Source organism: Streptomyces sp. NPDC051214 (assembly GCF_040682375.1).
Classification (GTDB): domain Bacteria; phylum Actinomycetota; class Actinomycetes; order Streptomycetales; family Streptomycetaceae; genus Streptomyces.
Map to the genome: position 1 here is coordinate 120,213 of NZ_JBFBAT010000015.1, position 111,213 is coordinate 231,425.

At 71.0% G+C, this 111,213-nt stretch carries 102 protein-coding genes and 2 pseudogenes; 62 read left to right on the forward strand and 42 right to left on the reverse strand.

Annotation, left to right across the window (positions count from 1 at the left end; genetic code table 11):
- The 3 genes from AB0M70_RS33510 to AB0M70_RS33520 all read left to right on the forward strand — a co-directional run.
- Positions 1 to 624: response regulator transcription factor (locus AB0M70_RS33510; RefSeq protein ID WP_365826028.1), on the forward strand; the 624-nt coding region annotated here is incomplete at its 5' end.
- A complete protein-coding gene (locus AB0M70_RS33515) occupies positions 614 to 2,827 on the forward strand; it encodes an ATP-binding protein (RefSeq protein WP_365826030.1) in 2,214 nt (737 codons plus the stop codon). The genes AB0M70_RS33510 and AB0M70_RS33515, both read left to right, overlap by 11 nt.
- Positions 2,828 to 3,260: 433 nt before the next feature.
- Positions 3,261 to 6,536, forward strand: coding sequence for a BTAD domain-containing putative transcriptional regulator (locus AB0M70_RS33520; RefSeq protein ID WP_365826032.1), 3,276 nt, complete (start codon positions 3,261 to 3,263; stop codon positions 6,534 to 6,536).
- A gap of 178 nt (positions 6,537 to 6,714) precedes the next feature.
- Here the strand turns inward: AB0M70_RS33520 and AB0M70_RS33525 are convergent, their stop codons facing one another.
- From AB0M70_RS33525 to AB0M70_RS33535, 3 genes are all read right to left on the reverse strand, one after another.
- Entirely contained in the window at positions 6,715 to 8,433 is a 1,719-nt protein-coding gene (locus AB0M70_RS33525) for a bifunctional 3'-5' exonuclease/DNA polymerase (RefSeq protein ID WP_365826034.1), read from the reverse strand.
- A gap of 96 nt (positions 8,434 to 8,529) precedes the next feature.
- On the reverse strand, positions 8,530 to 10,668 hold the full coding sequence (locus tag AB0M70_RS33530) for an ABC transporter permease (protein WP_365826036.1): 2,139 nt from the start codon (positions 10,666 to 10,668) through the stop codon (positions 8,530 to 8,532).
- Positions 10,668 to 11,474: an ABC transporter ATP-binding protein gene (locus tag AB0M70_RS33535; protein ID WP_365826038.1), complete on the reverse strand. Its 807-nt coding sequence runs from the start codon at positions 11,472 to 11,474 to the stop codon at positions 10,668 to 10,670. Before AB0M70_RS33535 ends, AB0M70_RS33530 begins: the two co-directional genes overlap by 1 nt.
- A gap of 83 nt (positions 11,475 to 11,557) precedes the next feature.
- On the opposite strand from AB0M70_RS33535, the gene AB0M70_RS33540 reads away from it, so the two are divergent.
- A complete protein-coding gene (locus AB0M70_RS33540) occupies positions 11,558 to 12,922 on the forward strand; it encodes a DUF2786 domain-containing protein (RefSeq protein ID WP_365826040.1) in 1,365 nt (454 codons plus the stop codon).
- Positions 12,923 to 13,225: 303 nt separating this feature from the next.
- On the forward strand, positions 13,226 to 15,949 hold the full coding sequence (locus AB0M70_RS33545; RefSeq protein ID WP_365826042.1) for an FUSC family protein: 2,724 nt from the start codon (positions 13,226 to 13,228) through the stop codon (positions 15,947 to 15,949).
- Positions 15,950 to 15,966: 17 nt separating this feature from the next.
- Here AB0M70_RS33545 and AB0M70_RS33550 read toward each other — a convergent pair whose 3' ends face one another.
- The 3 genes from AB0M70_RS33550 to rpmB all read right to left on the reverse strand — a co-directional run bounded on the left by AB0M70_RS33550 (position 15,967) and on the right by rpmB (position 17,126).
- Entirely contained in the window at positions 15,967 to 16,485 is a 519-nt protein-coding gene (locus AB0M70_RS33550) for a hypothetical protein (RefSeq protein WP_365826044.1), read from the reverse strand.
- A gap of 99 nt (positions 16,486 to 16,584) precedes the next feature.
- The gene (gene rpsN, locus AB0M70_RS33555) at positions 16,585 to 16,890 is read right to left on the reverse strand and encodes a 30S ribosomal protein S14 (protein WP_365826046.1); all 306 of its coding nucleotides are present in this window, start codon (positions 16,888 to 16,890) and stop codon (positions 16,585 to 16,587) included.
- Positions 16,890 to 17,126 carry a 50S ribosomal protein L28 gene (rpmB, locus tag AB0M70_RS33560; protein WP_365826048.1) on the reverse strand — a complete coding sequence of 79 codons (237 nt, stop codon included), beginning with the start codon at positions 17,124 to 17,126 and terminating at the stop codon, positions 16,890 to 16,892. Before rpmB ends, rpsN begins: the two co-directional genes overlap by 1 nt.
- A gap of 89 nt (positions 17,127 to 17,215) precedes the next feature.
- Here rpmB and rpmG point away from each other — a divergent pair, with 89 nt between their 5' ends.
- The 4 genes from rpmG to AB0M70_RS33580 all read left to right on the forward strand — a co-directional run bounded on the left by rpmG (position 17,216) and on the right by AB0M70_RS33580 (position 19,383).
- Positions 17,216 to 17,380: a 50S ribosomal protein L33 gene (gene rpmG / locus AB0M70_RS33565; RefSeq protein ID WP_365826050.1), complete on the forward strand. Its 165-nt coding sequence runs from the start codon at positions 17,216 to 17,218 to the stop codon at positions 17,378 to 17,380.
- A 5-nt stretch (positions 17,381 to 17,385) separates the two neighbouring features.
- Positions 17,386 to 17,631 (forward strand): type B 50S ribosomal protein L31, encoded by a 246-nt coding sequence (locus tag AB0M70_RS33570; protein ID WP_365826052.1) that lies wholly within the window; start codon positions 17,386 to 17,388, stop codon positions 17,629 to 17,631.
- 41 nt (positions 17,632 to 17,672) lie between these two features.
- Positions 17,673 to 18,830 (forward strand): GTP-binding protein, encoded by a 1,158-nt coding sequence (locus AB0M70_RS33575; RefSeq protein WP_365826211.1) that lies wholly within the window; start codon positions 17,673 to 17,675, stop codon positions 18,828 to 18,830.
- Between the two features lie 313 nt (positions 18,831 to 19,143).
- Positions 19,144 to 19,383 (forward strand): DUF397 domain-containing protein, encoded by a 240-nt coding sequence (locus tag AB0M70_RS33580; RefSeq protein ID WP_363210578.1) that lies wholly within the window; start codon positions 19,144 to 19,146, stop codon positions 19,381 to 19,383.
- A 67-nt stretch (positions 19,384 to 19,450) separates the two neighbouring features.
- Here the strand turns inward: AB0M70_RS33580 and AB0M70_RS33585 are convergent, their stop codons facing one another.
- A complete protein-coding gene (locus AB0M70_RS33585) occupies positions 19,451 to 19,936 on the reverse strand; it encodes an ATP-binding protein (RefSeq protein WP_365826055.1) in 486 nt (161 codons plus the stop codon).
- Between the two features lie 329 nt (positions 19,937 to 20,265).
- On the opposite strand from AB0M70_RS33585, the gene AB0M70_RS33590 reads away from it, so the two are divergent.
- From AB0M70_RS33590 to AB0M70_RS33600, 3 genes are all read left to right on the forward strand, one after another.
- On the forward strand, positions 20,266 to 21,129 hold the full coding sequence (locus AB0M70_RS33590; RefSeq protein ID WP_365826057.1) for a helix-turn-helix transcriptional regulator: 864 nt from the start codon (positions 20,266 to 20,268) through the stop codon (positions 21,127 to 21,129).
- Between the two features lie 87 nt (positions 21,130 to 21,216).
- A complete protein-coding gene (locus AB0M70_RS33595; RefSeq protein ID WP_365826059.1) occupies positions 21,217 to 22,674 on the forward strand; it encodes an aldehyde dehydrogenase family protein in 1,458 nt (485 codons plus the stop codon).
- Between the two features lie 148 nt (positions 22,675 to 22,822).
- Positions 22,823 to 23,368, forward strand: a complete 546-nt coding sequence (locus AB0M70_RS33600) for a DinB family protein (RefSeq protein WP_365826061.1) — start codon at positions 22,823 to 22,825, stop codon at positions 23,366 to 23,368.
- Positions 23,369 to 23,378: 10 nt separating this feature from the next.
- On the opposite strand, the gene AB0M70_RS33605 is transcribed toward AB0M70_RS33600, so the two are convergent.
- Entirely contained in the window at positions 23,379 to 23,972 is a 594-nt protein-coding gene (locus AB0M70_RS33605) for a VOC family protein (protein ID WP_365826063.1), read from the reverse strand.
- A gap of 42 nt (positions 23,973 to 24,014) precedes the next feature.
- Between AB0M70_RS33605 and AB0M70_RS33610 the strand changes: the two genes are divergently transcribed.
- The 3 genes from AB0M70_RS33610 to AB0M70_RS33620 all read left to right on the forward strand — a co-directional run bounded on the left by AB0M70_RS33610 (position 24,015) and on the right by AB0M70_RS33620 (position 26,551).
- Positions 24,015 to 24,656 (forward strand): PadR family transcriptional regulator, encoded by a 642-nt coding sequence (locus AB0M70_RS33610; protein ID WP_365826065.1) that lies wholly within the window; start codon positions 24,015 to 24,017, stop codon positions 24,654 to 24,656.
- A 117-nt stretch (positions 24,657 to 24,773) separates the two neighbouring features.
- The gene (locus AB0M70_RS33615) at positions 24,774 to 25,727 is read left to right on the forward strand and encodes an ATP-binding cassette domain-containing protein (protein ID WP_365826067.1); all 954 of its coding nucleotides are present in this window, start codon (positions 24,774 to 24,776) and stop codon (positions 25,725 to 25,727) included.
- A 74-nt stretch (positions 25,728 to 25,801) separates the two neighbouring features.
- A complete protein-coding gene (locus AB0M70_RS33620) occupies positions 25,802 to 26,551 on the forward strand; it encodes an ABC transporter permease (RefSeq protein ID WP_365826213.1) in 750 nt (249 codons plus the stop codon).
- Between the two features lie 12 nt (positions 26,552 to 26,563).
- On the opposite strand, the gene AB0M70_RS33625 is transcribed toward AB0M70_RS33620, so the two are convergent.
- Positions 26,564 to 27,991, reverse strand: a complete 1,428-nt coding sequence (locus AB0M70_RS33625) for a glutamate decarboxylase (RefSeq protein ID WP_365826069.1) — start codon at positions 27,989 to 27,991, stop codon at positions 26,564 to 26,566.
- 157 nt (positions 27,992 to 28,148) lie between these two features.
- Between AB0M70_RS33625 and AB0M70_RS33630 the strand changes: the two genes are divergently transcribed.
- Positions 28,149 to 28,904, forward strand: coding sequence for a MerR family transcriptional regulator (locus tag AB0M70_RS33630; RefSeq protein ID WP_365826215.1), 756 nt, complete (start codon positions 28,149 to 28,151; stop codon positions 28,902 to 28,904).
- A 125-nt stretch (positions 28,905 to 29,029) separates the two neighbouring features.
- Here AB0M70_RS33630 and AB0M70_RS33635 read toward each other — a convergent pair whose 3' ends face one another.
- Entirely contained in the window at positions 29,030 to 29,398 is a 369-nt protein-coding gene (locus AB0M70_RS33635) for a YbjQ family protein (RefSeq protein WP_365826071.1), read from the reverse strand.
- Positions 29,399 to 29,536: 138 nt separating this feature from the next.
- On the opposite strand from AB0M70_RS33635, the gene AB0M70_RS33640 reads away from it, so the two are divergent.
- Complete coding sequence (locus AB0M70_RS33640; protein WP_365826073.1) at positions 29,537 to 30,229, forward strand: VTT domain-containing protein; 693 nt, start codon at positions 29,537 to 29,539, stop codon at positions 30,227 to 30,229.
- Positions 30,230 to 30,252: 23 nt separating this feature from the next.
- Here the strand turns inward: AB0M70_RS33640 and AB0M70_RS33645 are convergent, their stop codons facing one another.
- Both AB0M70_RS33645 and AB0M70_RS33650 read right to left on the reverse strand, forming a co-directional pair.
- Positions 30,253 to 31,926 (reverse strand): threonine/serine exporter family protein, encoded by a 1,674-nt coding sequence (locus AB0M70_RS33645; RefSeq protein ID WP_365826075.1) that lies wholly within the window; start codon positions 31,924 to 31,926, stop codon positions 30,253 to 30,255.
- A gap of 128 nt (positions 31,927 to 32,054) precedes the next feature.
- Positions 32,055 to 32,543, reverse strand: coding sequence for an inorganic diphosphatase (locus AB0M70_RS33650; protein ID WP_135330561.1), 489 nt, complete (start codon positions 32,541 to 32,543; stop codon positions 32,055 to 32,057).
- 85 nt (positions 32,544 to 32,628) lie between these two features.
- Between AB0M70_RS33650 and dacB the strand changes: the two genes are divergently transcribed.
- From dacB to folE, 6 genes are all read left to right on the forward strand, one after another.
- Positions 32,629 to 34,209: a D-alanyl-D-alanine carboxypeptidase/D-alanyl-D-alanine-endopeptidase gene (gene dacB / locus AB0M70_RS33655; RefSeq protein WP_365826077.1), complete on the forward strand. Its 1,581-nt coding sequence runs from the start codon at positions 32,629 to 32,631 to the stop codon at positions 34,207 to 34,209.
- 97 nt (positions 34,210 to 34,306) lie between these two features.
- Entirely contained in the window at positions 34,307 to 35,425 is a 1,119-nt protein-coding gene (locus tag AB0M70_RS33660) for a zinc-dependent metalloprotease (RefSeq protein WP_365826079.1), read from the forward strand.
- A gap of 236 nt (positions 35,426 to 35,661) precedes the next feature.
- Positions 35,662 to 36,771 (forward strand): tRNA lysidine(34) synthetase TilS, encoded by a 1,110-nt coding sequence (tilS, locus tag AB0M70_RS33665; protein WP_365826081.1) that lies wholly within the window; start codon positions 35,662 to 35,664, stop codon positions 36,769 to 36,771.
- Between the two features lie 51 nt (positions 36,772 to 36,822).
- Entirely contained in the window at positions 36,823 to 37,383 is a 561-nt protein-coding gene (gene hpt / locus AB0M70_RS33670) for a hypoxanthine phosphoribosyltransferase (RefSeq protein ID WP_135330538.1), read from the forward strand.
- A gap of 204 nt (positions 37,384 to 37,587) precedes the next feature.
- Positions 37,588 to 39,612: an ATP-dependent zinc metalloprotease FtsH gene (gene ftsH, locus AB0M70_RS33675; protein WP_363210592.1), complete on the forward strand. Its 2,025-nt coding sequence runs from the start codon at positions 37,588 to 37,590 to the stop codon at positions 39,610 to 39,612.
- A gap of 133 nt (positions 39,613 to 39,745) precedes the next feature.
- Complete coding sequence (folE, locus tag AB0M70_RS33680; protein WP_365826084.1) at positions 39,746 to 40,351, forward strand: GTP cyclohydrolase I FolE; 606 nt, start codon at positions 39,746 to 39,748, stop codon at positions 40,349 to 40,351.
- A 36-nt stretch (positions 40,352 to 40,387) separates the two neighbouring features.
- Here folE and AB0M70_RS33685 read toward each other — a convergent pair whose 3' ends face one another.
- From AB0M70_RS33685 to AB0M70_RS33710, 6 genes are all read right to left on the reverse strand, one after another.
- Positions 40,388 to 40,873: a DUF3180 domain-containing protein gene (locus AB0M70_RS33685; RefSeq protein WP_365826086.1), complete on the reverse strand. Its 486-nt coding sequence runs from the start codon at positions 40,871 to 40,873 to the stop codon at positions 40,388 to 40,390.
- 84 nt (positions 40,874 to 40,957) lie between these two features.
- Positions 40,958 to 41,569 (reverse strand): 2-amino-4-hydroxy-6-hydroxymethyldihydropteridine diphosphokinase, encoded by a 612-nt coding sequence (folK, locus tag AB0M70_RS33690; RefSeq protein WP_365826088.1) that lies wholly within the window; start codon positions 41,567 to 41,569, stop codon positions 40,958 to 40,960.
- Positions 41,566 to 41,925, reverse strand: coding sequence for a dihydroneopterin aldolase (folB, locus tag AB0M70_RS33695; protein ID WP_363210595.1), 360 nt, complete (start codon positions 41,923 to 41,925; stop codon positions 41,566 to 41,568). Before folB ends, folK begins: the two co-directional genes overlap by 4 nt.
- A gap of 133 nt (positions 41,926 to 42,058) precedes the next feature.
- Positions 42,059 to 42,586 carry a nuclear transport factor 2 family protein gene (locus AB0M70_RS33700; RefSeq protein ID WP_365826091.1) on the reverse strand — a complete coding sequence of 176 codons (528 nt, stop codon included), beginning with the start codon at positions 42,584 to 42,586 and terminating at the stop codon, positions 42,059 to 42,061.
- A complete protein-coding gene (folP, locus tag AB0M70_RS33705; protein ID WP_365826093.1) occupies positions 42,583 to 43,455 on the reverse strand; it encodes a dihydropteroate synthase in 873 nt (290 codons plus the stop codon). The genes AB0M70_RS33700 and folP overlap by 4 nt, the downstream gene beginning before the upstream one ends.
- Positions 43,456 to 43,485: 30 nt before the next feature.
- Positions 43,486 to 45,369, reverse strand: coding sequence for a phosphatidylglycerol lysyltransferase domain-containing protein (locus tag AB0M70_RS33710; RefSeq protein WP_365826095.1), 1,884 nt, complete (start codon positions 45,367 to 45,369; stop codon positions 43,486 to 43,488).
- Between the two features lie 163 nt (positions 45,370 to 45,532).
- Between AB0M70_RS33710 and AB0M70_RS33715 the strand changes: the two genes are divergently transcribed.
- A complete protein-coding gene (locus AB0M70_RS33715) occupies positions 45,533 to 46,651 on the forward strand; it encodes an alpha/beta hydrolase-fold protein (protein ID WP_365826097.1) in 1,119 nt (372 codons plus the stop codon).
- A 24-nt stretch (positions 46,652 to 46,675) separates the two neighbouring features.
- Here the strand turns inward: AB0M70_RS33715 and AB0M70_RS33720 are convergent, their stop codons facing one another.
- Positions 46,676 to 47,833 (reverse strand): betaine/proline/choline family ABC transporter ATP-binding protein, encoded by a 1,158-nt coding sequence (locus AB0M70_RS33720; RefSeq protein WP_365826099.1) that lies wholly within the window; start codon positions 47,831 to 47,833, stop codon positions 46,676 to 46,678.
- Between the two features lie 132 nt (positions 47,834 to 47,965).
- On the opposite strand from AB0M70_RS33720, the gene AB0M70_RS33725 reads away from it, so the two are divergent.
- The 4 genes from AB0M70_RS33725 (at position 47,966) to AB0M70_RS33740 (ending at position 51,558) form a co-directional block, all read left to right on the forward strand.
- On the forward strand, positions 47,966 to 48,694 hold the full coding sequence (locus AB0M70_RS33725) for an ABC transporter permease (protein WP_365826101.1): 729 nt from the start codon (positions 47,966 to 47,968) through the stop codon (positions 48,692 to 48,694).
- Positions 48,691 to 49,371, forward strand: coding sequence for an ABC transporter permease (locus tag AB0M70_RS33730; RefSeq protein ID WP_365826103.1), 681 nt, complete (start codon positions 48,691 to 48,693; stop codon positions 49,369 to 49,371). Before AB0M70_RS33725 ends, AB0M70_RS33730 begins: the two co-directional genes overlap by 4 nt.
- A 58-nt stretch (positions 49,372 to 49,429) precedes the next feature.
- Positions 49,430 to 50,404, forward strand: a complete 975-nt coding sequence (locus tag AB0M70_RS33735) for an ABC transporter substrate-binding protein (RefSeq protein WP_365826105.1) — start codon at positions 49,430 to 49,432, stop codon at positions 50,402 to 50,404.
- A gap of 152 nt (positions 50,405 to 50,556) precedes the next feature.
- Positions 50,557 to 51,558, forward strand: a complete 1,002-nt coding sequence (locus tag AB0M70_RS33740; protein WP_365826107.1) for a hypothetical protein — start codon at positions 50,557 to 50,559, stop codon at positions 51,556 to 51,558.
- A gap of 102 nt (positions 51,559 to 51,660) precedes the next feature.
- On the opposite strand, the gene AB0M70_RS33745 is transcribed toward AB0M70_RS33740, so the two are convergent.
- Entirely contained in the window at positions 51,661 to 53,004 is a 1,344-nt protein-coding gene (locus AB0M70_RS33745; RefSeq protein WP_365826109.1) for a PH domain-containing protein, read from the reverse strand.
- Positions 53,001 to 53,519, reverse strand: a complete 519-nt coding sequence (locus AB0M70_RS33750; protein WP_365826111.1) for a PH domain-containing protein — start codon at positions 53,517 to 53,519, stop codon at positions 53,001 to 53,003. Before AB0M70_RS33750 ends, AB0M70_RS33745 begins: the two co-directional genes overlap by 4 nt.
- A gap of 63 nt (positions 53,520 to 53,582) precedes the next feature.
- Between AB0M70_RS33750 and AB0M70_RS33755 the strand changes: the two genes are divergently transcribed.
- Positions 53,583 to 54,734, forward strand: a complete 1,152-nt coding sequence (locus AB0M70_RS33755; protein WP_365826113.1) for an NADH-quinone oxidoreductase subunit D — start codon at positions 53,583 to 53,585, stop codon at positions 54,732 to 54,734.
- Here the strand turns inward: AB0M70_RS33755 and AB0M70_RS33760 are convergent.
- Complete coding sequence (locus tag AB0M70_RS33760; RefSeq protein ID WP_365826217.1) at positions 54,699 to 55,682, reverse strand: SAM-dependent methyltransferase; 984 nt, start codon at positions 55,680 to 55,682, stop codon at positions 54,699 to 54,701. The two genes, AB0M70_RS33755 and AB0M70_RS33760, sit on opposite strands and share 36 nt — an antisense overlap.
- A 162-nt stretch (positions 55,683 to 55,844) precedes the next feature.
- On the opposite strand from AB0M70_RS33760, the gene AB0M70_RS33765 reads away from it, so the two are divergent.
- A complete protein-coding gene (locus AB0M70_RS33765) occupies positions 55,845 to 57,047 on the forward strand; it encodes a sensor histidine kinase (protein ID WP_365826115.1) in 1,203 nt (400 codons plus the stop codon).
- A 46-nt stretch (positions 57,048 to 57,093) separates the two neighbouring features.
- Positions 57,094 to 57,768 (forward strand): response regulator transcription factor, encoded by a 675-nt coding sequence (locus AB0M70_RS33770; protein ID WP_365826117.1) that lies wholly within the window; start codon positions 57,094 to 57,096, stop codon positions 57,766 to 57,768.
- A 21-nt stretch (positions 57,769 to 57,789) separates the two neighbouring features.
- Here the strand turns inward: AB0M70_RS33770 and AB0M70_RS33775 are convergent, their stop codons facing one another.
- Positions 57,790 to 58,902 (reverse strand): DUF5937 family protein, encoded by a 1,113-nt coding sequence (locus AB0M70_RS33775; protein ID WP_365826219.1) that lies wholly within the window; start codon positions 58,900 to 58,902, stop codon positions 57,790 to 57,792.
- Between the two features lie 221 nt (positions 58,903 to 59,123).
- Between AB0M70_RS33775 and AB0M70_RS33780 the strand changes: the two genes are divergently transcribed.
- Positions 59,124 to 59,351, forward strand: a complete 228-nt coding sequence (locus AB0M70_RS33780; RefSeq protein WP_365826119.1) for a hypothetical protein — start codon at positions 59,124 to 59,126, stop codon at positions 59,349 to 59,351.
- Here AB0M70_RS33780 and AB0M70_RS33785 read toward each other — a convergent pair.
- A complete protein-coding gene (locus tag AB0M70_RS33785; RefSeq protein WP_365826121.1) occupies positions 59,308 to 60,471 on the reverse strand; it encodes a beta-eliminating lyase-related protein in 1,164 nt (387 codons plus the stop codon). The two genes, AB0M70_RS33780 and AB0M70_RS33785, sit on opposite strands and share 44 nt — an antisense overlap.
- Before the next feature lie 147 nt (positions 60,472 to 60,618).
- On the opposite strand from AB0M70_RS33785, the gene AB0M70_RS33790 reads away from it, so the two are divergent.
- The 12 genes and pseudogenes from AB0M70_RS33790 to AB0M70_RS33845 all read left to right on the forward strand — a co-directional run bounded on the left by AB0M70_RS33790 (position 60,619) and on the right by AB0M70_RS33845 (position 69,239).
- Entirely contained in the window at positions 60,619 to 61,563 is a 945-nt protein-coding gene (locus tag AB0M70_RS33790; RefSeq protein ID WP_365826123.1) for a DUF2520 domain-containing protein, read from the forward strand.
- The gene (gene panC, locus AB0M70_RS33795) at positions 61,560 to 62,561 is read left to right on the forward strand and encodes a pantoate--beta-alanine ligase (protein ID WP_365826125.1); all 1,002 of its coding nucleotides are present in this window, start codon (positions 61,560 to 61,562) and stop codon (positions 62,559 to 62,561) included. Before AB0M70_RS33790 ends, panC begins: the two co-directional genes overlap by 4 nt.
- Entirely contained in the window at positions 62,558 to 64,300 is a 1,743-nt protein-coding gene (locus AB0M70_RS33800; RefSeq protein WP_365826127.1) for an L-aspartate oxidase, read from the forward strand. Before panC ends, AB0M70_RS33800 begins: the two co-directional genes overlap by 4 nt.
- Positions 64,301 to 64,302: 2 nt before the next feature.
- A complete protein-coding gene (nadC, locus tag AB0M70_RS33805) occupies positions 64,303 to 65,283 on the forward strand; it encodes a carboxylating nicotinate-nucleotide diphosphorylase (RefSeq protein ID WP_365826129.1) in 981 nt (326 codons plus the stop codon).
- A 7-nt stretch (positions 65,284 to 65,290) separates the two neighbouring features.
- Positions 65,291 to 66,097, forward strand: a complete 807-nt coding sequence (locus AB0M70_RS33810) for a type III pantothenate kinase (protein ID WP_363210616.1) — start codon at positions 65,291 to 65,293, stop codon at positions 66,095 to 66,097.
- 140 nt (positions 66,098 to 66,237) lie between these two features.
- The gene (locus tag AB0M70_RS33815) at positions 66,238 to 66,579 is read left to right on the forward strand and encodes a hypothetical protein (protein WP_365826132.1); all 342 of its coding nucleotides are present in this window, start codon (positions 66,238 to 66,240) and stop codon (positions 66,577 to 66,579) included.
- 75 nt (positions 66,580 to 66,654) lie between these two features.
- Positions 66,655 to 67,296 (forward strand): hypothetical protein, encoded by a 642-nt coding sequence (locus AB0M70_RS33820; RefSeq protein ID WP_365826134.1) that lies wholly within the window; start codon positions 66,655 to 66,657, stop codon positions 67,294 to 67,296.
- Between the two features lie 13 nt (positions 67,297 to 67,309).
- Positions 67,310 to 67,480: a hypothetical protein gene (locus AB0M70_RS33825; RefSeq protein WP_363210619.1), complete on the forward strand. Its 171-nt coding sequence runs from the start codon at positions 67,310 to 67,312 to the stop codon at positions 67,478 to 67,480.
- A 153-nt stretch (positions 67,481 to 67,633) separates the two neighbouring features.
- Positions 67,634 to 67,984 (forward strand): annotated as a pseudogene (locus AB0M70_RS33830) (BlaI/MecI/CopY family transcriptional regulator); the annotation flags it as partial.
- Between the two features lie 44 nt (positions 67,985 to 68,028).
- Positions 68,029 to 68,163 (forward strand): annotated as a pseudogene (locus tag AB0M70_RS33835) (hypothetical protein); the annotation flags it as partial.
- Complete coding sequence (locus AB0M70_RS33840) at positions 68,144 to 68,677, forward strand: amino-acid N-acetyltransferase (RefSeq protein ID WP_363210621.1); 534 nt, start codon at positions 68,144 to 68,146, stop codon at positions 68,675 to 68,677. The pseudogene AB0M70_RS33835 and the gene AB0M70_RS33840, both read left to right, overlap by 20 nt.
- Before the next feature lie 223 nt (positions 68,678 to 68,900).
- Positions 68,901 to 69,239, forward strand: coding sequence for an Lsr2 family protein (locus tag AB0M70_RS33845; RefSeq protein WP_363210622.1), 339 nt, complete (start codon positions 68,901 to 68,903; stop codon positions 69,237 to 69,239).
- Here AB0M70_RS33845 and AB0M70_RS33850 read toward each other — a convergent pair.
- Complete coding sequence (locus AB0M70_RS33850) at positions 69,218 to 69,811, reverse strand: SCO3374 family protein (protein ID WP_365826137.1); 594 nt, start codon at positions 69,809 to 69,811, stop codon at positions 69,218 to 69,220. The genes AB0M70_RS33845 and AB0M70_RS33850 overlap by 22 nt on opposite strands.
- Positions 69,812 to 70,252: 441 nt before the next feature.
- Here AB0M70_RS33850 and AB0M70_RS33855 point away from each other — a divergent pair, with 441 nt between their 5' ends.
- Positions 70,253 to 72,778: an ATP-dependent Clp protease ATP-binding subunit gene (locus AB0M70_RS33855; protein WP_344524723.1), complete on the forward strand. Its 2,526-nt coding sequence runs from the start codon at positions 70,253 to 70,255 to the stop codon at positions 72,776 to 72,778.
- Between the two features lie 159 nt (positions 72,779 to 72,937).
- Here AB0M70_RS33855 and AB0M70_RS33860 read toward each other — a convergent pair whose 3' ends face one another.
- Both AB0M70_RS33860 and AB0M70_RS33865 read right to left on the reverse strand, forming a co-directional pair.
- The gene (locus AB0M70_RS33860; protein ID WP_365826140.1) at positions 72,938 to 75,502 is read right to left on the reverse strand and encodes an NACHT domain-containing protein; all 2,565 of its coding nucleotides are present in this window, start codon (positions 75,500 to 75,502) and stop codon (positions 72,938 to 72,940) included.
- A gap of 235 nt (positions 75,503 to 75,737) precedes the next feature.
- Positions 75,738 to 76,172, reverse strand: coding sequence for a PPOX class F420-dependent oxidoreductase (locus AB0M70_RS33865; RefSeq protein WP_365826142.1), 435 nt, complete (start codon positions 76,170 to 76,172; stop codon positions 75,738 to 75,740).
- A 215-nt stretch (positions 76,173 to 76,387) separates the two neighbouring features.
- Between AB0M70_RS33865 and AB0M70_RS33870 the strand changes: the two genes are divergently transcribed.
- On the forward strand, positions 76,388 to 77,101 hold the full coding sequence (locus tag AB0M70_RS33870) for a DUF4232 domain-containing protein (protein ID WP_365826144.1): 714 nt from the start codon (positions 76,388 to 76,390) through the stop codon (positions 77,099 to 77,101).
- On the opposite strand, the gene AB0M70_RS33875 is transcribed toward AB0M70_RS33870, so the two are convergent.
- Genes AB0M70_RS33875 through AB0M70_RS33885 form a run of 3 tightly spaced genes read right to left on the reverse strand, consistent with a single transcriptional unit; the run spans position 77,055 to position 78,329 of the window.
- Positions 77,055 to 77,252, reverse strand: coding sequence for a DUF397 domain-containing protein (locus AB0M70_RS33875; protein ID WP_365826146.1), 198 nt, complete (start codon positions 77,250 to 77,252; stop codon positions 77,055 to 77,057). The two genes, AB0M70_RS33870 and AB0M70_RS33875, sit on opposite strands and share 47 nt — an antisense overlap.
- On the reverse strand, positions 77,249 to 77,440 hold the full coding sequence (locus AB0M70_RS33880; protein WP_365826148.1) for a DUF397 domain-containing protein: 192 nt from the start codon (positions 77,438 to 77,440) through the stop codon (positions 77,249 to 77,251). The genes AB0M70_RS33875 and AB0M70_RS33880 overlap by 4 nt, the downstream gene beginning before the upstream one ends.
- Positions 77,433 to 78,329: a helix-turn-helix transcriptional regulator gene (locus tag AB0M70_RS33885; protein WP_365826150.1), complete on the reverse strand. Its 897-nt coding sequence runs from the start codon at positions 78,327 to 78,329 to the stop codon at positions 77,433 to 77,435. The genes AB0M70_RS33880 and AB0M70_RS33885 overlap by 8 nt, the downstream gene beginning before the upstream one ends.
- 311 nt (positions 78,330 to 78,640) lie before the next feature.
- On the opposite strand from AB0M70_RS33885, the gene AB0M70_RS33890 reads away from it, so the two are divergent.
- A complete protein-coding gene (locus tag AB0M70_RS33890) occupies positions 78,641 to 79,069 on the forward strand; it encodes an ATP-binding protein (RefSeq protein WP_365826152.1) in 429 nt (142 codons plus the stop codon).
- On the opposite strand, the gene AB0M70_RS33895 is transcribed toward AB0M70_RS33890, so the two are convergent.
- Positions 79,059 to 82,313, reverse strand: a complete 3,255-nt coding sequence (locus AB0M70_RS33895; protein ID WP_365826154.1) for an NACHT domain-containing protein — start codon at positions 82,311 to 82,313, stop codon at positions 79,059 to 79,061. The two genes, AB0M70_RS33890 and AB0M70_RS33895, sit on opposite strands and share 11 nt — an antisense overlap.
- A 514-nt stretch (positions 82,314 to 82,827) precedes the next feature.
- On the opposite strand from AB0M70_RS33895, the gene AB0M70_RS33900 reads away from it, so the two are divergent.
- A complete protein-coding gene (locus AB0M70_RS33900) occupies positions 82,828 to 83,520 on the forward strand; it encodes a M23 family metallopeptidase (protein ID WP_365826156.1) in 693 nt (230 codons plus the stop codon).
- 38 nt (positions 83,521 to 83,558) lie between these two features.
- Here the strand turns inward: AB0M70_RS33900 and AB0M70_RS33905 are convergent, their stop codons facing one another.
- Positions 83,559 to 84,134, reverse strand: coding sequence for a helix-turn-helix domain-containing protein (locus AB0M70_RS33905; protein WP_365826158.1), 576 nt, complete (start codon positions 84,132 to 84,134; stop codon positions 83,559 to 83,561).
- Positions 84,135 to 84,381: 247 nt separating this feature from the next.
- Between AB0M70_RS33905 and AB0M70_RS33910 the strand changes: the two genes are divergently transcribed.
- Complete coding sequence (locus tag AB0M70_RS33910; RefSeq protein WP_365826221.1) at positions 84,382 to 85,956, forward strand: MDR family MFS transporter; 1,575 nt, start codon at positions 84,382 to 84,384, stop codon at positions 85,954 to 85,956.
- Positions 85,957 to 86,147: 191 nt separating this feature from the next.
- On the opposite strand, the gene cseC is transcribed toward AB0M70_RS33910, so the two are convergent.
- The 5 genes from cseC to AB0M70_RS33935 form a co-directional block, all read right to left on the reverse strand.
- Entirely contained in the window at positions 86,148 to 87,506 is a 1,359-nt protein-coding gene (gene cseC / locus AB0M70_RS33915; RefSeq protein ID WP_365826160.1) for a two-component system sensor histidine kinase CseC, read from the reverse strand.
- A gap of 86 nt (positions 87,507 to 87,592) precedes the next feature.
- Positions 87,593 to 88,306 carry a two-component system response regulator CseB gene (cseB, locus tag AB0M70_RS33920; RefSeq protein WP_365826163.1) on the reverse strand — a complete coding sequence of 238 codons (714 nt, stop codon included), beginning with the start codon at positions 88,304 to 88,306 and terminating at the stop codon, positions 87,593 to 87,595.
- 18 nt (positions 88,307 to 88,324) lie between these two features.
- Positions 88,325 to 88,945: a hypothetical protein gene (locus tag AB0M70_RS33925; RefSeq protein ID WP_365826223.1), complete on the reverse strand. Its 621-nt coding sequence runs from the start codon at positions 88,943 to 88,945 to the stop codon at positions 88,325 to 88,327.
- Positions 88,946 to 88,989: 44 nt separating this feature from the next.
- On the reverse strand, positions 88,990 to 89,553 hold the full coding sequence (locus AB0M70_RS33930; protein WP_365826165.1) for a SigE family RNA polymerase sigma factor: 564 nt from the start codon (positions 89,551 to 89,553) through the stop codon (positions 88,990 to 88,992).
- 148 nt (positions 89,554 to 89,701) lie between these two features.
- On the reverse strand, positions 89,702 to 90,625 hold the full coding sequence (locus tag AB0M70_RS33935; protein WP_365826167.1) for an A/G-specific adenine glycosylase: 924 nt from the start codon (positions 90,623 to 90,625) through the stop codon (positions 89,702 to 89,704).
- Positions 90,626 to 90,920: 295 nt separating this feature from the next.
- Here AB0M70_RS33935 and AB0M70_RS33940 point away from each other — a divergent pair, with 295 nt between their 5' ends.
- Together AB0M70_RS33940 and AB0M70_RS33945 are read left to right on the forward strand one after the other, a co-directional pair.
- Entirely contained in the window at positions 90,921 to 92,684 is a 1,764-nt protein-coding gene (locus AB0M70_RS33940) for a histidine kinase (protein WP_365826169.1), read from the forward strand.
- Positions 92,681 to 93,334: a response regulator transcription factor gene (locus AB0M70_RS33945; protein ID WP_365826171.1), complete on the forward strand. Its 654-nt coding sequence runs from the start codon at positions 92,681 to 92,683 to the stop codon at positions 93,332 to 93,334. The genes AB0M70_RS33940 and AB0M70_RS33945 overlap by 4 nt, the downstream gene beginning before the upstream one ends.
- Positions 93,335 to 93,363: 29 nt before the next feature.
- On the opposite strand, the gene AB0M70_RS33950 is transcribed toward AB0M70_RS33945, so the two are convergent.
- The gene (locus AB0M70_RS33950) at positions 93,364 to 94,047 is read right to left on the reverse strand and encodes a phosphatase PAP2 family protein (protein ID WP_365826173.1); all 684 of its coding nucleotides are present in this window, start codon (positions 94,045 to 94,047) and stop codon (positions 93,364 to 93,366) included.
- 184 nt (positions 94,048 to 94,231) lie between these two features.
- Here AB0M70_RS33950 and AB0M70_RS33955 point away from each other — a divergent pair, with 184 nt between their 5' ends.
- Positions 94,232 to 95,062, forward strand: coding sequence for a hypothetical protein (locus AB0M70_RS33955; RefSeq protein WP_365826175.1), 831 nt, complete (start codon positions 94,232 to 94,234; stop codon positions 95,060 to 95,062).
- Between the two features lie 72 nt (positions 95,063 to 95,134).
- Here the strand turns inward: AB0M70_RS33955 and disA are convergent, their stop codons facing one another.
- Together disA and radA are read right to left on the reverse strand one after the other, a co-directional pair.
- On the reverse strand, positions 95,135 to 96,259 hold the full coding sequence (gene disA / locus AB0M70_RS33960; RefSeq protein WP_363210644.1) for a DNA integrity scanning diadenylate cyclase DisA: 1,125 nt from the start codon (positions 96,257 to 96,259) through the stop codon (positions 95,135 to 95,137).
- Positions 96,260 to 96,338: 79 nt separating this feature from the next.
- Positions 96,339 to 97,748: a DNA repair protein RadA gene (gene radA / locus AB0M70_RS33965; protein WP_365826178.1), complete on the reverse strand. Its 1,410-nt coding sequence runs from the start codon at positions 97,746 to 97,748 to the stop codon at positions 96,339 to 96,341.
- A gap of 195 nt (positions 97,749 to 97,943) precedes the next feature.
- On the opposite strand from radA, the gene AB0M70_RS33970 reads away from it, so the two are divergent.
- Positions 97,944 to 99,650, forward strand: coding sequence for a hypothetical protein (locus AB0M70_RS33970; protein ID WP_365826180.1), 1,707 nt, complete (start codon positions 97,944 to 97,946; stop codon positions 99,648 to 99,650).
- Between the two features lie 5 nt (positions 99,651 to 99,655).
- Here the strand turns inward: AB0M70_RS33970 and AB0M70_RS33975 are convergent, their stop codons facing one another.
- Positions 99,656 to 100,480 carry a hypothetical protein gene (locus AB0M70_RS33975; protein WP_365826182.1) on the reverse strand — a complete coding sequence of 275 codons (825 nt, stop codon included), beginning with the start codon at positions 100,478 to 100,480 and terminating at the stop codon, positions 99,656 to 99,658.
- Between the two features lie 71 nt (positions 100,481 to 100,551).
- Here AB0M70_RS33975 and AB0M70_RS33980 point away from each other — a divergent pair, with 71 nt between their 5' ends.
- The 5 genes from AB0M70_RS33980 (at position 100,552) to AB0M70_RS34000 (ending at position 105,606) form a co-directional block, all read left to right on the forward strand.
- Positions 100,552 to 101,511, forward strand: coding sequence for a Ppx/GppA phosphatase family protein (locus AB0M70_RS33980; RefSeq protein WP_365826184.1), 960 nt, complete (start codon positions 100,552 to 100,554; stop codon positions 101,509 to 101,511).
- A gap of 98 nt (positions 101,512 to 101,609) precedes the next feature.
- On the forward strand, positions 101,610 to 102,434 hold the full coding sequence (locus AB0M70_RS33985; RefSeq protein ID WP_365826186.1) for a sugar phosphate isomerase/epimerase: 825 nt from the start codon (positions 101,610 to 101,612) through the stop codon (positions 102,432 to 102,434).
- Complete coding sequence (locus AB0M70_RS33990; RefSeq protein WP_365826188.1) at positions 102,431 to 103,060, forward strand: TetR family transcriptional regulator; 630 nt, start codon at positions 102,431 to 102,433, stop codon at positions 103,058 to 103,060. Before AB0M70_RS33985 ends, AB0M70_RS33990 begins: the two co-directional genes overlap by 4 nt.
- Before the next feature lie 158 nt (positions 103,061 to 103,218).
- Complete coding sequence (gene ilvD / locus AB0M70_RS33995) at positions 103,219 to 105,072, forward strand: dihydroxy-acid dehydratase (RefSeq protein WP_365826190.1); 1,854 nt, start codon at positions 103,219 to 103,221, stop codon at positions 105,070 to 105,072.
- A 240-nt stretch (positions 105,073 to 105,312) separates the two neighbouring features.
- On the forward strand, positions 105,313 to 105,606 hold the full coding sequence (locus tag AB0M70_RS34000) for an SH3 domain-containing protein (RefSeq protein ID WP_365826192.1): 294 nt from the start codon (positions 105,313 to 105,315) through the stop codon (positions 105,604 to 105,606).
- 37 nt (positions 105,607 to 105,643) lie between these two features.
- Here the strand turns inward: AB0M70_RS34000 and AB0M70_RS34005 are convergent, their stop codons facing one another.
- The gene (locus AB0M70_RS34005; protein ID WP_365826194.1) at positions 105,644 to 107,860 is read right to left on the reverse strand and encodes a PQQ-binding-like beta-propeller repeat protein; all 2,217 of its coding nucleotides are present in this window, start codon (positions 107,858 to 107,860) and stop codon (positions 105,644 to 105,646) included.
- Between the two features lie 176 nt (positions 107,861 to 108,036).
- Here AB0M70_RS34005 and AB0M70_RS34010 point away from each other — a divergent pair, with 176 nt between their 5' ends.
- The 4 genes from AB0M70_RS34010 to proC all read left to right on the forward strand — a co-directional run bounded on the left by AB0M70_RS34010 (position 108,037) and on the right by proC (position 111,106).
- On the forward strand, positions 108,037 to 108,570 hold the full coding sequence (locus AB0M70_RS34010) for an EamA/RhaT family transporter (RefSeq protein ID WP_365826196.1): 534 nt from the start codon (positions 108,037 to 108,039) through the stop codon (positions 108,568 to 108,570).
- Positions 108,571 to 108,665: 95 nt separating this feature from the next.
- Positions 108,666 to 109,472: an ABC transporter ATP-binding protein gene (locus tag AB0M70_RS34015; RefSeq protein ID WP_365826198.1), complete on the forward strand. Its 807-nt coding sequence runs from the start codon at positions 108,666 to 108,668 to the stop codon at positions 109,470 to 109,472.
- Positions 109,469 to 110,206: an ABC transporter permease gene (locus AB0M70_RS34020; RefSeq protein WP_365826200.1), complete on the forward strand. Its 738-nt coding sequence runs from the start codon at positions 109,469 to 109,471 to the stop codon at positions 110,204 to 110,206. Before AB0M70_RS34015 ends, AB0M70_RS34020 begins: the two co-directional genes overlap by 4 nt.
- Positions 110,207 to 110,293: 87 nt before the next feature.
- The gene (gene proC / locus AB0M70_RS34025) at positions 110,294 to 111,106 is read left to right on the forward strand and encodes a pyrroline-5-carboxylate reductase (protein ID WP_363210657.1); all 813 of its coding nucleotides are present in this window, start codon (positions 110,294 to 110,296) and stop codon (positions 111,104 to 111,106) included.
- The last annotated feature ends 107 nt before the right edge of the window (positions 111,107 to 111,213 follow it).

Below are 111,213 nucleotides of genomic sequence, written 5' to 3' on the forward strand. Positions count from 1 at the left end.
AGCGGGATCGCCCGGCACCGGATGCCCGCCGACTCGACCCGTTCCACGACCCCGGCGTCCACGCCCGCCCCCACCCCCGGGATTCCGATTCTGATGCTTACCGCCCGGTCCACCGAGGACGATCTGCTGCTCGGCCTCGATCTCGGCGCCGACGACTATCTGACGAAGCCGTACAGCCCCCGCGAGCTGATGGCCCGCGTACGTACGCTGCTCCGGCGTTCCCAGGGCACGCACCATCCCGTCGTCGAGGGCGGCGAGGCCGTGCCGCGCGTGCTGCGTGTCGGTGGGCTCACCGTCGACCCGGTGCGGCACGAGGTGACCGTCGACGGGCGGCTCGTCGAGTGCACCCCGGGGGAGTTCGAGCTGCTCGCGGCGCTGGCCGCGGAGCCGGAGCGGGTGTTCACGCGGCCCCAGCTGCTCGATCGTATTCATGGGTCGTCGGGGTACATATCGGTGCGCACCGTCGACGTACACGTACTGAATCTGCGCAAGAAGATCGAGGTCGATCCGCGTAGGCCGCGCCATCTCGTGACGGTCTTCGGCGTCGGCTACAAGCTCACGGGTGCGGCTTTCGGCGCGGCCCCCGGGGCGCCCCTCGGGGCGGCGGCGCGTCGTGGCGCGTGACATACCGTTCCGCAAGAGCCTGTTGCCTCGGCTGCTCGCCGTCTCCGTGCTCGTGTCGGTCGTGTCGATCGCCGCCACCGCCTGGCTCGCCGCGCAGACCACGTCCGGCGCCATCCGGCAGGAACAGGGGCAGGTGCTCGCCGACGACGCGCGTGTGTACGACGAGTTGCTGGGCCTCGCGGCGAGCGCGCCCGGGTGGCAGGGCGCCGAGAAGACCGTGCGGGAGCTGGCCCGGCAGACCGGGCGGCGTATCACCCTGACCACGCAGGACCGTGTCGTCATCGCCGACTCGCGGAGAACTGACGGGAGCCGCGCCGGTGCCGAGCTGCCCTCCAAGGCCTCGGCCGTCGTCGATCCGCTCGCCGTCGACGGGGCGCTGACCACAGGTGATGCAGGCGAGGCAGGTGATGCAGGTGAGGGGAGTGGGGGCGAGGACACCGCGGGGGTCGACCGCATCGATCCGCGTGCGGTCGGTCCCTTCCGGCTCTCGGAGCGGGAGCGGGACGAGTTGGCGAAGGTGGCCGCCGGTGTCGTCGGCTGCATGCACGACTTCGGGGTCGTCGCCCGGTCCGTCCAGGGGCCCGGCGGGCGTCCGCGCATCGAGGCCGCCAACGACCCGAATCGCTTTCTGGACTTCACCTGCAACGACACGAGGCTCGTCGTCCCCACTCGCACGGAGAGCAAGGCCCTCAAGCGGCTCAACGAGCTCACCAACGCGTGTCTGCGGCGCGGCTCGCAGCCGCCCGTCGCGGTCGAGCTCGATCTCACCTGGCGGCGGACGGAGGGAGGGGCCGGCCCCGCCCCGGGTGTCGTGGGTCCGCCGGTCGAGTCGGGCGTGCGTACGGAGCCGGGGTTGAGGATGGAGGGGCGCGCCACCCCCAGCCCTGCGGACAGTCACACGCCCGCCCCCAAGTCCACCCCCACCGAGCCGGGCGGTCGCGAGCCGGGCGGCCGTGAGTCGGACAGCCCCGAGTCCGGCGACCCCGCCGCCCGCCGTACCCCCACCGGGCCGGCCGTCCCCGCCGACCCCATGGACGGCACCCGCGTGGCCGACGCCAAGGCCGCCGCCTGTCTGGGCAGCGCCCGCCGCGAGCAGCTCGGACCGTACGTGTCCGCGCCCGCGCTCCTCTTCGTGACCTCGTCCGACGGTTCGCGCACCGCGGCGGCCCGCGCGGGCGAGACCTCGGGGTTCAGCCTCTCCCGGGCCAACACCACCCGGCTCGCGGGCCTCTCCGCGGCCATCCTCGCCGTGACCGTCGCCGTGACCGCGTTCGCCGCGAGCCGGCTGACCCGCCCGCTGCGGGCGCTGACCACCGCGACGCAGCGGATGAAGACCGGCGAGGCGGCCGAACCCGTCAACGCGCGCTCGGCCGGGTCGGCGGGAGAGATCCGCCAACTCGCCGACGCCTTCAACGACATGGCCGCCCACCGCAAGGCCCTCGAGGACCACCGCAAGGCCCTGGAGGATCAGCGCCAGGCCATGGTGAGCGACGTCGCGCATGAGCTGCGTACGCCGTTGTCCAACATCCGCGGCTGGCTGGAGGCGGCCGAGGACGGCGTCGTCGCCACCGACCCGGAGCTGGTCTCCTCGCTCCTCGAAGAGGCCGTGCTGCTCCAGCACATCGTCAACGACCTGCAGGATCTCGCCGCCGCCGACGCCGGTACCCTCCGGCTGCACCGCGAGCCCGTGCACGCCTCCGACGTCGTGGACCAGGTCGCGGCTGCGCACCAGGCGGGTGCGGAGGCGGCGGGCGTACGGCTGCGCGCGACGACGACCGGCGATCCCTGCTTCACCGCCGATCCGCTGCGGCTCCGCCAGGCCATCGGCAACCTCGTCTCCAACGCGATCCGGCACACCCCGGACGGTGGCAGCGTCACGATCGACTGCCGCGCCACGGCCGACGCGGTGGTGGTGGAGGTCGCCGACACCGGTACCGGCATCGATCCCGAAGACCTGCCGCACGTCTTCGACCGCTTCTGGCGCGCGGACAAGTCGCGTACGCGGTCCACGGGCGGCAGCGGGCTCGGCCTCGCCATCGTCCGGCAGCTGGTGGAGGGGCACGGCGGGACGGTGACGGTGCGCAGTACGCCGGGGGAGGGGGCGGTGTTCACGGTGCGGGTGCCGTCGGAGGCGGCGGAGTTGGCGGAGTCGTCGGAGTCGGGGGACTCCTTTGACCCGGTGGAGCCGTCGGAGTCGTCGTAATGGCGGACGGACGGTGGGGGCTGCGGAAGCGGCCGCGGTGGCGGAGGGGCGGGGCGATGGCCCACGTGAGCGAATCGTGGGTGATCCGTGAGCAACTGGTGCCGGTATCCGGTGGCCGGAGCGTGGGGCCGATGGCCGGAGCGTGGGCCGAAGTCCGTGCGTCCGTGGGCCCGAAGCCCGTGCGTCCGTGTGCCCCGCGTGGGGCCGGTGACGCGCGTGCGGCCGCTCTCGTTCCGCGGGCGTCTTAACTCCCTGACCCCGTCAGGAAGTTAAGAGCGCCTCGCAGAACCCGAGCGGGCCCGACCGCAACGGTGACACTCCCCCGAGTTACGCGCTGAGCGCGAGTACCGGCGGGGCCGGGCCCGATGTTCTGATCCCATCAGGGTCCGCCAACCGATCGCTAACATGTGGCCAACGGTTGGCGGGAGATGGCGTGGACGTGCGGTGCGACGGGTTGCGGTTCGGGCTCCTGGGCGCGCCTGCCGTGTACGACGCCAAGGGCGAGCCACAGCCGGTACAGAGCGCCAAGGGCCGCGCCCTGCTGGCCGCGCTGCTGCTCGAACCGGGCCGGGTGGTGTCCGTCGACGCCCTCAAGGACGCGCTGTGGGGCGGCGCCCCGCCCGCGTCCGCACACGCCTCGTTGCAGAACCACGTGACGCGGCTGCGCCGGCTCCTGGACGACCCGGGCCGGCTGCGGGCGGTGCCCCCGGGGTACCGGCTGCGGGTGGCCGACGGGGAGCTGGACGTACGGGTCTTCGAACAACTGGTCGCACGCGCGCGGGGCGCGCACGCGGAACGTGACTGGGACGGTTGCGCGGAGGCCGCGTCCGGCGCGCTCGGGCTGTGGCGGGGTACTCCGCTGGGCGGGGTGCCCGCGGATGCGGCGGGGCACGCGCTCGTGCCGCGCCTGGAGGAGGCGCGGCTCCTCGCCCTCGAACTGCGGTACGACGCGGAGCTCGCGTCCGGGGGTGGTGGCGGAGGGCTCGTGCCGGAGCTCGCGGAGCTGGTCGCCGAGCATCCGCTGCGGGAGGCCTTCCACCGTCAGCTGATGCTGGCGCTGCACCGCACGGGCCGTCAGGCCGAAGCCCTGGCCGTCCATCGAGAGCTGCGGCGCAGGCTGGTGGAGGAACTGGGCGTGGAACCCGGCGCCTCGGTACGGGACGCGCACCGGGAGGTTTTGCGGGGGCCTGCGGGGGCCGTTGCTGCCGCGGGAGTCATGCAAGTTCCGGGAGCTGCGGAAGTTCCGAGAGTTGCGGAAGCTCCGGGAGTCACCGAAGTTCCGGGAGATGTGGGAGCTCCGGGAGTCACCGAAGTTCCGGGAGTTGCGGGAGCCACGGGTGCGGCGAGCGGCTCGGGCGGTGTGGGCGCTGCCGTCTCCCCGGGTGCCCCAACGGTCAAGGCTGAGGTCGCGCGCGTCTCCGTACCGGTGCCCCACACCGGCTCCGCCGATGCCGCCTCTGCCGACGCCATCCCCGCACCCACTTCCCCCCTCCGCACCTCCCCGCACGCGCGTCCGGCCCAGCTCCCGCCGGCGCCACCCCACTTCACCGGACGCGAGGCGCTCGTACGCACGCTGGCGCACCTGCTCGCCGGGCTGAACGAGGGCAACGGCAGCAGCGAAGACAAGGTCGACGGAGGCGCCCCCACGCCCCCCACCCCACCCGTAGCCGTCCTCTCCGGCATGGCCGGAGTGGGGAAAAGTGCGCTCGCTCTGCATGTGGCGCACCGGCTGCGTGCGCGGTTTCCCGATGGGCAGCTCTACATCAATCTGCGTGGGGCCACCCCCGGCATGACGCCCCTCACGCCGAGCCAGGCACTCGCCGCCCTGCTCCGGGACCTCGGCGTCGATGCGAGTCACAGTCCCGAACACCCGGACGCGGCAGCCGCGTTGCTCCGTTCGCTGCTCGCGCCCACCCGCACCCTGGTGGTCCTCGACGACGCCGCGACCGCCGCGCAGGTGCGGCCGCTGCTGCCCGCGGGGCCCGGCTGCGCGGTCATCGTCACCAGTCGTTCGCCGCTCACCGCGCTCGACGGAGCGGGACGTTTTCCGCTGGAACCGCTCTCCGAGGGGGACAGCGTCGCCCTGCTGCGCGCCGTCTCCGGGCGCGCGGGGCTCGACGAGGGGCACCCCCTGGTCGAGCTCGCGGGCCGCCTCCCGCTGGCCCTGCGGATCATCGCGGCCCGCCTCGCGGCCCGCCGCGCCCTCACCCCCGACGCCCTCGCCGAACTCCTCACCGTCAGCGGCGGGCGGCTGCATCACCTGGAGCACGACGACCTGAGCGTCCGGCGCTCGTTGGCCGTGGCCCTGGACGCGCTGCGTACGTCGGAGCGCGCGTCCGACCGGGACGCGGCCGCCGCCCTCGCCGCGATCGGCGCGCTCGACCTCCCGGCGTACGGAGTCCCACTCGTGGCACGCCTGCTGGGCGTGGAGGAGTGGCGCGCGGGGGCCGCACTCGACCGGCTCGTCGACGTCGCGCTCCTCGACGAGACGGCCTACGGCCGCTACGCCCCGCACGACCTCGTACGCGACTTCGCGCGGGAGGCCGCCCATCAGGACGAGGCGCGGGCCGCGGACGTCGTGGACATGGCCCTGCGGTGGTACGCGGCGTCGGCGCGGCAGACCCTGCTCGCGATCATGCCGGAGGGGCTCGACCGCGACGACCGGCTCGGGGAGCTGCCCGAACGGCTGCTGCCCCGGCACACCGCCGACGGCCGTCCCGTACCGGCCGTGCCGCCGATGTCCACCGATGACGCCTTCGCCTGGGGCGACACCGAACTCGCCAACGTCATCGCCCTCGCCGACCGCCACGGCCGCGACTCCGCCCTCCTGCCCGTACTGGTCCGCTGCTTCTTCTCGTACCTCAAGCGCCGTGGCCGCCTCGCCGAGGCCGACCTCCTCAACCGCCTCTCGGTGACCGCGGCCCGCCGTCGGCAGGACACGGCGGCCGAGGCCCAGGCCCTCACCGACCTCGCGGGGCTCAGCTACGTGTCGGGCCGCAGCGGCACGGCCCTCGACCTGATCGACGAGGCCCTCGACCTGTGGCGCTCGCTCGGCCGCACGTCGTGCGTCCATCGCGGCGTCATCAACCGCGGGCTCCTCCTCGAAGCGCTCGGCCGATACGAGGAGTCGGCCGAGGCGTTGCGCCACAGCCTGGAGCTCGCGAAGGCCGTGGACGACCCGCTGAGCGAGGCGTTCGCCCTCAGCACCCTGGGCAACGTCTACGAGCACACCGACGCACGCGCCGCGATCTCGTACTACGAGCGGAGCCTCGCGATCGGCGAGACCCTCGGGCATGTGGGCCTGCGCCAGGAGCTGCACTGCGACATGGGCAAGGCCCACCTCGTCCTCGGCGAACCGGACGTGGCGCTCGGGCACTTCGAGGAGAGCCTGCGCCTCCACGGCGAGGCCGAGGACTGGCACAACGAGTCCAAGGTGCGCCTCGGGATGGTCCGCGCCCTGCGCGAGGTGTCCCGCACGCGGGACGCGGGGCGCGAGTGCGCGGACCTGCTGGAACGCGCGGAGCAGCGGGCCGACGCCCACATGGCGGGTCTTGCCCGCCACCAGTGGGGGCTGCTGCTGTACGCGGAGGGGCGTGCGGAAGAGGCGTACGCGCAATGGAAGTCGGCGCTCGCGGCGCTGGACGGCACGGACAGCAGCGAGGTGGTCGGGGAGCTGAAGGGGCTGCTGGCGGGCTCGCCAGAGACCTGAACTGCCGCCTCGCCTGAACCTGCCGCCTCGCCGGGACCTGCCTGCGCGCCTGCACCTGCCGCCTCGCCTGCACCTGCCTGCTCGCCTGCACCACCGCCGCGCCGGGACCTGCCTCCTCGCCTACACCTGTCTGCTCAGCTGAATCTGCCGCCTCGCCGGAACCCGCCCGAGCGCAGGGCTACTTCGCGTCCGCGTAGCACTCCACCACCGCGACGGTGAACGGGAAACGCACCGGAGTCTCGCCGAACGTGATGCGCCCCGCCAGGTCCCCGGCCGCGCGGATCGCCGCCGTGACCTTCTCGGCCTCCTCCTGCGGGCAGTGCACGATGACCTCGTCGTGCTGGAAGAAGACCAGCTCGGCGCGGAGACCGGCCGCGGCGATGGACTGACGCAGCGCGGCCAGCATCAGCAGGGCCCAGTCGGCGGCGCTGCCCTGGACGACGAAGTTACGGGTGAAGCGGCCGCGGGCACGGGTGTTGCTCGACGCGTACCCCGGGGTGAACTCGCCGTCCTGGGACGGGGATTCGGCGGGGGCGTCCTGCGGGATGCCCGCCTCGTCGAAGTCCCCCGCACCGGCCGCCGGCGGGCTCGTGCGCCCCAGCCAGGTCCGTACGAGGCGGCCCTCCTCGCCCGCCTTCGCCGCGTCGTCGACGTACGCGACCGCGGCGGGAAACCTGCGGCGCAGTGCCGCCAGGTTCTTCAGGCCGTCGCCCGACGTCTGTCCGTACACGGCACCCAGGAGTGCGATCTTGGCGTGGTCGCGGTCGCCGGAGAACGCGCGGTCGGACAGGCGTGTGTAGAGGTCCTCGTGGCTGCCGGCCACCTCCATCAGGCCCCGGTCGCGGGAGATCGCGGCGAGGACCCGCGGTTCCATCTGGTCGGCGTCGGCGACGACCAGCCGCCAGCCGGGGTCGGCGACGACCGCGCGCCGGATGATCTTGGGGATCTGCAGCGCGCCGCCCCCGTTGGTCGTCCAGCGTCCGCTGACGGTGCCGCCCGGCGTGTACTCGGGCCGGAAGCGGCCGTCGCGCACCCAGTCCTGGAGCCAGCTCCAGCCGTGCGCCGTCCAGATCCGGTACAGCTTCTTGTACTCGACGAGGGGCCGCACCGCCGGGTGGTCGATCTCTTCCAACTCCCAGCGGCGGGTGGACTTGATCCTGATGCCGGCCTGGGCGAAGGCCTTGATGACGTCGTTCGGCAGGTCGGGGCGTACGCGTCGGCCGAAGGCGGCGGAGATCTCGTCCGCCAGCTCGGCTAGGCGGCGCGGTTCGGCCGCGCCCGCGTTCCTGCCGCCGCCCGCATAGCGCTCGCCGAGGAGTTCGGTGAGCAGGGCGTGGTGGACGTCGGCGCGCCAGGGCAGGCCCGCCACGTTCATCTCGGCGGCCACCAGCAGGCCGGCCGACTCGGCCGCCGTGAGCAGCCGCATCCTGCCGGGGTGCTCGGCGGCCTCGTGTCTTCGCTGCTGGTCGGCATACACCTCCAGGAGGGCCTCGAAGGGGAGCGGGGTGCTGACGGGGGACGGCTCGAAGAGGGAGTCCTGGGCGCCGGGGGAGGCCGCTCTGGGGGGAGGGTCGGCCGGCACCGGGGCGTTGTGCAGCCGGGCCCAGGCGGCAGCGGCCGAGCGGGGCTCGCCGAGGCGGCCCTCGTGACCGAGGAGAAGGAGCTCGGCGTCCTCGATGTCGTAACACCGGTTCACCCGGACGCCCGCTGCGAGCAGCGCGGGATAGATCTCGGCGGTGGAACGCCAGACCCACCGGCTCACGTCGGGCCTGGCGCGCACGGCCGCAACAAGATCCCGCTCCTGCCGCACCGGCCCCGCGGGCAGGCCGTCGTCCCCGAGGGGGGCGAGCTCGGCGCCACCGGCCTCGGTGGCGGCGATGGCCCACCTTTCGGTCATGTGGCCGAGTCTCTCAGCAGGCACTGACAATGCGGGGAGGCCGGTGGGTGCCATGCGCGTGCCCCGGCATGCGCGCCCCGGAGTGCCAAAGGGCCCTCACCCCCGCCGCCGCACCCCCACCACCCCCGCCCCCACTCCCACCACCGCGCAGACCCCCGCGGCCATCCCCGCCATCTCCCAGGGCATCGACACGCCGGCAGGGGCCGACAGGCGTGTGAGGCCCGCGCTCAGTGTGCCCAGGTTGAGCAAGGTCACCGCCAGGCCCAAGGTCGTGCCGACCGTCACCGCCAGCAGGGACTCTCCGGCTACGACCAGCCGTACCTGCGTCCGCGTGGCCCCCGCCATCCGGAGCGAGTGCAGTTCAGGGCCCCGTGCCGACGTCGCCATCAGCAGGGTTCCCGCCAGGGAGATCGCCGTGTAGATCAACGCGATGCCCAGCAGCATCAGCAGCCCCAGCCGTGTCTGCGGCTTCGTCGCCGGGTGCGTGTCCGTCAGCCATTCCTCCGCCGTGCGGACCCGGAGCTCGCCCCCGCCCCGCTCCCGCAGCGCCCCCGCCACCGCAGCCGGGTCCGCCCCGTCCCGTAGCCGCACGTCGACGCGGTCCACGGCCGCGCCGGCTCCCGCGTTCGCCGACGTGACGTACGCACCGTTGTCCCCCGTGCCCCGCGCGAGCACCGCCACGATTCGCAGCCGCGCGGGCCTGCCGTCCCCGAGCCAGACGTCGACCCGCTCGCCCACCCGCCGCCGCTCCCACTCCTCGTTGACGACGATCGACCGGTCGTCGAGGTCGCGTACGTCCCCCGCCACCACCGGAAGCCGCGAGACCGAGGCGAACGCGGCAGGGTCGCGCACGGCCCGTGCCTCCGACCGGATGAGCGCCGTGCCTTCCTCCCGTACGAACACGGCCGTGGAAGCGGACGACGCGGCCACCGCCACGCCCTCGGTCCTCCCCAGTAGCGGCTCCCGCTTCCTCAAGTCCTCTCCCGTCAGCACCAGTTCGGCCCCGGTCCGCTCCCGCGCCTCCGCCGCCCTCGCCTCGCCCGCCGTCTCCGCCGAGCCGAGCAGCGAGCCCGCGAGAGCCACCGTCACCAGGACGGGCGCGGCGACGGCCGCGGTACGGCGCACGGAGGCCGCGGAGTTCTCGCGGACCAGGAGGCCGATCGCGCCGGGGAGGCGGACGGCGCGCAGGACAGGACGTACGAGAAGAGGAGTGAGCGCGGCGAGCGCGGTGATCAGGATCATCGGCTGGGTCGTGTACGTCTTCCGCTTCAGCAACGCGGACGGATCGCTCCACAGCGTCCAGCCCAGCAGACCGAGCCCCGCCGCCAGCAGTGCGCCCCCCACGACGCGGCGGCTCCACGGCATGACCCCGGTGTCGACGGACGCGTCCCGCAGCGCCTCCACGGGACCCACGCGACCCGCACGCCGCGACGCGATCCACGCCCCGGAGAAGGCCACCGACACCCCGACCCAGAACGCGAGATGGTACGGCCACACCGCCCCGCCGATCCCGAACCACTCCGGAGCGATCTCCGCGTCCACCAGGGCCCCGGCGAGCACCGGCGCGCCCCAGGCTCCCAGCACGCACCCGGCCCCGGAGGCCAGGACTCCGACCGCCAGCGCCTCCGCGAGCACCGTCCTGCGTACCTGCCCCGGTGTCGCTCCGGCCATCCGCAGCAGCCCGAACTCCCGCCGCCGCAGCGCCACGACGAAGGAGAAGGTGGACGCCGTGACGAAAACAGACACGAACGCGGACACACCGCCCGCCGTCCCGAGGAACGAGTTCACCGCCACCAGGGCCTCCGCGTCCCGGCCCGGCCCCGGATCGGCGAGCCGCCGCTCACCCCCGGTCAGGACGCGCGCCCGGTCCCCGACGACGTCCCGCACCTTCCCGACCGGGGCATTCACCCCCACCGCGTCCCTTTTCGCCCCGTCCAGACGTACCGGCCCGAGGCTCCGAAGGTCGCGCAGCAGTTCGATATCCACAGGGTGTGGATGAGCGAGCGGCTTCGATACGTGGGTGATGTCCGGGCCGCGTCGTACCGGCACGGTCAGGGTGTCCTGACCCATGACGACCACGGGAGACGCGGCGAACCGCACCGGTTGCCGCTCCGGCGCGCTGAACGTCGAGGCAAGGCCGAGCCCCATCGCGGCGATCAGGGCCACGCCCAGCGCAACCGCGACAAAAGCACCCAGAAGGCCGACCCATCGGCTGCGGAGGGAGGCGAAGAACATCACCGACCACCCGCGATCGCGGCACCCGTGCGCCCATGGAGGGCCAGCCCGCAGCTCGCACCCGTACCCCCACCTTCACCCTTACCCCCGCTCGCCTCGAGCCCCGCCATCCGCCGGGCCACTTCTCCCGCATCGGGTGCGAGCACCTCGTCGGCCACCTGGCCGTCCACCAGGAACACCACCCGGTCCGCGTACGACGCCGCCACGGGGTCGTGCGTCACCATCACGGTCGTCTGTCCTTCCCTCTCCACCAACTCCCGCAACAGGGCGAGCACTTCACGGCTGGTCGTCGTGTCGAGAGCGCCGGTCGGCTCGTCGCCGAACAGGACGGCGGGGCGGGTGACGAGCGCTCGCGCCAGCGCCACCCGCTGCTGCTGCCCGCCCGAAAGCTCTCCCGGGCGATGCCGGGCACGATCGGAGAGGCCCACCCGGCCTAGCGCGTCCCCCACCTCCGTGCGTGAGGGTTTGCGGCCCGCGAGCCGTAGCGGCAGGGCGACGTTCTGCGCGGCGGTCAGCGACGGCAGGAGGTTGAAGGACTGGAAGACGAAGCCGATGCGGTCCCTTCGCAGCAGGGTCAGCCGCCGTTCGCTCAGCCCCGTCAGCTCCGTGCCGCCCACCTCGACCGTCCCGGACGTCGGCCGGTCGAGCCCGGCGGCACACTGCAGCAGCGTCGACTTGCCGGAGCCGGAAGGGCCCATGATCGCGGTGAAGGTACCGGCACGTATCGCGAGGTCGACGCCGTCGAGGGCGGTCACGTCACGGTAGTGGCGGCGGACGGCGGTGAGCCGTACGGCAGTTGAGGTCATGCCCCAACCCAATCGCCCACGGCCCCGCCGGGCACGACCACTGGGGGGCGTCCTGGGGGTAGGGCCAGCCATACCCTTGACGTATGGATGATCCGGTGGCCGAGGCGACAGAGGTGATCGACAAGGCGTTCGCGGCGGCGCTTTACGGGGGCGGGTACGGGTACGGGTACGGCGGCGGGGATGGGTACCGGGACGGGGACGGGGGCGAGGGGCTCGACACTGGTGCGTCCCTCCTTGCGGCCGTCGCCGAGGCCGACGCGGAGCTGTGGCGCAGGGGCGAGGAGCTGGTGCGCCGGGCGTGGGAGCGGGGCTGGCAGCCGGCGGACGTCATACGCATGGTCGGCCGCGCGCAGGACGACGTCCCCCACGGCGTCGACCGCGCGCACCTGACCCAGCTGGCCGCCGAACTGATCACCACGGAGACCAGGCGGTACGGCGATACGCTGCCGCCTCGCTGGCACGCGCAACTGTCTGAGCTCAGCCTTCAGTACGGTGGCCACGTTTTTTCCGGGGCGGGGGCGTCCCCGGCGGGCGCGAAGTCGGACGGGTCGTCCTCGAAAGGCTCGAAGTCGGGTCGCTCGTCCTCAACCGGACCCCGCTCTGGCCGTCCGTCCCCGGCCGCCGGTCCGAAGCTGGACCGCTTTTCGCAGGCCACCGTCACCCTTGCCCTGTATCGGCTCCTCCTGCGCCTCCCGGTGATCGAGCCCGTCGGTCCGGCTCCTGGCACGCCGCTCCACGCGCCCCCGCCGCCCGGGTACGAGGAGCCCCGCATCCTCACCCGTATCCGCGCCCTGCTCGCGAAGGCCGAGGCCACCGGGTTTCCCGAGGAGGCGGAGGCGCTCACCGCCAAGGCGCAGGAACTCATGGCCCGGCACACCATCGACGAGGCCCTGCTTGCTTCCCGCACCCACGCCAAGGACACTCCGGGCGCCTGTCGCATCGGCGTCGATGCCCCGTACGAGACGGCGAAGGCGATCCTCCTGGACGCGGTGGCCACGGCGAACCGTTGCCGTGCGGTGTGGAACGAGGCGTACGGCTTCTCGACCGTCGTCGGCTTCGAGCCCGATCTGGAGGCGGTCGAACTCCTCCACACCTCCCTCCTCGTACAGGGGACGGCGGCGATGACGAAGGCGGAGGCGGGGCAGCGGGCGGGCGGCCGGAAGCGTACGAAGACGTTCCGTCAGGCGTTCCTCCTCGCGTACGCGAACCGGCTCGGCGCGCGGCTGGCCGAGGCCGCGGAGGACGTGACCGCGGGGTCGCCGGATGCGGGCGAGCTGCTGCCCGTCCTCGCCGCGAGGGACGTGGCCGTCACGTCTCGCGCGGAGCGGATGTTTCCTCAGACCACGACTACCCGGGTACGGGGTGCTGTGGATCGGGAGGGCTGGGAGCAGGGGGCGGCTGCGGCGGACGCGGCGGCGGTGGGTCCTGGGCGGGCGCGGCTTCGCTAGCGCTAGCGTTCCGGTTGCCCGGCGGTGCCTCTTGGCCGAGCGGGCCTTTCTCACGCGTCCGGTGCCCGGCGGTGCCTCCTGCACGAGCGGGCCTCTCCCAGGCGTCCGGTGCCCGGGGCGCTACCTGAACGAACAAGCCTTTCCCGCCCACCCACCCGTTTGCCCCGCGGTGCCACCTGAGCGAACAAGCCTTTCCCGCCCACCCGCCCGTTTGCCCCGCAGCAGCACCTGGACGAACAGGCCCCCGGGGACGGGCGCGGGCGCCCCTCCCACACCACCCCAAATCCCCCGTATCATCACAGAGTGACCTGGCTTCGAGCGCTGAAGGAGACCAGCCGCTCGGGGCTGACCGTCGAGCGGAAGCGGCTTGAGCCTCTGATCGCGCTGCGTGGCGCGGCCGGTCTCGCCGTCGTCATCGGCCTGAGCCTCACCCTCTTCGGACCGGCCGTGGCCGCGAGCTCGGCCTTCGGCGCCTTCCAGGCCGCCATCGCCACCTTCCAGCGCAGCTGGCGCCCCCGCCCGGAACTCGCCCTGGCCTCCGGCACGAGCCTCGCCGTATCCACCTTCCTCGGCTACCTCACCGGCTCCCACCTCCTCCTCTTCCTCGCCCTCCTCTCCCTCTGGACCTTCCTCTCGGGCCTGAGCTGGGCCGCGGGCCCGACCATCGGCATCATCGCCTCGTCCAACGTCGCGATCATGCTGGTCACGGTCACCCTCCCCGGCTCCATCGCCGCCGCGGCCGGCCACGCCGCGATGATGGTGGTGGGCGGCGCGGTACAGGCCGCCCTCGTGGTTCTCTTCCCCGTACGCAGGTGGGGCGCCCAGCGGGACGCCCTCGCCGACGCCCTCGCGGCCGAGGCCGATTACGCCCGCCGCCTGCGCCACGACCCCCACGCCGACTTCGATCCGGAGCCCCTGATGGCGGCCCGCGACGCGGCGACCATCACCCCGCGCCAGGCCCGCACCCGCCCCGCCGAACTCCACGGCGCCCGCGGCGTCGCGGAACGCATCCGCCCGGTGCTCGCCTCGCTGGCCGACCCCGCGGTGGGGGTACCGGAAGAGGGTCCCGAACGCGACCGCGTACGCGAGATCCTGGCCGCGGCCGGCGCGATCCTGGACGCGGCGGCCAAGGCGATCCGGCAGGGCGAGCCGGTGAAGATCCCACCCGAGGCCGTGGCCACCCTGCGGACCCCGGACACCGGCACGATCCTCACCGGCCCGGCGCAACGAGCGGCAAAACGCCTCTCCGCACTCCTCCGCGACGTGCTCGAAACCGCAGGCAAACCCCCCACCAAACCCCCACCAGCGACCCCACCCGCGACCCCGCCCCCGTCCCCGGGCTCGACCCCGCCCGCGTCCCCGGGCTCGTCCCCGTCCGCGACCTCGTCCTCGTCCCCGTCCTCCTCGTCCTCGTCTACGGCCTCGTCCTCGTCCCAGGCCGCGTCCGCGTCCGCGACTCCGTCCTCGGTCCCGAGTTCGACCTTGGCCCCGTCTGCGACCTCGTCCGCGTCCCCGGATCCGTCCGCGTCCACGGATCCGTCCGCGACCGCGGCCCCGTCCTCGTCTCCGGCCGCGTCCGCGACTCCGTCCTCGGCCCCGGGCTCGACCTCGGCCCCGTCTGCGACCTCGTCCTCGTCCCCGACCTCGTCCGCGACCCCGGACCCGTCCGCGTCCGCGTCCTCGGCCCCGGGCTCGACCTCGGCCCCGTCCTCGTCCGCGCCCCCGACCGCGTCCACGGATCCGTCCGCGTCCACGGATCCGTCCGCGTCCACGGACCCGACCTCGTCCCCGACCCAGTCCCCGCCCCCGACCTCAACCCAGGCCCCAACCCCGACCCCAACCCCACCCCCACCCCCAACCCCCACCCCCCTCCTCCGCCCCACCTTCCCCGCCCTCCTCCCCGCCGCCCTTCGCGCCATGAGGGCCGAGCTTCGGCGTCGGCACGAATCGCCCGTTACCCGTCACGCGATTCGCGTCACCGGAGTGGCCGCCGCGGGGTATCTCCTCGGTACCTGGCTGCCCCTGGGGCACGGCTACTGGGCGCCCATGGCCTCCGTGATGATCATGCGGCCGGACTTTTCGCAGACGTACTCCCGCGCGGTGGCCCGGTTCGGCGGCACGCTCGTGGGGGTCGCGCTGGCCACGGGCGTGGTGCAGCTGGCGCACCCCGACACGGGACTCTCCGCGGCGCTCGCCGTGCTCTGCGCCGGGATGATGTACCTCCTGATGCGCACCGGCCAGGTCGCCGCCCAGGCCTGCGTCGCCGCGTACGTCGTCTTCCTGCTCGGCATGGGCGGCGAGCAGTGGACGCAGACCGTGCCGGAACGCGTCGTGCTCACGCTCCTCGGCGGCGTCCTCGCGATGATCGCGTACGCCGTGTATCCGGCCTGGGAGACCCCGCGCCTGCGCAACCGCCTCGCCGACTGGCTGATCGCGGACGGCCGTTACGCCGCAGCCGTCGTCAGCCGCTACGCCGACCCCGCCGGCAGCTCGTGCCCGGACGTCCGCGAGGCGCTGCTGGCCGCCCGCGACGCCCGTATCGCCTGGCAGGAAGCCGCCGCCCGCGCCAAGAACGAGCCGGTACGCCATCGCGGCCTCTCCCGCGCCGCGGCCGCCGACGCCGAGGACACCCTCGCCCAACTCGGCCGCGTGGCCATGCTGATGGAGGCCCACCTCCCGGACCGCGACGCCACCCCCGTCCCCGCGGCCGAACGCCTCGCGCAAGCCCTGCGCAAGGCGACCGAGGACGGCGCGAAGGCCGTGCGCGAGCGTCGCGTGCCGAAGTGGGAGGCCGTGCGCGAGGCCCTCGGCGAGTGGGACGGCGAGGGCGTCCCCGACCGGGTCGTCCGCAGGGGAGCGGGGCTCCTCCTCGCGACCCTCGACGAACTGTCTGACGCCCTGGACACAGCCCCGCCGCCCATGCTGGTGGACGGCTCGGACGCGACCACGTCGGACGCGGCCTCATCGGACGCGACCAAAACAGACAGCGGGCCGCGGGACCCCGAACAAGGTCCCACGGCCCGCTGACCGCGTCGCACCAGTACCTATGACTGAGGAAGCCCCGCCGTCGGCAACCCCTCCGGCAGCTTTCCGCCCTTGGTCCTGGTGAACTGGTCCTGGCCCGCGCCCTGCCAAGAGACCGTCATCGACGTCCCGTTGACCGACTCGACCGTGCCCTCGGTTCGCTTCGAGTCGCCCTTGGCGCACTTCAGCTTGATCGCGTCACCGGCCGCGGTCCCGCTGCACAGGACGTTCTCCCCGAGCAGCGTCGCCTGCTTCCCGGCGATGACCAGCGCCAGCGGGTTCCCGTCGGCGGTGGCGACCCAACTGCCCTCGGAACCGCCGTCCTCGGAACCGGAGCCCGCATCACCCGCGCCCGCATCCGCACCCTCGTCCGGCGTGGAGCCGTCGGCCCCCGCGGAGGACCCCGCCGAGCCCTTGCCCTTGTCCTTGCCCTCATCCCCACCGTCGCCGCCGTCACTGCTGCAACCGGTCAGGACAAGGGCGGCGACAAGACCCGCCGCCGCGGCGCCGATACGTACGTTCCGGACGTGCGTGCGCACTGAGTTCCCCCTACATGGCGTACCTGCGTACCTGCGTACCTGCGTACCTGCGTACCTGCGTACGTGACGCTCAACCGAGCCGATGAACCGCGCGCCAAGCTACCAGGACGACTTGCGCACCCCGGGGAGAAATCCGGCGTGCGCTTGGTCACGCAGTTTCACCCTGGAGAGGCCGAACTTGCCGACGTATCCGCGCGGGCGGCCATCGACGCTGTCCCTGTTGCGTACGCGCGTCGCACTCGCGTCCCGCGGCTGGCGCGCCAACTCGGCCTGGGCAGCGCGGCGTTCAGCCTCGCCGGTCGAAGGCCTGCGCAGGGTCTCCTTCAGCTCGGCCCGGCGCACGGCGTACCGCGCGACGATCTCGCGCCGCTTCTCGTTCTTCGCGATCTTGCTCTTCTTGGCCATCAGACCCTCACCCCGCGCGCACGGATCCTGGCGACGGCGGCCTCGATGCCGATGGAGTCGACGGTCTTGATGCCCTTGGCGCTGAGCCGCAGCCGTACGTGGCGGCCCTCGCTCGGCAGCCAGTAGCGCTTGCGCTGGACGTTGAGGTCGAAGCGGCGTGACGTGCGCCGGTGCGAATGGGAGATCTGGTTGCCGAAGCCCGGCGTGGCGCCGGTCAGCTGGCAGTGGGCGGACATGGTGACGCACCTCTCGGTCGTGGGGAAGCGAACAGCGATCCCCTGCGGAACCGTTTTGAAAACGGGATTCATTTTCATACACTAGCGCCATGGCTCGCAACGAACTCCGCCCGATCATCAAGCTCCGGTCCACGGCCGGAACCGGCTACACGTACGTGACCCGCAGGAACCGTCGTAACGACCCCGACCGCATGACGCTGCGCAAGTACGACCCGGTCGTCGGGCGCCACGTCGATTTCCGAGAGGAGCGCTGACCGCCATGCGCAAGGACATCCACCCGCCGTACGGTCCCGTCGTCTTCCGCGACAAGTCCGCCGGCTTCGCCTTCCTGACCGGCTCCACCGCGACCAGCGAGAAGACGGTCGAGTGGGAGGACGGGCGCACCTATCCCGTCATCGACGTCGAGGTCTCCTCCGCGAGCCACCCCTTCTACACGGGCACGGCCAAGGTCCTGGACACCGCGGGCCGTGTGGAGCGCTTCGAGCGCCGGTTCGGTGCGCGGTGAATCCCGTGGATCCGGTGAACCCCGCCGACCGGACGGCGGCCATGGACATCGCCATCGTCGGCGGGCTGCACTCCGACGCCCGCAAGGCAGCCGTCGAGCGGCTACTGGCCACCGTGCCGGGCAGCGTCGCGCTCCACCACGACCTGGCGACCGCCGTGCACGGCACCGTCGTACGCACCGTGCGCGACGTCGGCGGAGTGCTTTCCTCCGGTGAGACGCCCCTGGTCGACGACTGTGCGTGCTGCGCCCTGCGCGAGGACCTGGTGCCCGAGCTCGAACGGCTCGCTGCCTCCGGTCTCACTCGGCTCGCGGTCGTCGAGCTGTGGGACTCGGTCGAGCCCAAGGCGATGGCCGAAGTGATCACGTCGCACGCACAAGCAACGGCACACGCAGACGCGCGCGCGGGCCTGCGGCTGACCGGTGTGATCACTGCCGTCGACCCGGCGCTCTTGCTGCCCTACCTCGGCAACGGCGACGACCTGATGGAGGCCGGGCTCGCCGCGGCGGCCACGGATCAGCGCACGGTCGCCGACACCTGGGCCCGCCAGCTGGAGTACGCACCGGTGCTCGCCGTCGCGGACTCTCCGGAGGCCGACGACGAGGACCGCGCGCTCCTCGCCCAGCTCCACCCGACCGCCCGTCAGGTCCCGATCAGCGGTCATGGGGACCTGGCGGGTGCCGCGCTCGCCGGATTCGACGTGGAGGCGGCGGCCGCGGCCCAGCATCCGTCCTGCGCGCTGCTGCCGACCGACGCCGACGAAGCGGGGGTCGCCACCCTCGTATGGCACCGGGACCGGCCCTTCCATCCGGAGCGGCTCTACCAGGCGCTGGAGGATCTGACCTGCGCGGCGGCCCGCAGCCGGGGCCGGTTCTGGCTCGCCGACCACCCGGACACGCTGCTCGGCTGGGACGCGGCGGGCGGCGCGCTGTGCGTGGAGAGCGCGGGGCCGTGGCTGGCCTCGTTGCCCGACGCCGCGTGGGAGATGGTGCCGCCGGTGCGGCGGGCCGCCGCCGCGCTCGACTGGCATCCCGAGCACGGCGACTGCTGCCAGCACCTGGTCTTCGTGTCGCCCGGCCTGGACCGCGAGGCGCTCGAAGAGGTGCTGGAGTCCTGCCTTCTCACGGATGAGGAGTACGCCGCCGGGCGCGCCGCCTGGAAACACCTGCCTCCCGCTTTCGACACTCTCCTGGAGGTATGAGGAACGCGTGGGAGACGGCCCTGCCGCCTGCGGCCCGGCCCGCTGAACCGCACCGCCAGGAGGCTGTTGCGTAAACGTTGGAACAGGAAGGGCACGCCGTGCGTCTTTACCTAGAACGGTGTTCGCATGGCGTGGGGCGAGTTGGGCAGGTGCCGTCGAGGTGCTGACAGAGCTGTAATCAAGAGAGCACCCCGCGTGCACGTGCATCTGCCCATGCATCAGCATGTGAACACAGCTATGATCCGGGACAGTTGACCACTGCATCTAGAGCGATCTAGAGCCACACCAGGCACTGCACCACCGGGGAGCGACTGTGCATCACGTGTATAACGGCATGGCCGCCACGGAGCTTCATGGGGTGGTCTGGCAGAAGAGCAGACACAGCAACTCGCAGGGGGCCTGCGTGGAGTTCGCGAAGCTGCCGGGCGGCGATGTCGCCATGCGGAACTCGCGCTTTCCCGAGGGGCCGGCGCTGGTCTACACGCGCGCCGAGATAGAGGCCATGCTGCTCGGGATGAAGGACGGGGAGTTCGACCACCTGATAGGTGGTTAGTCCCGTCGCTGAATGGCGTTCACGCCACTGAATCGCGGGCGTGCCCGCGTCGGCCGCCGCCCGCCCGCTAGGCGAGCTGGAACAGCGCCCACACGACCTTGCCCCGCAGCGCGCCCGCGAGCGGGTGCCAGCCCCAGCTGTCGCTGAACGAGTCCACCAGGAACAGGCCGCGGCCGGACTCGGCCGAGAAGTCGTCGTCGGCCTCGCGGGCGACCGGGCTGTCGTCGCTGGGGTCGCGCACCGCGCACACCAGGCGTGAGGTCCAGCGCATCAGGTGCAGCCGCACCGGCGGGCCGTGGTCGCGCGGGGTGTCCGAGGGCAGCGCGTGTCTGAGGGCGTTGGTGACGAGTTCGGAGACGACGAGGGCGATGTCGTCGAAGCGCTCTTCCAGCTCCCACTGACACAGCGTCTTGCGGGTGAACTGCCGTGCGCTGCCGACCGCTTCGTAGCGGGCGGGCAGCGAGCAGGACGCGGCGCTGGAGACGGCTGAGGGGTCGAGTGGGGGAAGGCCCTGCCGTAACGGCTCGAGCATGGTCGATCCATTCGTCCCCATGCGAGGCACTCCCCGGTTTCGCGGTACATAGCGATGGAGCGGTGGTGCGGTCGGTACAGCGGCGCCTCGACGCATCGGTACAGCTCGGTGCGACGGTGAACAACTGGTGGCGCGCGGACCATGGTTCCGAATGCGTACAGCAGATGCAAGGGCAGATGCACGTGCACGCGCCGGACTTGGTCGATCCCGTGCCACTTCTTGCCCATTTCTTCCTACGACTTCTTGTGGAGGACTTCCGAAGGCTTTCCGTTTCTGTAACCGAACGAGTACGGCCTGAAGCGTTTAATGGCAGACTGCTGGCTTCCAAGTGATGGGGAGGATTGAGCGAAGTGACCGCAGGGGAGTCGAGCGGCTCGGTCGTACGGCGCATGCTCCTTGGCTCGCAACTCAGGCGCCTGAGGGAATCGCGCGGCATCACCCGTGAAGCGGCCGGCTACTCGATCCGAGCCTCCGAATCGAAGATCAGCCGCATGGAGTTGGGACGGGTGAGCTTCAAGTCCAGGGACGTCGAGGACCTGTTGACGCTGTACGGCGTCACCGACGAGGCCGAGCGCGTCGCGCTGCTCTCGCTCGCCAAGGAGGCCAACCTCGCGGGCTGGTGGCACAGTTACTCGGACGTCCTGCCGGGCTGGTTCCAGACGTACGTGGGTCTCGAAGGCGCCGCGTCGCTCATCCGCGTCTACGAGGTCCAGTTCGTCAACGGCCTGCTGCAGACCGAGGCGTACGCCCACGCGGTCGTCGCGCGCGGCATGAAGGGCGCGAGCAAGGCCGACATCGAGCGCCGCGTCGCCCTGCGCCTCGAACGCCAGAAACTCCTCATCTCCGAGCGCGCCCCTCGCTTCCACTGCGTGCTCGACGAGGCGGCGCTCCGACGCCCCTACGGGGACCGGGAAGTGATGCGGGGTCAGCTTCAGCATCTGATCGACATTTCCGAACGGCCGAATGTCACTCTCCAGGTCATGCCGTTCAGTTTCGGTGGGCACTCGGGCGAGAGCGGAGCGTTCACCATGCTGCGCTTCCCGGAATCGGACCTCTCGGACGTCGTGTACGTGGAACAGCTGACGGGAGCCCTGTACCTCGACAAGCCAGAGGAAGTCGGCCAGTACGAGCGGGTGGTGGGCGAGCTGCAGAGCGACAGCCCGAATCCGGCCGATAGTCGCGATCTTCTCCGAGGTCTGCTCCAACTGACGTGACCGGTCAGTACGATGACGTGAAATCAGGTGCCCGCGCCGTCTGCTCGCACCGTCTGTCTGCATCGTCTGTCTGCGGCAAGGGGTCTCATGTCCTTCTTCACTGACCTGGCTCACCAGTACATCGACGGTGAGTGGAAGGCCGGTTCCGGTTCCTGGGACATCATCGACTTCAATCCGTACGACGGGGAGAAGCTGGCGTCGATCACCGTGGCGACGGCCGACGAGGTGGACCAGGCCTACCGGGCGGCCGAGCGCGCGCAGAAGGAGTGGGGCGCGACCAGCCCCTACGCCCGGCGGGCGGTCTTCGATCGTGCCCTGCGCATCATCGAGGACCGCGAGGACGAGATATCCGAGGCGATAGTCGCCGAGCTGGGCGGCACCCGGCTCAAGGCCGCCTTCGAGCTCCACCTCACCAAGGAGTTCCTGCGCGAGGCCGTGAACTTCGCGCTGCTGCCCCAGGGCCGCATCCTGCCGTCGCCCGGCGAGGGCAAGGAGAACCGCCTCTACCGCGAGCCGGTGGGTGTGATCGGTGCCATCAGCCCGTTCAACTTCCCGCTGCTGCTCTCTACCAAAACCGTCGCCCCCGCCCTGGCCCTCGGTAACGCGGTGGTGCTCAAGCCCCACCAGAACGCCCCGGTGACGGGCGGCAGCCTCCTCGCCAAGGTGTTCGAGGACGCGGGCCTGCCGCCCGGCGTGCTGAACGTGGTCATCACCGACATCGCCGAGATCAACGACGCGTTCATCGAGCACCCGGTGCCGAGCGTCATCTCCTTCACCGGCTCGGACCGCGTGGGCCGCCATGTCGCCACGGTCTGCGCCTCGCACTTCAAGCGCTCCATCCTGGAACTCGGCGGCAACAGCGCGCTGGTCGTCCTGGACGACGCGGACGTCGACTACGCCGTCGACGCGGCCGTCTTCAGCCGCTTCGTGCACCAGGGCCAGGTCTGCATGGCCGCCAACCGCATCCTCGTGGACCGGTCGCTGCAGGCGGAGTTCACCGACAAGTTCGTCACGAAGGTCGCATCGCTGAAGGTGGGCGACCCCGCGGACCCGGCGACCCACATCGGCCCGCTGATCAACTCCTCGCAGGCGGAAGCGGTGACGAAGCTCGTCGACCAGACCGTGGCGGCGGGCGCGAAGGCGCTGCTGCACGGCCGCACCGAGGGCAATCTGGTGGCGCCCACCGTCCTGACGGACCTGCCGGCCGACTCTCCCGCCCTGCAGCAGGAGATCTTCGGCCCGGTGGCCTTGCTCGTGCCCTTCGACGGCGAGGAAGAGGCCGTACGCATCGCCAACGACTCCCCGTACGGGCTCAGCGGCGCCGTCCACACCGCCGACGTCGAGCGCGGCGTGCGGTTCGCGCGGCGGGTCAACAGCGGCATGTTCCACGTGAACGACGGCACCGTGCACGACGAGCCGATCGTGCCCTTCGGCGGCGAGAAGGCCTCGGGCGTCGGCCGCCTGAACGGCGACTCGACGGTGGAGGCGTTCACGACGCAGAAGTGGATCTCGGTGCAGCACGGGCGCTCGCAGTTCCCCTTCTGAGCCACCCCCTGGGGACAAAAAAACATTCGGGCCACTCCCGGACCCTTGCGGACAGAACCTGACCGCAAGGGTCCGTAACGTGCGTGGTGTCGGAAAGCCCGGCAGGCTGCAACTGGCTCTCCAAGAGGCGCCAAGAGAGGCGGACCCCATGGTCACCCACGTCAACGCAGAAGCCCCCGGCGACGAGCGCGGCGCCCTGCTCGCCTTCCTCGAGGCGGAGCGCGGCGGCATCCGGCGGGCCCTGATCGGCCTGACCGACGAGCAGGCGGCCACGAAGCCGAGCGCCAGTGAACTCTCGCTCTCCGGGCTGCTCAAGCATGTCGCGGAGGTCGAGGAGAGCTGGATCTCGCGGGCCATGGGTGTCGGCCCCGCCGTCGAGCGCACCGAGGCGAACTGGGACGAGTGCTTCCGCCTGATCGAAGGGGAGACGGTCGACTCCGCGCTCGCGTACTGGCGCCAAGTCGCCGAGCGTACCGAGGAGTTCATCCGCTCCCGGGCCACGCTCGACGAGACGTTCGCGCTTCCGGACGAGCCGTGGTTCCCGAAGGAGGACGTGTCGATGCGGTGGGTGCTGCTGCGCCTGATCACCGAGATGTCCCGGCACTCGGGCCACGCCGACATCATCCGCGAGACCCTCGACGGCAAGACCGCCTTCGAGCTGGTGGCCCTGGAGCGCGGCGAGAGCTGGGGCTAGGGGCCGGCGGTCAGGGGCCGTCGAGCTGTGCGGCCATCTCCGCCCGCAGGGCGTGCAGCTCCCGCAGCTGGTCGGGGGTGGGGGTGCCGTCGGCGGCGAGGGCGTGGTCGATGATGCGCAGGGCGGCGGCGTGATCCTGCTTGGACTCGCCGAGGAGGATGGCCTGGTGCAGGGCGCGCGCGTACCTCTCCTTCGGTACGGGCGCGTGCTCGAAGGACTCGGCGATGGGCTGCCCGATGCGTACGCAGTTGCCGGCCGGGTCCGACATCAGGAACTGCCGGACGCCGTAGCTCATGTCGCGCACGGTCCCGATCCGGGGCAGGCCACGGGTCGGTATCCGCCCGAGGGTCTCCTTGAGCCCGGTGCGGAAGGCCTCGTGGAGGGCGTCCACGCGGTCGGTCACGATGTAGCAGGTGCTGTAGGAGGTCTGCGGGTCGTAGCCCTTGAGGCGGAAGAACTGCAGCTCCATGTCGTCGCGTCGCACCACGGCGAACGCGTTGGGCGCCTTCTGGTAGAAGGTCACCTCGAAGCCGACGGCCCGGTAGAAATCGAGGGTCTCGTCGAGCTCATGGCAGGGGAGGAGAGGGATCATTGTCTCGGCCATACCGCTACTCTAATCAAAGTTGATTAGAAGGAGGTGGCTTTGATGTCGGCGATCCGACTCCTTGTCCTCGGCGCCGTCCGCCAGCACGGGCGGGCCCACGGCTATCAGGTCCGCAACGACCTGGAGTACTGGGGCGCCCACGAGTGGTCCAACGCCAAGCCCGGCTCGATCTACCACGCGCTGAAGCAGATGGCCAAGCAAGGCCTGCTGCTCGCGCACGAGATCGCCCCGTCGACGGCGGGCGGCCCGCCGCGCACGGAGTACGAGATCACCGAGGCGGGCACCGAGGAGTTCCTGAATCTGCTCCGGTCGAACCTGGTCTCGTACGACCAGCGCCCCGACATGCTCTCCGCGGCCCTCGGCTTCATCGTCGACCTGCCCCGTGGTGAGGCGGTCGACCTGCTGAAGCAGCGGGTGGCGGGCATCGAGGAGTGGCGCAGGTCCGTGACCGAGTACTACACGCCGGAGGAGGGCCCGGAGCAGCTCGGGCACATCGGCGAGATCATGAACCTCTGGGTCCACACGGCCGACGGGGGCGTGGAGTGGACGCGCGGCCTGATCGAGCGGATCGAGGGTGGCGCGTACACGTTCGCGGGGGAGGGTGAGCCCTTCGTCGGCGTCCTCGCCGAGGGTGAGGTGAACCCGTTCGGGGCCGGGGAGCCGCATGCGGGGGACGAGCGCTGAGCGGCGGGCCGTCATCACTGATCAAGTTTGACTAATCCCGGATTCGGGGATACCTTCCCTCGTGTTGGGCTCGTAGTCAAGTTTGACTACGTGGAGCAAGGGCTCGGAGGGAGACGGATGACGGACGCGATCGTCGTCGAGGGCGCACGGAAGCGGTACGGGGAGAAGTGGGCGCTCGACGGCCTTGACCTGACGGTCGGGCGCGGCACGGTGCACGGCGTGCTCGGCCCGAACGGCGCCGGCAAGACCACCGCGGTGCGGGTGCTCGCCACGCTGTTGCGGGCGGACGAGGGACGGGTGGAGGTCGCCGGGTACGACGTGCGGCGCAGTCCCGACGAGGTGCGCAGGCGCATCGGGCTGCTCGGCCAGCACGCCGCCCTGGACGAGGAGTTGAGCGGCCGACAGAACCTGGACATGTTCGGGCGGCTCCATCACCTGGGCGCCCGGCACGCGCGCGTGCGGGCCGACGAGCTCCTGGAGCGCTTCGGGCTCGGGGAGACCGGCCGCAAGGCGGTCAAGCAGTACAGCGGCGGCATGCGGCGCCGTCTGGACCTGGCGGCCTCGCTCATCACGGAGCCCGACGTGCTGTTCCTGGACGAGCCGACGACCGGGCTCGACCCGCGCGGACGCACGGAGGTCTGGGAGGCGGTGCGCTCGCTGGTCGACGGCGGCACGACGGTGCTGCTCACCACGCAGTACCTCGAAGAGGCCGACCAGCTCGCCCACCGTATCTCGGTGATCGACCGGGGCCGGGTCATCGCGGACGGCACGGCGGACGAGCTCAAGTCGAAGACGGGCGGCGACCGCATCGACGTGGTGGTGCGCGACGCGGCCCAACTAGGCCTGGTGGCACGCCTCCTGCCCGGCGACGCCACCGTGGACGCGGACCGCCGCCTGGCCAGCGCGCCGGTGGCCGACCGCATGGAGGCGCTCACCGGCGTCGTACAGGCCCTGCGCGAGGCCGGTGTGGAGGCCGAGGACATCGCGGTGCGCAGGCCGACCCTGGACGAGGCGTTCCTGCGCCTCACGGGCCCCGCGAACGACCAGGAACGCATGAAGGAGACCGTGTGAGCGCGACGACGACAGGCCGTCTGCCGGCGGCGAGCGGCACGCCCCTGCGGTGGGCCGCGATCGACTCCTGGACCATGACACGGCGCGAACTCGCGCACTGGGCACGCCAGCCCGTGCAGGTGCTCGTCGGCCTGGTCTTCCCGGTGATGCTGCTGCTGATGTTCAACTACCTGATCGGCGGCGGGAAGGGCATCGCGGGTGACTACGCCGAGTTCCTGGTGCCCGGCATGTTCGCGCTGACCATGGCCTTCGGCCTGGACGCGACGATGGTCGCCGTCACCCAGGACCTCAACAAGGGCGTGATCGACCGCTTCCGGTCCATGCCGATGACCAACGGCGCGGTCCTGGTGGGCCGTTCGGTCGCGGACATGCTCCAGTCGCTCACCTCGCTGCTCGTCATGATCGGCGTCGGCCTCGCGATCGGCTGGCGCTGGCACGGCTCGTTCGGGGCGGCGCTCGGCGCGGTCGGGCTGCTGCTCCTGCTGCGGTTCGCGATGCTGTGGATCGGCATCCACCTGGCGATGGTGGCGGGCAAGCCGGAGCTGGTCATGGCCGTGCAGATCCTGGTCTGGCCGGTCGGCTTCCTCTCCAACGCCTTCACCGTCCCGCAGAACATGCCGGGCTGGCTCGGCGCCACGGTCGAGTGGAACCCGATGTCGGCGACGGCCACGGCGGTCCGCGACCTGTTCGGCAACGACCCCGGCGTCGTGGGCACTTCATGGGCCGCCGAGCACGCGGGCCTGCTCGCGGTGGTGTGGCCCGTGGTGCTCGTGGGGGTGTTCATGCCGCTCGCGGTGCGCAGGTTCGGGGGCCTGAGCAAGTAGCCGCCAGGGGCCCTAGTGGTGGAAGCTCGTCGCCGCGTCCCTGTCCCGGGTGAAGGGGTGCGGCTGGCGCCGCAGCTCGGGCAGGAGGCTGCTCAGATCCTCCAGGAAGAGCTCCGCGAGGTCTGCCGTGAAGCCGTTGCGGCAGACCACGCGCAGGACCGCCAGATCCTCGCGGTGGGCCGGGAAGGTGTACGCGGGGACCAGCCAGCCGCGCTCGCGAAGCCGCCGGGACACGTCGAAGACGTCGTACGCCTTCACGTCGTCCCGCGTCGTGAAGGCGAACACCGGCAGCTGGTCCCCGCGCGTGATCATCCGGAAGTCGCCGAGGGCCTCGATGCGTTCCGCGAGGCCGCCGGCGACGTCCCTGGCCGCCTGCTGGACGGCCCGGTAGCCCTCGCGGCCCAGACGCAGGAACGTGTAGTACTGCGCGGCGACCTGCGCGCCGGGACGGGAGAAGTTCAGCGCGAACGTCGGCATGTCACCGCCGAGGTAGTTCACCCGGAAGACCAGCTCCTCCGGCAGCGCGTCCGCGTCCCGCCACAGCGCCCAGCCGACGCCCGGGTAGACCAGGCCGTATTTGTGGCCCGACGTGTTGATGGAGGCCACCCTCGGCAGCCGGAAGTCCCACTCCAGGTCCTCGTCGAGGAACGGCGCCACCATCGCGCCGGACGCCCCGTCGACGTGCACGGGGATGTCGAGTCCGGTGCGCTCCTGGAGGTCGTCGAGCGCCGCGCAGAGCTCGGCCACCGGCTCGTACGACCCGTCGAAGGTGGAGCCGAGCACCGCCACCACGCCGATGGTGTTCTCGTCGCAGAGCTCGGCGGCGGCCTCCGGGTCGAGGTGGAAGCGGTCGCCCTCCATGGGGACCTGGCGCGCCTCGACCTCCCAGAAGTTGCAGAACTTGTCCCAGCAGACCTGGACGTTGACGCCCATGACCAGGTTCGGGCGCGCGGTGGGGGAGGGGTAACGGTCGCTGTTCCGCTTGTCCTTGGCCCAGCGGCGCTTGAGCGCCATCCCGGCCAGCATGCACGCCTCGCTCGACCCGGTCGTCGAGCAGCCGACGGCGCCCGCGGGGTCCGGCGCGTGCCACAGGTCGGCGAGCATGGCCACGCAGCGCCGCTCCAGCTCGGCGGTGTGCGGATACTCGTCCTTGTCGATCATGTTCTTGTCCCGGCACTCCGTCATGAGGACGCCGGCCTGCGGCTCCATCCACGTCGTGACGAAGGTGGCGAGGTTCAGCCGTGAGTTGCCGTCCAGCATCAGCTCGTCGTGCACCAGCTGGTACGCCGTCGTGGGCGGCAGCGGCCCGTCGGGGAGGCGGTGCTTGGGCGGGGCCTCGGTCATGCCGCTGACCGGGTTCGTCTCTCCGTAGAAGGGGTTCACCGCGAGGGTGCGCCCCTTGGAGTCGCCGTTCGGGTCCTCGCTGCGGTGGAGCGGCATGGGCGGTCTCCTCGAAGCCGTGAGGTTCTCTGGCGTGCCTTTCATGTCCCCTCTGGCGAGGATATGGGCGGCTGCCGGGGTCTGCACTTGCACCTCACGTGACGTGAGGATCCAGGCTGTGGTGTGTACCGAGAGAGGGGCGCAAGCCATGAGCCACGTGAGCTATTCCGTGGGACAGGTCGCCGGTTTCGCCGGAGTGACGGTGCGCACGCTGCACCACTACGACGAGATCGGCCTGCTCGCACCCGGCGAGCGCAGCCACGCGGGCCACCGGCGTTACAACGACGCCGACCTGGACCGGCTGCAGCAGATCCTGTTCTACCGCGAGCTCGGCTTCCCCCTGGACGAGGTGGCGGCCCTTCTGGACGACCCGGAGACGGACCTGCGGGTGCACCTGCGCCGTCAGCACGAACTGCTGGCCGCGAGGATCACCAAGCTCCAGGAGATGGCCGCCGCCGTCGAGAACGCCATGGAGGCTAAGAAGATGGGCATCAACCTCACGCCCGAGGAGAAGTTCGAGGTCTTCGGGGGCGACCCCGACCAGTACGCGGAGGAGGTCGAGCGCCGCTGGGGCGACACCGACGCGTACAAGGAGTCGCAGCGCAAGGCGGCCTCGTACACCAAGGAGGACTGGCAGCGGATCAACGACGCGTTCAACGCGGTGCACGCGCGCATGGGGGACCTGCTCGCCCAGGGCCTGCCCGCGGACTCCGTGGAGGCGATGGACACGGCGGAGGAACACCGCGCCTCCATCACGCGCTTCCACTACACCTGCTCGCACGAGCTCCACACCTGCCTCGGCGAGATGTACGTGGCGGACGAGCGGTTCACGGCCACCTATGAGGCGATCCGGCCCGGACTCGCCGTCTACATGCGGGACGCGATCGTGGCGAACGCGGCGCGCAACGGCTGAGCGGGGAACGGCTGAGCGGGGGGACGGCTGAGCGGGGGCACGGGTAAGGGGCGTTCACCTTGGGTGGGCGCCCCTTACGCGTCGCGCTGTGCCTCTTGTCCGCTACGTCACGGCTTGCTCGTACGTCACTGCTCCTTGGTGATCACGGCTGCCGTGCCGTAGGCGCACACCTCGGTGCCGACGTCCGCGGCCTCGGTCACGTCGAAGCGCATCATCAGGACCGCGTTGGCGCCTCGCGCGCGTGCCTGCTCGATGAGGCGCTCCATGGCCTGGTTCCGGGTCTCCACCAGCGTCTTCGTGAGTCCCTTCAACTCGCCGCCGATCATGGACTTGAGGCCGGCGCCGATCTGGCTGCCCAAGTGGCGGGAGCGGACGGTGAGGCCGAAGACCTCACCGATAACCTGTTGTACGCGGTAGCCCGGTACGTCGTTCGTCGTCACGACCAGTACGTCGGAGAGCGGATCGGTGCCACCGCCGAAGTCTTCGATACCCATGCACACAGCTTTGCCCCGGAACACACGCAGTGCACCCTGGGAAGAACGCTGGAACCTGGGCACGTCACCTCGCGTTGATAGCTTTGGGCGGCCATCCCCCCCGCCGCATCGCCCTCTCACCCACAGGAGCCCCGAACCGTGACGACGCTTGCGCTCGGACCAAGCTGGCTGGATCCGGATTACCTCCTGAACACGTTCGGGGTCTGGGGTCTGCTCGCGATCGTCTTCGCCGAGTCGGGCCTGCTCATCGGCTTCTTCCTGCCGGGTGACTCGCTGCTGTTCACGACGGGTCTGCTGATCACGACGAAGCAGCTCGACTTCCCGCTCTGGCTCTGCATCGTCCTCATCTGCATCGCCGCGATCCTCGGCGACCAGGCGGGCTACCTCTTCGGCAAGAAGGTCGGCCCCGCGCTCTTCAACCGCCCGGACTCCAAGCTGTTCAAGCAGGAGAACGTGGTCAAGGCGCACGAGTTCTTCGAGAAGTACGGCCCGAAGTCGCTGGTCCTGGCCCGCTTCGTGCCCATCGTGCGGACGTTCACGCCGATCATCGCCGGCGTCAGCGGCATGCGGTACCGCTCGTTCATCACGTTCAACATCATCGGCGGCATCCTCTGGGGTGCCGGTGTCACGCTGCTCGGCGCCTGGCTCGGCAAGATCGACTTCGTGCACAAGAACATCGAGGCGATCCTCATTCTGATCGTCCTGATCTCGGTGGTGCCGATCGTGATCGAGTTCCTGCGGGCGCGCAGCAAGTCCAAGAAGGCCGCGGCCGCCGAGGGCGAGGCCCCCGGGGCGGCCCCGGCCTCACGCGGCCGGCACGCGAAGCGCTAGAGCACCCGCCCGTGGACCCGGGGCTAGAAGCCTCGGGTCCGCTTGGCTGCGCGGCGGTTCGCCGCGGTGGTGGCGCCCGGGATCTTGAGGATCATCCGCGAGACCTCGCTTCCGAGGTTCACGCCGATCGCGATGGCAAGGGCCGTCGCCGCCGCCTTGGTGAGCGAGTTGATGCCCGTGTTCATGTCGTTCTGGGCCAGGGCGAGCAGACCGAAGTACGTGGCGCTACCGGGCAGCAGCGGGCCGATGGCCGCGGTGACGTACGGCAGTGAAGAAGCGAAGCGGTAGCGCGAGAAGAGCTGGCCGAACAGGCCCACGAGCCCGGCCGCGACGGCCGTCGCGGCGACCGGCGAGAGTGCGATCGACGTCTGGGCGAGCGCCCCGTACATGACCCAGGCGATACCGCCGTTGAGGGTCACCATCAGCACGGTGTGACGTTCCTGCTGGAGCAGTATCGCGAAGGCGAGACTCAGCGCCATCGACGCCAGGATCTGGATCACCGGTCGCGAGTCGGTCGCCACGAACGCCGTCTCCGGCTGCAGGCTCGTCGCGTCGAGCATCACGCCGAGTGACAGGACGAGCAGGACGCCGCAGACGATGCCCACGACGAGATAGCAGACCTCCAGCAGGCGGGCGGCCGCCGTGATGTAGTAGCCGGTCAGGCCGTCCTGGACGCCCGCGACCAGGGCTCTTCCCGGGATCAGCGCGAAGAGGCCACCGGTGATCACGGCGGAGGCGTTGACCTCCTGGGAGTGCACCAGGCTGAGCGTGACGCCCATCGCGGCGGGCGGCATCGCGGCGCCCACGAACTGGTAGAACTCCGGGAGTCCGCGGCCCGCGCACAGCCAGGCGAGCCGGTCGCCGAGCATCGCGCCGAACGCCGCGACCAGGAAGACCAGCGCGCCACCGCCGACGAGCACGGATGCCGAACCCGCGAGCAGCCCGCTGGCCGCCGTGAGCGCCCATCCGGGGTACGGGTGACGGTTACGCCGGATCGCCGCCAGACGGCGGTAGGCCTCTTCCAGGGTGATGTCGATGTCCGTGTCGCTGATGTCGTCCACCAGCTGGAAGACGGCCGCGAGACGGGTGTAGTCGGTGCCCCGGCGGCGCACCGTCCTGGAGGCGGTGACCGGGTCCTCCACCAGGGACGGCTGGTGCGAGATCGAGAGCAGCGTGAACGTGACGGTCGGCTCGCAGCGGTCCAGGCCGTAACTGCGGCAGACCGCGAACATCGCCGCTTCCACGTCCTCGGCGCCCTCGCCGCCCGCCAGGAGCAGCTCGCCGATACGCAGCGTCAGGTCGAGCACACGCGGCACCGCGGGCCCGGTCTCGTCCTCGTGCTTCTGGGTGGCCTCCGGAGTGGGCCGCTCGGCGACCGGCATGCGCAGCATCGTGCGCATCTGGTCCTGCCAGGGCGTCTCCTTGGTGAGCTTCACCAGGGGTATGCCGTGCGGGGGCGTGAACGCGGGGGGCGCGTTGCGGGAGCTGTAGGTGTGCGGCGTGGTGAACGCCGACTTCTCCGTCTCCTGCGTGGTCGACGCGGGATTCGCCAGGCCGTTCGGAATCGCGAACTCGGAGGTCGTCTGCGACTCGTCCTCGGGTGGCGGTGGCTGCTGCATCACGCCGGTGGGCTGAGTGAACGCACTCCGTGCCTCGTCCGACTGTGGCTTGCGGTCTTCGGCCTCCTGGTCAGCCACTTTCACTGCCTCGCTCCCACATACGTACCTTGTGCACCTCCAGTACGAACAGTATGCGCACAGATACGCGAACGGGCCGCGCGGTCTTCGTGAAGATCGCGCGGCCCGTCAGCGGAGGGCAGGGGCACTCAGTGGCCCTGGGCCTCCGCACGCTTGTACGACTTCTCGATCTCGGCCTCGGCGTCCGCGCGGCCGACCCAGTCGGCGCCCTCGACGGACTTGCCGGGCTCCAGGTCCTTGTAGACCTCGAAGAAGTGCTGGATCTCCAGGCGGTCGAACTCGGAGACGTGGTGGATGTCGCGCAGGTGCTCCACGCGGGGGTCCGACGCCGGGACGCAGAGCAGCTTGTCGTCGCCGCCCGCCTCGTCGGTCATCCGGAACATGCCGATCGCGCGGCACTTGATGAGGCAGCCCGGGAAGGTCGGCTCGTCCAGGATGACGAGGGCGTCCAGCGGGTCACCGTCCTCGCCGAGGGTGTTCTCGACGAAGCCGTAGTCCGCGGGGTAGCTGGTTGACGTGAAGAGGCGACGGTCCAAGCGGATCCGGCCGGTCTCGTGGTCCACCTCGTACTTGTTCCGCGAACCCTTCGGAATCTCGATGGTGACGTCGAACTCCACGGGTGGCTCCTCCATGATCAGCACATACTTCGGGTGGTTAAGTGTCCCTCACGCAGATGTGTGATCGCGAAAGGGGCTGGTCGTCGTGCCCGAGCTCAAGCCTTGGCAGCAGACCCGGCAGCAGATCGGGAAGCTGCTCGAGCAGCTTCCCAAGCCGTCGGCTCCCAAGATCTCCGCCGCTCTCAAGATTCCTGCGAAGCGCAAGACCTTGCAGCTCACGGCGGGTGCGGCCACCGTCGGACTCGCGATCGCGGCCGGTGCCGTGGCCGCGGCCGGCCCCTGGGACTCCTCCGGTCAGCGTACGGCCGAGCGGGACTGGGCGGCCGCTCAGGAAGCCGGGGGTGGCACAGATCACGGCGGTCGTACGTCCGGACGGGCTCCCGCGGCCGCCCCGAGCGCCCCGTCCGTCCTCAAGAGCCTCGGAGTGCCCGCGGGCACCGCACACGGCGGCTCCGCGCCCGCACCGGACGGCAAGGCGGTGGCGGGCGTCCTCGACCCGCTCCTGAAGGCCGAGGCGCTGGGCCCCGAACGCTCGGCGGTCGTGATCGACGCGGGCACCGGGCGGCGCGTCTACGGCAAGGGCGGCGGCGAGGCCCTGACGCCCGCCTCCACCACCAAGATCGCCACGGCGGTCGCGGCGCTGACCTCGGCGGGAGCGGACCACCGCATCACCACGAAGACGGTCATCGAGCCGGACTCCAAGGAGGTCGTCCTGGTCGGAGGCGGCGACCCCACGCTCACCGCACGCAAGGACGGCCCCTACGCGAAGAGCGCCGCCAGCCTGCGCGAGCTGGCCGAGGACACCGCGCACGCCCTGAAGGAGCGCGGCACCGAGAAGGTGACCCTGACGTACGACACCTCGCTCTACAGCGGGGAGCAGCAGCACCCCATCGGGCCGAACGAGAACCTCACCCTGGTCAGCGCCCTGATGGCCGACGAGGGCCGCCTCGACGACTCCTCCAGCGGCCCCGCCCCGCGCTCGGGCGACCCGGCGGGTGACGCGGCGAAGAAGTTCGCCGGCCTCCTCGAGAAGGAGGGCATCGAGACCGGCACGGGCGGCAAGGACAAGAAGGAGCCCGGCCCGTCCAAGGCGAGCGACCGGGCCGACTCCCTGGCCGAGGTCGAGTCACCGCCCCTCTCGGCGCTCGTCGAGCGGATGCTGACGCACAGCGACAACGACATCGCCGAGGCCCTGGCCCGCCAGACGGCGCTCGCCTCGAAGGAGCCCGCGAGCTTCGACGGCGCGGGCAGGGCGATCGACGCACAGCTCAAGAAGGCGCAGCTGCCGCTCGACGGCACGAAGTTCGCCGACGGCAGTGGCCTGGACCGCGCCGACCGCAGCTCGGCCGAACTGCTCGCCGCGCTCCTGGCCCGCGCCGCCGACCCCGCCCACCCCGAACTGCGCTCCGTGGTGACGGGCCTGCCGGTGGCGGGCTTCACGGGCACCCTGGTGGACCGCTACCCCAAGGACTCCCCGGGCACCGGCGTCGTCCGCGCCAAGACCGGCACCCTGACGGGCGTGAACACCCTGGCGGGCACGGTCGTCGACACGGAAGGCCGCCTCCTGGTCTTCGCTTTCATGACCACCGGCACGACGGACCCGAAGGCGGCCCAGGCGGCACTGGACGCGATGGCGTCGGCGGTGGCGAAGTGCGGTTGCCGCTGACCCCCGCCCCGCCCCGTTGACCCCTACGGGCGCGGAGTGGGGCAATCTCGGGGTTCAACCCCCTCCGCAGGCGGACACGACCACGTACCGTTGACGCATGACGAGCATCGGTGGTGCGGAGATGGTCGACTGGAATCTCGCGGTGGCGACCGCGACCCGGCTCGTGCGGCCGGGTCCAGAAGTGAGCCGGGACGAGGCACGGGCCATCGTCGCCGAGCTCCGGAAGCATGCGAAGTCCTCGGAGGAGCACGTCCGGGCCTTCACCCGGATGGGCACGGAGGACATTCACGACACCCCGGTGCTCGTCGTCGACCGCGCCGGATGGATCAAGGCGAACGTCGCCGGTTTCCGGGAGATCCTCAAGCCCCTCCTGGACAAGATGCAGGACCGCCGCTCCGGCGGCCCGGGTGCCGTGCTCGGCGCGGTCGGCGGCAAGGTCACCGGCGTGGAGCTGGGCATGCTGCTCTCCTTCCTCGCCTCCCGCGTCCTCGGGCAGTACGAGACCTTCGCCCCGGCCACCCGCGATCTCCCGGCGGGGGAGCACGGCGGCGGCAGGCTCCTCCTCGTGGCCCCGAACATCGTGCACGTCGAGCGCGAACTCGACGTGGACCCGCACGACTTCAGGCTCTGGGTGTGCCTGCACGAAGAGACGCACCGCACGCAGTTCTCGGCCGTGCCCTGGCTGCGCGACCACCTGGAGGGCGAGATCCAGGCGTTCCTCTCGGAGACCGAGGTCGACCCGATGACGGTCCTGGAGCGCATCAGGGAAGCGGCGCAGTCCCTCGCGGGCGGCCGCCCCGAGGGCGAGGAGGACGACGGGGGCCGCTCCATCGTCGAGCTGGTCCAGACCCCCGCCCAGCGCGAGATCCTCGCCCGGCTCACGGCGGTCATGTCGCTCCTCGAGGGTCACGCGGACTTCGTGATGGACGGCGTCGGACCCGACGTGGTGCCCTCCGTCGCCGAGATCCGGGAGAAATTCCAGCAGCGCAGGGCGCGCGGGGCGAGCCGCCTTGACCAAGCGCTGCGCAAGCTCCTCGGCCTCGACGCGAAATTGCGCCAATACCGCGACGGCGAGCGTTTCGTGCGCGCGGTCGTCGGCGAGGTCGGAATGGACGGCTTCAACCGGGTATGGACTTCGCCGAACACGCTGCCCACCAAGTCGGAGATCGCCAAACCGGCGGACTGGGTCGCGCGGGTGCACCGTAAGGGAGAGTGAGGGCGGCAGGGGAGCGAGTTGCGGCCGATGGCAGGCGAACGCCCCCGCAATCACCCGTCCGAGGGACCGTGAGCCATGGGTAGGCGTGCAATGCTCGGGGAACGGCTCGGCTCTGTCACCATCGACACACTCTGAGTGACTAACCTCTGGGGATCTGCCTGAGGCCCGATCTCCCGAGTGTGGTCCTGAGTGACAGGTCCGAGGCTCACCCCCGAACTTCATGAAGGGAACCGGACATGGGTCCCCATCCTGCGGTCGCGGCGATACGCCTGGCGGTTCGCCGCGTACTCCACGACGTACTGACCGACGTACAGCGCACCGACGCCCAGCGCGCCGATCTACGGCGCCCCGAAGCACAGCGCACCCCCGAGCTCACCCCCGCACGCCCCGGGCACCCCCACCCTCCACGCGAGCAGGCCACGTCGCCACTCGTGCTTGTCGCCTGCTCCGGTGGCGCCGACTCCATGGCGCTCGCCTCCGCCCTCGCCTTCGAGGCCCCCAAACTCGGCATCCGCGCCGGCGGCGTCACCGTCGACCACGGACTGCAGGACGGGTCCGATCTGCGCGCCGCCGAAGTCGTCTCGCGGCTCACCGCCCTCGGCCTCGACCCGATCGAGTCCGTGGCCGTCGACGTCGGCAGGGACGGCGGCCCCGAGGCCGCGGCCCGCGACGCGAGATACGGCGCGCTCGACTCCGTCGCCGAGCGCCACGGCGCCGCCGCGATCCTCCTCGGCCACACCCGCGACGACCAGGCGGAGACCGTCCTGCTCGGTCTCGCGCGCGGCTCCGGCATCCGCTCCCTGTCCGGGATGGCGGCCGTGTCGGGCGGCCCGGGGGCCGACCGCCGCTACCGCCGCCCGTTCCTGCACATCGACCGGCAGACCGCCCGCAAGGCCTGCATGGTCCAGTCGCTGCCCGTCTGGGACGACCCGCACAACACCGACCCCGCCTACACGCGCTCGCGGCTGCGGCACGAGGGCCTGCCCGCCCTGGAGAAAGCCCTCGGCAAGGGCGTCGTGGAAGCACTCGCCCGTACGGCCCAGTTGTCCCGGGACGACGCCGACGCCTTGGACCACTGGGCCGCGCAGGCGGAAGCTTCCGTGCGCGACGCCGCGGGACTCCTGGAGTGCGCCAAGCTCTACGCCCTGCCGCCCGCCGTCCGCCGCCGCATCGTCCGCCGCGCCGCCATCGAGGCGGGCGCCCCGGCCGGTGCGCTGTTCGCCCGGCACCTCGAAGAGGTCGACCGGCTGATCACGGGCTGGCGCGGCCAGGGAGCCATCAATCTCCCGGGCAAAGTCGTCGCTCAACGCCAGGGTGGCAGACTGGTGATCCGGCAAGGCTGTTGACCGAGGGGCCCCTGGGCTCCGCGCAGCCGGTGTGACGGACGACCGAAAGTGATGCGGGTGGACGCGAAAGACATGGGCACCGACCTTCAGTCGGTGCTCATCACCAAGGAAGAGATCGACGCGAAGCTGGCTGAGCTGGCCGCGAAGATCGACGCGGAGTACGCGGGCAAGGACCTGCTGATCGTCGGTGTGCTCAAGGGCGCGGTGATGGTCATGGCGGACCTGGCGCGTGCGCTGTCCACCCCGCTCACCATGGACTGGATGGCCGTGTCGTCGTACGGCGCGGGCACCCAGTCCTCCGGCGTGGTGCGGATCCTCAAGGACCTGGACACCGACATCAAGGGCAAGCACGTCCTGATCGTCGAGGACATCATCGACTCCGGTCTGACGCTGTCCTGGCTGCTCTCCAACCTCGGCTCGCGCGAGCCCGCGTCGCTGAAGGTGTGCACGCTGCTGCGCAAGCCCGAGGCGGCCAAGGTCGCGATCGACGTGGAGTGGGTCGGCTTCGACATCCCGAACGAGTTCGTCATCGGGTACGGCCTGGACTACGCGGAGAAGTACCGCAATCTGCCGTTCGTCGGCACCCTCGCCCCGCACGTCTACGGCGGCTGATCGCCGGGCCTCCCGGCCCTCTCCCGGCCAACTCGTCGGAGGCGGCCGGGAACCCTCACCCGTTTCCCCGCGTTGAAGCATGCGAAGACGGGTTTGTCAGCCGTCCCGTGCGGCTTCGGGTGACAATGCTGGGGTACCGTCCGAAGAACAGTCTTTATCAAACTCACTATGGCAGGAGGGACGGGGCGTCTTCGCTCCGTATGGATGGACGTGAAGCGATACTTCCGTGGGCCAGTCATGTGGATCGTGCTGGCCGTCCTTGCCGTGGTCGTGTTGATGCAGGTCGTCGGTTCGTCCGGCGGCTACAAGACGGTGGACACCGGCCAGGTTGTGCAGGCGATCAACGACGACAAGGTCGAATCCGCCAAGCTCACGACCGGTGACGAGCGGACCATCAAGGTCGAGCTCAAGGACGGCCAGAAGGTCAAGGACAGCAGCAAGATCCAGGCGAGCTACATCGGCGACCAGGGCGTCGCCATCGCCAACACCTTGCAGGAGAAGTTCGAGGACAAGAAGATCCCGGACGGATACACCGTCTCGGAGTCGAAGCAGAACCCGTTCGTCGGCATCCTGCTCTCCCTGCTCCCCTTCGTACTGATCGTCGTCGTCTTCCTGTTCCTGATGAATCAGATGCAGGGCGGCGGCTCCCGGGTCATGCAGTTCGGGAAGTCCAAGGCGAAGCTCATCACCAAGGACACCCCGAAGACGACGTTCTCCGACGTCGCCGGCTCGGACGAGGCCGTCGAGGAACTCCACGAGATCAAGGAGTTCCTCCAGGAGCCTGCGAAGTTCCAGGCCGTCGGCGCCAAGATCCCCAAGGGCGTGCTCCTGTACGGGCCGCCCGGTACGGGCAAGACGCTCCTCGCGCGCGCTGTCGCGGGTGAGGCCGGCGTGCCCTTCTACTCGATCTCCGGTTCCGACTTCGTCGAGATGTTCGTCGGTGTCGGTGCGTCGCGTGTGCGTGACCTCTTCGAGCAGGCCAAGGCGAACGCCCCGGCGATCGTCTTCGTCGACGAGATCGACGCCGTCGGCCGGCACCGCGGTGCCGGTATGGGCGGCGGTCACGACGAGCGCGAGCAGACGCTGAACCAGCTGCTCGTCGAGATGGACGGCTTCGACGTGAAGGGCGGCGTCATCCTGATCGCCGCCACGAACCGCCCCGACATCCTCGACCCGGCGCTGCTGCGTCCCGGCCGTTTCGACCGTCAGATCGCGGTCGACCGTCCGGACATGCAGGGCCGTCTGGAGATCCTCAAGGTTCACCAGAAGGGCAAGCCGGTCGCCCCGGACGTCGACCTGGGCGCGGTGGCGCGGCGTACGCCGGGCTTCACCGGCGCCGACCTGTCGAACGTGCTGAACGAAGCGGCGCTCCTCACAGCGCGCGGCGACAAGAAGCTGATCGACAACCACTCGCTCGACGAGGCGATCGACCGTGTCGTGGCCGGTCCGCAGAAGCGGACGCGGATCATGTCCGACAAGGAGAAGAAGATCACCGCGTACCACGAGGGCGGACACGCCCTGGTCGCGGCGGCGTCTCCGAACTCGGACCCGGTCCACAAGATCACGATCCTGTCGCGCGGCAGAGCCCTCGGTTACACGATGGTCCTGCCGGACGAGGACAAGTACTCGACCACGCGCAACGAAATGCTCGACCAGCTGGCGTACATGCTGGGCGGGCGCGCGGCCGAGGAGCTCGTCTTCCACGACCCGACGACGGGCGCGGCGAACGACATCGAGAAGGCCACCGCGACCGCACGGGCCATGGTCACGCAGTACGGCATGACCGAGCGGCTCGGCGCGATCAAGTTCGGCGGCGACAACACCGAGCCGTTCCTGGGCCGCGAGATGGGTCACCCGCGCGATTACTCGGAAGAGGTCGCGGCGCTGGTCGACGAAGAGGTCAAGAAGCTCATCGAGACCGCGCACAACGAAGCCTGGGAGATCCTCGTCGAGAACCGCGACGTTCTCGACAACCTGGTGCTGCAGCTCCTCGAGAAGGAGACGCTGAACAAGGAGCAGATCGCCGAGGTCTTCGCCGGCATCGTGAAGCGTCCGGCCCGCCCGGCGTGGACCGGCTCCTCGCGGCGCACGCCCTCGACCCGCCCGCCGGTGCTCTCCCCCCGGGAGCTGTCACTGACGAACGGTGCGAACGGCGCCACGCCCGCGGTGACCGCGGGCCCGACGGAGACGCCGATCGACGTGACCAAGGAGGATCGCCCCGAAGGCTGATCCCCCGGTCGCCTCAACAGGCCCGGAATGGAAGCTGCGCCCCCCTGGTTCTAGCCTGGGGGGGCGCAGTTTTTTCGTACGCAGTAGCGCTTTCGTACGCGGTGACGCATGGAACGCAAGGAACGAGGCACAGATGACCGACCCCGTGACGCTGGACGGCGAGGGCACGATCGGCGTTTTCGACGAGAAGCGCGCCGAGAACGCCGTGCGCGAGCTGCTGATCGCGGTCGGGGAGGACCCGGACCGCGAGGGCCTGCGGGAGACTCCGGGCCGCGTGGCACGCGCGTACAAGGAGATATTCGGCGGCCTGTGGCTCAAGCCCGAGGACGTCCTGACGACGACGTTCGACCTCGGCCACGACGAGATGGTCCTGGTGAAGGACATCGAGGTGCAGAGCTCCTGTGAGCACCACCTGGTGCCCTTCCACGGTGTGGCGCACGTCGGCTACATCCCGTCCTCCGACGGCAAGATCACCGGCCTGTCGAAGCTCGCCCGCCTCGTGGACGTGTACGCACGCCGTCCGCAGGTCCAGGAGCGGCTGACCACGCAGGTCGCCGACTCGTTGATGCAGATCCTCGAACCGCGCGGCGTCATCGTCGTCGTCGAGTGCGAGCACATGTGCATGACCATGCGCGGAGTGCGCAAGCCCGGCGCCAAGACGATCACCTCGGCGGTGCGCGGGCAGTTGCGCGACCCCGCGACGCGCAACGAGGCGATGAGCCTGATCATGGCGCGCTAGCGGACGCGCGGACGCCACGGCCCGCGCCCGGCCGCTTCAGGCGGCCGCGGCCGTTCCGCCGGTCTCGTCGTCGTCCTCCGGGAGCCGGCAGACGCGCTCGAGGAAGAAGGCGGCCGCTATGACCGCGATGCCCGCCACCAGGGAGAAGCCGGCGTAGATCGCCTGGTCGCGGCGGGACGGGACGTCCAAGTACTCCAGGAGGAAGGCGCCCGTGCCGCCGTACATCCCGGCGACCAGGGCGGCCACCAGGGCGCTCGCCTGGCCGAAGACCACCGCGCGGGCGGCCATCATCGGCTCGACGCCCTTGGCTCCCGGGCGTCGCTCGCGCTGAGCGCGCAGCCGGGAGCGCAGGGACAGGGCCGTGGCGAGCAGCACCGCAGCGATCACCGCGAGCACGATGGGCGCGGCCAGCGGGACCCGCGGGAGGGTGCCCACGGAGTCCCACAGCCGGGCGCCCGCCCAGGACAGCACGCCGGCCACCAGGAAGAGGCCGATCAGTGTCCTGATGCGCAGCTGCTTCACGGATGACCCTTCGTCGTCGTACGGACCGCTTCTTGTCGAGCTTCTCGTCGATCTCGATCGTGCGGGTCCGATAGACCCTAACGATTACTCGGGCAGGCGGAGTTCCAGGTCGACGCGGGGCGTGACGCCTTCGCGGGTGACCTTGGCGAGCAGGTCGGCCACATCGCCGCGGCCCGCCAGCTGGGCCTCGGGCTCCACGTCGTGCCAGGGGGCCAGGACGAAGGCGCGTTCGTGCGCGCGCGGGTGGGGGAGCGTGAGGTCGGGGTCGTCCGAGACGATGTCCGCGTACGCCACGATGTCGACGTCGATCGTGCGGGCGGCCCAGCGCTCGTCCCGTACGCGGTGGAAGGCCTCCTCGATGGCGTGCGCCCGCTCCAGGAGCGAGGAGGGCGGCAGGGTCGTCTTCACCACGACCACCGCGTTGAAGTACGACGGCTGCGTGCCGGGGTCGACGCCCCAGGGCTCCGTCTCGTACACCGGGGACACGGCCTTGACGCGCAGGCCGGGGGTGTCCTCCAGGGCGTCGACGGCGCCCTGCAGCGTCTCCAGGCGGTTGCCGAGGTTGCTGCCGAGGGAGATCACGGCGCGTTTCGGGTTGGAGAGGGTGGTGTCGGCGGCGTCGACCTGCTCCACGACGGCGGTGGGCACCGGCTGGACGGTCGGGTCGCTCTGCCCTTGCGTGGAAAACGCGGTCATACTCGGCTCCGGGTGATGGTGACGGTCACGTCGTCGAAGGGGACGGTGATCGGGGCGTCCGGTTTGTGGACGCACACCTCGACCTCCAGGACTCCTTCGTGCTTCAGACACGTCTGTGCGATGCGCTCGGCGAGGGTCTCGATGAGGTCCACCGGGTCGCCTTCGACGGCGGCCACGACCTCCTCGGCCACGATGCCGTAGTGCACGGTCTTCGCCAGGTCGTCGTCGGCGGCGGCCGCACGGGTGTCCAGGCCAAGCACCAGGTCCACGATGAAGGTCTGGCCCTCTTCGCGTTCCCGCGGAAAGACACCGTGGTGTCCACGGGCCTTGAGGCCGCGCAGCGCGACACGATCCACGCGAATCACTCCTGCAATCGTCGTTATCGGCAGGCCTGCACCGAGTGCGGTCGGAACACCGGCCTCGATCGAATCTACCCGCGTGCACTGACAGCCCTCGTCCGCGGGGGCTCCCGGAATCGCCCCTACCCACTCAAGAGGGTGTGTCCTCGCCCTCTTCGTCGTCGGTTTCGGAGAGCACGGGTGAGGCGTGGTGCGACCAGAGCTTCCAGCCGTCGACTGTGCGGCGGAACACATTGGTGGCGACGACGAGCTGGCCGACGAGCGGACCGAGTTCGCCGCCGGCCTCGGGCGGCGGGCCGCCGCTGAGGATGTTCTCCGTGCAGGTCACCAGGGCGGTGTCACCGGCCACTCCGACGTGCACGTCGGTCAGGAAGAACTGGATGTACTCGGTGTTCGCCATGATCAGCGCGTACGACCTGAGGACCTCGCCGCGGCCCGTGAGCACCGGCCAGCCCGGGTGGACGCAGGAGATCGCGGCCTCGGCGCCGTCCTCCGCGATGTCCTCGTCGTCCCGGGCGTCGGGGTCGTGCGCCTCGGGAGCCGCGTCCGCGTCCAGCCAGAGGTCGGAGAGCTCGTCGAAGTCGCCGCGCTCCAGAGCTTCGTAGAAGGCCGTGTTGGCCAGCTCGACCTGTTCGACGTCGGTCCTGGCCCCGGTCACCGAGAACCGCCCGCCGCGCTGGTCACGGCGTGTGCGACACGGACGGCGTCGGCGGTGGCCCGCACCTCGTGCACACGGACCGCCCACGCGCCCTGGTGGGCGGCGATGGCGGAGACCGCGGCGGTGGCCGCGTCGCGCTCGCGGGCGGGCGGCGGGGCGCCCTCGGGCCCTGCGAGGACACGGCCGAGGAAACGCTTGCGCGATGCGGCGACCAGGATCGGGTGGCCGAGCTCGCGCAGGCGGTCGATGCGGGCCAGGAGCGCCAGGTCGTGCTCCGCGTTCTTGGAGAAGCCGAGTCCGGGGTCGACGACGATGCGCTCGGGGGCGATGCCGCCCTCGATGGCCGCCCGCACGCGCGCGTGAAGCTCGTCGACGACTTCGGAGACCACGTCCTCGTACACGGGTGTGGCGTGGATGTCGGCGAGGAAGCCGCGCCAGTGCATCACCACGAAGGGCGCACCCGCGGCGGCGACCGCGGGGACCATGCGCTCGTCGGCGAGGCCCCCGCTGACGTCGTTGACCAGGACGGCGCCCGCGGCCAGTGCCTGCTCGGCGACGGTGGCGCGCATGGTGTCCACGGAGACCGTCACGCCTTCGGCGGCCAGGCCCCGCACGACGGGGACCACGCGCCGCAGCTCCTCGTCCTCGTCCACGCGTGTGGCGCCGGGACGGGTGGACTCACCGCCCACGTCGACCAGGTCGGCGCCCTGGGCGACCAGGTCGATGCCGTGCTTGACGGCGGCCGTGGTGTCGAACCAGCGGCCCCCGTCGGAGAAGGAGTCGGGGGTCACGTTCACGACCCCCATGACCGCACAGCGGCCCCACTGGGGCAGCCCCTCGACCGTTCCCCACCCGCGCAACGTACTCATGCCTCCAGCCTAGGCCCGAGCGGGCGGGCGCTATGCCGCCCGGACCTCACGCTCTGTGGTCCGGTGCGGGCAGGGGCGGCGCTGTGCGCCCGCACGGCGCAGGACGCGGGGCATCGCCAGGGTCACGAAGCCCTCGGCCTGCATGGCGGCGAAGCCGATGCGGGGGAGGTCCTTGGAGGAGCGGTAGACGACGAAGCGGGGCTCCCAGCGGGGGCGGAACTTCGCGTTGAACTTGTAGAGCGACTCGATCTGGAACCAGCGCGAGAGGAAGACGAGCAGGCCCCTCCAGGCGCGCAGGACGGGCCCCGCGCCGATCTTCTCGCCGCGGGCGAGGGCCGCGCGGAACATCGCGAAGTTGAGGGACACGCGCGCGATGCCGAGCTTCGGGGCGGCCTGCAGGGCGGCCACGATGAGCAGCTCGTTCATGCCGGGGTCGGCGGCGCGGTCGCGGCGCATGAGGTCCAGGGAGACGCCGTCCGTGCCCCAGGGGACGAAGTGGAGGACGGCCTTGAGGTCTCCGTAGGGGCCCGGTTCGTCGTCGGCCTTGTGGGCGGTGGCGATCAGACAGCCGCCGTCGTCCGGGTCGCCGATGCGGCCGAGCGCCATGGAGAAGCCGCGTTCGGTGTCGGTGCCGCGCCAGTCGTCGGCGGCGCGCTGTATCCGTTCCAGTTCGCGCTCCCCGAGGTCACGCACCCGCCGTACGCGCGTCTCGTAGCCATTGCGCTCGATCCGCTTGACCATCTGGCGTACGTTGCGCATCGCACGCCCGGACAGGGAGAAATCCACGACGTCCACCACCGCCTCGTCGCCCAGTTCGAGGGCGTCGAGGCCGGTCTCGCGGGTCCAGACCTCGCCGCCGGTCTCGGAGCAGCCCATCACTGCGGGCGTCCAGGAATGGGCCTTGGCCTCGTCCATGAAGCGTTCGATGGCGCCGGGCCAGGCCTCCACGTCCCCGATGGGGTCGCCGCTCGCGAGCATCACCCCGGAGACGACGCGGTAGGTGACCGCGGCCTTGCCGCTGGGCGAGAAGACGGCGCCCTTGTCGCGGCGGAGCGCGAAGTGGCCGAGGGAGTCGCGGGCGCCGTGCTTGTCGAGCAGGGCGCGCAGCTTGGCCTCGTCGTCCTCGGTGAGGCGCGCGGCCGGGTGTTCGGGGCGGAAGGCCAGGTAGATGGTGGTGAGGGCGGTGAGCATGCCGAGCGCGCCCAGCGAGTAGGCGACGGTCCAGGACGTGGTGCCGTAGTAGTCGACCGGGCCCTCGAAGCCGAACAGGCCGTACAGGACGTGGGCGAGGCGGTCCGTGATGCTCGGGTCCCCGATGACCTTGCCCGGGTGGACACTGACGATCACGAGGCCGAGGGCGATCGAACCGGCCCCGAGGAGGACGAAGTTGGCGACCGCGCGCCAGCGGCTGCGCGGGTCGGGCAGCGCGGCGAACTCGCCCCGGTGGCGAAGGAGCAGCGTCAGGAGGGCGAGGGAGATCAGTACGCCGATGACCGAGTGCCGGTAGGCGAACTGCGCGACGGCACCGGCCGGGAGCAGCACCACGGCGGCCCGCCAGGCCCGCCGCTTGTGGCGGCGCAGGCCGTGCGCGAGGAGCAGCAGGAGGACGCCGGAGCTGAGCGCGAGCGCGGCGGCGAAGGGGCCGAGTGCGCCGGGCAGGACCTCGGCGACGGCGTGCATGCGGCTGTGCCGGAAGCGCGGGAAGACGCCGGCCGCTATGTTCAGCAGGCCCACGAGGGTGCAGGCGCGGGCGACGAGGGCCGGTACGGACTCGGGGCGTGGGCCGCGCGGCAGCCGACTGAATCTGCTGTGGATGCCGTCACGGAGCCCGCCGGTACGGCGCCGTCCCTCGGGGCGGCTGCCCTCACTGTCCGGAACCCCACCCGACATTTCCGCATCTATCCTGACAGACATCGCATCCCGTGGTTCTGCGAGAGACCTTGATTCCGGCACCAAAACGGCATCCGGCGACATTGCGCCCTCTAGGACGGTCCTTCTGGGAGTCGGGTTCACTCCCGACCGGAAAACCGCCGGAAAAGAACCACGGAACTGGCAGAAAGCGCAGGCAGGACGTTCCATGGGTCTGACGAGCAACAAGCTCCTCGTGTTGGCGGTTCTCCTCGCCGTCCTGCTGTTCATCGGCACAATCTGGTTCTGGCCGCGCCTGGCCCGCCAGACCTGGCGGTCCGTCATCGGCCGCGTAGGGCTGCTCATCGCCACCCAGTTGGCGATCTTCGCCTCGGTCGGCCTCGCGGCCAATCAGGCGTTCGGCTTCTACGCCACGTGGGCGGACCTCTTCGGCCAGGAGACGAGCCCCGGAGTCGTCGTCGACCACGATCCCGCCGAGGGCGGGTCCCCCGTCGACGTGCGCGGCACCCGGCCCGTGAACGTGCCAGGCGGCGGCAGGCCGTCGACCGGCGGACAGATCCAGAAGGTGGTCGTCAGTGGGAAGGAGGCGGACATAGCGAGCCCCGCGTACGTCTACCTGCCGCCCGAGTACTTCCAGCCGCGGTACAAGAACCGCACGTTCCCGGTGTCCGTGGTGCTGACCGGCTACCCCGGCACCGCCGAGGCGCTGATCAAGGGCCTGCACTACCCGCAGACCGCCCACTCGCTGGTCAGGCGGGACAAGATGAAGCCGATGATCCTCGTCATGATGCGGCCCACCGTGGCGCCGCCGCGCGACACCGAGTGCGTGGACATCCCCGGCGGGCCGCAGGCCGAGACGTTCTTCGCCAAGGATCTGCCCGGCGCCATCTCCGAGCACTACAGGGCGGGCCGCACCGCGGGGAGCTGGGGCGTCATCGGCGACTCCACGGGCGGCTACTGCGCCCTGAAGCTCGCTCTGCACCATCCCGACGTGTACGCCGCCGGGGCGGGCCTCTCCGCGTACTACAAGGCGCCCATCGACGTGACGACGGGCGATCTCTTCCACGGCGACAAGGAGTTGGAGGAGCGTGCCGACCTCATGTGGTACCTCGACCACATGCCGGCGCCCAGGACGTCCCTCCTTGTCACCACCAGCAAACAAGGAGAGGACAACTTCGCGGACACCGAGAAGTTCATCGGCAAGGTGAAGGCGCCCACCAGGGTCTCGTCCATCACGCTCGACAGCGGCGGGCACAACTTCAACACCTGGCGCCGGGAGATCCCCGCCACCCTGGAGTGGATCAGCGGGCGGCTGCACGGCAAGTAGCGACTCGGCAGGTCAAGTGGCTCCTCAGGGCTTGCTGATGGCCGTGACGGACTCCAGCTCGACCTCCTCGCGCGCGATGGCGCGCGCGTCGGCCGCCGTCGACCTGCGCAGCGCCTCGTGCAGCCGGGCCGGGGTGAGGACGCCCAGGAAGCGGCCCTCGCTGTCCTTGTCGATGACCGCGATCCAGCCCGCGTCGTGCTGGAGCATCGTGGCGAACGCCTGCTTGAGGGTGGCGCCCACCGGGAGCCACGCCTCCATGCGGCGGGCGTGATCCCTGACGGTGCCCTTGGCGCCGTGCGCGTGCTCGGCGGAGATCCAGCCGTGCAGGTTGTTCTCGCCGTCCAGGACGACCGCCCACTGGGCGTCGAGCCGCGCGGGCAGCGGGTCGTCCAGGTGCACGACGGGGGGCTGCTCCAGGTCGCCCTCCTCGATGGGCGTCACGGAGAGCCGCTTGAGGCCGCGGTCCGCGCCGACGAAGTCCGCCACGTACGCGTTGGCCGGTGCGCCCAGGATCGTCGACGGGGTGTCGAACTGCTCGATGCGCCCGTCTCCGTAGACGGCCATGCGGTCGCCAAGACGGACCGCCTCCTCGATGTCGTGCGTGACGAAGAGGACGGTCTTGCGGACGGCCTGCTGGAGGCGGAGGAACTCGTTCTGCAGGTGCTCGCGCACCACGGGGTCGACCGCGCCGAACGGCTCGTCCATCAGGAGCACGGGCGGGTCGGCCGCCAGCGCGCGGGCCACACCGACGCGCTGGCGCTGCCCTCCGGAGAGCTGCTCGGGGTAGCGGTCGCCGAAGGTGGCGGGGTCGAGGCCGACCAGGTCGAGAAGTTCGGCGGCACGCTCGCGGGCCTTGCCGCGCTTCACGCCGAGCAGGTGCGGGACGGTCGCCGTGTTCTCCAGGACCGTTTTGTGCGGAAAGAGGCCGACCTGCTGGATGACATAGCCGATACGGCGCCGGAGTTGCACCGGATCGATGGTCGATATGTCGTCGCCCTCGACGCATATCCGGCCCTCGGACGGCTCGATGAGGCGGTTCACCATCTTCATCGTCGTCGTCTTGCCGCAGCCCGACGGGCCGACGAGCGTGACCAGTTCACCCTCGGCGACCTCGAAGGACAGGTCGTCGACGGCCGTGGTGCCGTCCTCGTACCGCTTGGTGACGTGCTCGAACCGGATCATGATTCCCCATTGTTGCGGGCGTTGTGTAAAGCCCATGTTGCGCCAGTACGACGAGTCTCGGCGATTGTCGGTGCTGCGCGTTAGGGTCGCCAGACGGCCTCAGGAAACGGGACTCGGGGGGAGTGGGGCGGGATGAGCGAAGAGAACTGTCTGGTGACGAACGACTGGATCTGCGGGGAGTACGTCCGCTCCCGCAGCCAGGAGCTGATCGACGCCACCGTGCAGCACGTGGGCATCACCGCCGCCTCGGTCGCCATCGGTGTCGCCGTCTCGCTGCCGCTCGCGCTGCTCGCACGGCGCTGGCGCTTCCTGGCGGGACCGATCCTCGGCGTGACGACCGTGCTCTACACCGTTCCGTCGCTCGCGATGTTCTCGCTCCTTCTGCCCTTCTTCGGCCTCTCGGCTTCGCTGGTCGTCACGGGCCTCGTGCTGTACTCCCTGACGATCCTGGTGCGGAACATCCTGGCGGGGCTCCAGGCCGTGCCGGACGAGGCCAGGGACGCGGCCAAGGGGATGGGGTACGGCCCGCTGAGGCTGCTGTGGGAGGTGGAACTGCCGCTCGCGCTGCCCGCCCTGCTCGCCGGAGTCCGCATCACCACGGTCTCGACGGTGGCCCTGACGACGGTGGGCGCGATCGTCGACTACGGAGGCCTCGGATCGCTGATCCTCGACGGCCTCGACACGACTTTCAAGGCCCAGGTGCTCACCGCGTCCGCGCTCTGCGTGGTCCTCGCGGTCGTCGCCGACCTGCTCCTCCTCGCGCTGCAGCGGTGGCTGACCCCGTGGACCCGCGTCCACCGCATACGTACGAAGCGTCCCGCCCCGGCGGACCGCACGGCCAAGGTGGCTGAACCTGCATGAACGCGATATCCGGCGCGTACGACTGGCTGACCACGAGTGCCAACTGGCAGGGCGAGAAGGGGGTGTGGCACCGCCTCGCCGAGCACCTCTACTTCAGCGGGGTCTGCCTGGCCGTAGCGTGCCTGATCGCGCTGCCGATCGCCCTGTACCTCGGCCACATCGGCAAGGGCGGCGCCCTCGCGGTGAACATCTCGAACATCGGCCGCGCGGTGCCGACGCTCGCGGTGCTCGTGCTGCTCACGCTCACCCCGCTCGGCGAGCACGGGGACATCCCGACGCTCATCGCGCTCGTGCTCTTCGCCGTGCCGCCGCTGCTGACCAACGCGTACATCGGGATGCGTGAGGTCGACCGGGCGGTGGTGGAGGCGGCCCGGGGGATGGGCATGAGCGGCCGCCAGCTGTTCGCGCGGGTCGAACTGCCCCTCGCGTACCCACTGATCATGACGGGCGTGCGGTCCGCGGGCGTGCAGGTCGTCGCGACGGCGACGCTGGCCGCGATGGCGGGCGAGGGGGGCCTGGGCCGGATCATCACCGCCGGGTTCAACCTGCAGAACACGCCCCAGGTGGTGGCGGGCGCGCTCCTTGTGGCGCTTCTCGCGCTCTTCGTGGAGGTGGTGCTCGTCGTGGTGGGGAAGGTGTTCAGTCCCATGCGAGGGCGCTCGGGGGTCGCACGGTGATTCCCGAGATCCTCACGTTTTCCAGTTCTACCGGGTCTTTCGAAATGGTGGTTCACCCATGAACAGCACAACGCGTCGCGCGCGACGGATGGCAGGGGCGGCCGTGGCCGTCGTGGCGCTGACCGCGGGGCTCACCGCGTGCGGCGGGGACAGCCTGGAGAAGGACGGCAAGGGCGAAGGGGACAAGGCGGGCGGCAAGGGCAAGATCGTGGTCGGGTCGGCCCGCTTCACCGAGCAGAAAGTGCTCGCCGAGCTCTATGTGGGCGTCCTTGAGGACGCCGGATACGACGCCGAGGTCAAGACCGTCCAGAACCGCGAGGTGTACGAACCCGAGCTCAAGAAGGGCTCGATCGATGTCGCCCCCGAATACGCGGCGACGCTCGCGGAGTTCCTCAACCTCGGCAAGAACGGCCCGAAGGCGAAGCCGGTCGCCTCGAATGACGTCGACGCCACGGTGGCCGCGCTGAAGAAGCTCGCGGAACCGGAGGGCCTGAAGGTGCTGCCCGCCGGCGAAGCGGTCGACCAGAACGCGTTCGCGGTGAGCAAGGAATACGCCAAGGAGCACAAGCTCAAGACGCTTTCGGATCTCGGTAAGTCCGGCGAGAAGGTCAAGATCGCCGCGAGTGACGAATGCGAGTCGCGCCCGTTCTGCGCCCCGGGACTCAAGAAGACGTACGGCATCGATGTCGCGGGAATCGATCCCAAGGGCGTCGGCACCACGCAGTCCAAGCAGGCCGTGAAGAACGGCACGGACCAGGTGGTGCTGACCACGACCACCGACGCGACGCTCGACAGCTTCGGTCTTGTGGCCCTTGAGGACGACAAGAAGCTGCAGAACGCGGACAACATCCTTCCGGTTGTGAACGCGAAGGAAGCGGGCGGCAAGGAGATAGCCGACGCGCTCGGGAAGCTGACCAAGACCCTGACGACGGAAGACCTCGCGGAACTCGACCGGAAGGTCGATGTGGAGCGGCAGAAGGAAGCCGATGTCGCCAAGGAGTATCTGGAGTCGAAGGGATTGATCAAGAAGTAGCGCGGGAAGGAGGAGCATCCTCGAAGTGGCTCGGCCGAAAGTGGAGTTGAGTGGCCGAAGAGGATCGTGAAGGGTGGGGAGTTAGCGCTGTGACGCTCTCATTTTGGCGGGCGGGGCACCATAGTTCGCCTACGCGCGGTAAGTTTCTGGCCATGCCACGTGGACGTCACCGCCATTCCCCACCCCTGCACAGGCTGCTTCCTCCCTCGACGGTCGCAGGCCTCTCCCTTGTCTGCGCCGGTGGCGCCTGGCTGTTCGCGGAACCCGTCGTGCTCCGCGGCCTGGCCGCCGCCGCGGCGGCGGCTGCCGTCGTGGGCTCGGTCGTCATGCGCCGCTGGGACCTGGCGGCCGGCAAGCAGGTCGCCGAGCTGGGCCGGGCCCGCAAGAGCGACGAGTGGCGCTACGAGGAACGCATAGCCGAGTGCGAGTCCGACCTCGACGAGTCCCGCGAGATCCGGGGCCGTCTGGAGACGAAGCTGCGGTCCAAGCGGGCCGAGCTCGCCGCCCTGCGCAACGAACACGCGGCGCTCCTGCGGCGGTACGCGACGGCGGAGACCGAGCGCGCGAGCGCCCTCGAGGGGCGGCGGCTGCTCGCCATCGAGGCGTCCACCCCGGCGCGGGCGTTGCCGCCGGCCCCCACGCGCGCGGAGCCCGCGGCCCGCGCCGATGCGCCGGCTCCCGTCGTGCGCCCGGGGTCGATCGCGCCCCCGTCGCTGTACGACAGGGCGAACATGGCGCTCGACCGGCTGACCCCGAAGCCCTCCCCCGAGGGCGATGCCTCCCGGCAGCGCGCGGACGGGGACGAAGCGCGGGGGAAGTCCGGGGCGGCCGAGGGGTACGGCGGGCATGAGCGCGCGGTGGCCGTCGCGCCGCCCGCGCAGAGGCGACGCCAGCGCGTCCAGGGCGGCTTCGACTTCTTCGGCACGAAGAGCGAGGCGAGCGCCGGTGCGCTGGAGTCCGTGCAGAACGAGGACCTCGCGGACGTCGTGGGCGAGGAGGCACTTGCCGTGCACAAGGCGGAGTCCGAGGCGGAGTTCAAGGACGTGCCGCAGGACGACGCCGCGCGGGGCGTGGGCCAGGTCATCGACCTGACGGCGCATGACGAGACCGAGCAGATCGACGTGGCGGAGCTGCGGACGGCGTTGCGGGCGTAGAGGCAGTCCCTGCGGGGCTCTCCCCCATCCCGCCCCTTCCCGAAACTGGGGCTCCGCCCCAGACCCCGCTCCTCAAACGCCGGAGGGGCTGGAAGTTCTCGGCTACGCCATCCAGCGGTCCGGCCGCGCCGTCCTGCGTCCCGTGCGCGACCTCTCCGCCTGTGCGGACAGCAGCGCGAACGCCTCCTCCGTGGGCCGCAACCGCGCCGTCACCGTCTTGCCGGCGCCCGTGTCGACGTGCACGTCCGCCACTTCCTTGAAGCGCTCCCAGGGCCCCTGTGTGAGCCGCACGCTCTGCACCTTCGCGTGCGGGACCAGGGACAGGCGGCGGCGCAGCAGACCGTGCCGCGCCGCGAAAACCGTGTCCGTCACCGTCAGGCCGTACCCCTTCCACCACACCGGAAGGCACCACGCGGCCCGCGCGGGCGGGCGGACGAGCTCGGCGGCGTCCGGCACCCGCACCCCCGGCAGGATGCGCGCGATCACGGCCTCCGCGACCTCCCGCGGCGCGACCGGGACCAGGACGCCGTTGGACGAGCCCGCGACATCCAGCTCCACCCGCACCCAGCCGCGCCGCCGCCACAGCCACGGCTCCACGACGCGCACCGTCTGCACGCGGCCCGGGGGCACCGTCTCGTGCGCCTTGTCGAGCAGCCCGTGGTCGATGCGCAGACCGTCGGGGGACTCGCCCACCTTCCAGTCGTACTCCCCGATGAAGCGCCCCACGCTGCCGGCGAACGCGCCGCCCAGCATGGGCAGTCCCGTCGCGAGCACCGTCCACAGGTTGTGGGTGACGAACCACAGGAAGGGCGGCACGATGAGCGCGGCGACGAGCATGGCCCACGTCGTGCCGGTCAGGAGCAGGGCGATGGCGAGCATGCGCGGCGGTACGTGCACCAGGTTGTCGACCGGCGCCTCGCCGACCTCGTGCGCCGTCTCGGGAGCGAAACCGGCCGCGCGCGCGAGGAGTTCGGCCCGCAGGAAGGAGGCCTCCTCCTGCCCCAGAAAGGCCAGTTCGTCCTTCTTCTCCGTCCCGACGACGTCCAGCTTGAGCTTGGCGACGCCCGCGATACGGGCCGCGAGCGGCTGCGTCACGTCCACCGCCTGGAGCCGGTCGAGCCGGATGTGCGCGGTGCGCCGGAAGATCAGGCCGGTACGGATGCGCAGTTCGGTGTCGGTGACGGCGAAGTGCGTGAACCACCAGCTCATGAAGCCGTAGAAGGCGCCGCCCAGGAGGACGGCGGCGACGCCGGCGAGCAGCCCGGTCACCGGGAGCTCGGAGACCCGGCGCTGTGTGCCGCCCGGGTCGTGCACCGCGAAACCCACGAGGACCGCGACCGGGGCCCAGGCCCTGCGCAGGGGCGTGACGGGGTGCAGACGCCGCTCTCGCACGACTTCGACGCCAGGGGCCTGTTCCTCCCCCGCCACCTCCCGTACGCCGCTCACAGCCCCGCCGAGCGGGCTTCGCCCAGTTCGGTGAGCCGGTCGCGCAGCCGCTCCGCCTCCTCGGGGACGAGGCCGGGGATGCGGGCGTCCGTGGCGGCGGCCGCCGTGTGCAGTTGGACCCCGGCCAGGCCGAAGTAGCGTTCCACGGGCCCCGAAGTCACCTCGACGAGCTGCATCCGGCCGTACGGGACGACGGTCTCCTCGCGCCAGAGCACGCCCCGGCTGATCAGGAGGTCGTCCACCCGCTCCGCGTACCGCCACGAGCGCCAGTTGCGCCCCAGCATCGGCCAGCCCCACGCGACGAAGGCCAGCGGGACGGTCGCGAACGCCGCCCACGACGGCCCGGCGACCATCCACAGGAGCACCCCGACGGCCGCCGCGAGCGGCACGAGCCACACCACGAGGAGCAGTCGCCGCATCCGCAGGACCCCCCGCGGCAGCCCGGTCCACACCGGCTCCGCGTCTGACTCTCCCGGCTGCGCCGGCCGTGCCGGTCCCGCCGTCCCCGTTTCCATGCCTCAAGCGTACGTAGCCGACGTGACAGTCGCGTAGGAGCGCGCGTACGAGAGAATGCGCGCATGAGCCCCACGACGGAGACCACGCTCGGCATCGGCGGCGCCGCGGAGAGCACCGACATGGTGCTCAACATCGGCCCGCAGCACCCGTCCACGCACGGCGTGCTGCGGCTGCGCCTCGTCCTCGACGGTGAGCGCATCCAGCAGGCCGAGCCGGTCATCGGCTACATGCACCGCGGTGCGGAGAAGCTCTTCGAAGCGCGTGACTACCGGCAGATCGTGGTGCTCGCCAACCGGCACGACTGGCTGTCCGCGTTCTCGAACGAGCTCGGGGTCGTCCTCGCCGTGGAGCGGATGCTCGGCATGGAGGTGCCCGAGCGCGCCGTCTGGATGCGCACGCTGCTCGCCGAGCTGAACCGCGTCCTCAACCACCTGATGTTCCTCGGCTCCTATCCCCTCGAACTGGGCGGGATCACCCCGGTGTTCCACGCGTTCCGGGAGCGCGAGGAGCTGCAGAACGTGATGGAGGAGATCTCCGGCGGCCGCATGCACTACATGTTCAACCGGGTCGGCGGCCTCAAGGAGGACCTGCCCGCCGGATGGGCCGCACGCGCGCGTGCAGCTGTCGCATCGGTCCGCTCCCGCATGGACGTGTACGACAAGCTGGTGCTCGGCAACGAGATCTTCCGGGGACGTACGCGCGGCGTCGGCGTGCTCTCCCCGCAGGCGGTGCACGCCTACGGAGTGAGCGGTCCCATCGCCCGCGCCTCCGGAGTCGACTTCGACCTGCGCCGCGACGAGCCCTACCTCGCGTACGGGGAGCTCCAGGACACCCTGAAGGTCGTCACGCGTCAGGAGGGCGACTGCCTGGCCCGCTTCGAGTGCCTCCTTGAGCAGACCCACAACGCCCTCGACCTCGCCGACGCCTGCCTGGAGCGGCTCGCCGAGCTGCCGCCGGGGCCGGTCAACCAGCGCCTCCCCAAGGTGCTCAAGGCCCCCGAGGGCCACACGTACGCGTGGACCGAGAACCCCCTGGGCATCAACGGCTACTACTTGGTCTCCAAGGGCGAGAAGACCCCGTACCGCCTGAAGCTCCGCTCGGCGTCGTACAACAACATCCAGGCGCTCGCCGAGCTGCTGCCGGGGCAGCTGGTCGCCGACATGGTGGCGATCCTGGGGTCACTGTTCTTCGTGGTCGGCGACATCGACAAGTAGCGGCCCGCCGGGCGCCTCGTCGATCCCCACCGGCTGGATCAGCCACCCGAAGTCGCCGAGTCCGCCCTGAGCGGTCAGTTCGGCCGCCTCCCCCGCGTGCGTGAGGCCGCGTACGTACGCGGCCGGGTCACTGGAGGCCAGGGAGAGCGGCGGGCGGCCACCGCGCACGCCGAGCGCCCGCAGGGCCGCCCGCTGGGTGAGCAGACGGGCTCCGGGCAGCGCGCACGCGTCCAGTGCCACATGGGCGGTGATGTCGCACGTGCCGTCGGGCACGGGAGCCACCTCGCGGCCCCCTCGGAAGCCGGTCAGCGTCCCGAAGGGCGGCCGTGCGGCGCGGTCGTGCGCGTAGTCCACGGCGACCGCGAGACCGCGCGTCAGCGTCGCCGCGGCCGCCGCCCACGCCTCGTCCCGGGGGCGGCCGATCTCCGCGCGCAGGCCGGGCTCCGGGGCGAGCGGCCACCAGCGCGCGAGCCAGGAGGCGTCCGCGCCCTCCACCGTGTCGCCGAAGGACTCGCTGCCGTCGTCGCCGACGAGCACGTGCCGGGCCAGGCCCTCGGGGTCCACCTCGACGACGTCCAGGGGGACGTTGTCGAGCCATTCGTTGGCGAAGAGCAGGCCATGGGCGCCGCTGGGCGGCAGCTCACTCCACTCGACGCGCGGGTCGAGTCCCGCCGGGCGCGCGGCCCGCTCGACCGCGCAGGCACGCACGCGTGGCGCCACGTCGGCGGGCAGGGCGTCGAGGACGCCCGCGGTCAACTCGCCGCGCCCCGCGCCAAGATCGACGAACGCCAACTCGTCCGGGTGGTCGAGAGCCTCGTCCACCCGGCACAGCAGCCGGGCCACCGCGCCCGCGAAATGGGCCGAGGCGTGCACCGACGTCCGGAAGTGTCCCGCGGGCCCCTCGGGGCGCAGATAGAAGCCGCCGGGCCCGTACAGAGCGGCCTCCATGGCCTCCCGCCAGCCACGCCGCGCGTCTTTCCGCTCACCTCGGACCTCGTTCGTCACGCGAGAAGGCTAAGCGGGCCTCCACCTTGGGGAGTACACGCGAGCGGTACGGATCGGACCTCCGGTTGACCCCGGAGGGCCGTCCCGCTGCCTACGCTGGGTTACGTGCAGCGCGTCTATGACTTCCTCCGCAGACACCCGACCGGGGTCGATGGCTTCTGGGCCCTCGTCCTGCTCGGGATGTCCGGCATCGGTCTGGTCTCCATGGCCGAGGGGGAAGGCCGGGACCCGAAGGTCGCGGCCGCCGTCATCGTCCTCGGCATGTCCGTCGTGGTGGCGCTGCGCCGCAAGTACGTCGAGAAGATGCTCGTCCTCGCCGTCGTGCTCGGCGTCGCCCAGCTGATCTTCGACGTGAAGACGATGCCGGCCGACTTCGCGATGCTGGTGATCATCTACACCGCGTCGGCCGACGGCGCGAAGTGGGCCTCGCGGTTCGCCCTCATCGGCGGTCTGTGCGCGGCTCCGATGTCGTCGCTGCGCTGGCCGGAGGAGAGCATAAGCACCTTCGGCAGCATCTTCTTCACGATCTTCCAGATGGTGCCGTTCGCCCTTGCCTGGGTGCTCGGCGACTCCATCCGCACCCGCCGCGCGTACTTCGCGCAGCTGGAGGAGCGCGCCGACCGCCTGGAGAAGGAGCGGGCGGCGCAGTCCAAGGTCGCGGTGGCCGCCGAGCGGGCCCGCATCGCACGCGAGCTGCACGACGTCGTCGCGCACAACGTCTCGGTGATGGTCGTCCAGGCCGACGGCGCGGCGTACGTCCTGGACGCGGCCCCCGAGCAGGCCAAGCAGGCCCTGGAGACCATCTCCGGCACCGGACGGCAGGCCCTGGCCGAGATGCGCAGGCTGCTGGGCGTGCTGCGCACCGGCGAGCACCAGGAGAGCGGTGAGTACGTCCCGCAGCCCGACGTCGAGCAGCTCGACGAGCTCATCGAGCAGGTGCGCACGGCAGGCCTCCCGGTCGACTTCAAGGTCGAGGGAACCCCGCGCCCGCTGCCCAGCGGCGTCGAGCTCACGGCGTACCGCATCGTGCAGGAGGCGCTCACCAACACCCGCAAGCACGGCGGCGAGAACACCGGCGCGAGCGTGCGCCTCGTCTACTTCGACGACGGCCTCGGGCTGCTCGTCGAGGACGACGGCAAGGGCGCGCCGCACGAGCTGTACGAGGACGGCGGCGCGGACGGCAGCGGGCACGGCCTGATCGGCATGCGGGAGCGCGTCGGCATGGTCGGCGGCACGCTGGACGCGGGACCGCGGCCGGGCGGCGGCTTCCGCATCAGTGCGCTTCTCCCGCTCAAGCCCGCAAACTGACACCTGTCACCGAAACGAACACGTCACCGAAACGAAAGGGCCTTTGATGTCGATCCGCGTCATGCTCGTCGACGACCAGGCGCTGCTGCGCACGGGGTTCCGGATGGTGCTCGCCGCACAGCCGGACATGGAGGTCGTGGCGGAGGCGGGCGACGGGGTCGAGGCGCTGCAGGCGCTGCGGACGACCGAGGTCGACGTGGTGCTCATGGACGTACGCATGCCGAAACTGGACGGCGTGGAGACGACCCGGCGCATCTGCCAGGACGCGAACCCGCCCAAGGTCCTGATCCTGACGACGTTCGACCTCGACGAGTACGCCTTCTCGGGGCTGAAGGCGGGCGCCTCCGGCTTCATGCTGAAGGACGTGCCCCCGGGTGAGCTGCTCGCCGCGATCCGCTCCGTGCACAGCGGTGACGCGGTGGTCGCGCCGTCCACGACGCGGCGCCTCCTGGACCGTTTCGCGCCGATGCTGCCGAACGCAGGCGGGCAGCCCCAGCACAAGGAGCTGGAGCGGCTCACCGACCGCGAGCGCGAGGTCATGATCCTGGTCGCCCAGGGGCTGTCGAACGGGGAGATCGCGGCGCGGCTCGTCCTGTCGGAGGCCACAGTGAAGACCCATGTGGGCCGCATCCTCACGAAGCTCGGTCTGCGGGACCGGGTGCAGGTGGTCGTCCTGGCGTACGAGACGGGTCTGGTGCGGGCGGGCGGCGGCGGGGCCTGACGGCTGCCGCGTCCCGCGGGGTCAGCGCAGGATGCCCTCCAGGAAGTCGCTGCCAAGGCGGGCCACCACGGAGACGTCCAGCTGGTGCATCACGTACCGCCCGCGCCGAGTTGTGGTGACCAGGCCCGCCTTCTTGAGCAGGGTGAGGTGCCGGGAGACCTCGGGGGCCGTCAGGCCGACCGCGTGGGCCAGCTCCCCGGTGGTGAAGGGCGCGCGGGCCATGTCCCGGCACAACCGCAGGCGCACGGGGTGCGCGAGGGCCGTGAGCCGCTTCTCCAGGGTCTCCACCGAGGTGGGCCTGGCCAGGTCCGGCGCGGACACCGGGTAGTGGATCACCGGGCGCCAGCCGGGCGCGTGCAGGACCATCAGGTGCGGCCAGGCGAAGTGCGACGGCACGAACGTGAGCCCCGCGCCCAGGGAGTGGTCAAGGGCGGTCGTCTGGCCCGGCACGAGCTTGTCCGCGGTGATGCGCCGGCTGTCCGCGTCCACGGAGAGGGCCGCCGAGACTGAGGTCAGGACTTCGGCGAGGCCCTTGTGGCGCAGTATCTCGGTCTTGTGCCGTGCGTCGGCGGCCAGTTGGACGCGCACTCGCCGCCAGGTGTCCGCGAAGAACGCCTCGTCACAGTCCTCCAGGAGGCGGCGCAGCCAGGCCCGGACGGTGTGCGGGTCGCTCAGCAGGCGCCGCGCGAAGTCCAGTTGGCGCGTGCCGCGGGTGGCGGCGAGCTCCAGGGCGCGCGCTCCCCGGGCCGGGTCGGTGAGCGGCGAGGGGCCGCCTTCGTTGTAGGTCGTGCCGCAGGTGAACTCCAAAGCCGCCATGACGAATCGCTCGTCGTCCAGGCGGTCGAGCAGGTCCAGTTCGTCGGTGAGGGTGGCGCCCGGCCTGCCGTCGCCGTCGACGAGCCCGGCGAACGGCATGAAGACGTCCGAGAACGTGTTCCGCCACAGGAAGTCGGCCTCGCACAGCCGGTCGGCGAGGTCCGGCTTGAGGCAGGCGGTCGTCGCTGTGGCCCAGCCGTGCAGCCCCGGATGGTGGCCGGGCTCGGCCAGCGCGTGCAGGGCGACGCCCAGCTCCGCCAGGGGCGAAGGGTCGAAGAAGATCCGCTCCTGCGGCAGGCCCGCGATCTCGATGTGCACGCTCATGGACCCATCGTGCACCGCGCCACCGACATCCCGGCCGCCGATTGACGCCCGGCGTCAATCGGCGCGACGGCGGCGTGACGGCGGGAGCAGTCTGTGGTGACAGGGCCGGGCGACGACACCACCGGACCCGGACAGCACCCCCTTGCGCCGACGCTTCTTCCCGTCGACCCAAGGGGGCCCGATAAGTAACATTTGTCCTGAGAGGCGAACCCGTCATGAGCATCACCCAGCAGTACCTGCTCGACAGCTACCGCGCCGCCCAGCACGACGAACGCACCCCGCCCGCCCCCGGCCGGCAGGACTGGCAGGTCCTGCGCGAGATACGCGACTACGGCCGCTTCCGTGCCGTCGTCGAGGAGCGCCCCGCCCGCGGGAGGGTCCGGGCAGCCGTGGCCCGGCTCATCCGGGGATCCGTCGCACGAACTCCGCGACCGCATCATTGACGTCGTCGGACGTCCACTCCAGGCCCGCCTCGGTCACGGTGACCTCCGTGACCGAGAGGCCGGGCGGCCCGTCCGGGAACCAGCGGCCGAACAGCTGGGTCTTGGTCTCCTCGGCCTGCGAGAGCGCCGCCTCGGTGAGGACCTCGGCGTCGTACGGCAGCCAGACCTGGAACTGATGGGTGTGCGGCCGCTCGGGGTGCACGCGCGACCAGGGCACCCCGGCGGCCGCGAACCCCTCGCGCAGCGCGTCGGCGACCACGCGCGCGTGGGCGACGTAGTCCGGCAGCCGGGGGAGGGTGTTCTTCAGGCCGAGCAGGGCGGCGACGGCGGCCGGGAACTGCTGGAAGACCTGGCCCCCGTAGCGGTGGCGCCAGGTCCGCGCCTCGTCGACCAGGGTGCGCGGGCCCGCGAGAACCGCGCCGCTCAGAGCGTCAAGGGACTTGTAGAACGACACGTACACGGTGTCCGCGAGAGCGGCGATCTCCGCCAGGGGGCGGCCGAAGTGCGGTGTGCACTCCCACAGGCGCGCACCGTCGAAGTGCACGACGGCGTCACGTTCCCTGGCCGTTTCCACGACCTCTTCGAGCTCCTCCCAGGACGGCAGCGCGAAACCGGCGTCCCGGAGCGGCAGTTCGAGCATCAGCGTCCCGAAGGGTTCCTCGAAGTCCCGCACCTCGTCGGCCGTGGGCAGCCGCGGCTCCCTCGTCGGATGCACCGTGCGCAGCCCGCTCACCGCGGAGAGGGCGCCCCCTTCGTGGACCTCGGGGTGCGCCCTGGGATGCAGGGCGACCGTCGCGTTGCCCGTGCGGCCCGCCCAGCAGCGCAGGGCGACCTGCTGGGCCATCGTGCCGGTCGGGAAGAAGGCGGCCGACTCCTTGCCGAGCAGCCGTGCGACCTCGTCCTCCAGGCGCGCGACGACCGCGTTGCCGTAGATGTCGATGGGCTCGTCCGGGCCCACGACCTCCGGCGCCGCGTCCGCGAGCGCGGAGAGCCGCGCCGCGAGCGGGAGGTGCGCGGACCAGCGGTGCAGGGTGCGGGTGGCGCCGAGGGCGGCGGACCGGCGGCGGGCGGCGAGCAGGTCCTGCTCGCTCACCTCGGATTCTCCGTCGTGTGCAGTCATCCCCCGAGCATGGCGTGCCCTCGGCCGCCGGTCATACCAATACCCACAGCCTGTGGACAGCCGAGGACGCGGCAGCGACCAATCGCGTTAGCATGACGAGAAATCGTCCGGTACCCCGAGCGGACTGGAACGGGAAGGCGTCATCGCGTGAACGCACCTCATCAGCCAGACCCGCGGGACCGCCCCGCGAGGCTCACGGTGGGCGTCGTGGGAGCGGGCCGTGTGGGTCCCGCGCTCGCCGCGGCACTCCAGCTCGCCGGGCACCGCCCGGTCGCCGCGTCCGGTGTCTCCGACGCGTCCGTACGACGCGCGGCCGCCCTGCTGCCCGACGTCCCCCTCGTCCCGCCCGCCCAGGTCCTGGAGCGCGCCGACCTGGTCCTCCTGACCGTTCCGGACGACGCCCTCGTGGGTCTGGTCGAGGGCCTCGCCGAGACCGGGGCCGTCCGCCCCGGCCAGCTCCTGGTGCACACGTCCGGGCGGTACGGCACGCAGGTCCTCGAACCCGCGCTGCGCGCCGGCGCCCTGCCGCTCGCGCTGCACCCCGCCATGACGTTCACCGGCACCCCCGTGGACGTGCAGCGCCTTGCGGGCTGCTCCTTCGGTGTGACCGCCCCCGAGGAGCTGCGCCTCGCCGCCGAGGCCCTGGTCATCGAGATGGGCGGCGAGCCCGAGTGGATCGCCGAGGAGGCCAGGCCGCTCTACCACGCGGCGCTCGCGCTCGGCGCGAACCACCTGGTCACGCTGGTCGCCGAGTCCATGGACCTGCTCAAGGAAGCGGGCGTCTCCGCCCCCGACCGGATGCTCGGCCCGCTGCTCGGCGCCGCCCTGGACAACGCCCTGCGGTCCGGCGACGCCGCCCTCACCGGGCCCGTCGCGCGCGGGGACGCGGGCACCGTCGCCGCGCACGTCGCCGAGCTGCGCAAGCACGCCCCGCAGACCGTCGCCGGCTATCTCGCGATGGCCCGCGCGACCGCCGACCGCGCCCTCGCCCACGGACTGCTCAAGCCCGAGCTCGCCGAGGACCTCCTGGGGGTCCTGGCCAACGGCGGGGGCGGGACCGGGACCGGCGACGCCGAGGGAGGAGCCCGATGACCCGCCTGGTGCACACCGCCGAGCCGCTGCGCGCGCGTACGCGTACCGGGCGCCGCGTCGTCGTCATGACCATGGGCGCCCTGCACGAGGGCCACGCCACCCTGATCCGCACCGCGCGCCGCATCGCGGGCGACGAGGGCGAAGTCGTCGTCACGGTCTTCGTGAACCCCCTCCAGTTCGGGGCGAACGAAGACCTCGACCGCTACCCCCGCACCCTGGACGCCGACGTCAAGATCGCCGAACAGGAAGGCGCGGACTTCGTGTTCGCCCCCTCCGTGGACGAGGTCTACCCCGGCGGCGAACCGCAGGTCCGGATCAGCGCAGGACCCATGGGCACCCTCCTCGAAGGGGCCACCCGCCCCGGACACTTCGACGGCATGCTCACGGTCGTCGCCAAGCTGCTGCACCTCACCCGGCCCGACGTCGCGCTGTACGGCCAGAAGGACGCCCAGCAGCTCGCCCTCATCCAACGCATGGTGCGGGACCTGAACTTCGGGGTCGAGATCGTCGGCGTACCCACCGTGCGCGAGGACGACGGCCTGGCCCTGTCCAGCCGCAACCGCTACCTCTCCCCGGCCGAGCGGCGCACCGCGCTCGCGCTCTCCCAGGCCCTCTTCGCGGGCCGCGACCGGCACGCCGCGCAGGAGGCCCTCCACGCGCGGGCGGCGCTCGCCCCCGTCACGCACGCGCGCGCCGACGCCCTGAACGCCCTGGGGGAGTCCCGCGCCGCGGCCGACACCCACGCGCTCGCCCAGTCCGTCACGCCGTCCGTGCCCGGCGGTCCCGCGGCCGTCCGCGCCGCCGCCCGCCACGTCCTCGACCAGGCGGCCCGCAGCAGGCCCCCGCTCGAACTGGACTATCTGGCGCTGGTCGACCCCGCCGACTTCACGGACGTCCGGCCGGGCCACACCGGTGAGGCGGTCCTCGCCGTCGCGGCGAAGGTCGGCGCGACCCGGCTGATCGACAACATCCCGCTCACGTTCGGAGCCACCCCATGAGCGCCACCGGAATACGGCTGCACGCCCCCGCGCCCGGCTGGTCCCTGGAAGCCGACATCGTCGTCGTCGGCTCCGGAGTGGCCGGTCTCACCACGGCCCTGCGCTGCTCGGCGGCGGGCCTGAAGACCGTCGTGGTCACCAAGGCACGCCTGGACGACGGCTCCACGCGCTGGGCCCAGGGCGGCATCGCCGCGGCACTCGGCGAGGGCGACACCCCCGAACAGCACCTGGACGACACCCTCGTGGCGGGCGCGGGCCTGTGCGACGAGGAGGCCGTGCGCACCCTGGTCACCGAGGGCCCCGACGCGGTGCGCCGCCTCATCGAGACCGGCGCCCACTTCGACACAGGACCCGAAGGCGCCATCGAGCTGACCCGCGAGGGCGGCCACCACCGCCGCCGCATCGCCCACGCGGGCGGCGACGCGACCGGCGCGGAGATCTCCCGCGCCCTGGTCGAAGCGGTGCGCGCGCAGGACATACCGACCGTCGAGAACGCCCTCGTACTGGACCTGCTCACCGATGCCGACGGCCGCACCGCCGGTGTCTCCCTGCACGTCATGGGGGAGGGCCAGCACGACGGCGTGGGCGCGGTGCACGCCCCCGCGGTCGTCCTCGCCACCGGCGGCATGGGCCAGGTCTTCTCCGCGACCACGAACCCCTCCGTGTCGACGGGCGACGGCGTCGCGCTCGCCCTGCGCGCGGGCGCCGAGGTCAGCGACCTGGAGTTCGTGCAGTTCCACCCCACCGTGCTCTTCCTGGGCGCCGACGCGGAGGGCCAGCAGCCGCTGGTCTCCGAGGCGGTGCGCGGCGAGGGAGCCCACCTCGTGGACGCGGACGGGGTGCGCTTCATGGTCGGCCAGCACGAGCTCGCGGAGCTCGCGCCCCGGGACATCGTCGCCAAGGGCATCACGCGCCGCATGCAGGAACTGGGCACCGAGCACATGTTCCTGGACGCCCGGCACTTCGGCGCCGAGATGTGGGAGAACCGCTTCCCGACGATCCTCGCCGCCTGCCGCGCCCACGGCATCGACCCGGTGACCGAGCCCATCCCCGTCGCGCCGGCCGCGCACTACGCCTCCGGCGGCGTCCGCACCGACCCGCACGGCCGCACCACGGTCCCGGGTCTGTACGCCTGCGGAGAGGTCGCCTGCACGGGCGTGCACGGAGCGAACCGCCTGGCCTCCAACTCCCTTCTGGAAGGCCTGGTCTACGCCGAGCGCATCGCCGACGACATCGCGTCGTCGCACGCGGTGTCGGCGCACGCGGAGTCGGCGCACGCGGGCAGGACGCTCCACGCGCGCGTGCCCGCACCCGTCTCCCACCCCGACACCCCCGCGCACCCCCTGCTGCCCCCCGAGGCCCGCTTCGCCATCCAGCGCGTGATGACCGAGGGCGCCGGAGTGCTCAGGTCCGCCGACTCCCTCTCCGGGGCCGCGGCCCGGCTCGCCCGCATCCACGCCGAGGCCGCGGGCGCGCTCGCCGAGGACGGCAAGACCGCCGAGCCGGGCGTCGACACCTGGGAGACCACCAACCTCCTGTGCGTCGCCCGCGTCCTGGTGGCCGCCGCGCAGCGCCGCGAGGAGACCCGCGGCTGCCACTGGCGCGAGGACCGCCCCGACCGCGACGACGAGGCCTGGCGGCGCCACATCGTCGTACGCCTCAACGCGGACCGGACCCTGGCCCTGCGCGCGACCGAGACCGCAGACTTCCCCCCGACGACCAGCCTTCAGGAGAAGTGACCGTGAGCACCCCCGACGACCTCCCTCTCGCCCCCACCGGCGGCTGCGGCGATGCCTGCGGCTGCGGCGGAGACGACGCGTACGACCCCATGGAGTGCGGCCTCGACCCCGCTCTCGCGCAGCTCCTGACCGAGGCGGGGCTCGACCCCGTGCAGGTCGAGGACATCGCGCACATGGCGATCGAGGAGGACCTGGCGGGCGGCGTGGACGTCACCTCGGTCGCCACGATCCCCGAAGAGGCCGTGGCCACCGGAGACTTCACCGCGCGCGAGGCCGGCACCGCGGCGGGCCTGCGCATCGCCGAAGCCGTCATCTCCATCGTCTGCACGGACACCTTCGAGGTGGAGCGGCACGTCGAGGACGGCGACCGGGTGGAGGCGGGCGACAAGCTGCTCAGCGTCACCACCCGCACCCGCGACCTGCTCACCGCCGAGCGCAGCGCGCTCAACCTCCTGTGCCGCCTCTCCGGCGTGGCGACGGCCACGCGCGCGTGGGCCGACGCACTGGACGGCACCAAGGCCAAGGTCCGCGACACCCGCAAGACGACGGCGGGTCTGCGCGCCCTGGAGAAGTACGCGGTGCGGATGGGCGGCGGCGTGAACCACCGCATGTCGCTCTCCGACGCGGCCCTGGTGAAGGACAACCACGTGGTGGCCGCCGGAGGCGTGGAGCAGGCCTTCAAGGCCGTCCGCGAGGCCTTCCCCGACGTGGCCGTCGAGGTCGAGGTCGACACCCTGCACCAGCTGCGCGAGGTCGTCGACGCGGGCGCCGACCTGATCCTCCTGGACAACTTCACGCCGGGCGAGACCGCGGAGGCCGTGGCCCTCGTCGACGGCCGGGCGATCCTGGAGTCCTCCGGCCGCCTCACCCTGGAGAACGCCAGGGCGTACGCGCAGACCGGCGTCGACTTCCTCGCGGTGGGCGCCCTCACCCACTCCTCGCCGATCCTGGACATCGGCCTCGACCTGCGCGCGGCGGAGTGACGACGACATGCTGCTGACCATCGACGTCGGAAACACGCACACCGTCCTCGGCCTCTTCGACGGCGAGGAGATCGTCGAGCACTGGCGCATCTCCACCGAGGCCCGCCGCACCGCCGACGAACTCGCCGTCCTGCTCAACGGCCTGATGGGCATGCACCCGCTGCTCGGCGACGAGCTGGGCGACGGCATCGACGGCATCGCCATCTGTTCGACCGTCCCCTCCGTCCTGCACGAGCTGCGCGAGGTCACCAGGCGGTACTACGGAGACGTGCCCGCCGTCCTGGTGGAGCCCGGCATCAAGACCGGCGTGCCGATCCTGATGGACAACCCCAAGGAGGTCGGCGCCGACCGCATCATCAACGCGGTCGCGGCGGTCGAGCTCTACGGAGGCCCCGCCATCGTCGTCGACTTCGGCACGGCGACGACGTTCGACGCGGTCTCCGCGCGCGGGGAGTACACCGGAGGCGTCATCGCCCCCGGCATCGAGATCTCCGTGGAGGCCCTCGGCGTACGGGGCGCCCAGCTCCGCAAGATCGAGCTGGCCAGGCCGCGCAGCGTCATCGGCAAGAACACCGTGGAGGCCATGCAGTCGGGCATCCTGTACGGCTTCGCGGGCCAGGTCGACGGCGTCGTGCAGCGCATGGCCCGCGAACTGGCGGGTCCGGGCGGCGACCCGGACGACGTGACGGTCATCGCGACCGGCGGCCTCGCGCCCATGGTGCTCGGCGAGGCCACGGTCATCGACGAGCACGAGCCGTGGCTGACCCTCATCGGCCTCCGCCTGGTCTACGAGCGGAACGTGTCCCGGAGTTGACGTCCCGCCGTTGAGCCCCGCCGGAGCCGTCGGCTCATAACCGGCGGCTCATAAGCGGGGCTTGCGCACACAACCCTGCGCCCCATACAAGAGTCTGCGCAGGGACGGGACTTGAGCAGGTTCGAGCGGGCGTGGAGCAAATGGGGCGTAGGGGAAGACTGGCCGCGGCAGTGGCGGCCGGGGTGCTGGCCGGCCTCGCCGGTCCCGCCGCGGCGGCGCACACGGCCACCGGGTTCGACGAGGGGCGCCCCGCGTACGCGGTGAGCGTCTCGGCGCCGACGGCCTCACCCTCCACGACCTCCAGCACCGCGCCTTCGGGGGTGACCCCCACCTCCACCACGTCACCGGACACCCGCGAAGTCCCTGACGGCAAGATGGCCGACACCGGCGCGAACGTCCTGCCCTGGATAGCCGCCGCCGCGGCCGGCGCCCTCGGGGTCGGCGCGGTCGCCTTCGCGATGATCCGCCGCCGCTCGGACTAGACACGCGAGCGGGCAGAGCCACGCCACATATTGGCGTTAAGCGGATTTTGTCCACTTTGCACGTATTGTCAGGCCATGCCCACGCCATACGGATCTCGCGGCGGCATGGCCTTCGGTGCGGAGGAACTGCGTGTGCTCCGCCGCGCTCTGGCCCTCGCCCTGCATCCCAGCCCCGTCTCCGACGAGGACGTCAAGGACTGCCTACGCCTAGCCGACGCCGTGGACGAGGCGGTGAGCGAGGGTGCCAGGCTCCGCGCCTTCCTGCTGGCCGACCTCGCCCGCTACCGGACGGCCCTGCCCGGCACCGCCACCGGCTACCTCGCACTCCTCGAGGACGTCCTCTCCACCGGCTACCAGCCCGGCGCCGACGATCTCGCCGCGCTGCGCGCCCTGCGCGGCAACCCGGTGGCCGCCGCCCTCCTCGACCGCTGCCGGACCGTCGCCGAACAGGCCGTACGCGCCCGTCTCGCCGGCCGGTCCCATGCGGGCGTCCCGGCGCCCCGCCCCCTCGTCCCCGCCTCGCGCACGCGCCTGCTCGCCCTCCCCGGCGGCCGGAGCGAGGCCGGTGACCGGGCGGCGCCCAAGCCCAAGACGCCGAGCTCCCCGCCGGCGAAACCGGCCGCCCCGGAGCCGCCACGCCCCGTGCCGACCCCGGCCGAGGTCTTCCCTCCCAAGCGCCGCCCGACGGACCCGCCGCACCAGCTCGCCGCGGGCTAGCTACTCTGGGGGCATGGAATACGTCTCCGCGCTCCTGCCCCCCGTAGTGATGGCCGTGTTCTTCGGCGGTCTCATCGTGACGATCGTGAAGACCCAGGGCGGCGCCAACAAGGCCAAGGAGGACGCGGCCGTCGACGCCGTGATCTCCAGCGCCGAGGGCGCCCGGCAGACCCCCAAGGCCTGACGTCTCCGATCTCCGGTGACCTGAGGTCACCACTCGCGCACTCTTGGCGTACGACTCGCTCACATTCCGAGTCGTACGCCCTTTTTGTTGGGGAAATGGCGCCTCCGCCACGTCCGTCACGTCATTAGTGACATCTCCCACTATTGTTCTCGTGTGCCTCGCCCCTTGGGAGAACTCGAAGACTCAGTCATGACACGGGTGTGGAAGTGGAACCGCCCCGTGACCGTTCGAGAAGTCCTGGAAGACCTTCAGCAGGAACGGTCCATCGCGTACACCACCGTCATGACCGTTTTGGACAATCTTCATCAGAAGGGCTGGGTGCGCCGTGAAGCGGAAGGCCGTGCCTATCGATATGAGGCGGTCTCCACTCGGGCCGCCTACGCCGCCGCACTGATGAACGAAGCGTGGTCGCAGAGCGACAACCCCGCGGCCGCTCTCGTCGCGTTCTTCGGGATGATGTCGGCACAACAGCGCGAAGCGCTGAGTGACGCGATGCGGATCCTGGGCCCGATCTCGCAGCCCTCGATCTCCGAAGCACCGATCTCCGAAGCACCGATCTCCGAAGCACCGATCTCAGAAGCACCGATCTCTCAAGGCCCCGCCACTCAAGCCCCGCAGAACCCCGGCGAGGCGGAGCCCGAAGCAGAGCGATAGCGTCCGGTCATGCCAGCAGAACCCCCTGAACTCAGCGCTAAAGCAGTCTCCGTACGCCGGGCGCGCACAGCCGATGTGCCGGTCGTACGCAACCTCCTGGACTCCTACGCCCGTCAGGGGATCCTGCTCGACAAAGCGACGGTCGCCCTTTACGAGTCCATCCAGGAGTTCTGGGTGGCGGAACGCGACGACAACGCCGAGGTCGTCGCCTGCGGTGCACTGCACGTGATGTGGGAAGACCTCGCGGAAGTGCGCACTCTCGCCGTGAACCCCGACGTCAAGGGCGTCGGAGTGGGGCATCAGGTGTTGGGGAAGTTGCTGCAGACCGCTCGCTGGCTCGGTGTCCGCAGGGTTTTCTGTCTCACCTTCGAAGTCGACTTCTTCGCGAAGCACGGCTTCGTGGAGATCGGTGAGACACCTGTCGACGGAGATGTCTACAGCGAGCTGCTGCGTTCCAAAGACGAGGGCGTCGCGGAGTTCCTGGGCCTCGAACGAGTGAAACCGAACACCTTGGGCAACAGCCGGATGCTTCTGCATCTGTGATCGTCGCCGGTATTCCGGGCTGCCTGCTGCCCCGGTTCCCTATGTCCGAAACGCGCATGTTTCCTGGGTTCTCGGGGTCCCCGGTCTCTCCCGGGGGTTTGTGTTTTCCCAGCAAAAGCGGTTTGCTTTCCGACGTACTGCAGTACTGCATATAACAGGGGGCGGCGATTCTGCGGCTCGCGCCGTGCGATCCGGCCCTAAGTTATCGATGAAAGGAAATCCGGTGGCACAGAAGGTTCAGGTCCTTCTTGTCGATGACCTCGACGGTGGCGAGGCAGACGAGACCGTGACGTTTGCGCTGGACGGCAAGTCGTACGAGATCGACCTCACCACGTCGAACGCGGACAAGCTCCGCGGTCTTCTTGAGCCTTACCTCAAGGGTGGTCGTCGCACCGGTGGCCGTGGTTCGGCCGGGCGCTCCAAGGCCCGCGCCTCCGCCACGAGCGGCGGTCAGGACACCGCGGCGATCCGCGCCTGGGCCAAGGACAACGGCTTCGAGGTCAACGACCGCGGCCGCGTCCCCGCGTCCATCCGCGAGGCCTACGAGAAGGCCAACGGCTGACGACGGGTTCGTCGCAGCCGGACCCGGTGGCATTGCGTCGCCGCCGTGTCCACGAGTCGTACGAGACCGGAGCCCACGGCGGGGTCGCTGTGAGGCATGGCGCCACCCCCCACGCAGGACAGGGACGGCAATGCCGGCAGCGTCGGCTCCACCTCGCACCCGGGCTCCGGGGGTCGCAGCCACACGGCGGCCCCCTGCGTGCCGGACCACCCCGGAGGCGTGGGCGCGTCGATCCGTCCGCCCGCACCGACGGCCGTGAGGTCCAGGGGAATGCCGCCCCACTCCAGCCAGTCCAGGAGCCCCGGCAGCTCGTCGGCGCTTCCCGCGGCCACGAAGAGCCGCATCGATTCTCCTCGCAGGGCCACCGGCGCCTTCGGCCCGAGGTGCCTCAGCGCGGCGAAGCCGGCCTCGGCGGGCAGCTGCAGTACGTCGAAGCGGAGCCCCGTCAGGAGCTGCACCGGCAGCCCCGGACGGCGCTCGTCCGTCGCCCAGCCGAGCTCGTTCGCGTACCACTGCCGCACCGGGTCGCTCTGCTCGACCGGTACACGGGGCTGGGGAACGGTGAAGGCCATGCATGGAGCAACCGGCCGGAAGCGTCTCGGGTTACGCAGAGTGCCCGCGTGATTGCTCTCGGTGCCCGGAAAGAGGGCGTAAAAGCGTGTTCGGCCGCGCAAGGGTGTTCGCCCGTAGCGGAGGGAACCGGCGCGCGCCGCATGGAGTGTCAGTCCTTACGGGTAAGACATCCCTAGTGGGGAGGGGCGACACACGCGCGAGGCCGTCTCACGTTCGCCATCGGCGTAGTGGTGGTGAGGGTAAGTGCTTGGCCTGCGGGAACATCGTCTCGCACCATCGGGTTGGAGCAGTTGTCGGCGTTCGGGGTCAGGAGGCACCTCTTGTTCTCGGCCGGGTGTCGGCAGTTGGAATGAGCGGTCCCCGCTTGCGGGACTAAGCTGCGGAAGGACAGGGAGGGGACAGCCCCCTTACTGCCTGACCGCTCTGAGGAGCGATTAACGATGTTCGAGAGGTTCACCGACCGCGCGCGGCGGGTTGTCGTCCTGGCTCAGGAAGAAGCCCGGATGCTCAACCACAACTACATCGGCACCGAGCACATCCTCCTGGGCTTGATCCACGAGGGCGAGGGTGTCGCCGCTAAGGCCCTGGAGAGCCTCGGGATTTCGCTCGAGGCGGTCCGCCAGCAGGTGGAGGAGATCATCGGTCAGGGCCAGCAGGCCCCGTCCGGCCACATCCCCTTCACCCCCCGTGCCAAGAAGGTCCTGGAGCTTTCGCTCCGCGAGGCCCTTCAGCTGGGCCACAACTACATCGGCACGGAGCACATCCTGCTCGGCCTGATCCGCGAGGGCGAGGGCGTCGCCGCCCAGGTCCTCGTGAAGCTCGGCGCCGATCTCAACCGGGTGCGGCAGCAGGTCATCCAGCTGCTCTCCGGATACCAGGGCAAGGAGACCGCCACCGCCGGCGGTCCTGCGGAGGGCACGCCTTCCACGTCCCTGGTGCTCGACCAGTTCGGCCGGAACCTCACCCAGGCCGCTCGTGAGTCCAAGCTCGACCCGGTCATCGGGCGCGAGAAGGAGATCGAGCGGGTCATGCAGGTGCTGTCCCGCCGTACGAAGAACAACCCCGTGCTCATCGGCGAGCCCGGCGTCGGCAAGACCGCCGTCGTCGAGGGCCTGGCGCAGGCCATCGTCAAGGGCGAGGTGCCCGAGACGCTGAAGGACAAGCACCTCTACACGCTTGACCTCGGCGCGCTGGTCGCCGGCTCCCGCTACCGCGGTGACTTCGAGGAGCGCCTGAAGAAGGTCCTCAAGGAGATCCGCACCCGCGGCGACATCATCCTGTTCATCGACGAGCTCCACACCCTGGTGGGTGCCGGCGCCGCCGAGGGCGCGATCGACGCCGCGAGCATCCTCAAGCCGATGCTGGCGCGAGGCGAGCTGCAGACCATCGGTGCCACGACGCTGGACGAGTACCGCAAGCACCTGGAGAAGGACGCGGCCCTCGAGCGCCGCTTCCAGCCCATCCAGGTCGCGGAGCCGTCCCTGCCGCACACCATCGAGATCCTCAAGGGTCTGCGCGACCGTTACGAGGCCCACCACCGGGTCTCCATCACGGACGAGGCGCTGGTCCAGGCCGCCACCCTGGCCGACCGGTACATCTCGGACCGCTTCCTGCCGGACAAGGCGATCGACCTGATCGACGAGGCCGGTTCCCGGATGCGCATCCGCCGGATGACCGCGCCGCCGGACCTCCGCGAGTTCGACGAGAAGATCGCGGGCGTGCGTCGCGACAAGGAGTCGGCCATCGACTCCCAGGACTTCGAGAAGGCGGCCTCTCTCCGCGACAAGGAGAAGCAGCTGCTCGCGGCGAAGGCCAAGCGCGAGAAGGAATGGAAGGCCGGCGACATGGACGTCGTCGCCGAGGTCGACGGCGAGCTCATCGCCGAGGTCCTGGCCACGGCCACCGGCATTCCGGTCTTCAAGTTGACCGAGGAGGAGTCCTCGCGTCTGCTGCGCATGGAGGACGAGCTCCACAAGCGGGTCATCGGCCAGAAGGACGCCATCAAGGCGCTTTCGCAGGCGATTCGTCGTACGCGAGCGGGTCTGAAGGACCCGAAGCGTCCCGGTGGCTCGTTCATCTTCGCCGGCCCGTCCGGTGTCGGTAAGACGGAGCTTTCCAAGACGCTCGCCGAATTCCTCTTCGGTGACGAGGACGCCCTGATCTCCCTCGACATGTCGGAGTTCAGCGAGAAGCACACGGTCTCGCGTCTCTTCGGTTCGCCGCCCGGATATGTCGGTTACGAAGAGGGCGGTCAGCTGACGGAGAAGGTCCGTCGCAAGCCGTTCTCGGTCGTGCTGTTCGACGAGGTCGAGAAGGCGCACCCGGATATCTTCAACTCGCTGTTGCAGATCCTGGAGGACGGTCGTCTGACCGACTCGCAGGGCCGGGTCGTGGACTTCAAGAACACGGTCATCATCATGACGACCAACCTCGGCACGCGTGACATCTCCAAGGGCTTCAACCTCGGATTCGCCGCGTCGGGTGACGTCAAGACGAACTACGAGCGCATGAAGACCAAGGTCAACGACGAGCTGAAGCAGCACTTCCGCCCGGAGTTCCTGAACCGTGTCGACGACACGGTGGTCTTCCACCAGCTCACCGAGGAAGACATCATCCAGATCGTCGACCTCATGATCGCCAAGGTGGACGAGCGTCTCAAGGACCGCGACATGGGCATCGAGCTCAGCGGTGACGCGAAGAAGCTTCTGGCCAAGAAGGGTTACGACCCCGTCATGGGCGCCCGGCCGCTGCGCCGGACGATCCAGCGCGAGGTCGAGGACATCCTGTCGGAGAAGATCCTCTTCGGCGAGCTCCGCCCCGGCCACATCGTGGTCGTCGGCACGGAGGGTGAGGGCGAGGAAGCCAAGTTCACCTTCCGCGGCGAGGAGAAGGCGGCGCTTCCGGATGTGCCGCCGATCGAGCAGGCGGCTGGTGGCGCCGGGCCCAACCTGAGCAAGGAGGCGTAGCCCTCCGGGCTCGCCGTCACACTGGCTCACTGGGGCTGCCCCGGACCGTTTTCCACGGTCCGGGGCAGCCCCTTTTGCTTTGACCTTTGACCTTTGGCCGCGGGTGCTTCGTGGCTTGTCGCGCAGTTCCCCGCGCCCCTGGCGGGGCGCACCCCCCGGTTATGAAGTGATCGTGACGCCCTCCGGGACGTTGCGTACGCGGCGCAGGCGTGGGTTCACCCGGAGCACGCTCAGGTTGGGGAAGCGGGCGAGCCAGGACATGTCCGTGTCGGCCAGCTCAGCGGTGATCCACAAGTGGGTCAGCTGGTCGTGCTCCAGGCCGTCCAGGAGTTCCTCGGTGCGCATCACGCCCACCACCTGGATCCACGGCCGGCCGCCCAGCTCCCGTAGCGCCGCGAGTTCGGCCGTGTCGGACACCGGGAAGTACAGGCCGAGCGGATCGAGGTGGGCGATGATCTCGCGTGCGTACCGCTCCGTGTCGAAGTGCCGCCACGGGCGGACCAGCTCGGCCCGGATGGACAGGGCCGAGCGGTGGCGCATACGGGCGAGGTAGTCGATGGCGGCGTCGTCCTGGACGCGGGTGGCCGTGATCGCCAGGAGCAGCGCCTGCTGGTCGCTCGGCACCTGCTCGGGGTCCGGCAGCTGCTCCAGGACGATGGGGCCGACCCAGCCGAGGCTGCGGGCGGCCAGTTCCGTGGTGGGGCGCACCAGGTGCTTCGTACGGTCGTGGACGAGCTGCTGCACCTGCGGGTCGAGCTCGGTGACGTGCTCCAGGCAGGCCGCGGCCATCAGGCGCCGGTGGTTCACGTGCGGGCGGCGCAGGTTCGGGGCGGCGGCCAGGAGCCGCTCGAGGAAGTCGGCGCACTCCTCGGGGCGAGCGTGGGCGGCGGCCATGCGGATGACCTCCTCCCACTCGGCGCGGTGCGCGTGCTCGACGAGGGTGCGGAACTGGCCGCGGGCCACTATCTCCTTCGCGGCGAGGTAGTCCTGGAAGGTGCGGTGGATGAAGTCGACCGAGAGGCCGGCCTGTTCGCGCAGCAGGCCCGTGCGATGCAGGAGGTGCCGGAAGATCTTCTCGCCGTCGCCCTCGGCGCGTGCGGACGGGATGGCGGGCAGCGCGCCGTCCAGGATCGCGACCACGCGCTCGCGCGGCAGCTCCGAGACGCCCTCCTCCACCATCGCGTGGGCCAGCTTGCGCAGGAGCAGCTCCCGGGGACCCTGCTGGAGCCGCACATCATCGGCGTACAAGACATCGCGCTCGGGGTCGCGGCGCTGCAGGAGCATCTCCAGGGCCGCGTCGTACAGCTCCTTGCGCCCCTTGGGGAGCGAGCCGGAGCGGTCGCGGTTCAGGGCGCAGATCAAACCGCACATCAGGGGGTTCGTGGCGAGCTGGCGCAGCTCGCGGTAGATGCGGACGGAGTGCAGAAGCCGCTGTTCGTACTCCCTGAGCTTGTCGCGCTCCGACTGCTCCTTGCACTGGTCGTCGCTCATCGCGGCGGCGTGCCAGTCGTGGATGAAATGGGTGACCTGGTCGCGGGACATCGGCGCGAGGGAGAGTTCCTTGAAGCCCTCCTCGGCGAGGCGTTCCTGGGCGAGCCAGCCGTCCTCGACGGCGGAGGGGCGGGACGTCACCAGGCAGCCGTTGCCGGAGAAGATGCGAAGGAGGCGGCGCAGTTGGTTGCGCAGCTCGCCGCGGGTGGCCTCCGGGGCCTCGTCGATCCCGTCGACCAGGAGCATGGCGCGGCCGGCGAGGAGGGTGCGCACGACCCATCCCTCGGGTGCCTGGTCGGCCAGTGGGTGGCTGATGGCGTGCAGGAAGTCGTCCGGGGCGGGGAAGCCCTCGCGGGCGAAGCGGCGTACGGGCAGGACGAAGGGCACGCGGGTGCCCTCGCGCGACGCGGCCACGGCGAGCCACTGGACGAGGGTCGTCTTGCCCGAGCCCGCGACACCGCGCAGCAGGACCCGCTCGTGCCCCTCCAGCGCCCGGTCGGCGAGCAGCACGGTGCGCGGCTCGCCCGGTACGCCGCTGCCGCTGCTTTCCTCGGCCTCCAGGCTGAGGTAGGTGTCCTCCAGGGGCCAGCGGTCCGGCGCGTTGGAGAGGTCCACGCCGACGATGGTGAGCCAGCCGTGCTGGCGTACGACCTCTTCGGCGTACGCGGCCTCGAAGTCGCGGTCCTCCTGCGAGCGTTCGGGCTGGCGGGCGGCGGCCTCCGCGTCGTTCAGGTCGATGAGCTGGCGGATGCGGCTGGCCCGCTCGGCCATGTCCCGCTGGATGTGCGGGGAGCGGCGGACGAAGTGGTACAGGAGATGCAGGCACACGGCCACGAGCAGCTCGTCGTGGAACGACGCGGCGCCGGGGGACAGCGCGCGGTCCGCGCCCTGTACGGCGCCCCTCAGACGCCGCGCGTAGTCCTGCGGGCCGAGGCGCACGGCGTCCACGTCGGTGAGGTCGAGCTCGCCGACCGCGAGGAGGGTGCGCGTCAACACATCGATGACGGAGCCGAGTTCGGCCGTCGGGGCGGGTCGTGCCTCGGCGGCGAGGTGGACGAAGTCCGCGGCGGTGCGGTGTACGTCGTCCGGGGTCGCGGGGGCGTCGGCGCCGCGCCAGGTGGTGAGGGCGGCGATCAGGCCGGGCGCGGCGGGCGGCTGTGGCGGGGGCGTGCGGATGAGCCGTTGTACGAGGGGTGCTGCGAGCGTCGAGGGGATGCGGACAACGGGCTCCATGGACATAGGGGGTCCCTGCGGGTGGGATTTCGTGTGTCGTGGAGGGCCAAGGGTAGGTCAACTGGGGGGTGGGGGAGGGGGCTTGGGGGGTGTTGGAGGGGGCGGCTGCAGGAAAATCCCACCGGGGACGGCGAGGCGTCACGGTCGGTGGGATTTTCCTGCAAGGCGTACGCCGATGGGACGGGCGACGGGCGGCGGGCGACGGGCGTGCGCCTGGGGGTAGGCGAGGCGAGACTCAGTCGAGCTTCGTGCCGTACACCTTCTCGACCGTCAACGTGATCAGCACCCGGCGGTCGGCGACCATGACGCGGCGGTACTCGTCCCAGTCCGGGTGCTCACCGGCGGCGGCACGGTAGTAGTCGACAAGGGCCTGCACCTCAGGGCCTTGGGGGTCGGTCCCGGGCCCGATGAGGGTGGCGTCGCCCTCGGCCGTGGCCCAGGCGCGGCCGTCGGCGCTGGTCACCTCCAGCGCGGCGCGGGGGTCGCGGCGCAGGTTCGCGAACTTCGCGGTCTTCGCGGTCGTCGAGATGCGGATGACGCCCGCGGAGCGGTCGTACGACGGCATCACGGGCGAGAGCTGGGGCCGCCCGTCGGCCTTGATGGTCGCCAGCACGCCGAGGCTGGCGCCGCTGAGCAGGGCGTGCGGATCAAAGGGTGCGTCAGTCGTCATGTGGGGCCAACCCGGGCGTGGGGGTGGGGTATTCCGTGGCGGCGGGCACGGGGAGGCCCGGGGCGTTACAGCGACTTTCCGACGCCTTTTCGCAGCTCAGCAGGGTTCGTTAGGCGGATGTTAGTCGGGTGGGAGTTCGGCATTAGTGGGCTCGACCAGAGTCGGTCTTGTTCCCGAGGAGGGGACGCCACCTACTACCTACGGGGGATCCCGCCATGCGTTCCAACACCACCACCGCCGCTCGTCGCCGCACGCTCCGCATCGCCGCCGCGGCCCTGACCGTCGCCGCGAGTCTCTCGCTCACGGCCTGCAACGGCGACGACGTCACGGGGCAGGGTGACCCGTCGGCCGCCTCCAGCTCGTCCTCCACGGGCGGCTCCGGTTCGGGCGGTGGCTCCGGTTCGGACGGTGGTGCGGAGCAGGGCGGCGGGAAGGAGTCGGCCGGCAAGGAGTCCGGCGGGCAGGGCACCGCGGCCGGGAGCGGCGCGGGCAACGTCGAGCGGGCCGAGAAGTGCCGTACGGATGACCTCGACATCTCGGCGACGGACAGCACCATCGACGGTGACGACAAGGGTTCGGTCGCGGTGGCGTTCGCGAACCCCGGTGACCGGGCCTGCCTGCTCTCCGGGTTCGCGGGCGTCGACCTGAAGACCAACGCGGGGAACCTGTCCGCCACGCGCGAGGGCAAGCCCGCCGAGGAGATGCTCCTCACGGACGGGGAGTCGGTGTCCTTCACGGTCAGCTACCCGATGAACGACACGGGCGGCTCCGGTGTCCGTGTCACGGGCCTCGTGGTGACCCCGCCCGGTGAGACGAAGTCGTACTCCCTTGAGTGGCCGGGCGCCGCCACGCTGCCGGTCAGCGATGGCACGGGCTCCTCGGTCAAGGTCGGCCCGATCGGCAGCGCGGGCCAGGGTGGCGCGCAGTAATCCTGCCGGTGGCCTCGGCCACCGGCTCCCTGGCGGGTACCTCCGCTCCCGCCAGTACCGGCGCCGCCGGTTCGCGGGTGGCGGCCACGTAGACGCAGTTGGGGCCTGCCGCCTCGCTGAAGGTGGACTTCTGCCAGCGGAGTTCGCTCACGGGCGGGTCTTGGTGAGGGTGCGTATCAGGGCGGCGAGGGCCTCGGGTGTTGTGCTGAGGATTGCCTCCGGGGTGTCGCTCTCCCGGAGGTGGATGGTGGCGGTCGGTTCGCGGGTGGCGGCCACGTAGACGCAATTGTCTCCACCCCCCTCGCTGAAAGTGGACTTTTGCCAGACGAGTTCAGTCATGGTGAATCTCCTGGTGGGTGTAGAGCAGATGTTGGATCAGGCCGCAGGAGTCCCGGTGCTCACGGGAGTCGGTGGGCACGGCCGGTGGGAGAGCGTTGTGGCACAGGTCGGCGAACGTGGTCCGATAGCGCGCCAGGCTCTCCTCGTCGTCGAGGACGACTCGCGCCGCCGGGTGCTCCAAGAGGACCGTGCCAAGTTGCGCCACGACTGGTTCGACGTGCAGGAAAGGTGCGCTCAGCCAAGTCCCTGGTCCCGCTTCGAAGGGCAGGACTTGGAGAGTTACGTTGGGCATGGCCGCAGCACTCAGCAAGTGCGTCAATTGCTCGCGCATGACCCGAGCATCGCCGACGACCAGTCGGACGGCGGCTTCGTGGATGACGGTGTGCAGATGAGGCCCGGGTGGTTCGAGCACCGACTGTTGGCGGGCGAGTCGGAATGCCACCAGGTTCTCGATCTCATCGGGCCGCGCTGTCGGTCGGGAGCTTTGGAAGAGGGCCCGCATGTAGGCCTCCGTCTGGAGGAGGCCCGGCAGGACGAGGGTTTCGTAGCTGTGGATGTGGACTGCGCCGGACTCCAGTTCCGCCAGGTCCAGCGTGCGTTGGGGGAATGAGCGCCGGTACGCGGACCACCAGCCCTTGCCGTCGCTTTCCGCCAGCGAGGCCAGCGATGCGGCGTAGGGCTCAGATCTGACGCCGTAGGCGTACAACAGTGCGGTGAGACGGTCGGCCGCGATCGCTGTGCGGGCGGCTTCGATGTGACTCAGGTGAGGGGCGCCCATGCCGATCTGTGCACTGGCCGCGTTCACCGAAAGGTTCGCGGCTTCTCGCAGTCTGCGCAGTTCGGAGCCGAGACGCCGCTGCCGTTCCGTGATGTGCGTGCGCAGTGCCATGTGGACCTTCCCGGTGGTTGGGCCACAGTTTGCCGCTAACGCTCGGGGTGGGTCCATCAATCGCAGAGATCCTGTTGCAGATCTGAGCACCTGACCGCTACTTTAAGTGCGGCGGCGCTCACGCAGAGATGCCGGAAGCCTCGCTGTAGACGCAGTAACCCCTGCTCAGCCGCAGAAGCGCACTGTCCGATCCAAGTTCCCGTTCCGGGCGGTGACTTGTTCGCGAGGGACAGTAGGCCACTGCGGCCGGGCCACCCCCACCCATCACCGTCACAGCGAACGCACCCCTACGCGCGCCTTGGAGGCGTCTCATGGGCGTTACCGTGCATGACTCCGTATGCGAGCCCGAACGGCCCGAGCGGCCCGAACTCCCGCTCGCCTACACCCTCTTCGCCCCCGCCGACTCCAGCTCACCCAAGATCTGCCGCGACTTCGTACGCAGCGCGCTGCTCACGCTGGGGCTCGGGCACCTCGCCGAAGCCGCCGCGCTCTGTACGTCGGAGCTGGTGACCAACGTGCATCAGCACACGAAGGGTGACGTCCACCTGAGAGCGGCCATCGCGGACACGCACGTACGGATCGCCGTGTATGACGGCAGCGATCAACTGCCGTCCCCCCGAAGGGCTCCCGCCGAGGACGAAGGCGGCCGGGGGCTCTTCCTCGTGACCGCGCTGTCGGACGTGTGCGGGGTGACGCCCACCGGGGCCGGCAAGGGGGTGTGGTTCCAGCTCAATCGGTGAAGAGGGGGCGGGGCTCTCGTATCTCGACGTGCGGGGGAAGGGCGTCGATGTCCGTCACGTGGCGCGTGGAGATCGTCAGATGCCGCAGGGCGGTGAGCGACGCCAAGGGGGCGACGCTGATTCGCTCCCGGCCGCTGAACCCGTACACGGACAGGTGCGTGAGGTCAGGGAAGAGCCGCGTGACGTGCGATGCCGTCGAAGACCAGTCGACGGTGTCGTGCAGCCCCTCGTGCAGCAGGGACAGCTCCGTCACACCGGACAAGGTCAGCCCCTCCGGCGCGTGAGGAAGTGCGCCGGATGTCAGGTCCAGCCGGATGAGGTGAGGGAGGCGTGTGAGAGCTTCCCAGACGGCGGGTGACCTGGGACCGTCCGTTTCGCCGAAAAGGACCCACTCCAGTTCCTGCCACTTGTCCAGGCCGTGGACATCGTCCGCAGCTTCCGTGCTGTCGAACATACCCAGCGTGCGCAGCGGAGCATCGGCGGGGAACAGGTCGAGGCTCCAGCGCTCGGTGATGTCGGCGAGGCGGAGCTGATCCAGGTCGCGCAGCCCGTGGAGCGCGGCTGGGGAGAGCCGAGTGGGCGGCACCTTCATGGCGAGGAACGAGGGGGTGCACGCCGCGATCAGCCGGGAGGCGGCTGCGGGGGACACGTCCTCGCGGATGTCCAGCAGCTTCGGGCGGATCTGCAGCCGTTCCAGCTCCATGACCTGATCGTCGCTTCGGAGCGTGAAGTGGGTCTCGCCGTCGTTCAGTTGAGCGACCACTGCTTCCGCGTACCTACGGCAGTCGTAGCGACTCCACCCCCAGATGAGCTGGCTGCGTACCCCGAGTGCGGGATGACGGGCGAACCGCGCGAGGAAGGGGATCGCGGCGTCCGACGGGATACTCGTCGCGGTGATCGCGACGTTGCTCGCCGCCTCCTCGTCCAGCCCGTCCGGGCCCGGCAGCAGGTCCAGGACCATGGGCCCGACCATCGCCAGCTCGCGGGCGTCCTCCGGGGTGCGGGGCGGAATCACCTCCGCCACCCGTAGCTCCACCTGCTCACGCACCTCCGGTGCGAGTTCCGCGGCGTCCTCCAGGCAGGCTGCCGCCAGCAGATGGACTCGCTCTCGCTCCCGCTCCTGAGCGCGACCATCACCGAATGCGAGCAACTCCCGGAAGACTTCGATCCGTTCGCGAGGGCGCGCATGCGCCACCGCCATGCGGATGACGTCCTCCCACTGGTCGTCCGCCGCGTGACGTGCCAGCACGCCGAAGTCGCCCTCGTCGACCGCTGCCCGCGCGCCCAGGAAATCCTGGAACGTGCGGTGGATGAAATCGACCGTGCCCGGCCCTGGTTCGCGGAGCAGACCGCTTCGGTGGAGGAAGTGCTCGAAGACTGCTCTGGCGTCTCCGAGTGCTGCCACCTCCGGGACCGCTGGGAGCAGGTCCGCGATGATCGCCTCAGCCCGCTGACGGTCCATGGTCGTACGGCCGTTGCGGATCAGCCAGTAGGCGAGACGCTGGAGGAGCTGGAGCTGCGGCTCCTCCCGCAGGTCCGGCACGTCCATGTGCCGTTCGCGGTCCCGGCGGATCAGGAGCATGGACAGGGCCGCCGTGTAGAGATCCTTGCGGCCGAGGGGGAGGAAGCCCCTGCGGTCACGGTGCAGCGCACAGATCAGGCCGCACATGAGGGGGTTGGTCGCCAACAGGCCCAGGTCGGGCTTCGTGTGGACCGCGTCGAGGAGCTGGCTCTCGTACGAGACGAGCGCGGCGTCCTCGTCCGCCGCACCCGTGCGTGCGGCCACGTGCCAGCGCTTGATGAACGCCGCGGCGTCCGCCCTGCTCATCGGGGAGAGCGTCAGCTCGGTGAAGTCCTCGTCGGCGAGCCAGTCCTCGCGTACGGCTGAGGGGCGTGACGTGACCAGCCAACGGTTGCCGGGGTAGGCGTCGATCAGGTCGCTGAGCCAGGTGCGGGTGCGGGAGCGCTCGGCTTCGGGGACCTCGTCGATGCCGTCCACCAGGATCAGCGCGCGGCCCGCCGTCAGTACGCGGGACTCCCAGCCCTTGGGCTGCGTGCCGGCCAGCGGGGAGCCGACCGCCGAGAGGAAGTCCGCGGGGGCGGGGAGGCGCTCGCCGTGCCGGGTGAGGGTGCGCAGGGGCAGGACATAGGGGATGCGGTCGTAGAGGTACGTCATGTGGTCGTCGCCCGGTGCCGCGCGCGCGGCGCTCACCGCCAGCCACTGGATGAGCGTGGTCTTGCCGGAGCCTGCCTCGCCCCGCAGGAGGACGCGATCGTGGGTGGCGAGGGCCTGATCGGCGAGGAGTGGGGTGGGGGCGGCGGCCGCCCGGATGTGGGCGGATTCCGCGGCTCTGCGGGCCATCCCCTCGGCATGAGCGGGGGTGGATGTTGCCAGGGGGCGCTCGGTCCCATCGGCTTTGTGGGCCGCCTCGGCCTGTGACTGCACCAGAAATACGGGCCGGTGCCTGGCCGGCACGGCGTCCGGGGCCTGTGCGGCAGCCCGCACGTCGTCTCTCCAGTGCGACAGGGACGTAGTCGCCTCCAACCGCATGTATGCGGCATCCAGAGGCCACCGCCCGGGCGAGTTGGAAAGATCGATCCCGAAGATCGTCAGCTTTCCGTGCTTCTTCGCCACGTACGCCAGATACCGCTGCTCGAAAGCCACGTCCTCCGCCCCGGGAAGGGGACTGCGGGCGATCAGTTCGTCGATCTTGGTGATCAGTTCCGACTGGCGGCGGCTCTGTTCCACCAGGGTCCTCGCCACGAAGGCCGAGCGTTGCGTGAAGAAGTGCAGGATGTGCAGGCACGTCATGTCGAGCAGGCGGTCGTAGAAGTACGCCGCGTCGGCGGACAGGTCACGGTCGGGGTTGCCGCTCGCCCGGCGCAGGCGAAGGGCGAGGGCGTTGTGGCCGAGCTCGACCGCCTGGACGTCCGTGAGCGTGAGGTCGCCCAGCGCGTGCAGGGTGCGGGCCAGCGCGTCGACCACCGCCTGCTCCTCGTCCACGGCGACGGCGCTCTCGCCGGAGGCCCGTACGGCCTGGCGCACCAGCTCCGCCGCGAGCCTCGCCAGGTCCTTGTCGGTCAGCTTCCGCTTCTCGCCCCGGAAGGACACGAGCCCCGAGAGACGGACGGGTTTCTCCACCAGGCCCGCGCCCGGCCCCTCCCGCACGAAAAGGCGCTTGACCAGGGGAGTGACGACGCTCGACGCGAGTCGGGTGACGGAGCCTATGGCCGCGGGATCCATGCGCCGCAGCGTAGCGCCGGTCACATTCGGGAGGTTGTGGATCTCGGGGACCGGTGACATGACGCACAGGCGTTATGTCCGGTACTAGGCGGAATAGTGGTACCGGGCCGAGGGGTGCTCGGGACCTTCGGCACGCAACCCACGGGACCTTGGGCGCGTCGGGAGGGTCCATCCGCCGAACGTGCCAGTGCTGGCCCAGGCTGCCCTTTCGAAGTGGGGTTAAACCTGCCTCCGAGCGTCAATTCCGGCAGATGGTTGAAGGGGGAATTGTCGGAATTTGTCGGTGTCAAGGGGTCGAAAGAGGGGCGGTTGGCTACGGCATTAGGTAGTAGATGGGGTGTTTGAGCAGGAGGCGGGGTGCGGGTTACCAAGGTGGGGCCCCGGCGGAAACGCAGCGAAGCGTGTGCCGGGTCCCTCTGTGTCTCGGAGTCCCAGACGCAGTCCCAGCCCCACGTGCCACGCAGCGACAGCGGCGGTGTCACGTACACGCTCCCCATCCCGGAGGTCATCCGCCATGTCGAAGCGCGCCACGTCCACCCAGTCCGGCCTGTCCCTGCTCCGTACGCGGACGGCCGTCATCACCGCCGCCACCGTCGGGCTCGGCGCCTCCGCCGTCCTCGGCACCGGCATCGCCGCCGCGGCCGACACCAAGGGCGGTGCGCTGCCCGGCGTCTCCGCCAACTCGATAGCCGCCCAGGCCGACGCGCAGGCCAAGGCCGCGTCCAAGGCCAAGCAGGCCGCCACCAAGAAGGCCCAGCAGGCCAAGCAGGCCGCCGCCAAGAAGGCCGCGAGCTGGCAGGACCCGGTCGACAAGTACACGCTCTCCGCGTCCTTCGGGCTCGGCGGCAACATGTGGTCCAGCAAGCACTCCGGCCAGGACTTCGCCGTGTCGATCGGCACCTCCGTCGAGGCCGTGCACAATGGCACCGTCGTCAAGGCCGGCGGCAACGGCGCCGGTGACGGTCCCGCGTACGGCAACGCCATCGTGATCAAGCACGACAACGGCACGTTCTCGCAGTACGCGCACCTGTCGAAGATCGACGTCCGCGTCGGCCAGAGCGTCGGCACCGGCCAGCACATCGCCGCGTCCGGCAACACCGGCAACTCCAGCGGCCCGCACCTGCACTTCGAGATCCGTACGACCCCGAACTACGGCTCGGCGGTCGACCCGGTCGCGTTCCTGCGCTCCAACGGTGTCACCGTCTGACCCGGAGCCGACAGCTGGCAGCTGGCTGCCAGTAGCTCCTAGGCGCCTTCGTGCGCCTGTGTCACCAGATCGATGGCGACCTCGAGGATGGCCTTGCGCTTCTCCTCGGGGTCGCCTTCGACGTCCTTGAGCACGAACATCCCGCCGTGCATCGTGAACAGCGCGCTGAAGCAGCGCACCTGCGTCGTCATCGGCGTACCCGGCTCCCTGAGGATGTCGAGCAGGCCGAGCATGCGGTCCTTGAAGGTCTCGCCCGTCTTCAGGTCCCGCATCGTCGCCTGGTTCTCCTGCATGAAGCGGAAGAGCGGCGCCGCGCCCTTGAGGATCTCGCTGTAGCGGGTCAGGATCTCCCGCTTCGTCTCCAGCGTGCGCGGCTGCTCCCTGCCCCACTCCATCAGCTCGTCGATGGGCCGGGTCATGTCCTCGAAGATGCTGGTGAGGATGTCTTCCTTCGTCTTGAAGTGGTAGTAGAGCGCCGCCTTCGTGACGTCCAGACGCTCCGCGATCTCCCGCAGTGACGTCTTCTCGTACCCCTGCTCGGCGAAGAGTTCGAGGGCCACGTCCTGGATGCGCTGGCGGGTGTCCCCGCGGCGCTGCTGCTTGCCCGTGACCATCTCTTTGCTCCTCGGCTCCCTCTCGGCTCGAATCCTTGGATCCGATTTTACTTACTTGACGCCCGGCTAGTTGGGGGTCTAGTTTCCCCCAGTGTAGTCAGCTTGCCGGTCGGCAAGTAAGTAGGAGCGCGAAGTGGGTAACCGGGGAGTGGGGAACATGGCCGAGACCAAGGAAAAGCCGGGGGAGCAGGCGATACCAGCCGGATCGGAGAAGGAAGCGCCTCAGCCGCGCAGCGTGCGCGTCGTGATGATGGCGCTGATGGTCACCATCCTGCTCGCGATGCTCGACAACATGATCGTCAGCCCCGCGATGCCGACAATCGTCGGCGACCTCGGCGGCATGGAGCACCTGTCGTGGGTCGTCACCGCGTACATGCTCGCGACCGCCGCCTCGACCCCCATCTGGGGCAAGCTCGGCGACATGTACGGGCGCAAGGGGGTCTTCCTCACCTCCATAGTGATCTTCCTGCTCGGTTCCGTTCTCAGCGGAATGGCGCAGGACATGGGTCAGCTGATCGGCTTCCGAGCCGTCCAGGGGCTCGGCGCGGGCGGTTTGATGGTCGGGGTCATGGCGATCATCGGTGAGCTCGTCACGCCGCGGGAGCGCGGCAAGTACATGGGCATGATGACCGGCGTCATGGCGGTCGCCATGATCGGCGGGCCGCTCGTCGGCGGCACCATCACCGACCACCTCGGCTGGCGCTGGGCCTTCTACATCAACCTGCCGCTCGGCGCCGTCGCGCTCGCCATGGTCACCGCCGTCCTTCACCTGCCGAAGAAGAAGGCGAAGGGGCGCATCGACTACCTCGGCGCGGCGCTGCTGACCGTGGGCATCAGCGCGCTCGTGCTCGTCACCACGTGGGGCGGCACGGAGTACGCCTGGACCTCGACCGTGATCATGGAACTCATCGCGATCGGCGTCGTCTCGCTCATCAGCTTCGTCATCGTGCAGAAGAAGGCCGCCGAGCCGATCCTGCCGCTGCACATCTTCCGCAGCCTCAACTTCACGCTCATGTCGGTGATCGGCTTCCTCACCGGGTTCGTGATGTTCGGCGCGATGCTCTTCCTGCCGCTCTACCAGCAGGCGGTGCAGGGGGCTTCGGCCACCAACTCCGGGCTGCTGCTCCTGCCGATGCTGCTCTCGATGATGGTCGTCTCGTTCTTCTCGGGGCGGTTCACCACATCCACCGGCAAGTACAAGATCTTCCCGATCGCCGGCACCGTACTGATGGTCCTCGGGCTCTTCCTGCTCTCGCAGATGGACACCGACACCTCGCGGTTCACCTCGGGCCTCTACATGGCGGTGCTCGGTGCGGGCATGGGCTGCCTGATGCAGATCACCATGCTGGTCGCGCAGAACAGCGTCGAGATGAAGGACATGGGCGTCGCGTCGTCCTCGGCCACGCTCTTCCGTACGCTCGGTTCGTCGTTCGGCGTCGCGATCATGGGCGCGCTCTTCAACAGCCGGGTCGAGGACACGATGGCCTCCCGCGCCGGGGAGCTCGGCGGCAAGGTCACCGAGCAGTCGGCGCAGCTGGACGCGAAGAGTCTGGAGAAGCTGCCGGACGTGGTGCAGGCCGCGTACCAGCACGCGGTGTCCGCCGGTACGCACGCGGCGTTCCTGCTGGGCGCGGTCATCGGGGTCGCCGCCTTGATCGCGGCGTTCTTCGTCAAGGAAGTTCCCCTGCGGGGGGCTGGGCCGAAGGACGCGGAGCCTTCGGGCTCCGGGGATTCCGGGGGCTCCGAAGCGAAGAAGCCGGCCGGGGGCGCGGCTGGGGACGCCGCGGGGGGTCCGCGGGACGCGGTTGCGGAGACCGTCTGACCTGCGGTCCTGCTCCCTCGGGACGGGCCCCCGGCACCTTCTGGTGCCGGGGGCCCGTTGCTGCGCGTGCCGCTGCCCTGCTTATGCGCGCCCCGCGGCTTCGGTGTTGTGCCCACCCTCCCCCACTCTCAACTGCGTTCGAGCGGGGGGACCCCCATCGCCCTGCGGAACGCCTGCCCACAACAGACCGGCTACTTGTACTTGTCCGGCAGCTGCAAAATCGGGAAGCTGCCCGTGTTGGTCGGGGCGTGTTCCGGGAGCCAGAGGACTGCCACCGCGCCCTCCGCCGGATCGTCAGGGCCCGCGCCCGCAGGGGTCACGTTGCGGAAGGTGAGCCTCGCGCCGAGCACTCGCGCCTGGCCCGCCGCGATCGTCAGGCCCAGGCCGTGGCCGACGCCCGCGCGGTCCGTGCTGCCGGTGCGGAAACGGCTCGGGCCCTCCTCCAGGAGACCCGCGGGGAACCCGGGGCCGTGATCGCGGACCCGCACGACGCGGCCCTCGACGCTCACCTCGACCGGCGGCTTGCCGTGCTTGGCCGCGTTGGCGAGGAGATTGCCCAGGATGCGCTCCAGACGGCGCGGATCGGTGGTCACCTCCGACTCGTGCACCACCGTCACGCTCACGTCCGCGTTGAGGACCGCGATCCGCCGCGTCACGAACTCGCCGAGCATCAGGTCCTGCAGCTCGGCCCGCTCGGCCGCGCTGTCCAGACGCGCCACTTCGAGCACGTCCTCGACCAGCGTGCGCATCGCCTGCGCCCGGTCCCTGACCAGCTCGGTCGGGCGGCCCGGCGGCAGCAGTTCGGCCGCTGTGAGCAGGCCGGTCACCGGCGTACGCAGCTCGTGCGCGATGTCCGCCGTCACCCGCCGCTCCGCTTCGAGGCGCTGCTTGAGCGCGTCCGCCATCGCGTCCACCGACCGCGCGAGGTCATCGGTCTCATCGCGTACGACGCCGCCGATGGCATCCCGTACGCTCACGTCCGTCTGCCCCTGGGCGACCTCCTGCGCCGCCGTCGCCGCCTTGCGCAGGCGCCGCGAGAGCTGGCCGCCGATGAGCACGCCGAGCGCGCAGCCGCCGAAGACGACCGAGATGGAGCCGATGACCAGGGCCTGGTCGAGGTCCTTCATGACGGTGGCGCTGCGGTCGGTGAAGCGGGTGTGCAGCGACAGGATGTGGCCGTCGCTCAGCGGCACCGCGGCCCAGATGTCCGGCACACCGCCCTCGTGGTCCTCCACGTACGTCGCGCGACGCCCGGCGAGCACCTTCGACAGAAGGTCCTTGGGCATCTCCGGGTCGTCGATCTTCATGCCGAACTGGCCCGTGCGCCCGGACGTCTCGTAGATCCGCTGGGCGTACAGAATCCGCTCGTCCTGCACGTCGCGCGCGTTGTCCAGCATCGACACGCGCGCCGCGTTGTGCACGACCAGGCTCAGCGCCACCGCGACGAGCGCGCCGACCAGCGCGATCGCCGCGCTGATCTTCCAGCGCACGCCGGTGCGCAGGCCGGAGCCAAGGCGCCTGCGCAGCGCGGCCACCGTCCCCCTGCTCATATGTGTCCCCCGAAACGCACCGGACCGTTGGACCCGTTCGGTGCTTCAGCCATGCGGTCAGCCATGCCGTCAGCCATGCGATCGGCTCACGCCTTGAGCTTGTAGCCGAAGCCGCGGACCGTCTCGATCCGGTCCTGGCCGACCTTCGTACGGAGGCGCTGCACGTGGACGTCGACGACGCGGGTGTCGCCGCCCCAGCCGTAGTCCCACACGCGCTCCAGGAGCTTGTCGCGGGAGAGGACCGTGCCGGGCGCGGACGAGAACTCGAGCAGCAGGCGCATCTCGGTCGGCGTCAGCGCCACCGGGGCGCCGTCCTTGCGGACCTCCATGCCCTCCGTGTCGATCTCCAGGTCGCCGAAGTGCAGCACGCCACCGTCCGGGGAGCCGCCCTCACCGCCGACGGGCGCCCCCGTGTCGGGGCCGCTCGCGTGGCCGAAGCGGCGCAGGACGGCGCGGATCCTGGCGACCAGGACGGCGCCGTCGAAGGGCTTGGTCACGTAGTCGTCGGCGCCCGCCTCCAGGCCGAGCACGACGTCGATGGAGTCGGCACGCGCCGAGAGCATGATCACCGGAACCGTCGACTCGTCCCGGATGCGGCGGCACAGCGAGACGCCGTCGAGGCCCGGCACCATCACGTCGAGCAGCGCGATGTCGGGGCGGTCGGCGCGGAAGGCCTCGAGGCCCTTCAGGCCGTCGGGCATCGCGGTGACGACGAAGCCGTCCCGTTCGAGCGCGAGCTGCGTCGCCTCGCGGATGACGTCGTCGTCCTCGACGAACAGGACATGGGTGTGCTCTGCCATCGGGGGCTCTCAGTTCTCTCAGTTCTCCGACGGAGCGGGTGCGTCGCCGCCCGCCGCGCTGCTGTAGTGACTGCGGGTGCGGTCCGTCTCGGTGAAATGGTTCGAGGACCAGCGGTACGTGATGACTTCCTCGCCGGACGGATACGACACCGGGTCACCCTTCTCGTACACCTGCTTGGTCACCACCAGGTCGCCCCGGTCGATCTCCGCGTAGACGGGCGGCTCCTCGTCCTGGAAGACATTCTCGTACTTCTTGCCTTCGGCGCGATACACGTAACTGCTGGTGCCGACCGCATCGCCGCAGGTCATGATGTTCACGACGACATCGGAGGCAGATCCTCCGGTCAGGCTGCCGTACGAGACGTCGACCGGATACTCGTCGGCCACGCAGGGCTTGAGGTCGCGCTTGACCGTCCGGCTCACCTTCGGGTCGTCCTTGACGAGCTCGACCGCCTCCAGGCTGGAGGGCGGCGAAGGCGCGGACGTCGTCGACGGTGTCGGGGACGGCGAGGGGGTCATCACCGTCTCGCCGCGGTTGCCGGGGCCCTCGTCACGGGCGCCGGAGCCGCCGGTCGAGCAGGAGGTGAGGAAAAGGCCGATGGCGGCGAGTGCGACCGCCGCCGCGCTCCCCGCCTTGATCGTCCTGCCGGCCTTGCTGCCGGTCTTCCTGCCAGCCCGGGTGGTTAGGCCGCGCAACGCTCCCGCTCCTCACGTTCGAGCGCGCCGGTGGCGGGCTCCTCGCGGTCCCGGCTGTCGCGGTCCCGGCTCTCCAGCTCCTGGCGGAGGCGGGCGAGCGCTCGGTGCAGGGTGCTCTTGACCGTTCCCGCGGACATGCCGAGTGCCGCGGCCGTCTCCTCCGTGGACATCTGCTCCCAGTGTCGCAGCACGACGACGCTGCGCTGCTTGGGTGCGAGGACCTTCATAATGTCCATCAGGAGGGCGCGGTCCGCGTGCTGTTCGGTGGAGTCTTCCACGCGCGCGTCGGGCATCTGCTCGGTGGGGACCTCTTCGAGCTTGCGGGCCCGCCACCACTCCGTACGCGTGTTGATCATGACGCGGCGCAGATAGGCGTCCGCGAGCCGCTTGTCGGCTATGCCGTCCCAGCGGCCGTACGTCCGCACGAGCGCCGTCTGCAGCAGGTCCTGCGCGTCGACGGGGTCGGGGACCAGGCGCCGGGCACTGCGCAGCAGGGCGTCCTGCCGAGTGCGGACGTACTCTTCGAACTCGAGCACCTCGCCGTGCGCCATACCCAACCGCCTCCGTTCACCGACCACCGCTGCTTGTGCGGTACGGCTATGAAGCTACGGAGGCGTTGTCACGAGGCTGTGCGGAGCAGCCAGCGGAGGGCGCACGGCCTTCCGTCGGTTGTGTAACAGAAGTAGGCGCGGCGTAAAGCTAGGTCAGCGGGAGCCGGTAGAGCCCCTCGGGGAGCGGCTCCACGAGACCGTCGGAGACGAGTCCGTCCAGGGCGCGGGCCCGCTGCACGGGCTCGCCCCAGACGCGGTCGAGGGACGCCTGCGGCACGGGGGCGACGGCCTCGCGGAGCACCGCGAGCAGCTTCCCGCGGACCTGGCGGTCCGTGCCCGCGTATGTCTGCCCCCGCCGGGCGGGCCCCTGATGCGCCGGCTTCCCGGCCGCCTGCCACGCGCACTGCGCGGCGATGGGGCACCGTCCGCAGCTCTCGTTCTTCGCGGTACAGACGAGGGCGCCGAGCTCCATGGAGGCGGCGGCCCAGCGGGATGCCGTGCGCTCGTCCTCGGGGAGGAGGGCGCGGGCCAGCTTGCGCTCGGCGGCAGTGGTGGCGTTCGGGGGGTACTGCACGCCGGTCACTGCGCGGGCGAAGACCCTGCGCACATTCGTGTCGAGGACGGCGTGCCGCTGCCCGTACGCGAACGACGCCACGGCCGCGGCGGTGTACTCGCCGATGCCGGGCAGCGCGAGGAGCTGCGCGTGCTTGGCCGGTACGTCGCCGCCGTGCCGTTCCGTTATGGCGACGGCGGCGCCGTGCAGGCGGAGCGCCCGGCGGGGGTAGCCGAGGCGTCCCCAGGCGCGGACGGCCTCACCCGGGGCTTCCTTGGCGAGGTCGGCGGGGCGGGGCCAGCGGGCGATCCACTGCTCGTACACGGGCAGGACGCGGCTTACGGGCGTCTGCTGCAGCATGAACTCACTGACCATCACGCCCCAGGGCCCGGCGTCGGCCCGACGCCACGGCAGATCACGGGCGTTGGCGTCGAACCAGGCGATGACGGGACCGTGCAGGGCCTCGCCGGCGGGCTCGGGACTGTCGGACATGGGCATGGGCTTCGTGGGCGCAGTCATGGCCCCCCGATCCTGCCACGGGCCCACCGGGGGGTGGGCCAGGCGGGGCCGCTTTCTCCGCTTTACCGGGGGCGAGGCCCTGGTCTTAGACGAGCTGGCCTTGCCTTGGTCGCGCCTGTACGCGATTTCCTCCCACCCTCACTGCCCGCCCCGCTTGGCACCGCGGGGGAATCGGGTGGGTGGGAAAGGTTTGTTCGTTCCGGGTGGATGCGGGTCCCAAGGAGAGTGCCGCGGGCGGTGAGGACCTGACGATCGGCAGGGGTGGACGCCGGGTAGGGGGAAGTAGCTTCGGGGGGTGAAAAGTAGTTGGGGACGTGGCGCCCTCCTCTGGGTGGCCCTCGCGATACCCGCCGCCAGCGCGGGCCCACTGGGATTGAGCGAACCCCGCCCCGCATGGCTCCAGGCAGCCGCAGCCACCGCCCTAGCCCTCGCCGTAGCCACCCGCCACTACCGCCCCGCCACAGCCTTCGCGGCAACCGCAGCGCTGGGGCTCGCCACGGCACCCTCCCTGTTCACCGTCTCGTACGGCCCCGCCCTCGCACTCTTCGCGCTCCTGATGGGCCGCAGGTCCACCCGAGTCCGCCCCGCGGCCCTCGCCTTCGGGGCCACCGCACTCATCGGCACAGCCAAGATCGTCGTACGCGGCGTGGACCCCGTCGTGGAGTGGCTCGTCCTTATGGGGACCCTCCTCTTCGGAGCCGTCTTCCCCTGGCTCACCGGGCGCTACCTCCGCCAGGCCCGCGAACTCTCCGCCGCGGGCTGGACCCGCGCCGCCCACCTGGAACGCGAGCAGCGCATCGTCGCCGACCGCGCACGGCTACGGGAACGGGCCCGCATCGCCCAGGACATGCACGACTCCCTCGGCCACGAGCTGAGCCTCATCGCGGTGCGCGCAGGTGCCCTCCAAGTGGCCGCCGACCTGCCGGAACGGCACCGCACCGCCGCAGCCGACCTTCGCGCGGCCGCGTCGGACGCCACCGACCGGCTGCACGAGATCATCGGGCTGCTGAGGGAAGAGGGTGACGAGGCCGCCCCCCTCGGCCCGGCGGGCGAAAGCCTGCGATCCCTCGTCGAACGCGCCGCCGATTCAGGACTGCCGGTCCGGTACACGCAGGCCGGCGAGCAGAGGAAGCGTACGGAGGTGAAAACGATCCGGCCGCAACCGGCGCAGTCCGCGCAGTCCGCGCAGTCCGCGGAGCCCGCGGAGTCTGCGGAGCCCACGCAGTCCGCGCAGCTCGCGGAGCCCACGCACCCCGCCGAGCCCACGCAGTCCGCGCAGCTCGCGCAGCCCACGCACCCCGCCCAACCCACAAGCTCCGACGAAGCCACCGCGCGCACCCTCTACCGCGTCGTCCAAGAAGCCCTCACCAACGCCGCCAGGCACGCCCCCGGCGCCCCCGTCACCGTAGAAGTGCACGAAACGGCGGTCGTCGTCACCAACGGAGCGTCCCAGCGCCCGGGTTCCGGCCCCGGCGCCGGCTCCGGTCTATCCCATCTGCGGGCCAGGGTCGAAGACCTCGGCGGCACCTTCGACGCGGGCCCGCACGCCGGCGGCTTCCGCGTCGAAGCCCGGCTCGGACCTCGGCTCGAAGCCCGCGCCGAGCCCCGAACCAAAGCACCGCGCCCACGCCCCCCACACCCCACCGGCCCCGGACGACTCGCCTACGCCCGCCACCGCACCCTCCTCGCCTTCGGCGCCGCCCTGGCCACCGGAGTCCTGCTCGTCGGCGGCGCCTTCGCCTGGTACGCGTACTCGCGGTCGCACGCCGTCCTGCAACCCGCCGACTTCGCACGCCTGTCGCTCGGCCAGACCCAGGCCGACGCCGAACGGCTGCTCCCCGACCTGGCCGCCTCCGACCCGCCCGCGGAACGCGCCCCGACCCCGCCGCCCGAAGGAGCCGACTGCCGCTACTACCGCGCCAGCGGTGAACTCTTCGTCGCCGTCCGGCACTTCAGGGTCTGCTTCAAGGCCGGAACCCTCGTGGAGAAAAGCGTGATCCCCAAGGCGTCAGCAAGAACAGCAACCGAGCACAAACACGCGAAGGAGTGGATGGCGTGATCCGCGTACTGCTGGCCGACGACGAGGCCATGATCCGCGCGGGCGTCCGCGCGATCCTCGGCGCGGGCGAGGACATCGAGGTCGTCGCGGAGGCGGGCGACGGGCGAGAGGCCGTCGCCCTGACCCAGGCCCACCGGCCCGACGTCGCGCTGCTCGACATCCGTATGCCGGGGCTCGACGGCCTGGCCGCGGGCGAGGAGATCGTACGGACGATGCCCGGCACCGCGGTCGCGATGCTGACGACCTTCTCCGAGGACGCGTACGTCGCGCGAGCGCTCAGCGGGGGAGCGACCGGCTTCCTGCTGAAATCCGGCGACCCGCACGAACTCATCGCGGGCGTACGCGCGGTGGCCGGCGGCGCCGCCTTCCTCTCGCCCAAGGTGGCCCGCCACGTCATCGACGGCTACGGCGCCCAGCGCATGGGCCGCGGCGCCGACGCCCGCGCGAGGACCGCGGCCCTCACCCCGCGCGAGCGTGAAGTGCTCGGACTCGTCGGCGAGGGCCTGTCCAACCCGGAGATCGCCGCGCGGCTCCATCTGGTGGAGGGCACGGTCAAGGCGTACGTGAGCGCGGTCCTCGACCGGCTCGGGGTCAAGAACCGCGTCCAGGCCGCGATCGTGGCCTACGAGGCGGGACTTGTACGCCCCTGACGCCCCATCACCGAGACCCCCCACCGACCTCAGCGGCGATGCGACGCAGGCCGCCGGTGCGCCCCTCCCCGCGAATCCGCCCGCGAATCCGCCAGAGACGCTGAAACCGGGTCACCCGGCCCCGCGAACCACCTGACCACGCCCGTCGACGAACCACGCATCGTCTCGACGACTCGCGCCACGGGACGGGTCGCCAGACGTACGAGGAGGAGGGCGAGCACGGCGCCCAGGAGCAGGCCCACCGCCACGTCATGCGGATAGTGCACGCCCACGAACACCCGCGAGAACGCCATGAGAACGGCCATCGGCAGCGTCAGCGCCGCGATCCGCGGCCAGGCGAGCGCCAGGCCCACCGCAGCGGCGCCGGCGATCGTCGAGTGGTTGCTGGGGAAGGACCAGTCGCCGTACGCGGGACACTCGACGATCGAGGTGACCGCACCGGCGACGGCCCGGCACGGACGCTCCTCGTCGACCGCGGACTTGAGGGCCTCGCTGCACACGTAGGCCACCGCCGTGACGAGGGGCGCGAGAACAGCTATCGCGAGGGCGCGGGGGCCCGAGCGCCGCGCCCGCCACCAGGCGACGACGAAGAGCGCACCGAAAAGCAGCAGGCCGAGTTCCGTCCACACCTCGGCGAGATGCTGGAACCAGGTAGGGGTGTCGTTGGCGAAGTCGGTGACATCGCGATAGAGATCGTCGGTCATGGTGTCCATGATTACGGACGGTACGTAGTGGGTCCGAATCGTCACACCCGGCGATCGACCCGTCACACCCCCTGACGAAAGACAGGGGCAGGAAAGCGGAACTATTCGTTCCGGGATGATGATCCGCAAACTTTGTGACTCTGGGCGGCGGGTGGGGCAGGACAAGGCCCGGATCTCTCGTAAGGTTTGGGCCGTGGGATCTCTGCGCAATCCGGTCGGGCCGCTTCCCTCCACCATCTACTGGCGTCGGAGGGCCGTTCTGCTGTCCTTGATCGGACTGCTGGCGCTTCTGGCCGTGTGGGTGATCACCATGGGCGGTGGGGGCAAGAAGGACGGCGCCGACGGCCCGTCGGGCTCCGGGCCCGCCACGTCCATCACGCCAGGACCTTCCGGCTCCGGGCCCGCCATCAGTCAAAACCCGGGCGGGCGCGAGGAGTCGGGCGACGAGGGCGACTCCGGCTCGGGCGGCTCCGGTGGCTCCGGCGGCGGCTCGGGTGACTCCAAGGGGTCCGACGGCTCGGGCGGCTCCGGTGGCTCCGGCGGCGGTGACGGCAGCGGATCGGACGACGGCGCCAAGGGCGGCGGCGGTGCGGGCGGACAGCTGCCCGCGGGGTCGAGCCTGCCCAACTGCGTGCGCGGCGACGTGAAGTTGAAGCTGAAGAGCGTCCACAACCGGTACGAGGTCGGCGAGAAGCCGAAGTTCGAACTCGTCGCCTCGAACAGCGCGGGCAAGGCCTGCAAGGTGGATCTCGGCGGCAAGAAGACGGTGCTGACGATCACTCAGGCTGACGGCGACAAGGAGATCTGGTCCTCGGCGGACTGCCCCGCGGGCGGCGGAAGCCTCCTGCTGCGGGTGCCGGGCGACGGACGCGTCACGCACACCGTGGAGTGGGACCGCCGGGGCAGCGAGCCGAACTGCGCTACGCCTTCGGCGGGCAGCGCGGCCCCCGGCACGTATCTGGTGGAGGCCAAGTCCCCGGGCCTCGGTTCGGTGAAGACGTCGTTCGTACTCGAGGACAGCTGACCGCTGAGTGACGGGTGGGTGGGCGGGGCAAAAAATCCCACCCACTCAGCAGCACCCACTCAGCAGCACCCGCTAGACGTACCGCTCCAGGATCGACGACTCCGCCAGCCGCGAGAGTCCCTCCCGGACACTGCGGGCCCGCGCTTCGCCCACGCCGTCCACGGTCTGCAGGTCGTCCACGCTCGCGGCGAGCAGCTTCTGCAGGCCGCCGAAGTGCTCGACCAGGCGGTCGATGATCGCGCCGGGAAGACGCGGCACCTTGGCGAGCAGGCGGAAGCCCCGCGGGGAGACCGCGGAGTCCAGCGCCTCGGGGGAGCCGGTGTAACCCAACGCCCGTGCCACGGTGGGCAGTTCGAGCAGCTCCGCGTGGCTCAGCGCGTCCAGCTCGAAGAGCGCCTCCTCGACCGTGCGGGAGCGCTTGGCGGTGGGCTCGGGCACGTAGTCCCTGACGACCAGCTCGCGCTCGGGCTCGACGCCCGCGATCAACTCGTCCAGCTGGAGGGCGAGAAGGCGGCCGTCGGTGCCCAGCTCCACCACGTACTCGGCGATCTCCGTGGCGATGCGGCGCACCATCTCCAGGCGCTGGGCGACGGCGGTGACGTCCCGCACCGTCACCAAGTCCTCGATCTCCAGGGCGGACAGGGTGCCCGCCACCTCGTCGAGGCGCAGTTTGTACCGCTCGAGGGTCGCGAGGGCCTGGTTCGCGCGGGAGAGGATCGCCGCCGAGTCCTCGAGGACCTTGCGCTGCCCGTCCACGTAGAGCGCGATGAGGCGCATCGACTGGGAGACGGAGACGATGGGGAAGCCCACCTGCTTGGACACGCGGTCCGCGGTGCGGTGCCGGGTGCCCGTCTCCTCGGTGGGGATCGTCGGGTCGGGGACGAGCTGCACGCCCGCCCGCAGAATCTTGGTGATGTCCTTGTCGACGACGATGCCGCCGTCGAGCTTGCACAGCTCGCGCAGCCGCGTCGCCGTGAACTCGACGTCCAGGATGAATCCGCCCGTACACATCGATTCGACTGTCTTGTCCCAGCCGAGGACGATGAGCCCTCCGGTGTTGCCGCGGAGGATGCGCTCCAGTCCGTCGCGCAGGCCCGTGCCGGGCGCGACCGCGCTCAGGGAGGCGCGCATCAGCCCGTCGGCGCCGGAACTCCCACCGGGCTTGCCGGGAGCTGACGCCCGGTCGTTGGCTGCCACTGCACTCCTCGGGTCGCGGGTTGTCCAAGCCCCGGTCCGTACGACCGCTTCGTACGGATGGGCGAGACCAGGGCAAAGTCTACCGGCGCTCTTCGGCCTCCCGTGGGGCCTCTCTGCGACGCGACCTCGGAAGGACCCGCAGCGCGTCCCCCATGTCGGCGACTTCGGTGACCTTCATACCGGCCGGGATCTTGCCCGGGTCGGCCGGGACAAGGGCGTGCGTGAAGCCCAGACGGTGCGCTTCGGCGAGTCTGCGCTGGACTCCCGTGACCCGTCTGACCTCGCCCGCCAGGCCCACTTCGCCGATCGCGACGAGATTTTTCGGCAGCGGGGTGTCGCTCGCCGCGCTGGCCAGGGCGAGGGCGACCGCGAGGTCCGCGGCGGGCTCGGAGAGCTTCACGCCGCCGACCGTCGCGCTGTAGATGTCGCGCTTGCCGAGTGCGGTGATGCGGCCCCGCTGTTCGAGGACGGCCAGCATCATCGAGACGCGGGAGGTCTCCAGGCCGGACGTGGTGCGCCGGGGCGAGGGGATCTGCGAGTCGACGGTGAGGGCCTGGACCTCGGCCACCAGGGGGCGGCGGCCTTCGAGCGTGACGGTCAGACAGGTGCCGGGGACCGGTTCCGTGCGGCGGGTGAGGAAGAGGCCGCTGGGGTCGGCGAGGCCGGTGATGCCCTCGTCGTGCAGTTCGAAGCAGCCGACCTCGTCCGTCGTCCCGTACCGGTTCTTGACGCCTCGGACCAGGCGCAGGCGCGCGTGGCGGTCGCCCTCGAAGGACAGGACGACGTCCACGAGGTGTTCGAGGAGGCGGGGGCCCGCGATGGCGCCGTCCTTGGTGACGTGGCCGACCAGGAGCGTGGACATGCCGCGCTCCTTGGAGGCGCGGATCAGGGCGCCCGCCACCTCGCGGACCTGGGCCATGCCGCCCGGCGCCCCGTCGATCTCCGGGGAGGCGATCGTCTGGACCGAGTCGAGGATGAGGAGCGAGGGCTTCACCGCGTCCAAGTGGCCGAGCACGGCGGCCAGATCGGTCTCCGCCGCGAGATAGAGGTGGTCGTCGATCGCCTTGATGCGGTCGGCGCGCAGCCGTACCTGGCTCGCGGACTCCTCGCCCGTCACATAGAGCGTGCGGTGCTCGTCGCTCGCCGACTTCGCCGCGACGTCCAGGAGCAGCGTCGACTTGCCGACGCCGGGCTCGCCGGCGAGCAGGACCACGGCGCCGGGCACCAGGCCGCCGCCCAGGACGCGGTCGAACTCGGGGACGCCGGTGGAGCGTGCGGTGGCCCGGCGGCCGTCGACCTCGCCGATGGGCAGGGCGGTGGAGGTGACGCGGCCGGGGGCGGTGGTGCGGACAGCGGGCGCGCCGTACTCCTCGACCGTGCCCCAGGCCTGGCACTCGGGGCAGCGGCCGAGCCACTTGGCCGTCTGCCAGCCGCACTCGGTGCAGCGATAGGACGGCCGGTCTTTGCCGGACTTCGTACGGGCAGCCATGAACCGAACCGTAGCGGGCGCCACTGACATTCACCGACTGCGGCCGGGCGTGCGAGAGGCGAACCGTTTCGGGCGCGTGCGCGGGTCACGGAATCATGGGTTCCTGTCCCCTTTTGAGGGATCTGTTCACCCGTAAGGATTAAATGTGCTCAAGTGGGAGGAGGGGCCCGGCATCATCCGCCTAACTTCGCACGGGTGATGAGCAGCAGGCCGGAGACCCCCACCCAAGCAACCGGCGCACACCGGGCGCAGAGTGACGCGCGCCAGCGCGTTGTGCCCCGCTCGGTGCCGCAGGCGCCGCCCGCACGCTATGAGCCCTGTCTGGACGGACTGTTCACGTACTGCCTGTCCGTGCTCTGCGATCACGACACCGCGACCGCCGCCCTGGGCGACGTGCTCGCCATCGCCGAGCGCCGCGGCTCACGCGGCCCCGCCACCGAGGCCGAACTGAAGTCCTGGCTGTACGCACTCGCCCGCTGGGTCTGCCTGCGCGCCCTCGCCGAGGCCAAGCGCAAGCGGCAGGGCGGCGCCCACGCCTCCGGAGCGGCCCCACGCGCCCCGAAGCAGGACGGCCCCGACGCGCCCCCGGACGAGACGGAGCGGCGGCGGCGCCGCGAACTCGCCAAGCTGGCCTGGCCCGAGGCCGCGGGGACGACGCCCGAACAGCGCGAGGCCCTGGAGCTCGCCGTACGCCACCAGCTCAGCGCCAAGGAAGTCGCCGCGGTCATCGGCATGGACCTCGTGAAGACCCGAGACCTCCTCGCGTCCGCCGCCTGCGAGGTGGAGCGCACCCGGGCCGCGCTCGCCGTCGTGGAGACCGGCACTTGCCCGATCGTCGCTCGCCTCACCGGCGACAACCAGCTCCTCCTCGGCACGGCCCTGCGCCGCGAGCTCGTCCGGCACGTCGACGACTGCCCGCGCTGCCGCCGCACCGCCGAGCGCGCCGGCTCGTCGGCCTGGCCAGGCACCGCGGCGTCCCCGGCCGCCCTGCCCGTCATCGAGGCCCCCCGCGCCGCCGTGCACGTGGCGATGGCGCACGTCCCGCGCGCGAGGGGCGGCGGTCCGCGCTTCGACCGGCACGGATTCCCGATGGACCCCAAGGACCACGCGGCCCGCCGCGACCGGATGCGCGCGCGAGCCGTGACGACGACGGTCGTCGCCACCGTGGTGGCCGCCCCGGTGCTCGCGCTCTGGGCGGCCTACCGGGGAGCGCCGCTGACCGGCGAGGGCCAGGACGGCCGCTCGGTCAGCGCGAGCGAGGCCGGAGCCGACGGGATGAACGGCGACGAGAAGCGCGAGGACTACGAGAACGCGGGCAACGCCCACACCCCGCCCGACCCCCGTTTCACCGCGGGCAGCCGCTCACCGGACGTCTCCGTGGAGGTCATCAGCGCCGGATCCCCCTCCTCCCGTTCCGGGACCGGGGCAGGCCGCCTCACCGTCCGGGCGCAGCCCAGCGGCGGCACGACCTTGATCACGCTCTCCGCGTCAGGAGGCGAGCCGGTCCACTGGTCGGCGAGCACGGGGGCGTCCTGGCTCTACCTGAGCCGGTCGTCCGGAACGCTCGCGCCGGGGGAGACGTTCACGCTCCGGGTGTACGTCGACCACGCACGCGAGCCGGCCGGGCACTGGAGCGCTCGCGTCTCCATCGCGCCCTCGGGGGCGATCATCTCGATCAGCGGGTACGGCAGCGGTTCGGGCAGCCCGACCCATCCCGGCCCCCGGCCGACCCCGAAGCCGACCCCGCCGAAGCCGACGCCGTCGACCCCCGACCCGACCCCCACACCATCGGACCCGGACCCGACCCCGAGCACCCCGGACCCCACGCCCACCCCGTCGGACCCGGGCAACTCGACACCCCCGCCTAGCAACAGTGGCGACCCGAGTCCGAGCGAGGGCTGACCCCGCTACCTCGAGGGATCCGCCGGATGCGGTGCAAGCAGAGGCAGCTGCGAGGCCAGTCGTTCCTCGCAGAGCTCCGCGAGCCGGTCGTAGCCCTCCTTGCCCATCAGCTCCGTCAGCTCGGGGCGGTAGGACACGTACACCGGATCGCCGGCACCGTGCGCCGAGGTCGCCGACGTGCACCACCAGTGCAGGTCATGGCCGCCGGGGCCCCAGCCCCGCCGGTCGTACTCCCCGATGGACACCTGCAGGATGCGCGTGTCGTCGGGCCTGTCGATCCACTCGTACGTCCGGCGCACCGGCAGCTGCCAGCACACGTCCGGCTTCGTCTCGAGCGGCTCGCGGCCCTCCTTCAGCGCCAGGATGTGCAGCGAGCACCCCGCGCCCCCGGCGAAACCGGGGCGGTTCTGGAAGATGCAGGAGCCGTTGTACGGGCGGGTCTGGCGCTCGCCGTCGTCGTCCGTCGACACCCAGCCGCTCACCGTGCCGATGTCGTGGTGCTGCCAGATGTCCGGCGTGAGCCGCGCCACGGACTCGGCGACCCGCTTCTCGTCGTCCTCGTCCGAGAAGTGCGCGCCCAGCGTGCAGCAGCCGTCGTCCGCCCGGCCCGCCTGGATGCCCTGGCAGCCACTGCCGAAGATGCAGGTCCACCGAGAGGTCAGCCATGTCAGATCGCAACGGAAGACCTGCTCGTCGTCCGCGGGATCCGGGAACTCCACCCAGGCGCGGGCGAAGTCGAGGCCCTTCTCGTCCGGCAGCACCTTCCCCGGCTTCCCCGACATCTTCTTTGACTTCGTTTTGTCGGTCTTCGCCTTTTTCGTCTTTGGCACGTCTCCAGGGTATGCGCGCGGTACCCGGTCCGAGGACCAGCGACCGCCGTACGCGCAGTAGCGTTCCGTATATGAGACTCGGTGTCCTCGACGTAGGTTCGAACACGGTGCATCTGCTGGTGGTGGACGCCCACCCCGGCGCGCGCCCCCTGCCCGCGTACTCGCACAAGGCGGACCTGCGCCTCGCCCAACTCCTCGACGAGGCCGGGGCGATCGGTCCCGAGGGCGTCGACCTGCTCGTCGGCACCGTCCGCGACGCGATGGAGGCCGCGGAGGACAAGGGCGTGGAGGATCTGCTCCCGTTCGCCACCTCCGCCGTGCGCGAGGCCAGCAACGCCGATCAGGTCCTCGCCCGCGTCAAGGAGGAGACCGGCGTCGATCTGCAGGTTCTCACCGGCGCCGAGGAAGCCCGCCTCACCTTCCTCGCGGCCCGCCGCTGGTTCGGCTGGTCGGCGGGAAAGCTCCTGGTCATCGACATCGGCGGCGGCTCCCTGGAGATCGCGTACGGGATAGACGAGGAGCCGGACGCGGCGGTCAGCCTGCCGCTCGGCGCCGGCCGCCTGACGTCCGCCTGGTTCCGCCAGGACCCGCCGGACCCGGCCGACGTGAAGGCCCTGCGGCGCCACGCGCGCGCCCAGATCGCGCGCACGGTCGGCGAGTTCAGCCGCTTCGGCGCCCCTGACCACGTCGTGGCGACGTCGAAGACGTTCAAGCAGCTGGCCAGGCTCGCGGGCGCCGCACGCTCCGCCGACGGCCTCTACGTCCAGCGCGAGCTGAAGCGGAAGTCCCTGGAGGACTGGGTCCCGCAGCTCGCGGCGATGACCACGGCCGAGCGCTCCGAACTGCCCGGAGTCTCCGAGGGACGGGCCGGGCAACTGCTCGCGGGGGCGCTCGTCGCCGAGGGCGCCATGGACCTCTTCGGAGTCGAGACGCTGGAGATCTGCCCCTGGGCCCTGCGCGAGGGCGTGATCCTGCGCCGCCTCGACCACCTCCCGGCGACGCAGGTGGCCACCACCGACGACGGTGCGTAGACGTAGCGTTCGGCGGTCGTAGACATACGTCACATACGACCCGGGTGTGGGGGAGACCACCTCCCCCGCGCCCAGGCGTGGCCCGTACGCTGTCCCTCGTGGCAGAACCAGTGGTGCGCATCCCGGATGCGAAGGTCGCCCTGTCGACGGCCTCGGTCTATCCGGAGTCGACGGCGACGGCCTTCGAGATCGCCGCGCGCCTCGGCTACGACGGCGTCGAGGTCATGGTCTGGACGGATCCCGTCAGCCAGGACATCGAAGCCCTGCGCAGACTCAGCGACTACCACCAGATCCCGATCCTCGCCGTTCACGCGCCCTGTCTCCTGATCACCCAGCGCGTGTGGTCCACGGACCCCTGGGTCAAGCTCCAGCGCGCGCAGACCGCCGCCGAGAAGCTGGGCGCGTCGACCGTCGTCGTGCATCCGCCCTTCCGCTGGCAGCGGGGGTACGCGAACGCCTTCGTCGACGGCATCTGGCGGATGGCCGACGAGACGGACGTGCGATTCGCCGTCGAAAACATGTACCCGTGGCGTTATCGCGACCGCGAGATGCTCGCCTACGCCCCCGACTGGGACGTCACCAAGGACGACTACCGCCACTTCACGGTCGACCTCAGCCACACCGCGACCGCCCGCACGGACGCCCTGCAGATGATCGACCGCATGGGCGACCGCCTCGGGCACGTCCACCTCGCCGACGGCAAGGGCTCCGCCAAGGACGAGCACCTGGTGCCGGGCCGCGGCACCCAGCCGTGCGCCGAACTCCTGGAGCGCCTCGCGACGAGCGGCTTCGACGGCCACGTCGTCATCGAGGTCAACACACGGCGCGCGATGTCCAGCGCCGAACGGGAGGCGGACCTCGCCGAGGCCCTCGCCTACACGCGGCTGCACCTGGCGTCCGCGGTGCAGGTGCCCCGCTCGTGACGGCTCAGGCGCCCGGCGGTGCGGCACCGCGCCGCAGGGGACGTCCCTCCCGTACGCAGTCGGCCGAGGGCCCCGCGATGCGGGACCGCATCCTGGAGGCGGCCCGCACCGAATTCTCCGCACGGGGGTACGAGAAGACATCCGTGCGCGGGATCGCCAAGGCGGCCGGGGTGGACTCGGCGCTCGTGCACCACTACTTCGGCACGAAGGACCAGGTCTTCGCCTCGGCGATCGAGGTGGCTCTCGCGCCCGCGCTCGACGCGCCGTCGGCGATCGCGGACGGCCCGCTCGACGGCGTCGGCGAGCGCCTGACCCGCTTCATCTTCGGCGTCTGGGAGAACCCCGCCACCCGCGTCCCGCTCCTCGCGATCGTGCGCTCGGCAGTGAACAACGACACGGCGGCGGCCGTCTTCCGCCGCCTCGTCGCGACGCAGCTGCTCGGCAGGGTGGCGAGCCGCATCGACCAGCCGGACGCCGAGCTGCGGGCGGAACTGGCGGCCGCGCAGCTGGTGGGCACGGCGATGCTGCGTTACGTCATCCAGGTGGAGCCGCTCGCGTCGGCGGACCCGGAGGCGATCATCGCGCGGCTCGCACCGGTGGTGCAGGGGCACCTGACCGGGCCCTGAGCGCCTTTCGGCAGGCCCGCTCACCGCTCCTCGGCAGGCCCGCTCACCGAGACGGCCGTCCCGCCATCCGGACAGCCTGTCCAGATCGTGGAGCGTCGGCGTACGCTCGAGAACAGTCGATCCTTATGTCTCTCCCGATCCTGAAGGAGCGAGCGACGATGCCCGAGCTCAGGTCCCGCACAGTCACCCACGGCCGCAACATGGCGGGCGCACGCGCCCTTATGCGTGCCTCCGGTGTACCCGGCGCGGACATCGGGCGTAAGCCGATCATCGCCGTCGCCAACTCCTTCACGGAGTTCGTCCCGGGCCACACCCACCTGCAGCCGGTCGGCCGCATCGTCTCCGAGGCGATCACGGCGGCGGGCGCCATCCCCCGCGAGTTCAACACGATCGCCGTGGACGACGGCATCGCGATGGGCCACGGCGGCATGCTCTACTCCCTGCCCTCCCGCGACCTGATCGCGGACTCGGTGGAGTACATGGTGGAGGCGCACTGCGCGGACGCGCTGATCTGCATCTCCAACTGCGACAAGATCACCCCCGGCATGCTGAACGCGGCCCTGCGCCTCAACATCCCGACGGTCTTCGTCTCCGGCGGCCCGATGGAGGCCGGCAAGGCCACGCTGGTCGACGGCACGGTCCGCAAACTCGACCTGGTCAACGCGATCAGCGACGCGGTCGACGAGAACGTCTCGGACGAGGACATCCTCCGCATCGAGGAGAACGCCTGCCCGACGTGCGGCAGCTGTTCCGGCATGTTCACCGCCAACTCCATGAACTGCCTGACCGAGGCCATCGGCCTCTCCCTGCCGGGCAACGGTTCGATGCTCGCCACGCACACCGGCCGCAGGGCGCTGTACGAGAAGGCGGGCGCGACGGTCGTCGAGATCGCCAAGCGGTACTACGACGGGGACGACGACTCGGTCCTGCCGCGCAACATCGCCACCCGCGCCGCCTTCGACAACGCCATGGCGCTCGACATCTCCATGGGCGGCTCCACGAACACGATCCTGCACCTGCTCGCCGCGGCGCAGGAGGCCGAGCTCGACTACACCCTGGCCGACATGGACGAGGTCTCGCGCCGCGTCCCCTGCCTGGCCAAGGTCGCCCCGAACGTCGCGCCCGGGGGCACGTACTACATGGAGGACGTGCACCGCGCCGGCGGCATCCCCGCGATCCTCGGCGAGCTGTACCGCGCGGGCCTCCTGAACGAGGACGTGCACACCGTCCACTCCGCGTCCATCAAGGACTGGCTGGACACGTGGGACGTGCGCGGCGGCTCCCCGTCGGACGAGGCGGTCGACCTCTGGTACGCGGCTCCGGGCTGCGAGCGCTCGGCGACGGCCTTCTCCCAGTCGAAGCGCTGGGACTCCCTGGACACGGACGCCGCGGGCGGCTGCATCAGGGACGCGGCCCACGCGTACTCCAAGGACGGCGGCCTCGCGGTCCTCAAGGGCAACCTCGCCGTGGACGGCTGCGTCGTGAAGACGGCGGGCGTCGACGAGTCGATCTGGACCTTCGAGGGTCCGGCGGTGGTCTGCGAGTCGCAGGAAGAGGCCGTCGACAAGATCCTCAAGAAGCAGATCAAGGAAGGCGATGTGGTCGTCATCCGCTACGAGGGCCCCAAGGGCGGCCCCGGCATGCAGGAAATGCTCTACCCCACGTCCTTCCTCAAGGGCCGCGGCCTCGGCAAGGCCTGCGCGCTGGTCACCGACGGCCGCTTCTCCGGCGGCACGTCGGGCCTGTCGATCGGCCACGCGTCGCCCGAGGCGGCGTCCGGCGGCACGATCGCCCTGGTCGAGGACGGCGACCGCATCCGCATCGACATCCCGAACCGCGGCATCGAACTCCTGGTGGACGATGCCGAGCTGACCCGCCGCCGGGAGGCCCTCGGCGGCATCTACGCCCCCAAGTCCCGCGAACGCAAGGTCTCGGCAGCACTGAGGGCGTACGCGGCCATGGCCACGAGCGCGGACCGCGGCGCGGTGCGGGACGTGTCGAAGCTGGGCTGATCGGCAGGGCATTCAGCCCGTCCGGCGTTTGAGGACGAACTCGGCGGAGCCGGTGATGAGGGCACGTACAAGGCAGTACAGGGCCCTCGCGCCGAGCGAGTTTTCGGGAAGGGGCGGGGTCGGGGAAAGGAACTCCCGACTCCGCAACCACCCCGCCACCCTCACGCGTCCCCCCAGTGACGAACATGCACAGGGCGGCCACCACAGGTCATGAGCCGCCGCTTCACGGGGGAGAGAAGCATGAGCGAGCACGTCATCGCGCCGGAATCCGCGGAGGAAATCGAAGCCGCGGCGGCAAGAACGTACCCGATCGTCGCGGACGTCAACGTCCGCTCCGGCCCGGGCACGTCGTACGGCAAGGTGGGCCGCCTCACGGCGGGCACCCGAGTGACGATCCACTGCCAGAAGCCGGGCGAGAAGGTCACCGGCCCGACCGGCACATCGAAGCTCTGGGACCGCATCGGCAGCGGCCGCTACATCTCCGACACCTACGTCCGCACGGGCAGCGACGGCTACGTGGCACCCCGCTGCTGATCCACCGCACGCGACAAGCAGCGCAAGCCGCCGAAGTTCACCCGGACTTCGGCGGCTTCGTCGCGTCGAACGAGAACACGGTGTTCTTGGCCGCCGCCACAAAGATCACCCGCCCCGAGACCGCGACCCGCGGACTCGCGTTCACCTCACCGCCAAGACCCTCGGCCCGCGGATCGGTGCTCCACAGAGTCCTGCCCCGCGGTGACAGGGCGACCACCCGCCCGCTGGGCGAGCTGAAGTACAGCGCACCGCCGCTCGCGGTCGGCCCGGAGGCCCCTTCCACACCGGTCTGCCGGGACCACTTCTTGCGCCCGGTCGCGGGGTCCACCGCGCTGATCCGCCCGGTCGGCTCCGCGAAGTAGACCGTGCCGTCGGCGACACCGGTCGTGGCGTTGTACGTCGACTTCAGCGGCCGGGTCGAGACGCGGCCGCTGCCCGGCTCGACCCGCAGCACCTTGTCGTACCCGAGGAACTCGGGCCCCTTCAGCCGCTGATGCAGGAGCACGAGCCCGCCCTCGTCCCCGCCCACCGGATGCACGGGCCCCTCGACCGGGATGCCCTTGCCGAACGTCCCCGACTTGAGGTCGACGGTGTGGAGAACGGGATTGCGCACCTCGACGTTCGCGACCTGGGCGGACGGCGCGCACATCGCGTACATCCGCTGACCGGCCGGCACCGGCGTGCACTCCGAGCCCGCGGGGAACGGCGTCGACCAGAGCATGCGCCCGCTGTGCGCGTCCCTCGCCTCGACCCGCGTACGGCCCGGCTCGACCGACAGGACCGTGGAGCCGGAGAGCACCGCGTCCTGCGACCGGCCGGTGTAGATCTGGGACTGGCCGCTGATCGGGCGGGACCACAGCTCCTTGCTGGTCCTGGCGTCCAACGCCACCAGCTGGACGGGCTTTCCGGAGGAGGCGACCTCCGGCGGGATGCGGTAGCCGAGGACGGTGTCGTTCGTGGCGCCCACGATGTGCATGCCCTGCATGGGCACGCCGGGGCTCTTCACCTTCCAGATCTCCTTGCCGTCGGAGATCCGCAGCCGGGTCGCGACGACTCCGCCGCCCCCGCAGAACAACGCGTCACCGCGGGGCACGCAGCGCACCTCGTCCGGGATGCCCTTGTCGTTGGGCACACTCGTGCGCCACGGCCGGTAGCCGTCGGGCAGGGGCGCCTCGGCGGCCGCGACCGTGCGGTCCTTTCCGCTGCCACCGTCGTCACCGTCGGCGCCGGTGGACTCCTCGGACGAGCCGAGCTGGAGCGCCGCGATCCCACCCCCGAGGGCGGCCACGGCCACGGCGGCGGCGAGCACGGTACGCCAACGGCGCCGCGGCCGGGGACTGCCGGGGCTGCTCTTGCTCCCCTCGCTCCCCTCGCCATAGGAGGACTGATGATGCTGCGTATCGATGTCCCGCATACGACCGGCCCGCACCCCCGCCGCGTCCCCCATCTCGACCGGCAGGTCCCGCAACCGCTCGAGGAGCTGGTCCGCCGAGGGGCGCGCGTCGGGGTCCTTGTCGAGGCACGGCTCGACCACGGCCCGCAGGGCCGCGGGCACGGCATCCAACGCCGGCGCCTCGTGCACCACTTGATACGCCGTCATGTACGGGCTGTCCGCGTCGAACGGCCCCTGTCCCGTCGCCGCGTACACCAGCAACGTGGCCAGCGAGAAGACGTCGGAGCGTGGCCCGACCCCGCGCGGCGCCTGCAACTGCTCCGGTGACATGAACGGCGGCGTACCGATGACCCGCCCCGTCATCGTCAGCGTCTGCTGGTCCGCGGCGCGCGAGATGCCGAAGTCGATGACGCGCGGCCCCTCGGGCGAGAGCACGACGTTGGAGGGCTTCAGGTCGCGGTGCACGACACCCACGCGGTGGATGTCACGCAGCGCCTCCGTCAGACCGATGGCGAGCGTGCGCAGCTCCGCGCCGGACAGCGGGCCCTTCTTGGCGATCTCCTGGGCGAGTGTGTGCCCCTCTATATAGGCCGTCGCCATCCACGGATACTCGGCCTCCGGGTCGGCATCGACCACGGCGGCCGTGAACGCGCCGCTCACCCGCCGCGCCGCGGCCACCTCCTGCCGGAAGCGGATGCGGAACTCCTCGTCCCCCGCGAACTGCTGGTGGATCAGCTTGATCGCCACGGGGCGCCCCGAGGCCGTACGCGCCAGATAGACCGTGCCCATGCCGCCCGAGCCGAGGCGCGCCTCGAGCGGGTAGCCGCCGATCTCGGCCGGGTCACCTCCGCGGAGCGACACTCTCTCGACCTCCTCGTCCCGCGTGCACCAGTTTTCGCAGGTCTCGCATGAGCCCGTTTGCATGTCTCGCCCCACAAACTAGCCGCCGAGTGGTACGGCAGGGCAAGGCGGGGGACGAATAGGGCGCGCCTGCCCGGCACCGCACCCCCGCGACCGCCCCGGGCGATACTCGAGGGGTGAGCGCAGATTCCAGCACCCCCGACCGCACGGACGCGAAGGCCGCGCCGCCCCCGTCGGCCGCGACGGCCCCCGGCCCGCAGCCCGAGCCCCTCCGCTTCTTCGGCACGACCTGGGTCGGCCACGACAACGGCTACGGGGCGCGCCGCGCGGGCGTCGCGGTGGGCTCGCTGCTCGCGGCGGCGGCCGGCTGCTTCGTGCTGCGGTTCGCGTACGAGGGCATGGCCGTCGCGGACGTGGGGTCGTTCGTGAACTTCCTGGTCCTCATCATGTTCTCGATCTGCAGCGCGATCGCCTTCCGCCGCACCTGGGAGGGCTTCACCCGCCGCCACGACCCGGCGTCCCAGTCATCGATGCGCGGCCTGATGACGATCGGCTTCGTCGGCGTACTCCTCGCCTACTTCGTCCGCTCCCTCACCGAGGCCCCCGGCGAAGAACTCCACCGCGAGGAGTACGAGGCGGCCCGCCAGCAGTACGCGAAGCGCACATCGCGCCGCACGGGCAACCCCTCCCGCAAGAAGAAGAGGGCCTGACCCCGACCACCCGCCGTCCCCCCTCAGAGCCACGCACGCAAGGTGCGTGGCTCTCCTCTTGACGGTCCAGGCATCCGAGGCGCCATAATCATCACATGATGAATATAAAGGAGCCCCCCGCCATCGAGGCCCGGGACCTGACCGTCGTCCGAGGCCCCCGCACCGTCCTCCGCGGCCTGCACTTCACCGTCCCGAAAGGCCAGATCACCGGCCTCCTCGGCCCCTCGGGCTGCGGCAAATCCACCCTCATGCGCGCCACCGTCGGCACCCAGGCCAAGGTCACCGGCACCCTGAACGTCCTCGACCAGCCCGCCGGCGCCCCCGCCCTCCGCTCCCGCATCGGCTACGTCACCCAGAGCCCCTCCGTCTACGACGACCTGACCGTCCGCCAGAACCTGGACTACTTCGCCGCCGTCCTCGACCCCGGCCGGGGCCCCGCCGCCCACCGCCGCGACGAACACGTCACCCGCGCCATCGCCGACGTCGACCTGACGACCCACGCCGACGCCCTCGCGGGCAACCTCTCCGGCGGCCAGCGCAGCCGCGTCTCCCTGGCCGTGGCCCTCCTCGGCGCCCCGGAACTCCTCGTGCTCGACGAACCCACCGTCGGCCTCGACCCCGTACTCCGCCGCGACCTGTGGAACCTCTTCCACTCCATCGCCGCCGACCGAGGCACCACGATCCTCGTCTCCTCCCACGTCATGGACGAGGCCGAACGCTGCCACCGCCTCCTCCTGATGCGCGAAGGCGAACTCCTCGGCGACGACACCCCCGAAGCCCTCCGCACCCGCACCGCCACCCCGACCGTCGAAGCGGCCTTCCTCCACCTCGTCGACGAGGCCGCCGCCGCACAGGGCGACACCCCCACCGGCAGCACCACCCCCACCGGGAGCCCCCGATGAACGCCTACCGCACCCTCGCCACCGCGGCCCGCGTCCTGCGCCAGCTCCGCCACGACCCCCGCTCCATCGCCCTGATGCTGCTCGTCCCCTGCGTGATGCTGCTGCTCCTGCGCTACGTCTTCGACGGCAGCCCGGACACCTTCGACTCCATCGGCGCCTCGCTCCTCGGGATCTTCCCCCTCATCACGATGTTCCTGGTGACCTCCATCGCCACCCTCCGCGAACGCACCTCCGGCACCCTCGAACGCCTCCTCGCCATGCCCCTCGGCAAGGGCGATCTCATCGCCGGCTACGCCCTCGCCTTCGGCTTCCTCGCCGTCATCCAGTCCGTCCTCGCCACCGGCCTCGCCCTCTGGGCCCTCGGCCTGGACGTCACCGGCTCCGCCTGGCTGCTGCTCCTGGTCGCGCTCCTCGACGCCCTGCTCGGCACGGCACTCGGCCTCTTCGTCTCCGCGTTCGCGGCATCCGAGTTCCAGGCCGTCCAGTTCATGCCGGCCGTGATCTTCCCCCAGCTCCTCCTCTGCGGCCTGTTCACCCCGCGCGACAACATGGCCCCCGCCCTCGAAGCGATCTCCAACGTCCTCCCCATGTCCTATGCCGTGGACGGCATGAACGAAGTCCTGCACCACCCCGACATCACCGGCGACTTCGTACGCGACGCGGTCATCGTCGCGGGCTGCGCCGTACTCGTCCTCGCCCTGGGCGCCGCAACCCTCCGCCGCCGCACGGCCTGACCCACCAATGCGAGGATGACCCCACCTGGCCGAGGCGCTGCCCCGCCCCGACCGAAGCGCCGACCCGCACCCGGAGGGTGACCACACATGCCCCAGCCCGTCGCAGTCCTCGGCACCGGCAAGATCGGCGAAGCCCTCCTCAGCGGCATGATCCGGGCCGGCTGGGCGCCGGCCGACCTCCTGGTCACCACCCGCCGCTCCGAACGCGCCACGGAACTGCGCACCCGCTACGGCGTCGACCCCGTCAGCAACGCCGAGGCCGCCAAGCAGGCCGACACCCTGATCCTCGCCGTCAAGCCGCAGGACATGGGCCGCCTCCTCGAAGAGCTCGCACCGCACATCACCCCCGATCGCCTGGTCATCAGCGCCGCCGCCGGCATCACCACCTCCTTCATCGAGGAGCACCTCGCCGACGGCACCCCTGTCGTCCGCGTCATGCCCAACACCCCGGTCCTCGTGGACGAGGGCATGTCCGTCATCTCCGCGGGCAGCCAGGCCACAGCCGCCCACCTCGCCCACGCCGAGGAGATCTTCGGCGCCGTCGGCAAGACCCTCCGCGTCCCCGAGACCCAGCAGGACGCCTGCACCGCCCTCTCCGGCTCAGGTCCGGCGTACTTCTTCTACTTGGTCGAGGCCATGACCGACGCGGGCATCCTCCTCGGCCTGCCCCGCGACAAGGCCCACGACCTCATCGTCCAGGCCGCGATCGGCGCCGCCGTGATGCTCCGCGACAGCGGCGAACACCCCGTCAAGCTCCGCGAGAACGTCACCTCCCCCGCCGGCACCACCATCAACGCCATCCGCGAACTCGAGAACCACGGCGTACGAGCAGCCCTCATCGCCGCCCTCGAAGCCGCCCGCGACCGCAGCCGCGAACTGGCCTCCGGCAACAACAGCTGACCCCCCGGGTGTGGGGGGGGGGGGGGGCCCCCCCCCCCCCCCCCCCCCCCCCCCCACCCCCCCCCCCCCCCCCCCCCCCCCCCCCCCCCCCCCCCCCCCCCCCCCCC

Excerpts from the sequence above, each read along its gene's own strand:
- AB0M70_RS33525 (WP_365826034.1), bottom strand. The coding sequence starts at position 8,433 with ATGACCGAAAGGTGGGCCATCGCCGCCACCGAGGCCGGTGGCGCCGAG.
- AB0M70_RS33530 (WP_365826036.1), bottom strand. The coding sequence starts at position 10,668 with ATGTTCTTCGCCTCCCTCCGCAGCCGATGGGTCGGCCTTCTGGGTGCT.
- AB0M70_RS33535 (WP_365826038.1), bottom strand. The coding sequence starts at position 11,474 with ATGACCTCAACTGCCGTACGGCTCACCGCCGTCCGCCGCCACTACCGT.
- AB0M70_RS33540 (WP_365826040.1), top strand. The coding sequence starts at position 11,558 with ATGGATGATCCGGTGGCCGAGGCGACAGAGGTGATCGACAAGGCGTTC.
- rpsN (WP_365826046.1), bottom strand. The coding sequence starts at position 16,890 with ATGGCCAAGAAGAGCAAGATCGCGAAGAACGAGAAGCGGCGCGAGATC.
- rpmB (WP_365826048.1), bottom strand. The coding sequence starts at position 17,126 with ATGTCCGCCCACTGCCAGCTGACCGGCGCCACGCCGGGCTTCGGCAAC.
- rpmG (WP_365826050.1), top strand. The coding sequence starts at position 17,216 with ATGGCTCGCAACGAACTCCGCCCGATCATCAAGCTCCGGTCCACGGCC.
- AB0M70_RS33570 (WP_365826052.1), top strand. The coding sequence starts at position 17,386 with ATGCGCAAGGACATCCACCCGCCGTACGGTCCCGTCGTCTTCCGCGAC.
- AB0M70_RS33575 (WP_365826211.1), top strand. The coding sequence starts at position 17,673 with ATGGACATCGCCATCGTCGGCGGGCTGCACTCCGACGCCCGCAAGGCA.
- AB0M70_RS33585 (WP_365826055.1), bottom strand. The coding sequence starts at position 19,936 with ATGGGGACGAATGGATCGACCATGCTCGAGCCGTTACGGCAGGGCCTT.
- AB0M70_RS33595 (WP_365826059.1), top strand. The coding sequence starts at position 21,217 with ATGTCCTTCTTCACTGACCTGGCTCACCAGTACATCGACGGTGAGTGG.
- AB0M70_RS33600 (WP_365826061.1), top strand. The coding sequence starts at position 22,823 with ATGGTCACCCACGTCAACGCAGAAGCCCCCGGCGACGAGCGCGGCGCC.
- AB0M70_RS33605 (WP_365826063.1), bottom strand. The coding sequence starts at position 23,972 with ATGGCCGAGACAATGATCCCTCTCCTCCCCTGCCATGAGCTCGACGAG.
- AB0M70_RS33610 (WP_365826065.1), top strand. The coding sequence starts at position 24,015 with ATGTCGGCGATCCGACTCCTTGTCCTCGGCGCCGTCCGCCAGCACGGG.
- AB0M70_RS33615 (WP_365826067.1), top strand. The coding sequence starts at position 24,774 with ATGACGGACGCGATCGTCGTCGAGGGCGCACGGAAGCGGTACGGGGAG.
- AB0M70_RS33620 (WP_365826213.1), top strand. The coding sequence starts at position 25,802 with ATGACACGGCGCGAACTCGCGCACTGGGCACGCCAGCCCGTGCAGGTG.
- AB0M70_RS33625 (WP_365826069.1), bottom strand. The coding sequence starts at position 27,991 with ATGCCGCTCCACCGCAGCGAGGACCCGAACGGCGACTCCAAGGGGCGC.
- AB0M70_RS33635 (WP_365826071.1), bottom strand. The coding sequence starts at position 29,398 with ATGGGTATCGAAGACTTCGGCGGTGGCACCGATCCGCTCTCCGACGTA.
- AB0M70_RS33660 (WP_365826079.1), top strand. The coding sequence starts at position 34,307 with ATGACGAGCATCGGTGGTGCGGAGATGGTCGACTGGAATCTCGCGGTG.
- tilS (WP_365826081.1), top strand. The coding sequence starts at position 35,662 with ATGGGTCCCCATCCTGCGGTCGCGGCGATACGCCTGGCGGTTCGCCGC.
- hpt (WP_135330538.1), top strand. The coding sequence starts at position 36,823 with ATGCGGGTGGACGCGAAAGACATGGGCACCGACCTTCAGTCGGTGCTC.
- ftsH (WP_363210592.1), top strand. The coding sequence starts at position 37,588 with ATGGACGTGAAGCGATACTTCCGTGGGCCAGTCATGTGGATCGTGCTG.
- folE (WP_365826084.1), top strand. The coding sequence starts at position 39,746 with ATGACCGACCCCGTGACGCTGGACGGCGAGGGCACGATCGGCGTTTTC.
- folK (WP_365826088.1), bottom strand. The coding sequence starts at position 41,569 with ATGACCGCGTTTTCCACGCAAGGGCAGAGCGACCCGACCGTCCAGCCG.
- folP (WP_365826093.1), bottom strand. The coding sequence starts at position 43,455 with ATGAGTACGTTGCGCGGGTGGGGAACGGTCGAGGGGCTGCCCCAGTGG.
- AB0M70_RS33710 (WP_365826095.1), bottom strand. The coding sequence starts at position 45,369 with ATGTCTGTCAGGATAGATGCGGAAATGTCGGGTGGGGTTCCGGACAGT.
- AB0M70_RS33715 (WP_365826097.1), top strand. The coding sequence starts at position 45,533 with ATGGGTCTGACGAGCAACAAGCTCCTCGTGTTGGCGGTTCTCCTCGCC.
- AB0M70_RS33720 (WP_365826099.1), bottom strand. The coding sequence starts at position 47,833 with ATGATCCGGTTCGAGCACGTCACCAAGCGGTACGAGGACGGCACCACG.
- AB0M70_RS33725 (WP_365826101.1), top strand. The coding sequence starts at position 47,966 with ATGAGCGAAGAGAACTGTCTGGTGACGAACGACTGGATCTGCGGGGAG.
- AB0M70_RS33730 (WP_365826103.1), top strand. The coding sequence starts at position 48,691 with ATGAACGCGATATCCGGCGCGTACGACTGGCTGACCACGAGTGCCAAC.
- AB0M70_RS33735 (WP_365826105.1), top strand. The coding sequence starts at position 49,430 with ATGAACAGCACAACGCGTCGCGCGCGACGGATGGCAGGGGCGGCCGTG.
- AB0M70_RS33740 (WP_365826107.1), top strand. The coding sequence starts at position 50,557 with ATGCCACGTGGACGTCACCGCCATTCCCCACCCCTGCACAGGCTGCTT.
- AB0M70_RS33750 (WP_365826111.1), bottom strand. The coding sequence starts at position 53,519 with ATGGAAACGGGGACGGCGGGACCGGCACGGCCGGCGCAGCCGGGAGAG.
- AB0M70_RS33755 (WP_365826113.1), top strand. The coding sequence starts at position 53,583 with ATGAGCCCCACGACGGAGACCACGCTCGGCATCGGCGGCGCCGCGGAG.
- AB0M70_RS33760 (WP_365826217.1), bottom strand. The coding sequence starts at position 55,682 with ATGGAGGCCGCTCTGTACGGGCCCGGCGGCTTCTATCTGCGCCCCGAG.
- AB0M70_RS33770 (WP_365826117.1), top strand. The coding sequence starts at position 57,094 with ATGTCGATCCGCGTCATGCTCGTCGACGACCAGGCGCTGCTGCGCACG.
- AB0M70_RS33780 (WP_365826119.1), top strand. The coding sequence starts at position 59,124 with ATGAGCATCACCCAGCAGTACCTGCTCGACAGCTACCGCGCCGCCCAG.
- AB0M70_RS33785 (WP_365826121.1), bottom strand. The coding sequence starts at position 60,471 with ATGACTGCACACGACGGAGAATCCGAGGTGAGCGAGCAGGACCTGCTC.
- panC (WP_365826125.1), top strand. The coding sequence starts at position 61,560 with ATGACCCGCCTGGTGCACACCGCCGAGCCGCTGCGCGCGCGTACGCGT.
- AB0M70_RS33800 (WP_365826127.1), top strand. The coding sequence starts at position 62,558 with ATGAGCGCCACCGGAATACGGCTGCACGCCCCCGCGCCCGGCTGGTCC.
- AB0M70_RS33810 (WP_363210616.1), top strand. The coding sequence starts at position 65,291 with ATGCTGCTGACCATCGACGTCGGAAACACGCACACCGTCCTCGGCCTC.
- AB0M70_RS33815 (WP_365826132.1), top strand. The coding sequence starts at position 66,238 with ATGGGGCGTAGGGGAAGACTGGCCGCGGCAGTGGCGGCCGGGGTGCTG.
- AB0M70_RS33820 (WP_365826134.1), top strand. The coding sequence starts at position 66,655 with ATGCCCACGCCATACGGATCTCGCGGCGGCATGGCCTTCGGTGCGGAG.
- AB0M70_RS33825 (WP_363210619.1), top strand. The coding sequence starts at position 67,310 with ATGGAATACGTCTCCGCGCTCCTGCCCCCCGTAGTGATGGCCGTGTTC.
- AB0M70_RS33840 (WP_363210621.1), top strand. The coding sequence starts at position 68,144 with ATGCCAGCAGAACCCCCTGAACTCAGCGCTAAAGCAGTCTCCGTACGC.
- AB0M70_RS33850 (WP_365826137.1), bottom strand. The coding sequence starts at position 69,811 with ATGGCCTTCACCGTTCCCCAGCCCCGTGTACCGGTCGAGCAGAGCGAC.
- AB0M70_RS33855 (WP_344524723.1), top strand. The coding sequence starts at position 70,253 with ATGTTCGAGAGGTTCACCGACCGCGCGCGGCGGGTTGTCGTCCTGGCT.
- AB0M70_RS33860 (WP_365826140.1), bottom strand. The coding sequence starts at position 75,502 with ATGGAGCCCGTTGTCCGCATCCCCTCGACGCTCGCAGCACCCCTCGTA.
- AB0M70_RS33865 (WP_365826142.1), bottom strand. The coding sequence starts at position 76,172 with ATGACGACTGACGCACCCTTTGATCCGCACGCCCTGCTCAGCGGCGCC.
- AB0M70_RS33870 (WP_365826144.1), top strand. The coding sequence starts at position 76,388 with ATGCGTTCCAACACCACCACCGCCGCTCGTCGCCGCACGCTCCGCATC.
- AB0M70_RS33880 (WP_365826148.1), bottom strand. The coding sequence starts at position 77,440 with ATGACTGAACTCGTCTGGCAAAAGTCCACTTTCAGCGAGGGGGGTGGA.
- AB0M70_RS33885 (WP_365826150.1), bottom strand. The coding sequence starts at position 78,329 with ATGGCACTGCGCACGCACATCACGGAACGGCAGCGGCGTCTCGGCTCC.
- AB0M70_RS33890 (WP_365826152.1), top strand. The coding sequence starts at position 78,641 with ATGGGCGTTACCGTGCATGACTCCGTATGCGAGCCCGAACGGCCCGAG.
- AB0M70_RS33895 (WP_365826154.1), bottom strand. The coding sequence starts at position 82,313 with ATGGATCCCGCGGCCATAGGCTCCGTCACCCGACTCGCGTCGAGCGTC.
- AB0M70_RS33900 (WP_365826156.1), top strand. The coding sequence starts at position 82,828 with ATGTCGAAGCGCGCCACGTCCACCCAGTCCGGCCTGTCCCTGCTCCGT.
- AB0M70_RS33905 (WP_365826158.1), bottom strand. The coding sequence starts at position 84,134 with ATGGTCACGGGCAAGCAGCAGCGCCGCGGGGACACCCGCCAGCGCATC.
- AB0M70_RS33910 (WP_365826221.1), top strand. The coding sequence starts at position 84,382 with ATGATGGCGCTGATGGTCACCATCCTGCTCGCGATGCTCGACAACATG.
- cseC (WP_365826160.1), bottom strand. The coding sequence starts at position 87,506 with ATGAGCAGGGGGACGGTGGCCGCGCTGCGCAGGCGCCTTGGCTCCGGC.
- cseB (WP_365826163.1), bottom strand. The coding sequence starts at position 88,306 with ATGGCAGAGCACACCCATGTCCTGTTCGTCGAGGACGACGACGTCATC.
- AB0M70_RS33930 (WP_365826165.1), bottom strand. The coding sequence starts at position 89,553 with ATGGCGCACGGCGAGGTGCTCGAGTTCGAAGAGTACGTCCGCACTCGG.
- AB0M70_RS33935 (WP_365826167.1), bottom strand. The coding sequence starts at position 90,625 with ATGACTGCGCCCACGAAGCCCATGCCCATGTCCGACAGTCCCGAGCCC.
- AB0M70_RS33950 (WP_365826173.1), bottom strand. The coding sequence starts at position 94,047 with ATGGACACCATGACCGACGATCTCTATCGCGATGTCACCGACTTCGCC.
- radA (WP_365826178.1), bottom strand. The coding sequence starts at position 97,748 with ATGGCTGCCCGTACGAAGTCCGGCAAAGACCGGCCGTCCTATCGCTGC.
- AB0M70_RS33980 (WP_365826184.1), top strand. The coding sequence starts at position 100,552 with ATGAGACTCGGTGTCCTCGACGTAGGTTCGAACACGGTGCATCTGCTG.
- ilvD (WP_365826190.1), top strand. The coding sequence starts at position 103,219 with ATGCCCGAGCTCAGGTCCCGCACAGTCACCCACGGCCGCAACATGGCG.
- AB0M70_RS34000 (WP_365826192.1), top strand. The coding sequence starts at position 105,313 with ATGAGCGAGCACGTCATCGCGCCGGAATCCGCGGAGGAAATCGAAGCC.
- AB0M70_RS34015 (WP_365826198.1), top strand. The coding sequence starts at position 108,666 with ATGATGAATATAAAGGAGCCCCCCGCCATCGAGGCCCGGGACCTGACC.
- AB0M70_RS34020 (WP_365826200.1), top strand. The coding sequence starts at position 109,469 with ATGAACGCCTACCGCACCCTCGCCACCGCGGCCCGCGTCCTGCGCCAG.
- proC (WP_363210657.1), top strand. The coding sequence starts at position 110,294 with ATGCCCCAGCCCGTCGCAGTCCTCGGCACCGGCAAGATCGGCGAAGCC.